This window comes from Nocardioides hankookensis (assembly GCF_042658885.1).
GTDB classification, from domain to species: Bacteria; Actinomycetota; Actinomycetes; order Propionibacteriales; family Nocardioidaceae; genus Nocardioides; species Nocardioides hankookensis.
In genome coordinates this window covers 452724-565366 of record NZ_JBHSRJ010000001.1, presented here as the reverse complement: position 1 = coordinate 565366, position 112643 = coordinate 452724, and the positions used below count along the sequence as shown (strand labels likewise).

105 protein-coding genes (2 of these 105 cut by a window edge) are annotated in these 112643 nt (G+C 72.3%); 34 read left to right on the top strand and 71 right to left on the bottom strand.

The features are described 5' to 3' along the window. Positions 1–777, top strand: partial view of a glucuronate isomerase gene (uxaC, locus tag ACFPYL_RS02600; protein WP_379150027.1) — the 3' portion only. Its footprint begins 618 nt before the window's first position; only the last 777 of its 1395 coding nucleotides appear in the window; its start codon lies off the left edge, out of view; the stop codon is at positions 775–777. After that, positions 774–1967, top strand: coding sequence for a mannitol dehydrogenase family protein (locus ACFPYL_RS02595; protein ID WP_379150025.1), 1194 nt, complete (start codon positions 774–776; stop codon positions 1965–1967). Before uxaC ends, ACFPYL_RS02595 begins: the two co-directional genes overlap by 4 nt. Before the next feature lie 137 nt (positions 1968–2104). Here the strand turns inward: ACFPYL_RS02595 and ACFPYL_RS02590 are convergent, their stop codons facing one another. Further along, positions 2105–4402 carry an alpha-L-rhamnosidase gene (locus ACFPYL_RS02590; RefSeq protein ID WP_379150023.1) on the bottom strand — a complete coding sequence of 766 codons (2298 nt, stop codon included), beginning with the start codon at positions 4400–4402 and terminating at the stop codon, positions 2105–2107. Between the two features lie 121 nt (positions 4403–4523). On the opposite strand from ACFPYL_RS02590, the gene ACFPYL_RS02585 reads away from it, so the two are divergent. Beyond that, positions 4524–5057: a cupin domain-containing protein gene (locus tag ACFPYL_RS02585; RefSeq protein WP_379150021.1), complete on the top strand. Its 534-nt coding sequence runs from the start codon at positions 4524–4526 to the stop codon at positions 5055–5057. A 97-nt stretch (positions 5058–5154) separates the two neighbouring features. Here ACFPYL_RS02585 and ACFPYL_RS02580 read toward each other — a convergent pair whose 3' ends face one another. Together ACFPYL_RS02580 and ACFPYL_RS02575 are read right to left on the bottom strand one after the other, a co-directional pair. Then, a complete protein-coding gene (locus ACFPYL_RS02580) occupies positions 5155–5586 on the bottom strand; it encodes a nucleoside deaminase (RefSeq protein WP_379150019.1) in 432 nt (143 codons plus the stop codon). Between the two features lie 23 nt (positions 5587–5609). Then, positions 5610–6095 carry a tRNA adenosine deaminase-associated protein gene (locus ACFPYL_RS02575; RefSeq protein WP_379150017.1) on the bottom strand — a complete coding sequence of 162 codons (486 nt, stop codon included), beginning with the start codon at positions 6093–6095 and terminating at the stop codon, positions 5610–5612. Between the two features lie 112 nt (positions 6096–6207). On the opposite strand from ACFPYL_RS02575, the gene upp reads away from it, so the two are divergent. Both upp and ACFPYL_RS02565 read left to right on the top strand, forming a co-directional pair. Next, positions 6208–6849 carry a uracil phosphoribosyltransferase gene (gene upp / locus ACFPYL_RS02570; RefSeq protein ID WP_379150015.1) on the top strand — a complete coding sequence of 214 codons (642 nt, stop codon included), beginning with the start codon at positions 6208–6210 and terminating at the stop codon, positions 6847–6849. Continuing rightward, positions 6846–8477, top strand: a complete 1632-nt coding sequence (locus tag ACFPYL_RS02565) for a bifunctional 3'-5' exonuclease/DNA polymerase (protein WP_379150158.1) — start codon at positions 6846–6848, stop codon at positions 8475–8477. Before upp ends, ACFPYL_RS02565 begins: the two co-directional genes overlap by 4 nt. Positions 8478–8550: 73 nt before the next feature. Here ACFPYL_RS02565 and ACFPYL_RS02560 read toward each other — a convergent pair whose 3' ends face one another. From ACFPYL_RS02560 to ACFPYL_RS02545, 4 genes are read right to left on the bottom strand one after another with little or no spacing between them, the layout of a single operon-like run. Then, positions 8551–8724 carry a hypothetical protein gene (locus ACFPYL_RS02560; protein WP_379150013.1) on the bottom strand — a complete coding sequence of 58 codons (174 nt, stop codon included), beginning with the start codon at positions 8722–8724 and terminating at the stop codon, positions 8551–8553. 29 nt (positions 8725–8753) lie between these two features. Continuing rightward, positions 8754–10142 (bottom strand): NAD(P)(+) transhydrogenase (Re/Si-specific) subunit beta, encoded by a 1389-nt coding sequence (locus ACFPYL_RS02555; RefSeq protein WP_379150011.1) that lies wholly within the window; start codon positions 10140–10142, stop codon positions 8754–8756. Then, complete coding sequence (locus ACFPYL_RS02550) at positions 10142–10456, bottom strand: NAD(P) transhydrogenase subunit alpha (protein ID WP_379150009.1); 315 nt, start codon at positions 10454–10456, stop codon at positions 10142–10144. Before ACFPYL_RS02550 ends, ACFPYL_RS02555 begins: the two co-directional genes overlap by 1 nt. Beyond that, positions 10456–11598 carry an NAD(P) transhydrogenase subunit alpha gene (locus ACFPYL_RS02545; protein WP_379150007.1) on the bottom strand — a complete coding sequence of 381 codons (1143 nt, stop codon included), beginning with the start codon at positions 11596–11598 and terminating at the stop codon, positions 10456–10458. The genes ACFPYL_RS02550 and ACFPYL_RS02545 overlap by 1 nt, the downstream gene beginning before the upstream one ends. 93 nt (positions 11599–11691) lie before the next feature. On the opposite strand from ACFPYL_RS02545, the gene ACFPYL_RS02540 reads away from it, so the two are divergent. After that, positions 11692–12432, top strand: coding sequence for a GTP pyrophosphokinase (locus tag ACFPYL_RS02540; RefSeq protein ID WP_379150005.1), 741 nt, complete (start codon positions 11692–11694; stop codon positions 12430–12432). A gap of 12 nt (positions 12433–12444) precedes the next feature. On the opposite strand, the gene ACFPYL_RS02535 is transcribed toward ACFPYL_RS02540, so the two are convergent. Together ACFPYL_RS02535 and ACFPYL_RS02530 are read right to left on the bottom strand one after the other, a co-directional pair. Beyond that, positions 12445–13185: a VIT1/CCC1 transporter family protein gene (locus ACFPYL_RS02535; protein ID WP_379150003.1), complete on the bottom strand. Its 741-nt coding sequence runs from the start codon at positions 13183–13185 to the stop codon at positions 12445–12447. Positions 13186–13201: 16 nt separating this feature from the next. Continuing rightward, positions 13202–14443 (bottom strand): MFS transporter, encoded by a 1242-nt coding sequence (locus ACFPYL_RS02530; RefSeq protein ID WP_379150001.1) that lies wholly within the window; start codon positions 14441–14443, stop codon positions 13202–13204. Between the two features lie 92 nt (positions 14444–14535). Here ACFPYL_RS02530 and ACFPYL_RS02525 point away from each other — a divergent pair, with 92 nt between their 5' ends. Beyond that, entirely contained in the window at positions 14536–14856 is a 321-nt protein-coding gene (locus ACFPYL_RS02525) for an ArsR/SmtB family transcription factor (protein WP_379149999.1), read from the top strand. Here ACFPYL_RS02525 and ACFPYL_RS02520 read toward each other — a convergent pair. Further along, entirely contained in the window at positions 14822–16279 is a 1458-nt protein-coding gene (locus ACFPYL_RS02520) for an MDR family MFS transporter (protein ID WP_379149997.1), read from the bottom strand. The genes ACFPYL_RS02525 and ACFPYL_RS02520 overlap by 35 nt on opposite strands. A gap of 222 nt (positions 16280–16501) precedes the next feature. Here ACFPYL_RS02520 and glgX point away from each other — a divergent pair, with 222 nt between their 5' ends. Genes glgX through treZ form a run of 3 tightly spaced genes read left to right on the top strand, consistent with a single transcriptional unit; the run spans position 16502 to position 22729 of the window. Further along, on the top strand, positions 16502–18679 hold the full coding sequence (gene glgX / locus ACFPYL_RS02515; RefSeq protein ID WP_379149995.1) for a glycogen debranching protein GlgX: 2178 nt from the start codon (positions 16502–16504) through the stop codon (positions 18677–18679). A 4-nt stretch (positions 18680–18683) separates the two neighbouring features. After that, the gene (gene treY / locus ACFPYL_RS02510; RefSeq protein ID WP_379149993.1) at positions 18684–20987 is read left to right on the top strand and encodes a malto-oligosyltrehalose synthase; all 2304 of its coding nucleotides are present in this window, start codon (positions 18684–18686) and stop codon (positions 20985–20987) included. After that, on the top strand, positions 20984–22729 hold the full coding sequence (gene treZ / locus ACFPYL_RS02505; RefSeq protein WP_379149991.1) for a malto-oligosyltrehalose trehalohydrolase: 1746 nt from the start codon (positions 20984–20986) through the stop codon (positions 22727–22729). The genes treY and treZ overlap by 4 nt, the downstream gene beginning before the upstream one ends. Here the strand turns inward: treZ and ACFPYL_RS02500 are convergent. From ACFPYL_RS02500 to ACFPYL_RS02455, 10 genes are all read right to left on the bottom strand, one after another. Further along, on the bottom strand, positions 22726–23022 hold the full coding sequence (locus ACFPYL_RS02500) for an antibiotic biosynthesis monooxygenase family protein (RefSeq protein WP_379149990.1): 297 nt from the start codon (positions 23020–23022) through the stop codon (positions 22726–22728). The genes treZ and ACFPYL_RS02500 overlap by 4 nt on opposite strands. Before the next feature lie 77 nt (positions 23023–23099). Beyond that, a complete protein-coding gene (locus ACFPYL_RS02495; protein WP_379149989.1) occupies positions 23100–23786 on the bottom strand; it encodes an NAD-dependent deacylase in 687 nt (228 codons plus the stop codon). After that, positions 23783–24403 (bottom strand): class I SAM-dependent methyltransferase, encoded by a 621-nt coding sequence (locus ACFPYL_RS02490; RefSeq protein ID WP_379149988.1) that lies wholly within the window; start codon positions 24401–24403, stop codon positions 23783–23785. The genes ACFPYL_RS02495 and ACFPYL_RS02490 overlap by 4 nt, the downstream gene beginning before the upstream one ends. Next, positions 24400–25536, bottom strand: coding sequence for a GTPase family protein (locus ACFPYL_RS02485; RefSeq protein ID WP_379149986.1), 1137 nt, complete (start codon positions 25534–25536; stop codon positions 24400–24402). The genes ACFPYL_RS02490 and ACFPYL_RS02485 overlap by 4 nt, the downstream gene beginning before the upstream one ends. A 22-nt stretch (positions 25537–25558) precedes the next feature. Next, the gene (locus tag ACFPYL_RS02480) at positions 25559–26359 is read right to left on the bottom strand and encodes an FkbM family methyltransferase (protein WP_379149984.1); all 801 of its coding nucleotides are present in this window, start codon (positions 26357–26359) and stop codon (positions 25559–25561) included. Next, complete coding sequence (locus ACFPYL_RS02475) at positions 26356–29286, bottom strand: AMP-binding protein (protein ID WP_379149982.1); 2931 nt, start codon at positions 29284–29286, stop codon at positions 26356–26358. Before ACFPYL_RS02475 ends, ACFPYL_RS02480 begins: the two co-directional genes overlap by 4 nt. Beyond that, positions 29283–30728: an amino acid adenylation domain-containing protein gene (locus tag ACFPYL_RS02470; RefSeq protein ID WP_379149980.1), complete on the bottom strand. Its 1446-nt coding sequence runs from the start codon at positions 30726–30728 to the stop codon at positions 29283–29285. The genes ACFPYL_RS02475 and ACFPYL_RS02470 overlap by 4 nt, the downstream gene beginning before the upstream one ends. 1 nt (position 30729) lies before the next feature. Further along, complete coding sequence (locus tag ACFPYL_RS02465; protein ID WP_379149978.1) at positions 30730–30975, bottom strand: phosphopantetheine-binding protein; 246 nt, start codon at positions 30973–30975, stop codon at positions 30730–30732. Then, positions 30965–34771 carry a non-ribosomal peptide synthetase gene (locus ACFPYL_RS02460; RefSeq protein ID WP_379149976.1) on the bottom strand — a complete coding sequence of 1269 codons (3807 nt, stop codon included), beginning with the start codon at positions 34769–34771 and terminating at the stop codon, positions 30965–30967. The genes ACFPYL_RS02465 and ACFPYL_RS02460 overlap by 11 nt, the downstream gene beginning before the upstream one ends. A 52-nt stretch (positions 34772–34823) precedes the next feature. Beyond that, positions 34824–35456 (bottom strand): hypothetical protein, encoded by a 633-nt coding sequence (locus ACFPYL_RS02455; protein WP_379149974.1) that lies wholly within the window; start codon positions 35454–35456, stop codon positions 34824–34826. Between the two features lie 47 nt (positions 35457–35503). Here ACFPYL_RS02455 and ACFPYL_RS02450 point away from each other — a divergent pair, with 47 nt between their 5' ends. The 3 genes from ACFPYL_RS02450 to ACFPYL_RS02440 all read left to right on the top strand — a co-directional run bounded on the left by ACFPYL_RS02450 (position 35504) and on the right by ACFPYL_RS02440 (position 38514). Then, positions 35504–36142, top strand: a complete 639-nt coding sequence (locus ACFPYL_RS02450) for a dihydrofolate reductase family protein (protein WP_379150156.1) — start codon at positions 35504–35506, stop codon at positions 36140–36142. Between the two features lie 14 nt (positions 36143–36156). Continuing rightward, positions 36157–36501, top strand: coding sequence for a DUF192 domain-containing protein (locus tag ACFPYL_RS02445; protein WP_379149972.1), 345 nt, complete (start codon positions 36157–36159; stop codon positions 36499–36501). A gap of 90 nt (positions 36502–36591) precedes the next feature. Continuing rightward, positions 36592–38514, top strand: coding sequence for a vWA domain-containing protein (locus tag ACFPYL_RS02440; RefSeq protein WP_379149970.1), 1923 nt, complete (start codon positions 36592–36594; stop codon positions 38512–38514). Between the two features lie 3 nt (positions 38515–38517). Here the strand turns inward: ACFPYL_RS02440 and ACFPYL_RS02435 are convergent, their stop codons facing one another. The 12 genes from ACFPYL_RS02435 to ACFPYL_RS02380 form a co-directional block, all read right to left on the bottom strand. After that, positions 38518–39963 carry a vWA domain-containing protein gene (locus tag ACFPYL_RS02435; RefSeq protein WP_379149968.1) on the bottom strand — a complete coding sequence of 482 codons (1446 nt, stop codon included), beginning with the start codon at positions 39961–39963 and terminating at the stop codon, positions 38518–38520. After that, positions 39960–40487, bottom strand: coding sequence for a hypothetical protein (locus tag ACFPYL_RS02430; protein ID WP_379149967.1), 528 nt, complete (start codon positions 40485–40487; stop codon positions 39960–39962). Before ACFPYL_RS02430 ends, ACFPYL_RS02435 begins: the two co-directional genes overlap by 4 nt. A 1-nt stretch (position 40488) precedes the next feature. Beyond that, positions 40489–41088: a hypothetical protein gene (locus tag ACFPYL_RS02425; RefSeq protein WP_379149965.1), complete on the bottom strand. Its 600-nt coding sequence runs from the start codon at positions 41086–41088 to the stop codon at positions 40489–40491. 5 nt (positions 41089–41093) lie between these two features. Beyond that, a complete protein-coding gene (locus ACFPYL_RS02420; RefSeq protein ID WP_379149963.1) occupies positions 41094–42476 on the bottom strand; it encodes a hypothetical protein in 1383 nt (460 codons plus the stop codon). A 4-nt stretch (positions 42477–42480) separates the two neighbouring features. Then, the gene (locus tag ACFPYL_RS02415; protein WP_379149961.1) at positions 42481–42681 is read right to left on the bottom strand and encodes a hypothetical protein; all 201 of its coding nucleotides are present in this window, start codon (positions 42679–42681) and stop codon (positions 42481–42483) included. Positions 42682–42701: 20 nt separating this feature from the next. After that, positions 42702–43340: a hypothetical protein gene (locus tag ACFPYL_RS02410; RefSeq protein ID WP_379149959.1), complete on the bottom strand. Its 639-nt coding sequence runs from the start codon at positions 43338–43340 to the stop codon at positions 42702–42704. A 31-nt stretch (positions 43341–43371) separates the two neighbouring features. Then, complete coding sequence (locus ACFPYL_RS02405) at positions 43372–43587, bottom strand: hypothetical protein (protein WP_379149957.1); 216 nt, start codon at positions 43585–43587, stop codon at positions 43372–43374. 188 nt (positions 43588–43775) lie between these two features. Further along, on the bottom strand, positions 43776–44492 hold the full coding sequence (locus tag ACFPYL_RS02400) for a response regulator (RefSeq protein WP_379149955.1): 717 nt from the start codon (positions 44490–44492) through the stop codon (positions 43776–43778). Next, positions 44489–45754 carry a sensor histidine kinase gene (locus ACFPYL_RS02395; RefSeq protein ID WP_379149953.1) on the bottom strand — a complete coding sequence of 422 codons (1266 nt, stop codon included), beginning with the start codon at positions 45752–45754 and terminating at the stop codon, positions 44489–44491. The genes ACFPYL_RS02400 and ACFPYL_RS02395 overlap by 4 nt, the downstream gene beginning before the upstream one ends. 3 nt (positions 45755–45757) lie before the next feature. Further along, positions 45758–46618, bottom strand: a complete 861-nt coding sequence (locus ACFPYL_RS02390; protein ID WP_379149951.1) for a type II secretion system F family protein — start codon at positions 46616–46618, stop codon at positions 45758–45760. A 28-nt stretch (positions 46619–46646) separates the two neighbouring features. Next, entirely contained in the window at positions 46647–47570 is a 924-nt protein-coding gene (locus ACFPYL_RS02385) for a type II secretion system F family protein (RefSeq protein ID WP_379149949.1), read from the bottom strand. Then, positions 47567–48526, bottom strand: coding sequence for a CpaF family protein (locus tag ACFPYL_RS02380; RefSeq protein ID WP_449289701.1), 960 nt, complete (start codon positions 48524–48526; stop codon positions 47567–47569). The genes ACFPYL_RS02385 and ACFPYL_RS02380 overlap by 4 nt, the downstream gene beginning before the upstream one ends. Positions 48527–48564: 38 nt before the next feature. Between ACFPYL_RS02380 and ACFPYL_RS02375 the strand changes: the two genes are divergently transcribed. Continuing rightward, positions 48565–48900: a hypothetical protein gene (locus tag ACFPYL_RS02375; RefSeq protein WP_379149948.1), complete on the top strand. Its 336-nt coding sequence runs from the start codon at positions 48565–48567 to the stop codon at positions 48898–48900. A 27-nt stretch (positions 48901–48927) separates the two neighbouring features. Here the strand turns inward: ACFPYL_RS02375 and ACFPYL_RS02370 are convergent, their stop codons facing one another. The 6 genes from ACFPYL_RS02370 to ACFPYL_RS02345 form a co-directional block, all read right to left on the bottom strand. After that, the gene (locus ACFPYL_RS02370) at positions 48928–49341 is read right to left on the bottom strand and encodes a TadE/TadG family type IV pilus assembly protein (protein WP_379149946.1); all 414 of its coding nucleotides are present in this window, start codon (positions 49339–49341) and stop codon (positions 48928–48930) included. A 25-nt stretch (positions 49342–49366) separates the two neighbouring features. Beyond that, positions 49367–50950, bottom strand: a complete 1584-nt coding sequence (locus ACFPYL_RS02365; RefSeq protein ID WP_379149944.1) for an AAA family ATPase — start codon at positions 50948–50950, stop codon at positions 49367–49369. Further along, a complete protein-coding gene (gene cpaB, locus ACFPYL_RS02360) occupies positions 50947–51669 on the bottom strand; it encodes a Flp pilus assembly protein CpaB (protein ID WP_379149942.1) in 723 nt (240 codons plus the stop codon). Before cpaB ends, ACFPYL_RS02365 begins: the two co-directional genes overlap by 4 nt. Then, on the bottom strand, positions 51666–52484 hold the full coding sequence (locus tag ACFPYL_RS02355; protein ID WP_379149940.1) for a hypothetical protein: 819 nt from the start codon (positions 52482–52484) through the stop codon (positions 51666–51668). The genes cpaB and ACFPYL_RS02355 overlap by 4 nt, the downstream gene beginning before the upstream one ends. 910 nt (positions 52485–53394) lie before the next feature. After that, positions 53395–54090 carry a hypothetical protein gene (locus ACFPYL_RS02350; RefSeq protein ID WP_379149938.1) on the bottom strand — a complete coding sequence of 232 codons (696 nt, stop codon included), beginning with the start codon at positions 54088–54090 and terminating at the stop codon, positions 53395–53397. A gap of 333 nt (positions 54091–54423) precedes the next feature. Further along, the gene (locus tag ACFPYL_RS02345; protein WP_379149936.1) at positions 54424–55248 is read right to left on the bottom strand and encodes an alpha/beta fold hydrolase; all 825 of its coding nucleotides are present in this window, start codon (positions 55246–55248) and stop codon (positions 54424–54426) included. 195 nt (positions 55249–55443) lie between these two features. Between ACFPYL_RS02345 and ACFPYL_RS02340 the strand changes: the two genes are divergently transcribed. Together ACFPYL_RS02340 and ACFPYL_RS02335 are read left to right on the top strand one after the other, a co-directional pair. Further along, positions 55444–58188 carry a SpoIIE family protein phosphatase gene (locus tag ACFPYL_RS02340; protein WP_379149934.1) on the top strand — a complete coding sequence of 915 codons (2745 nt, stop codon included), beginning with the start codon at positions 55444–55446 and terminating at the stop codon, positions 58186–58188. A gap of 126 nt (positions 58189–58314) precedes the next feature. Further along, complete coding sequence (locus ACFPYL_RS02335; RefSeq protein WP_379149932.1) at positions 58315–58689, top strand: STAS domain-containing protein; 375 nt, start codon at positions 58315–58317, stop codon at positions 58687–58689. A 33-nt stretch (positions 58690–58722) separates the two neighbouring features. On the opposite strand, the gene ACFPYL_RS02330 is transcribed toward ACFPYL_RS02335, so the two are convergent. Further along, complete coding sequence (locus ACFPYL_RS02330; RefSeq protein WP_379149930.1) at positions 58723–59115, bottom strand: ATP-binding protein; 393 nt, start codon at positions 59113–59115, stop codon at positions 58723–58725. Between the two features lie 289 nt (positions 59116–59404). Next, the gene (locus ACFPYL_RS02325) at positions 59405–60322 is read right to left on the bottom strand and encodes a 1,4-dihydroxy-2-naphthoyl-CoA synthase (RefSeq protein ID WP_379149928.1); all 918 of its coding nucleotides are present in this window, start codon (positions 60320–60322) and stop codon (positions 59405–59407) included. Positions 60323–60377: 55 nt separating this feature from the next. Between ACFPYL_RS02325 and ACFPYL_RS02320 the strand changes: the two genes are divergently transcribed. The 4 genes from ACFPYL_RS02320 to ACFPYL_RS02305 all read left to right on the top strand — a co-directional run bounded on the left by ACFPYL_RS02320 (position 60378) and on the right by ACFPYL_RS02305 (position 65214). Beyond that, on the top strand, positions 60378–60821 hold the full coding sequence (locus tag ACFPYL_RS02320) for a nitroreductase family deazaflavin-dependent oxidoreductase (RefSeq protein ID WP_379149926.1): 444 nt from the start codon (positions 60378–60380) through the stop codon (positions 60819–60821). A 35-nt stretch (positions 60822–60856) separates the two neighbouring features. Beyond that, entirely contained in the window at positions 60857–62335 is a 1479-nt protein-coding gene (locus ACFPYL_RS02315; protein ID WP_379149924.1) for an alpha/beta hydrolase, read from the top strand. 134 nt (positions 62336–62469) lie between these two features. Then, on the top strand, positions 62470–63789 hold the full coding sequence (locus ACFPYL_RS02310; protein WP_379149922.1) for an MFS transporter: 1320 nt from the start codon (positions 62470–62472) through the stop codon (positions 63787–63789). A gap of 99 nt (positions 63790–63888) precedes the next feature. Continuing rightward, positions 63889–65214 carry an endonuclease/exonuclease/phosphatase family protein gene (locus tag ACFPYL_RS02305; RefSeq protein WP_379149920.1) on the top strand — a complete coding sequence of 442 codons (1326 nt, stop codon included), beginning with the start codon at positions 63889–63891 and terminating at the stop codon, positions 65212–65214. Between the two features lie 73 nt (positions 65215–65287). Here ACFPYL_RS02305 and ACFPYL_RS02300 read toward each other — a convergent pair whose 3' ends face one another. Beyond that, complete coding sequence (locus tag ACFPYL_RS02300) at positions 65288–65911, bottom strand: ACT domain-containing protein (protein ID WP_379149918.1); 624 nt, start codon at positions 65909–65911, stop codon at positions 65288–65290. A gap of 162 nt (positions 65912–66073) precedes the next feature. On the opposite strand from ACFPYL_RS02300, the gene ACFPYL_RS02295 reads away from it, so the two are divergent. Next, complete coding sequence (locus ACFPYL_RS02295) at positions 66074–66682, top strand: hypothetical protein (protein WP_379149916.1); 609 nt, start codon at positions 66074–66076, stop codon at positions 66680–66682. Here ACFPYL_RS02295 and recD read toward each other — a convergent pair. From recD to ACFPYL_RS02270, 5 genes are all read right to left on the bottom strand, one after another. Further along, complete coding sequence (gene recD, locus ACFPYL_RS02290; protein WP_379149914.1) at positions 66679–68463, bottom strand: exodeoxyribonuclease V subunit alpha; 1785 nt, start codon at positions 68461–68463, stop codon at positions 66679–66681. The genes ACFPYL_RS02295 and recD overlap by 4 nt on opposite strands. Then, the gene (locus ACFPYL_RS02285) at positions 68463–71750 is read right to left on the bottom strand and encodes a UvrD-helicase domain-containing protein (protein ID WP_379149912.1); all 3288 of its coding nucleotides are present in this window, start codon (positions 71748–71750) and stop codon (positions 68463–68465) included. Before ACFPYL_RS02285 ends, recD begins: the two co-directional genes overlap by 1 nt. Next, positions 71747–75001 carry an exodeoxyribonuclease V subunit gamma gene (gene recC, locus ACFPYL_RS02280; protein WP_379149910.1) on the bottom strand — a complete coding sequence of 1085 codons (3255 nt, stop codon included), beginning with the start codon at positions 74999–75001 and terminating at the stop codon, positions 71747–71749. Before recC ends, ACFPYL_RS02285 begins: the two co-directional genes overlap by 4 nt. A 139-nt stretch (positions 75002–75140) precedes the next feature. Beyond that, positions 75141–75959, bottom strand: a complete 819-nt coding sequence (locus tag ACFPYL_RS02275; RefSeq protein WP_379149908.1) for an ABC transporter permease subunit — start codon at positions 75957–75959, stop codon at positions 75141–75143. Then, positions 75956–76879 (bottom strand): ABC transporter ATP-binding protein, encoded by a 924-nt coding sequence (locus tag ACFPYL_RS02270; RefSeq protein WP_379149906.1) that lies wholly within the window; start codon positions 76877–76879, stop codon positions 75956–75958. The genes ACFPYL_RS02275 and ACFPYL_RS02270 overlap by 4 nt, the downstream gene beginning before the upstream one ends. Positions 76880–76972: 93 nt before the next feature. On the opposite strand from ACFPYL_RS02270, the gene ACFPYL_RS02265 reads away from it, so the two are divergent. Beyond that, on the top strand, positions 76973–77461 hold the full coding sequence (locus ACFPYL_RS02265) for a cupin domain-containing protein (RefSeq protein ID WP_379149904.1): 489 nt from the start codon (positions 76973–76975) through the stop codon (positions 77459–77461). Then, a complete protein-coding gene (locus ACFPYL_RS02260) occupies positions 77461–78378 on the top strand; it encodes a Dyp-type peroxidase (protein ID WP_379149902.1) in 918 nt (305 codons plus the stop codon). Before ACFPYL_RS02265 ends, ACFPYL_RS02260 begins: the two co-directional genes overlap by 1 nt. A gap of 5 nt (positions 78379–78383) precedes the next feature. On the opposite strand, the gene ACFPYL_RS02255 is transcribed toward ACFPYL_RS02260, so the two are convergent. Together ACFPYL_RS02255 and ACFPYL_RS02250 are read right to left on the bottom strand one after the other, a co-directional pair. After that, positions 78384–78944, bottom strand: a complete 561-nt coding sequence (locus ACFPYL_RS02255; RefSeq protein ID WP_379149900.1) for a cysteine dioxygenase — start codon at positions 78942–78944, stop codon at positions 78384–78386. Continuing rightward, complete coding sequence (locus ACFPYL_RS02250; protein WP_379149899.1) at positions 78941–79876, bottom strand: amidohydrolase family protein; 936 nt, start codon at positions 79874–79876, stop codon at positions 78941–78943. Before ACFPYL_RS02250 ends, ACFPYL_RS02255 begins: the two co-directional genes overlap by 4 nt. A 104-nt stretch (positions 79877–79980) precedes the next feature. Here ACFPYL_RS02250 and ACFPYL_RS02245 point away from each other — a divergent pair, with 104 nt between their 5' ends. Together ACFPYL_RS02245 and ACFPYL_RS02240 are read left to right on the top strand one after the other, a co-directional pair. Further along, positions 79981–81351: an NAD(P)-binding protein gene (locus tag ACFPYL_RS02245; RefSeq protein WP_379149897.1), complete on the top strand. Its 1371-nt coding sequence runs from the start codon at positions 79981–79983 to the stop codon at positions 81349–81351. A gap of 46 nt (positions 81352–81397) precedes the next feature. Then, complete coding sequence (locus ACFPYL_RS02240; protein ID WP_379149895.1) at positions 81398–82075, top strand: hypothetical protein; 678 nt, start codon at positions 81398–81400, stop codon at positions 82073–82075. On the opposite strand, the gene lhgO is transcribed toward ACFPYL_RS02240, so the two are convergent. Together lhgO and ACFPYL_RS02230 are read right to left on the bottom strand one after the other, a co-directional pair. Continuing rightward, a complete protein-coding gene (gene lhgO, locus ACFPYL_RS02235) occupies positions 82007–83206 on the bottom strand; it encodes an L-2-hydroxyglutarate oxidase (protein ID WP_379149894.1) in 1200 nt (399 codons plus the stop codon). The two genes, ACFPYL_RS02240 and lhgO, sit on opposite strands and share 69 nt — an antisense overlap. A 20-nt stretch (positions 83207–83226) precedes the next feature. Next, on the bottom strand, positions 83227–84345 hold the full coding sequence (locus ACFPYL_RS02230) for a WD40/YVTN/BNR-like repeat-containing protein (RefSeq protein WP_379149892.1): 1119 nt from the start codon (positions 84343–84345) through the stop codon (positions 83227–83229). Positions 84346–84416: 71 nt separating this feature from the next. Between ACFPYL_RS02230 and ACFPYL_RS02225 the strand changes: the two genes are divergently transcribed. Further along, positions 84417–85898, top strand: a complete 1482-nt coding sequence (locus tag ACFPYL_RS02225) for an amino acid permease (RefSeq protein ID WP_379149890.1) — start codon at positions 84417–84419, stop codon at positions 85896–85898. 1 nt (position 85899) lies between these two features. Here the strand turns inward: ACFPYL_RS02225 and ACFPYL_RS02220 are convergent, their stop codons facing one another. From ACFPYL_RS02220 to pcaH, 9 genes are all read right to left on the bottom strand, one after another. After that, a complete protein-coding gene (locus ACFPYL_RS02220; protein WP_379149888.1) occupies positions 85900–88623 on the bottom strand; it encodes a LuxR C-terminal-related transcriptional regulator in 2724 nt (907 codons plus the stop codon). A gap of 41 nt (positions 88624–88664) precedes the next feature. Then, positions 88665–88949: a DUF4242 domain-containing protein gene (locus ACFPYL_RS02215; protein WP_379149886.1), complete on the bottom strand. Its 285-nt coding sequence runs from the start codon at positions 88947–88949 to the stop codon at positions 88665–88667. Positions 88950–89052: 103 nt separating this feature from the next. Next, entirely contained in the window at positions 89053–89685 is a 633-nt protein-coding gene (locus ACFPYL_RS02210) for a 3-oxoacid CoA-transferase subunit B (RefSeq protein WP_379149884.1), read from the bottom strand. Further along, a complete protein-coding gene (locus ACFPYL_RS02205; protein WP_379149882.1) occupies positions 89682–90335 on the bottom strand; it encodes a 3-oxoacid CoA-transferase subunit A in 654 nt (217 codons plus the stop codon). Before ACFPYL_RS02205 ends, ACFPYL_RS02210 begins: the two co-directional genes overlap by 4 nt. Beyond that, positions 90332–91501 carry a thiolase family protein gene (locus ACFPYL_RS02200; protein ID WP_379149880.1) on the bottom strand — a complete coding sequence of 390 codons (1170 nt, stop codon included), beginning with the start codon at positions 91499–91501 and terminating at the stop codon, positions 90332–90334. Before ACFPYL_RS02200 ends, ACFPYL_RS02205 begins: the two co-directional genes overlap by 4 nt. Continuing rightward, positions 91498–92694 carry a bifunctional 3-oxoadipate enol-lactonase/4-carboxymuconolactone decarboxylase PcaDC gene (pcaDC, locus tag ACFPYL_RS24305; protein WP_449289700.1) on the bottom strand — a complete coding sequence of 399 codons (1197 nt, stop codon included), beginning with the start codon at positions 92692–92694 and terminating at the stop codon, positions 91498–91500. Before pcaDC ends, ACFPYL_RS02200 begins: the two co-directional genes overlap by 4 nt. Continuing rightward, complete coding sequence (locus ACFPYL_RS02185) at positions 92691–93773, bottom strand: lyase family protein (protein ID WP_379149878.1); 1083 nt, start codon at positions 93771–93773, stop codon at positions 92691–92693. Before ACFPYL_RS02185 ends, pcaDC begins: the two co-directional genes overlap by 4 nt. A gap of 4 nt (positions 93774–93777) precedes the next feature. Continuing rightward, positions 93778–94275, bottom strand: coding sequence for a dioxygenase family protein (locus ACFPYL_RS02180; RefSeq protein ID WP_379149876.1), 498 nt, complete (start codon positions 94273–94275; stop codon positions 93778–93780). After that, the gene (gene pcaH / locus ACFPYL_RS02175; RefSeq protein ID WP_379149874.1) at positions 94272–95030 is read right to left on the bottom strand and encodes a protocatechuate 3,4-dioxygenase subunit beta; all 759 of its coding nucleotides are present in this window, start codon (positions 95028–95030) and stop codon (positions 94272–94274) included. Before pcaH ends, ACFPYL_RS02180 begins: the two co-directional genes overlap by 4 nt. A 70-nt stretch (positions 95031–95100) precedes the next feature. Here pcaH and ACFPYL_RS02170 point away from each other — a divergent pair, with 70 nt between their 5' ends. The 5 genes from ACFPYL_RS02170 to ACFPYL_RS02150 all read left to right on the top strand — a co-directional run bounded on the left by ACFPYL_RS02170 (position 95101) and on the right by ACFPYL_RS02150 (position 100146). Continuing rightward, positions 95101–95847, top strand: coding sequence for an IclR family transcriptional regulator (locus ACFPYL_RS02170; protein WP_379149872.1), 747 nt, complete (start codon positions 95101–95103; stop codon positions 95845–95847). A gap of 122 nt (positions 95848–95969) precedes the next feature. Further along, entirely contained in the window at positions 95970–97142 is a 1173-nt protein-coding gene (locus tag ACFPYL_RS02165) for a 4-hydroxybenzoate 3-monooxygenase (RefSeq protein WP_379149870.1), read from the top strand. A gap of 68 nt (positions 97143–97210) precedes the next feature. Beyond that, a complete protein-coding gene (locus tag ACFPYL_RS02160; RefSeq protein WP_379149868.1) occupies positions 97211–98557 on the top strand; it encodes a S1C family serine protease in 1347 nt (448 codons plus the stop codon). Between the two features lie 114 nt (positions 98558–98671). Then, entirely contained in the window at positions 98672–99412 is a 741-nt protein-coding gene (locus ACFPYL_RS02155; RefSeq protein ID WP_379149866.1) for a hypothetical protein, read from the top strand. A gap of 20 nt (positions 99413–99432) precedes the next feature. Then, positions 99433–100146 (top strand): CPBP family intramembrane glutamic endopeptidase, encoded by a 714-nt coding sequence (locus tag ACFPYL_RS02150; protein WP_379149864.1) that lies wholly within the window; start codon positions 99433–99435, stop codon positions 100144–100146. On the opposite strand, the gene ACFPYL_RS02145 is transcribed toward ACFPYL_RS02150, so the two are convergent. From ACFPYL_RS02145 to npdG, 4 genes are all read right to left on the bottom strand, one after another. Then, on the bottom strand, positions 100118–100573 hold the full coding sequence (locus ACFPYL_RS02145) for a PGPGW domain-containing protein (RefSeq protein WP_379149862.1): 456 nt from the start codon (positions 100571–100573) through the stop codon (positions 100118–100120). The two genes, ACFPYL_RS02150 and ACFPYL_RS02145, sit on opposite strands and share 29 nt — an antisense overlap. Before the next feature lie 43 nt (positions 100574–100616). Further along, a complete protein-coding gene (locus ACFPYL_RS02140; protein ID WP_379149860.1) occupies positions 100617–101279 on the bottom strand; it encodes a PQ-loop domain-containing transporter in 663 nt (220 codons plus the stop codon). Positions 101280–101517: 238 nt separating this feature from the next. Next, entirely contained in the window at positions 101518–102282 is a 765-nt protein-coding gene (locus ACFPYL_RS02135; RefSeq protein WP_379149858.1) for a crotonase/enoyl-CoA hydratase family protein, read from the bottom strand. A gap of 122 nt (positions 102283–102404) precedes the next feature. Further along, positions 102405–103082 carry an NADPH-dependent F420 reductase gene (gene npdG, locus ACFPYL_RS02130; RefSeq protein WP_379149856.1) on the bottom strand — a complete coding sequence of 226 codons (678 nt, stop codon included), beginning with the start codon at positions 103080–103082 and terminating at the stop codon, positions 102405–102407. A gap of 76 nt (positions 103083–103158) precedes the next feature. On the opposite strand from npdG, the gene ACFPYL_RS02125 reads away from it, so the two are divergent. Beyond that, entirely contained in the window at positions 103159–105213 is a 2055-nt protein-coding gene (locus ACFPYL_RS02125) for an MDR family MFS transporter (protein ID WP_379149854.1), read from the top strand. Here ACFPYL_RS02125 and mftF read toward each other — a convergent pair. The 7 genes from mftF to mftA are packed head-to-tail and all read right to left on the bottom strand — an operon-like array spanning position 105191 to position 110716. Next, the gene (gene mftF, locus ACFPYL_RS02120) at positions 105191–106576 is read right to left on the bottom strand and encodes a mycofactocin biosynthesis glycosyltransferase MftF (protein WP_379149852.1); all 1386 of its coding nucleotides are present in this window, start codon (positions 106574–106576) and stop codon (positions 105191–105193) included. The two genes, ACFPYL_RS02125 and mftF, sit on opposite strands and share 23 nt — an antisense overlap. Continuing rightward, the gene (locus ACFPYL_RS02115; protein ID WP_379149851.1) at positions 106573–107295 is read right to left on the bottom strand and encodes a mycofactocin-coupled SDR family oxidoreductase; all 723 of its coding nucleotides are present in this window, start codon (positions 107293–107295) and stop codon (positions 106573–106575) included. Before ACFPYL_RS02115 ends, mftF begins: the two co-directional genes overlap by 4 nt. Further along, a complete protein-coding gene (gene mftE, locus ACFPYL_RS02110; RefSeq protein ID WP_379149849.1) occupies positions 107292–107927 on the bottom strand; it encodes a mycofactocin biosynthesis peptidyl-dipeptidase MftE in 636 nt (211 codons plus the stop codon). The genes ACFPYL_RS02115 and mftE overlap by 4 nt, the downstream gene beginning before the upstream one ends. After that, positions 107924–109144 (bottom strand): pre-mycofactocin synthase MftD, encoded by a 1221-nt coding sequence (gene mftD / locus ACFPYL_RS02105; RefSeq protein ID WP_379149847.1) that lies wholly within the window; start codon positions 109142–109144, stop codon positions 107924–107926. The genes mftE and mftD overlap by 4 nt, the downstream gene beginning before the upstream one ends. After that, positions 109141–110334, bottom strand: coding sequence for a mycofactocin radical SAM maturase (gene mftC, locus ACFPYL_RS02100; protein WP_379149845.1), 1194 nt, complete (start codon positions 110332–110334; stop codon positions 109141–109143). The genes mftD and mftC overlap by 4 nt, the downstream gene beginning before the upstream one ends. Continuing rightward, positions 110331–110615 (bottom strand): mycofactocin biosynthesis chaperone MftB, encoded by a 285-nt coding sequence (mftB, locus tag ACFPYL_RS02095; RefSeq protein ID WP_379149843.1) that lies wholly within the window; start codon positions 110613–110615, stop codon positions 110331–110333. The genes mftC and mftB overlap by 4 nt, the downstream gene beginning before the upstream one ends. 2 nt (positions 110616–110617) lie before the next feature. Next, entirely contained in the window at positions 110618–110716 is a 99-nt protein-coding gene (gene mftA, locus ACFPYL_RS02090) for a mycofactocin precursor MftA (protein WP_379149841.1), read from the bottom strand. Positions 110717–110774: 58 nt separating this feature from the next. Here mftA and mftR point away from each other — a divergent pair, with 58 nt between their 5' ends. Further along, positions 110775–111377, top strand: a complete 603-nt coding sequence (gene mftR / locus ACFPYL_RS02085) for a mycofactocin system transcriptional regulator (RefSeq protein WP_379149839.1) — start codon at positions 110775–110777, stop codon at positions 111375–111377. A 2-nt stretch (positions 111378–111379) separates the two neighbouring features. Further along, positions 111380–112552 (top strand): acyl-CoA dehydrogenase family protein, encoded by a 1173-nt coding sequence (locus tag ACFPYL_RS02080; RefSeq protein WP_379149837.1) that lies wholly within the window; start codon positions 111380–111382, stop codon positions 112550–112552. Between the two features lie 11 nt (positions 112553–112563). Here the strand turns inward: ACFPYL_RS02080 and ACFPYL_RS02075 are convergent, their stop codons facing one another. Next, positions 112564–112643: the final stretch of a hypothetical protein gene (locus ACFPYL_RS02075; protein WP_379149835.1), read on the bottom strand. The gene runs 502 nt beyond the window's last position; 80 of the gene's 582 nt are visible here — the last part of the coding sequence; the start codon falls outside the window, past its right edge; its stop codon occupies positions 112564–112566.

Here is a 112643-nt window from a genome sequence, read left to right as displayed (position 1 = left end):
TGGCGGGCGGCCGTGGACGGCATCGCCGACGAGCCCGCCACCTACGCCGGCTTCGTCTCCGCCCTCGAGCAGCGCCGCGCGCACTTCGTCGCCCACGGCGGCACCTCCGCCGACCACAGCCACGTCGACCTGCGCTGCGAGCCGCTGGACGACGCCGAGGCCGAGCGGATCCACCGCGCGGCGTACGACGGCACGGCGACGGCCGCCGAGGCCACGGCGTACCGCCGGCACCTGCTGCTCGAGATGGCGCGGATGTCCACCGAGGACGGCCTGGTGATGACGCTGCACCCCGGGATCCGCCGCAACCACCACACTCCGACGCTCGACAGGTTCGGGCCGGACCAGGGCCACGACCTGCCGCTCGCGATGGAGTACACCGACGCGCTCCGGCCGCTGCTGGAGCGCTACGGGCTGCACCCCGACCTGCACCTCGTGCTCTTCACGGTCGACGAGACCGTCTTCTCGCGGGAGATCGCGCCGCTGGCCGGCTTCTACCCGAGCGTGTACGTCGGCGCCCCGTGGTGGTTCCTCGACGCCCCCGACGCGATCCGGCGCTGGCGGTCGGCGGTGACGGAGACGGTCGGCTTCAGCAAGCTGTCGGGCTTCGTCGACGACACCCGGGCCTTCTGCTCGATCCCGGCCCGGCACGACATGGCGCGTCGTCTCGACGCCGGCTACCTCGCGCAGCTGGTCGTCGAGCACCGGCTCGCGGAGGACGAGGCGCACGAGACGATCCGGGACCTCGTGGACAGCCCACGCCGGGCCTTCAAGCTGTGAGGCCGGTCCGCGCGGTGCACCTCGGTCTCGGTGCCTTCTTCCGCGCCCACCAGGCGTGGTACACCGACCGCGCCCCCGACGCCGACGACTGGGGGATCGCCGCGTTCACCGGCCGGAGCGCGACCCTCGCCGAGAGGCTGCGGGCGCAGGACTGCGCCTACACGCTGGTCACGCGCGCCCCGGACGGTCCGACGTACGAGCGGATCGGCAGCCTGGCCGCGGTCCACGCGGCGTCGGAGCAGGAGGCCTGGCTCCACCACCTCTCGCGGCCGGAGGTCGCGGTCGTCACCATCACGGTGACCGAGGCGGGCTACGGCACGGACCCGGCCGGCGCGCCGGCCCGGCTGGTCGCGGGACTGGCGGCGCGACGTGCGGCCGGCACGGGCGCGCTGTCGCTGGTCCCGTGCGACAACCTCCCGCACAACGGCGAGGTGCTGCGCGCGGCGGTCCGCGAGCTCGCGACCGAGCCGGGGCTCGCGTCCTGGATCGACGACCACGTGGACTTCGTGACGACGATGGTCGACCGGATCACGCCGGCGACGACCGACGCCGACCGTGCCGAGGTGCGGGAGGCGACGGGCTTCGACGACCTCGCACCGGTCGTCACCGAGCCCTACTCCGAGTGGGTCCTGAGCGGCGCCTTCCCGGCCGGCCGCCCGGCCTGGGACGCGACGTTCGTGGACGACGTCGCGCCGTACGAGCAGCGCAAGCTCTGGCTGCTCAACGGCGCCCACTCGCTGCTGGCGTACGCCGGGCTCCTGCGTGGCCACGAGACGGTCGAGCAGGCGATCGGCGACCCCGTCCTGCACGGCTGGGTCGAGGAGTGGTGGGACGAGGCGTCGCGACGGCTCCCCCAGGACCCTGCGGAAACACGTGCCTACCGGGCCGCGCTGCTGGAGCGCTTCGCCAACCCCGCGATCCGGCACCTGCTGACGCAGATCGCGATGGACGGGCCGCAGAAGATCCCCGCCCGGATCCTGCCCAGCCTGCGTGCGGAGCGGGCCGCGGGACGGCTGCCGACCGGCTCGACCCGGGTGCTCGCCGCTTGGGCCCCGCACCACACGCCAGGCCCGGCGGAGGTTGCGATCGACCGGGCGCTCGACCTGGTCGCGCCCGACCTGCGCGACGACGCCGAGCTGCGGGACGCCGCGGTCGCCCTGGCGGCTGGTGGTTTCGAGGCTCGGCGCTAGCGCGCCTCGCACCTCAACCACCGTGACGGGGGTTGAGGTGCGAGCGGAGCGAGCCATGTCGGTGGTTGAGGTGCGAGCGGAGCGAGCCATGTCGGTGGTTGAGGTGCGAGCGGAGCGAGCCTCGAAACCACCGCCCCTCAGAACGTGTGGGTGCCGGGGCCCTTCTCGTACGTCGTGCCGTCGGGGAGGACGACGTCGGCGGTGCAGCCGGGCGGGACGGTGACGGTCATCGCGAAGGTGCGGCCCTGCTGCCAGGCGACGGCGGCGGTGCCGTGCGGGGTGAGGTGCTCGGTGGAGGCGCGGGTGATGCCGCCGCCCGGACGCGGCGCGACCCGGAAGCGGCGCCAGGTGGGCTCGGTGCGCTGCAGGCCGGCGACGTACCGGTGCAGGAACGAGATGACCGCGCCCTTCGAGTAGTGGTTGAGCGACTCGTGCGGCACGCCGTCGTCGTCGATGCCCTCCCAGCGCTCCCAGACGGTGGTGGCGCCACGGTCGATCATCGCGAGCCAGGAGGGCTCGGTGTCCTGGAGCAGCAGCTCGTAGGCGACGTCGAGGTGGCCGTGGTCGGCGAGCACCGGCAGCAGGTCGGGGGTCGCGAGGAAGCCGGTGCCGAGGTGGGTGTCCGCCTTGCGCACCAGCGCGACCAGGTCGTCGGCGGCCAGCTGACGCAGGTCGTCGGGCACCAGCCCGAAGCGCAGCGCGCGCACCAGGTTGGCCTGCGTGTGCGGTTGCACGTGCCCGCCGGCGTCGATGAACTCGGTGCGCCACGCGTCGACGACGTGGTCGCTCAGGGCGGCGTACCGCTCCGCCTCGGCGTCCTTGCCGAGCACTCGCGCGATCGCGGCGGCGTGCCGGGTCGACCAGGCGTAGAAGGCGGTCGCGACGTCGGACTTGTCGGCGGCGATGAAGGCCGGGAAGTCCTGCGGCTCGCCGCCGGGCTCGAGCCACTCGCCCCAGTGGAAGCCGGTGTCCCAGAGGTACTGCTCGTGAGGCAGAGGCACGGCGTGCGCCGCGACCCGGTCCGGGTGCCGGTCCTGCGAGGCCATCCTCTCGGCACGGCCCAGCCAGGCGACCATCGTCGGCCAGAGCTCCTCGAGGACCGCGACGTCGCCGTACTCCTGGAAGAGCTCCCAGGGCACCAGTACGGACGCGTCGCCCCAGCCGGCCGAGCCGTTGGTGGTGCGCAGGAAGCCGGTCATCTCGGCGACCGGCATCGGCGCCATCCCGGTGATCGTGCCGTCCTCCCACTGCCCGGCCGCGACGTCGCGCAGCCACTTGGTGGAGAAGCCCTGGACGTCGTAGAGGTACGACGCGGTCGGCACGTAGAGCTGCCAGTCGCCGGTCCAGCCGGCGCGCTCGCGGGTCGGGCAGTCGGTGGGGATGTCGCAGGCGTTGCCGCGGAAGCTCCACACCGCCGCCTCGTGCAGACGGTCGAGCCGCTCGACGTCACAGGAGAAGGAGCCGCGGACCTCCAGGTCGGTGTGCACCACGACGCCGGTGACGTCCCCCGGGCGCAGCGGGCCGGGGTGGCCCTCGATCCGCACGTAGCGGAAGCCGTGGGTGGTGAAGCGCGGCTCGAAGACATCGCCGGGCAGGCCGGCCGAGACGACGCTGTCGACCTGGCCGGCGCTCAGCGGCTCGGGCAGGAACGGCATCGCCGGGCGCAGGTGCTCGATCGTCACGTCACCGTCGGGGCCGAGCGCCTCGCCGTGGGTCAGCGTGATCTCGGTGCCCTCGGGCCCGAGGTCGCCGAGCCGCACGCGGCCGTTGATGTTCTGGCCGAGATCGACCACGTGGACGCCGGGCCGCAGCACCGTCACCGAGATCGGGCGGATCTCCTCGACGGCGCGCACCGGCGGCGCGGGTGAGGTGACCAGTGCGTCGTACCCGCGCTCGCCGACCTGCACCGGCTGCCAGTCCGGCTCGACGCCGACGAGCCGCCGGTCCTCACGCTGGCCCTCGATCAGGTCTGCCTCGAGGATGTGCGAGCGCGACCAGCGCCAGGTCGCGTCGGTGCCGACGGCGGTGGTGCTGCCGTCCTCGTGCTCGAGGTGGAGCTCGGCGAGGAAGGCGGTCTCCGTGCCCCACTGGTCGGTTGCGCGCAGGATGCCGACCTGGCCGCGGTACCAGCCGTCGGCCAGCAGCGCGTCGATCACGTGCGGCCCCTCGGCGAGCAGGTGGCCGACGTCGTAGGTCTGCACCTGGGTGCGGTGCGCGTACTCCGTGAAGCCGGGGGTCAGCTCGTCCGAGCCGACCCGGACGCCGTCGAGCTCGAGCTCGTAGATGCCGTGCGCGGTGGCGCGCAACTGCGCGGCAACGACGGGACGGTCGAGGACCAGCTCGCCGCGGAGCCGGTACGCCGGGCGGCGTCCTGCGGGGCCGGGGTCGTCCGTCGGGGAGATCCAGGCGGCTGTCCAGTCAGTGGTGGCAGTCACATCGCTGAGTCAACGGGAAGCAGGTGGGGTCCGGAAGGTGGCTGGTGTCGATGCCAGCCATCCGGCCGCGCGATCACCGCAGCCATTGCCGCGGGGTGGCCGCTGTCGTTGACTCGTCGGCATGACAGCACCGCGCCGCGTCGTCACCGGCCACACCCCCGACGGCGTCTCGGTCGTTCTCAGCGACGGCCCGGTGCCGGTCAGCCGGCAGCTCCCCGACGACGGAGTCGCCTTCCACGAGGTCTGGAGCACCGAGGGCGCACCGACCCGGATCGCCGCCGTCGAGCCGTCGGAGCCGACCGAGCGCACCCTCGCCGTACCCCCGCCGCCGCGCGGCACCAAGATCCGGATCAACGAGTTCGCCCCGGGCTTCCTCGACGAGCGCGGGCTGCAGTCGCCGGTGCACCGTACGGCGTCCGTCGACTACGGCATCGTGCTCTCGGGCGAGATCACCCTGGTGCTCGACGACTCCGAGGTGACCCTGCGCGCCGGCGACGTCGTCGTCCAGCGCGGCACCGACCACGCGTGGGCCAACCGGGGCACCGAGACGGCGCGCGTGGTCTTCGTGCTGGTCGACGGCGAGTTCTCCGACGAGCTCGTCGCCACCCTGCCCGGTGGTCTGGAAGGCCTGATGCACGGGGGTCCGCGGGACTAGGGGGACGGTGGTTTCGAGGCTCGCTCCGCTCGCACCTCAACCACCGTGTCGGTGGTTGAGGTGCGAAGGCCGCCAGGCCTGAGCCTCGAAACCACCCTCAGCGGTGCTGGCTGAAGAAGCCCTCGAGCAGCGCGGCCGACTCGTCGGCGCGGACCCCGGACACCACCTCGGGCCGGTGGTTGAGGCGCCGGTCGCGGACGACGTCCCACAGGCTGCCGACGGCGCCGGCCTTGGGGTCCCAGGCCCCGAAGACCACGCGCTCCACGCGCGCGAGCACGGCAGCGCCGGCGCACATCGTGCAGGGCTCGAGGGTGACGACGAGGGTGTGCCCGTCGAGGCGCCACTCCCCCCGGGCGGCGGCGGCCTCGCGGAGGGCGACCACCTCGGCGTGCCCGGTCGGGTCGTGGTCGGCCTCGCGGACGTTGCGGCCGCGGCCGACCGTCGTACCGTCTGGCGCGAGGACAACCGCGCCGATCGGGACGTCGCCGGTCGCGAGGGCGGCGCGCGCTTCGTCGAGGGCGGCCGTCATCGGGCCGTCCCACCGGTCAGCGTTCACGCGGAGGTGAGACCGATCGCGTCGTCGAAGAGCTCGCCGAAGCCGAGCTTGCGGGCCACGTCGCTGAGCATCTCGTCGGGGTAGAGGTCGACGTCGTCGAGCAGCACGCCCATGTCCATGGCGTGCATGCCGAGGTCGCCGAGCAGGTCGAGGTCGCCGGCCGGGCTCTGCTCGTCCTCGTCCTCGGGCGGCGGGAGGCCGAGGAACGACACGGCCGAGCTGGCGAGCTCCCACTCGTCGGCGGCGGTGATGTCGGAGAGCAGCACGCGGGTGGTGGAGCCGGCCACGCGCACGATCACGAAGAAGTCCTCGTCCATCGCGACCAGGCCGACGGCGCCGCCGTCACCGGGGAAGCGGCGCAGCGCGTGGGAGAGCCGGTCGACGTCCTCGATGACGTCGTGCGCGAGCTCGGCGACGGTCCACACGCCCTCCTCGCGGAAGGCGGCCAGGGCGAAGTCGACACCCTCGATCTCGTCGGTCATCGCACTCCTCCGCTCCGTGTGCCGGCCGTGCTCCCCGTTCGGGTCTTCCAGAGTGTCAGACCGCACGGGTGGGGCCAACCCCCTTTCCCTGCAAGCCCATTAGTGTTCAGCCATGCGCACCCACGTCGTCGACCACCCGCTCGTTGCCCACAAGCTCACGGTGCTGCGCAACGAGAAGACCGACTCCCCGACCTTCCGGAGCCTGGCCGACGAGCTGGTGACGCTGCTCGCCTACGAGGCCACCCGCGACGTCCGCGTCGAGCCGGTCGACATCGTCACGCCGGTCGCGCCGACGACCGGCACCAAGCTCGCCCACCCGCGCCCGCTCGTGGTGCCGATCCTGCGTGCGGGTCTCGGCATGCTCGACGGGATGATGCGGCTGCTGCCGACGGCCGAGGTCGGCTTCCTCGGGATGGTCCGCAACGAGGACACGCTCGAGGCCTCGACGTACGCCGAGCGACTGCCGGAGGACCTGTCCGGGCGCCAGTGCTACGTCGTCGACCCGATGCTCGCCACCGGCGGCACCCTGGCCGCGGCGATCAAGTTCCTCACCGACCGCGGCGCCGACCACATCACCGCCGTCTGCCTGCTGGCCGCGCCCGAGGGCTGCGCCCGCCTGGAGCAGGAGCTCGAGGGCCTCGACGTCCCCGTCACGGTCGTCACGGCCGCGATGGACGAGCGGCTCAACGAGAAGGGCTACATCGTCCCGGGCCTCGGCGACGCGGGCGACCGGCTGTACGGCGTGGTCGGCTGAGCCGGATCTCGCTGTCGCGCCTGCCGGGTGACCGCGCGCTGGTCACCGACGGCGGGAGCGAGCTGACGCTCGGGATCGCCGACCTGCCGGCGTACGTCCGCGAGCGCGACGCGGACGGACCGCGCTGGGTCTGGGACGACACCGCGCGGTGGTACCCGACCCTGCTCGCCGCCGGGGTGCGGGTCGAGCGCTGCCACGACCTGCGGCTCGGCCACCACCTGCTGCGACGTGCCCCGGCCGTGGACCGGGAGCTGCTGGTAGGCGAGCAGTCGGCGTACTGGGACCGGCTCGGCCCGGTGGTGCCCTCGGACCCCGTCCTCTTCTCGGCGGACGACACCGCCGAGCACCTGCGCGCCGATCTCGAGGACGCCCGCCAGCTGGCGGCGGTGGCGGCGTCGCCGGAGGCCGGACGGCTCGGGCTGCTGCTCGCGGCGGAGTCGTCCGGAGCGCTGGTCGCCGCGGAGATGACGTACGCCGGCGTGCCGTGGCGCGTCGACATCCACGAGCGGCTGCTGACCGACCTGCTCGGGCCCCGACCGCCGCGGGGCGCTCGCCCGTCGGGGCTCGAGGCGCTGGCCGGCGAGGTGCGCACGGCGTTCGACGCACCCGGTCTCAACCCCGACTCGCGTCCCGAGCTGCTCGCGGCGCTGCGCCGGGCCGGGCTGGAGGTCTCGGACACCCGGGCGTCGTCGCTCCGGGTGCTCGACCACCCCGGCATCGTGCCGCTGCTGCGCTACAAGCAGCTCGCCCACCTCTTCTCGACCAACGGCTGGGTGTGGATCGACCAGTGGGTCAGCGGCGGCCGGTTCCGGCCGTCGTACCAACCGGCGGGCTCGACCACGGGCCGCTGGTCGTCCAACGGCGGCGGCGCACTGTCCTTCCCCGCCCAGGTCCGACCGGCGGCCGTGGCCGACGAGGGATGGATGCTGGTGGTCGCCGACGTCGCGCAGCTCGAGCCGCGCGTGCTCGCCGGGATGAGCGGCGACACCGCACTGGCGCAGGCAGCGCGCGGCGCCGACCTCTACCAGGGCATGGTCGACGCCGGCGCCGTGGCGAGCCGCAAGGACGCCAAGCTCGGCCTGCTCGGCGCGATGTACGGCGCCACCAGCGGCGAGAGCGGCCGGATGGTGGCCGGGCTGACCCGGCGCTACCCCGCGGCGTTCGGGCTCGTCGAGGAGGCGGCCCGCGCCGGCGAGCGCGGCCAGGTGGTGCGCACCCTGCTCGGCCGCGGCGCACCGGGTCTCGGCGAGGCGTGGGACACCGATCCCGACGACGGCCCGGCCGACCCGGACAGCCAGGCGCGCTACCGCCGCGCGTACGGCCGCTTCACCCGCAACTTCGTCGTGCAGGGCACCGGCGCCGAGTGGGCGCTGTGCTGGATCGCCGAGCTGCGCAACCGGCTCTGGCGGCTGGGCTCCGACGGCCCGCTCGACGCCCGCCCGCACCTGGTCTTCTTCCTCCACGACGAGGTCGTCGTGCACACGCCGGCCGGGCTGGCCGACGCGGTGGTCGAGCAGGCGACCGCCGCCGCGGCCACGGCCTCGGGGCTGCTCTTCCGCGACCTCACCATCGACTTCCCGCTCAACACCTCGGTCGTCACGTCGTACGCCGACGCGGGCAAGCACTGACGCCCACGGGGACGTCATACGCGATGGCTGCCCCGGCGACCAGGTCGTATGACGTCGTGGGCCGGGCCGCGCGTCAGCCGGGGAAGATCTGCACCGTGCCGGTGGCGATCAGCACCATGAGGACCAGGACCAGGATGCCGAGGACGGCGTAGACCCACTCCTTGCTGACCCGGCTGTCGTCGGACTCGGGCGCGTCGTAGCGGTGCCCGTCGGGGCGGCCGAAGCGCTCGTCGTCGTCATCTGTCATGTCGGGTCAACGATCCAGGCGGTCAGTCGTTACAGCGCCTTGACGGCGTTGAGGAGCTTGCCGAGCGAGTCCTTGGCGTCGCCGAAGAGCAGCGTCGTCTTCGGGTCGAAGAGCAGCTCGTTCTCGATGCCGGCGAAGCCGGGGCGCATGGAGCGCTTCATGAAGACGATCTGCTTGGCCTCGTCGGCGTTGAGGATTGGCATGCCGTAGATCGGGGCACCCGGCGTGGTCTTGGCGGCGGGGTTGACGACGTCGTTGGCGCCGACGACGAGGACGACGTCGGTGTTCTTGAACTCGCCGTTGATCTCGTCCATCTCGATGAGCTGCTCGTAGGGCACCTGGGCCTCGGCGAGCAGCACGTTCATGTGGCCGGGCATCCGGCCGGCGACCGGGTGGATCGCGTAGTCGATCTGCGCCCCGCGCGAGCTGAGCACGTCGACGAGCTCGCGCAGCGTGTGCTGGGCCTGCGCGACCGCGAGGCCGTAGCCGGGCACGATGATCACGCGGTCGGCGTACCCCAGCAGGATCGCGACGTCCTCGGGCCCGGCGGACCGCACCGGGCGGTCGGAGGCCTCGCCGGCACCGAGCGTCGAGCCGCCCTTGAGCGCCCCGAAGAGGATGTTGGAGACGGAGCGGCCCATGGCCTTGGCCATCAGCATCGTCAGGTAGGTGCCGGACGCGCCCACGAGCGTGCCCGCGACGAGCAGCACGACGTTGGACAGCACGTAGCCGCTCGCCGCCACGGTCAGGCCGGTGAACGCGTTGAGCAGCGAGATCACGATCGGTACGTCGGCGCCGCCGACCGGCAGCACGAGCAGCAGGCCGACGACCAGACCGACGACCGCGAGGTCGATGCCGATGAAGACCGACGGACCGGTCACCGTCAGGACACCGAGCACGACCGCGGCGATGCCGGCGAGCCCGAAGACGACCGGCAGCCCCGGGAACACGACCGGGCGGGAGGTCATCAGCTCCTGGAGCTTGGCGAAGGTGACGATCGAGCCGGCGAAGGAGACCGAGCCGACGAAGATCGTGAACGCCGTCGCGGCCAGCGTGAACCAGCTGATGTCGCCCCCACTACCGGCGTGCGGGACCATCTCGTCGAGCTCGAGCAGCGCGACCAGCGCGGCCGCGCCACCGCCGACGCCGTTGAAGAGCGCCACCATCTGGGGCATCTGCGTCATCTGCACCCGCTGGGCACCGACCACGCCGATCACGGTGCCGACGGCGATCGCGGCGACGATCAGGCCGACGTGGTCCAGGTCGAGGTAGATGAACGGCACCACGACCGCGACCACCGCGGCACCCGCACCGAGAAGGTTGCCCGCGCGGGCGGTCTTCGGACCGGAGAGACCCTTCAGCGCGAGGATGAAGCAGACCGCGCAGGCCAGGTAGACGAGCTGCACCCAGGTCGGCATCAGTTGGCCTTCCCGTCAGCAGCAGGGGCCTTCGGCTTCTTGCGCACGAACATCTGGAGCATCCGGTCGGTCACCACGAAGCCGCCGACCATGTTGACCGCGGCCAGCACGATCGCGACCAGCCCGACCACGAGGGCGACGGTGCTGTCGGTCGAGCCCGTCACCAGGATCGCGCCGAGCAGGATGATGCCGTGGATCGCGTTGGCGCCCGACATCAGCGGCGTGTGCAGCGTCGAGGAGACCTTCGCGATCACCTCGATGCCGACGAAGACGCTCAGGATGAAGATCGTCAGCCAGACGACTGCCTCGTCCATCAGCTCGCCCCTTCCAGTGCCGCTCGGGTGGGTTCGTGGTGGATCGCGCCGTCGTGGGTGACGCACGAGCCGGTGACGATCTCGTCCTCGAAGTCGGGGGCGAAGGCCCCTGCCTCCTCGTCCGTCGCGGCCCGCGTCATCAGGGTGACGATGTTGACGATGTTCTGCGCGTAGAGCCGCGACGCCGGCCCGGGCATCTGCGACGGCACGTTCTGTCCGCCCCAGACCTGGGCGTTGCCGATCCGCACCGTCTCGCCCGCGACGGCGCCCTCGACGTTGCCGCCGGTCTCGGCGGCCAGGTCGACGACGACCGAGCCCGGGCTCATCTGCTCGACCATCGCGCTGGTGACCAGCAGCGGCGCCTTCCGCCCGGGTACGGCGGCGGTGGTGATCAGCGCGTCCGCGTCCGCGATGTACGGCGTCAGCCGCTCCATCTGGAGGGCGGCCCGCTCCTCGGTCATCTCGCGGGCGTAGCCACCCGCGCCCTCGAGGGTGTCGAGCTCGAGGTCGATCGCCTGCGCGCCCATCGAGCGGATCTCCTCCGCGGCGGCCGCGCGCACGTCGTACGCCTTGACGACGGCACCGAGCCGCTTGGCGGTCGCGATGGCCTGGAGGCCGGCGACGCCGGCACCGAGGACGACGACCTGCGCGGGCGGGACGGTGCCGGCGGCGGTCATGTTCAGGGGGAAGAAGCGGCGCAGCATGCCGGCCGCCACGATCGCGCAGCGGTAGCCGGACACCAGCGCCTGCGACGACAGGGCGTCCATCGACTGCGCCCGCGAGATCCGCGGCACCAGCTCCATGGCGAACGACGTGACGCGCGCGTCCCTCAGGGCCGCCACCACCTCTGGCTCCTGACCTGTCGGCAGGAACGAGATCGTCGCGGCGCCGGCCTTCAGCGCGCCGATCCGGTCGGTCGCCAGCGGCTGCACCGACACCACCGCGTCGGCGCCGTCGAGGGCACCGTCGTCGAGGACCGCCCCGGCCTCGGCGTACTCCTCGTCGGCGATCAGGGCGTGCCGTCCGGCGCCGGGCTCGACGGCCACCTCGTAGCCGAGCCCGGTCAGCTTCGCCACGAGCTCGGGCACCATCGCCACGCGCATCTCGCCCGCACGGGTCTCTCTCGCCACCGCGATCTTCACCCGTCGCAACCTAGGCCAGATCGCCGACGACGAACAGGGATGTGACCGGTGACACGCTCACGACCCGCTCCGACCACTCCGTACGGTGGAGGGGTGACCGCGACGCCTCAGCCGCCTCCCGACGAGGACTTCCGACGGTTCATGCTCGAGCACCGGTTCGGGATGGACGAGGTCGTCACCAAGCTCAACATCCTGCGCGACGAGTTCACCCACCTGCACGACTACAACCCGATCGAGAGCGTCTCGTCGCGGCTGAAGTCGCCCGAGAGCCTGCTGGAGAAGATCCAGCGCAAGGGGCTCGTCCTCGAGGACCACCCGTCCTTCGACGAGGTGCGCGAGCGGGTCGTCGACATCGCCGGCGTCCGGGTCGTGTGCAGCTTCACCTCGGACGTCTACCGGGTCTTCGACGTCCTCGCCCACCAGACCGACGTCCGGATCGTCGAGGTGCGCGACTACATCATCAAGCCGAAGCCCAACGGCTACCGCAGCCTGCACGCGCTGGTCGAGGTGCCGGTCTTCCTCTCGGAGGGCACCCGGCCGGTGCGGGTGGAGGTGCAGTTCCGCACCATCGCCATGGACTTCTGGGCCAGCCTCGAGCACAAGATCTACTACAAGTACCGCCGCGACGTGCCCGCCGAGCTGCTCGCCGGCCTGCGCGACGCGGCCGAGACGGCGTACGCACTCGACCAGAACATGCAGTCCCTCCACGAGGAGGTCCGCGGCCTCGACCCGCTGCCGGTCGAGGTCATCGACGGGATCCCGTCCGCCTCGCCCGACGCCTCGCTGCTCGCCGCCCTGCGACGGATCGGTGCTCAGCCCGACAACGCGAGCTGATGCCCGGCAGCACTACCCGATCTGGGTGCCGAGCGCCGACCCGATGGCGAACGTGACGGCCATGGCGAAGAGGCCGCCGACCACGTTGCGGAGCACCGCGCGGCGCGGGCTGCTGTAGCCGAACTTCGCACTGGTCCAGCCGGTGAGCGCGAGCGCGATCACGACGGCCACGACCGTGAGCCAGAGCCGGATGTCGGGCGAGGCCAGCGTCATCGTGAGCAGCGGCAGCAGGGCACCGATCGTGAAGGAGACGGTCGAGGCGAGGGCGGCGTTCCACGGGTTGGAGATGTCGTCGGGGTCGATCCCCAGCTCCGCCTCGGCGTGTGCTGCCAGGGCGTCCTTCTTCGTGAGTGCGACCGCGACCTCCATCGCCAGGTGCTCGTCCAGCCCCTTCTCGACGTACAGCCCTGCGAGCTCGGCGAGCTCCTCCTCGGGCTCGTCGCGCAGCTCGCGGCGCTCCTTGGCGAGCAGGGCGAGCTCGGAGTCACGCTGGGTGCTGACGGAGACGTACTCCCCCGCGCCCATGCTCATCGCGCCGGCCGCGAGCCCGGCGACGCCGGCGATCACGATCGCCGACCGGTCGCTGGTCGCGCCGACCGCCCCGATCACGATGCCGGCGGTCGAGACGATGCCGTCGTTGGCGCCGAGGACGGCGGCGCGCAGCCAGTTCAGCCGGTTGTTGAGGCCGAGCTGGTGCGGCTCGTCCTCGTGCGGCCCGATCGGGACGTCGGCACTGAGCTCACTCGCGGTCACGTCCAGATCCAAGACCTCAGGAGGCGCTGCCCGCAACCAAGGCAAGGCTGCGCTGGCGACCGGCGAGGCCGAGGGTCCCGGCCGTGACGCAGGCGAGCGCGACGGCCAGCGAGAACCACGGGAAGATCGCGGCCAGGCCCCAGGTCGTGGCCGCCCAGCCGGCGAGGATAGTCGGGACGATCATCGCGCTGTAGCCGAGCACGTAGTACGCCGACATCACCTGGCCGCGGACGTCCGCCGGCACGACGCTGCCGAGGTGACGCAGCGATCCGCCGAACGCCAGCCCGAAGGACAAGCCCATGAAGACGGCGGCCGCGCCCACCAGACCGGCGTGGCCGCTGTCGAGGGCGAGGACGCTGATGCCCAGCGCGGCGGCCGTGCCGAAGTCGCCGATGACCGCGGCGCGCTTCGCGGCGAGACGACCCCCGAAGGCCTGGCTGAGCCCGGCCGAGCCCGCCATCGCGGCGACCACGGCGCCGCCGAAGACCAGGCTGTGCACGCCGGTCGACTGGCCGGCGAAGGTCGGGAAGAGCGAGAGGTAGACGCCGAGCACCGACCAGGCCGCCATCACGCCCAGCACGGCGAACCGGAAGTCCGCGGCGATGGCCGACGGCACGTGCGGGCGGGTGAGCCGCAGCGGCCCGGACGAGCGACCGGTGCGGCCGGCGTGCGGCTCGACCATCGCCAGCAGGCCGAGCAGCATCGCCAGGATGACGACCGCGACGGCGGCGTACGGCGCGACGTAGGGGTGCGGTGCGAACTGCGCGAGCAGCGATGCACCGAGGATCGTCACGGCGATCCCGGCGTTGATCATGATCCCCGTCAGGTGGCCGGTCCGGGCGCCACGACTGGGACGCAGGTCGAGCAGCGCGGCGCTTCCCACGACGACCGCGGTGCCGACCGAGGCGCCGTGCAGGACCCGGGCCACGAAGAGCGCGGCGACGCCGTCGGCGGTCATGAAGACGACCAGTCCGGCGATCATGCCGACCGCGGCACCGAGCAGGAGCGGCTTGCGACCGTACTTGTCGGACGCCTGCCCGGCCATCAGGACGGCGGCCAGCGCCGCGGCGGCGTACGCCGCGAAGACCAGCGTCGTGGTGATCGGCGCGAGGTGCCAGCGCTGCTCGTAGAGGCCGTAGAGAGGAGCCGGCGCTCCCGAGACGCCCATGGAGGCGGCGAGGAGCGCGATGAGCAGCGGGTAGGCCCAGCGCTGGCCCGTGGTGTGGTCCGTGGTGTGGTCGGTCACGGTCGTGCTCATCTCGTCCTCCTGGTGGTAAGTTCGATGTAGATCGAACGGATTCACCGTAGTACTCGGTTCGATGATGATCAAACCGATGTGAGGAGGAGCACGTGGCGCCCAGAGATGACGGAGCCGAGGAGCAGGCTGCGGTCGGCAGCCTCCAGGAGGTGCTGGCCGCCGTCTCCGACCCCGTGCGCCTCGAGATGGTGCGCCGGATGCACGCCGAGGGCGGCCCCGCGCCGTGCGCCCAGCTCTACGACGGCGTCGGGAAGTCGACGGCCAGCCACCACTTCAAGATCCTGCGCGAGGCGGGCGTGACGAACCGCAGCGTGATCGGCGGGCAGACCCACCAGGAGCTGCGCCTCGACGACGTCGAGGCGGCCTACCCGGGCGTGCTCAGCTCGATCCTGGCGTCGTCTCCGGCTCGCTGATCCGCCGCGGCATCAGCATGCCGACCGCGAGCAGCGCTACGGCGATGACGGCCGAGGCGATGAAGACGTCGTGGATCGCCGGGTGCAGGACGTCGGCGGTCAGGCTCGAGACGTCGGGGACGCCGCGGCCCAGGCGCTGCGCGACCTCGTGGTTGACGATCGCGCCGAAGACGGCGACGCCGACCGCGCTGCCGACGGAGCGGGCGAACATCGTCGACCCGGTCGCCACCCCGCGGTGCTGCCACGTCACGGCGCTCTGGGCGGCGACGATCGACGGGCTCGCGATGAGCCCGAAGCCCACACCCATCACGAAGCTCGGCAGCGCCAGCAGGACGAACGGGCTGTCCGGCCCGATGAGCAGCAGCAGCGCGGTGCCGATCGCACCGATCGCGCCGCCGATCAGCATCGTGGCCCGGAACCCGATGGTGAGGTAGAGCCGCCCGGAGTTGGACGCCGCCAGCGGCCAGCCCAGCGTCATGGCGGCCAGGGCGAAGCCGGACACGACCGCGCCGTACCCGAGCACGCTCTGCGCGTAGAGCGGGATGTACGTCGTCAGGCCCATCATCAGCACACCGACGACCAGCGAGGTCGCCATCGCCGCGACCACCACCCGGTGGCGGAAGAGCCACAGCGGCAGCACCGGCTCGACCGCGCGGCGCTCGACCAGCACGAAGCCAGCCAGCAGCACCGCGGCGACGACGAAGAGCACGATGCTGGTGACCGAGTCCCACTCCCAGCGGACGCCGCCCTCGAGCAGGCCGAGCAGCAGCAGGATCGCGCCACCGGTCAGCAGCACGGACCCGGCGTAGTCGATGCGGTGCGGGCGGCGCTCGACGCGCTCGTCGAAGTTGCGCCAGATCATGGACGCCGCGAGCAGGCCCAGCGGCAGGTTGACCAGGAAGATCCACCGCCAGGACGCGTAGTCGGCGAAGACTCCGCCGAGCGTCGGACCGATGACGGCCGACAGCGCCCACACGGAGGCGACGTACCCCTGGACCTTGGCGCGCTCCTCGAGCGTGTAGATGTCACCGACGATCGTCATGCTCATCGGCTGCACCGCGCCGGCGCCGAGGCCCTGGACGGCGCGGAAGGCGATCAGCGCGCCCATGCTCCAGGCGAGGCCGCAGAGCAGCGAGCCGAGCACGAAGAGCCCGATCCCCGCGAGCATCACCGGCTTGCGGCCGTACTGGTCAGCGAGCTTCGCGTAGACCGGGACCGTCACCGCCTGCGCGAGCAGGTAGATCGAGAACAGCCACGGGAACTGGGTGAACCCGCCGAGGTCGTCGACGACGGCCGGCACGGCGGTGGCGAGGATCGTCGAGTCGATCGCGACCAGGCCGAGGCTCAGCATCACCGCGAGCAGGATCGGGCCGCGCTCGCTGCGCAGCCCCACGCTGGCGCGGGAGATCTCGGTCTGGGTCATATGAGGCGGCAACCGGCGTACGACGGCGAATGTTCCCGGCTGGTGGTTTCGAGCCTCGCCGCTGGCGCGGCTCGCACCTCAAGCACCGCTGCCGGTGATTGCGGTGCGAGCGGAGCGAGCCTCGACACCACCACCTCGAGTTCACCCGGTTGCCGGACGCCCGGGCGGGGTACCTGTGCTTTGATCGATCCAAGGGAGGGACACAGAGTGGTGGAGGACGTCGTGGAGAGCTGGCCGGGACAGGCCTACCCGTTGGGGGCGACCTTCGACGGGAGCGGCACCAACTTCGCGCTGTTCAGCGAGGTGGCCGACAAGGTCGAGCTGTGCCTCTTCGACGCCGACGGCACGGAGACCAGGGTCGAGCTGACCGAGGTCGACGCGTTCGTCTGGCACTGCTACCTGCCGACGGTCCAGCCGGGGCAGCGCTACGGCTACCGCGTCGACGGCCCGTGGGAGCCGGACAAGGGGCTGCGCTGCAACCCGAGCAAGCTGCTGCTCGACCCCTACGCCAAGGCGACGGCCCGCGAGATCGACTGGGACCAGGCGCTCTTCTCCTACGACTTCGGCGAGGAGGACTCCCGCAACGACGACGACTCCGCGCCGCACATGACGTACGGCGTCGTCATCAACCCGTTCTTCGACTGGGAGGGCGACCGCCGCCTCGACTACCCCTACAACGAGTCCGTCATCTACGAGGCGCACGTCAAGGGGCTCACCCAGCTCCACCCCGACGTCCCCGAGGAGCTTCGCGGCACGTACGCCGGGGTCGCGCACCCGGCCGTCACCGCCCACCTGACCAAGCTCGGCGTCACCGCGATCGAGCTGATGCCGGTGCACCAGTTCATCCAGGACAGCACCCTGCTCGACCAGGGGCTGCGCAACTACTGGGGCTACAACACCCTCGGCTTCTTCGCCCCGCACGCGGCGTACTCCTCCGCCGCCCGCGACGAGGACCGTCTGGGCCAGCAGGTCCAGGAGTTCAAGTCGATGGTCAAGGACCTGCACGAGGCGGGCATCGAGGTCATCCTCGACGTGGTCTACAACCACACCGCGGAGGGCAACCACCTCGGTCCGACGCTGAGCTTCAAGGGCATCGACAACGCGGCGTACTACCGCCTCGTCGAGGACGACCAGCGCTACTACATGGACTACACGGGCACCGGCAACAGCCTCAACGTCCGGCACCCGCACTCGCTCCAGCTGCTGATGGACTCGCTGCGCTACTGGGTCACCGAGATGCACGTCGACGGCTTCCGCTTCGACCTCGCCTCGACGCTGGCGCGCGAGTTCTACGACGTCGACCGGCTGTCGACGTTCTTCGAGCTCGTGCAGCAGGACCCGGTCGTCAGCCAGGTGAAGCTGATCGCCGAGCCGTGGGACATCGGCCCGGGCGGCTACCAGGTCGGCGGCTTCCCGCCGCAGTGGACGGAGTGGAACGGCAAGTACCGCGACACCGTCCGCGACTTCTGGCGCGGCGAGCCGTCGCTCGGCGAGTTCGCCTCCCGGATCGCCGGCTCGTCCGACCTCTACGAGCACTCGGGCCGCCGGCCGGTCGCGAGCATCAACTTCGTCACCGCCCACGACGGCTTCACGATGCGCGACCTCGTGTCCTACGACGAGAAGCACAACGAGGCCAACGGCGAGGACAACAACGACGGCGAGAGCCACAACAGGTCCTGGAACCACGGGGTCGAGGGCCCCACCGACGACCCCGAGATCCTCGGCGCCCGAGCCCGGGCGCAGCGCAACTTCATCGCGACCCTGCTGCTCAGCCAGGGCGTGCCGATGCTGCTCCACGGCGACGAGCTCGGCCGCACCCAGCAGGGGAACAACAACACCTACGCCCAGGACAACGAGCTCTCGTGGGTGCACTGGGACGACGCGGACACCCCGCTCGTCGAGTTCACCGCGGCCGTGATGCGGCTGCGTCGCGACCACCCGACCTTCCGGCGCAAGCGGTTCTTCCGCGGCGCGACGGTGCGCGTCGCCGACCACGGCGACGGGGACCGGCTCAACGACATCGTCTGGCTCCACCTCGGCGGACGCCCGATGGAGGAGGGCGACTGGGCCGGCGACGGCAAGGCGCTGGGCATGTACCTCAACGGCCACGGCATCGCCGGCCTCGACCAGCGCGGGCAGCGGATCGTCGACGACCACTTCCTGCTCTACTTCAACGCCGACGGCCCGGCCGAGGTGACCCTGCCGCCGGACGAGTACGCCGACGCGTGGGACGTCGTGATCGACACCGGCGGCTCTGCCGACGCCGACGGCACGTTCGAGGCAGGTGGGACCTTCACGATCCCGCACCGCAGCATGGTCGTGCTCCGCGAGCACCGCGAGCCCGAGGTCGAGCCCGACCTCTCGGTCGCGGCGTCGGTCGCCCAGGCCCGGAAGGCCTGAGCCCATGACCGAGAGGCAGCGGGTCCCGGCCTCGACGTACCGGTTCCAGATCACCGCGGACTTCGACCTGTTCGCGGCCGCGTCGCGGCTGCGCTACCTGCACGACCTCGGTGTCGACTGGGTCTACCTGTCGCCGCTGCTCGCGGCCGAGCCCGGGAGCTCGCACGGGTACGACGTCGTCGCGTTCGACCACGTCGACCCGTCGCGCGGCGGCGCGGAGGGGCTCGGGACGCTGGCCGCCGAGGCGCGCCGGCTGGGCATGGGCGTGCTCGTCGACATCGTGCCCAACCACGTCGGCGTCGCGACGCCGGCCGAGGACGCGTGGTGGTGGGACGTCCTCCAGCACGGCCGGGAGTCGGAGCATGCGAACGCCTTCGACATCGACTGGCCCGCGGGCGACGGGCGGCTCCTGATCCCCGTCGTCGGCGACGGCGACGAGGACGCGATCGTCGTACGCGACGGAGAGCTCTGGTACCACGACCTACGCTTCCCGCTCGCGCCCGGCACGACGACCCACGACGAGCAGCACTACGAGCTGGTCAACTGGCACGAGGCGGACGACAACCTCAACTACCGCAGGTTCTTCGCGGTCAACAGCCTGGCCGCTGTCCGCGTCGAGGACCCCGAGGTCTTCGCCGAGTCGCACGTGGAGATCCGGCGCTGGTTCGACGACGGCCTGGTCGACGGGCTCCGCGTCGACCACCCCGACGGCCTGCGCGACCCCAAGCGCTACCTCGACGACCTGGCGGCACTGACCGGCGGGGCCTACGTGCTGGTCGAGAAGATCCTCGAGCCCGGGGAGACGCTCCCGGCGGACTGGGCGACCCAGGGCACCACCGGGTACGACGCCCTGGGCTACGTCGACCGCGTCCTCACCGACCCGGCCGGTCAGGCGCCGCTCGACGCGCTGGAGACCCGGCTGCGCGGCGGCCCTGTCGACTGGGCGCAGATGATCCACGGCACCAAGCGCGAGGTGGCCGACGGCATCCTGCACTCCGAGGTCCGTCGGATCACCCGCGAGGTGCTTCGAGCTCTCGGTGGTCGAGTAGCCGCCGAGGAACGAGGCGGCGTATCGAGACCCGCGCAGGTCGAGGACGCCGTCGCCGAGCTGCTCGCCTGCTTCCCGGTCTACCGCTCCTACCTGCCCGAGGGCCTGCACCACCTGGAGCAGGCCTTCGACCTGGCGCGCGAGCACCGGCCCGACCTCGCCGCGACGTACGACGCGCTCCTGCCGATCCTCAGCGACGCCTGGACCGCGCCGGCGCGACGCTTCCAGCAGACGAGCGGCATGGTGATGGCCAAGGGCGTCGAGGACTGCGCGTTCTACCGCTACTCCCGGCTCACCTCGCTCAACGAGGTCGGCGGTGACCCGAGCGTCTTCTCGGTGCCGGTCGACGAGTTCCACGCGGCGATGGCGACCCGGCAGGCGGAGTGGCCGCACGCGATGACCACGCTCTCCACCCACGACACCAAGCGCGGCGAGGACGTGCGCGCCCGGATCACCGCGCTGGCCGAGCTGCCGGGCGTCTGGGCGGCCGCGCTCGACGAGCTGCTGGAGCTGGCGCCGGTGCCCGACCCGGGCTTCGGATCCTTGCTGTGGCAGGCGATCCTCGGCGCCTGGCCCTCGACGCCCGACCCCGACCTGCGAGAGCGCCTGCACGGGTACGCCGAGAAGGCGATGCGTGAGGCCGGCGACCGCACGACGTGGACCGAGCCGGACGAGACCTACGAGGCGGCGGTGCACGCCGCCGTCGACGCGGCCTTCGACTCCCCCGACGTACGCCGGGTGCTCGACGGGCTGCTCGCGCAGGTCGCCGCGCCGGGCCGGTCCAACGCGCTCGCGGCCAAGCTGGTGGCGCTGACGATGCCCGGGGTGCCCGACGTCTACCAGGGCAGCGAGCTCTGGGAGCAGAGCCTCGTCGACCCCGACAACCGGCGGTCCGTGGACTTCGACCACCGCGCCGAGGTGCTGGCCGGGGCGGCCGAGGACGATGCGGCCGCCAAGCTGCACCTCACCCGGGCGGCCCTGACGCTGCGCCGGGACCGGCCCGAGCTGTTCACGACGTACGCACCAGCGATCGCGACGGGACCGGAGGCCGAGCACGTGCTCGCCTTCGACCGCGGGGGTGCACTGACGGTGGTCACGCGGCTGCCGGTCGGGCTCGCCGCGACCGGGTGGGGCACGACCCGGCTGACGCTGCCCCCAGGCTCGTGGACCGACGTCCTCACCGGCCGTCCGGCATCCTCGTCACTGGCGGACCTGCTCGCCGAGCACCCGGTGGCCCTGCTGGTGAAGGAGAACGCGTGACCTACGGACCGTTCGACGTCTGGGCGCCGCGCCCGACCCGGCTGCGGCTGGTGGCAGCCGGCGAGACCATCGAGATGGTCAAGGACGAGGACGACTGGTGGTCGCCCGACGGCGAGGTCCCCGACCCGGAGGGCGAGGAGGTCGACTACGGCTACCTCATCGACGACGACGAGACGCCACGGCCCGACCCGCTGTCGCGGCGCCAGCCCGACGGCGTCCACGGCCTCTCCCGCACCCACGACGCGTCGGTCCACGAGTGGCGGGACTCCGGCTGGACGGGTCGCCAGCTGGCCGGCGCCGTCATCTACGAGCTGCACGTCGGCACGTTCACGCCGGAGGGGACGTTCGACGCAGCGCTCACCAGGCTCGACCACCTGCGCGAGCTCGGCGTCGACTTCGTCGAGGTGATGCCGGTCAACGCCTTCAACGGCACCCACAACTGGGGCTACGACGGCGTCCTGTGGCACGCCGTGCACGAGGGGTACGGCGGGCCTGCGGGCTACCAACGCTTCGTCGACGGCTGCCACGCGGCCGGTCTCGGCGTCATCCAGGACGTCGTCTACAACCACCTCGGCCCGTCCGGGAACTACCTGCCGCTCTTCGGGCCGTACCTGAAGTCGGGCTCCAACACCTGGGGCGACCTGGTCAACCTCGACGAGGACGGCTCGGACGTCGTACGCCGCTACATCCTCGACAACGTGGAGATGTGGCTGTCGGACTACCACGTCGACGGGCTGCGGCTGGACGCCGTGCATGCCCTGCAGGACTCGTCCGACGTGCACCTCCTGGAGGAGATGGCCGTCGAGGTCGCGGCCCTGTCGGCGCACCTCGGCCGGCCGCTGACGCTGATCGCGGAGTCCGACCTCAACGACCCGAAGCTCGTGACGCCCCGTGAGGCCGGCGGCTTCGGGCTCGACGCGCAGTGGAGCGACGACTTCCACCACGCCGTGCACGTCGCGCTGACCCGGGAGACCGACGGCTACTACGCCGACTTCGAGCCGTTGGACGCGCTGGCGAAGGTCGTCGAGCGCGGCTTCTTCCACGACGGCACGTACTCGTCCTTCCGCGGGCGCGCGCACGGCCACAAGATCGACACCGACAAGATGCCGAGCTGGCGGCTCGTCGTGGCCAGCCAGAACCACGACCAGATCGGCAACCGGGCCGTCGGCGACCGGATCACCGAGGCGCTCGACGAGGACCAGCTCGCCTGCGCGGCGCTGCTGACGATGGCAGGTCCGTTCACGCCGATGCTCTTCCAGGGCGAGGAGTGGGCGGCGTCGACGCCGTTCCAGTTCTTCACCTCGCACCCCGAGCCCGAGCTGGGCAAGGCCACCGCCGAGGGCCGGATCGCGGAGTTCGAGCGGATGGGCTGGGACCCGGACGTGGTGCCGGACCCGCAGGACCCGTCGACCTTCGAGCGGTCCAAGCTCGACTGGTCGGAGCTCGGCGAGGGCAGGCACGCCCGGCTGCTCGACGTCTACCGGCGGCTCGCCGTGCTGCGTCGCGAGCGGCCGGAGCTGACCGACCCGTCGTTCGGGCGCAACGCGTGCCTGGTCGACGACGACAGCCGGCTCTTCGAGATGTGGCGCGGCGACCTGCACGTCATCGTGAACTTCGGCGACGCCGAGGTGGTCATCGACCTCGACGACGAGGGCGAGCTGCTCTTCGAGACCGAGGCCGGCGTCGACCTGGATGGGACGACGCTGCGCGTGCCCGCCCACGCCGGCGCGGTCATCGGCTAGGCCGTGAGCACCCGGTCGAAGTGCTCGACGACCGGGAACGGCTCGTAGAAGTGGTGCAACAGGCGGCGCCACTCGTCGTACTCCGCCGACCCGCGGAAGCCGACCGTATGGGCCTCGAGGCTGTCCCACTCCACCAGGAGCAGGAACGTGCTCGGCCGCTCCCGGCAGCGCGACAGGGTCAGTCCGCCGAAGCCGGGCATGGACGCGATGATCTGCTTCGCCTCGCCGAAGGCACCGACGAAGTCGTCCTCCAGGCCGGGCTTCACGGGCAGGAGGGCGTGCTCGAGGATCACCCGCGCAGGCTATCGCTGGGGTAGTCCCTGACGTTTCGGCGCTCTCGGGCGCCGATCCGGCACCAGAACGTCAAGGACTACCCCAGCAGCTCGCGCACGAAGGCCGGGACGAGCACGGAGGCGGGGCCGTGGCGGGCGTCGTCGAAGAGGTGGCTGCCGGCGCTGGGCTCGAGGTTGAGCTCGACGGTGCGGGCGCCGCCGGCCGCGGCGTACTGGACGAAGCCCGCGGCGGGGTAGACGGCGCCGGAGGTGCCGATCGACACGAAGACGTCGGCCTCCTCGAGGGCCGCCATGATGCGGTCCATCTCGTACGGGATCTCGCCGAACCAGACGACGTCCGGGCGCAGCTCGCTGACGCCACACCGCGGGCACGGCGGGTAGTCGCCGAGGTCCTCGGTCCACGCGACCCGGCTCCGGCAACCACGGCAGAGCGCCGACCGCAGCTCGCCGTGCATGTGCAGGACCCGGGTCGAGCCGCCCCGCTCGTGCAGGTCGTCGATGTTCTGGGTGACGACGAGGAGGTCGTCGCCGAGCGCCTCCTCCAGCACGGCGAGTGCCCGGTGCGCGTCGTTGGGCTCGACACCGGCGAGCGCCGCGCGGCGCGCGTCGTAGAAGCGGTGCACCACCGAGGGCTGGAGGTCGTAGGCCTCCGGGGTCGCGACGTCCTCGACCCGGTGCCCCTCCCAGAGCCCGTCGGCGTCGCGGAAGGTCGGCACCCCGCTCTCGGCCGACACCCCCGCCCCGGTGAGGACGACGACCTTCACCGGCGCGGCTCCGCGTACAACGTGATCGCGTACCCCTCGGCCGGGTCGAACGCGTCGCCCTCCCAGGTGCCGTAGCGCATGACCGCGTCGAGGCCGAGCACGCCGAACGCCGCGTCGACGTCGGCCAGCGCGGTCGGCGGGCAGTCGCCGGGCAGGTGGTCGGCGTCGAGGCCGTAGCCGCACACGACGACCCCGCCGGGAGTGAGGTGGTTGACCAGCCGCTCGCAGGCGTCGAGGAGCGTGCCGGGCTCGAGCAGCGGGATCGTGTTGCCGGCGACCAGCACCACGTCGAACGTCTCGTCGAGCTCGAACGACGACAGGTCGCCCAGACGCCAGTCCAGCTCCGGCGCAGCGGCGCGGGCCTGGTCGAGCATCGACGCGTCGACGTCGACCCCGACGACGTCGTACCCCAGCTCCGCGAGACGTACGGCGACCCGCCCGGTGCCGCAGCCGGCGTCCAGGACCCGGGCCGGCGGCGCGACCATCTCGGCGACGAAGCTCGCCTCGCCGTGGATGTCGTGACCTCGCTCGGACAGCGACCGGAACCGGTCGGCGTACGCGCGGGCGTAGTCGTCGCCCGCGGTCTCGCGGGCGATCCGCTCCCACCGTGAGGTCACGACGGCAGCTTGCGACGGGAGGCGCTGGTCTTGAACTCCTCCATGAAGATCCGGTGCACGGTGTCGCCGTCGAGGGCACCGCCGACCAGCCCGAGCTCGCCGCGGGCGAGCCGCTCGCACACCCGGATCCACGCCTGGCCCATGGCATAGGTGAAGGTGCCGGCAACGGTGGCGCTGATCGGTGCCGCGACCGCCGTACCTGCGCCGGGGACGAACTTGATCATGTTGGTGACCACCGAGCGCCCGGCCGTCGTGGCGGCGGCCGTGGCGGCGATCGACGCCGCGGTGGAGCGCTCGACGGAGATCCCGTAGGTCACCGCGATCGAGGCCATCATTCCGATCTGGACCGGGACGAGGATCGCCGCGTCGGAGAAGGGGATCGGGGAGGCTCCGGCGGTGGTGGCTGCTGCCGTCGCCGCCTTGACGGCCACCTCCGCCCGCTCCCGCTTGCGGTCGAAGTCGATCCGCTGGGCGGCGGTGATGGCGTGGGCGACGCCGTCCGGCGCGCCGCGAAAGGTGGCATCGAGGACTTCCTGCAGGCCGTACGCCGTCTGCCCGGTGAAGTCGTCCGCGAGCGCCATCGTGTAGTGGATCAGGCCGTCCTGGATGGGCAGGTCGAGCGCGGCGATGCTGGCCGCGAGCGCCTCGGCGTCGGGGTGCACCCGACCGCCGGCGCCGCGCTGCACCTGGGTGAGCACCAGGATCACCGGCAGGCCGAGGTCGGCGAGCGCGCGGATGAAGTCGGCCTCGGTCGACTCGAAGCGGCGGTCGCCGGCGCGCACGCAGTACCAGGCGACGTGGATCTGCTCCGCGAGCGGCTTGCGACGCATGCCGTGCAGGTAATCGCGCAGCTCGCCCAGCAGGGCCGCGTTGTCCTTGCCGACCTCGAGCCCACGGGTGTCCAGGACGCCGAGCGTCCCGCTCTGGTGGAGGTAGAGGTGCTCGGCCCGGGTGACCGGCTCGCCGATGCCGGTCTGCGCGATCTCGGCGCCGAAGATCGCGTTGACGAGGGTGGACTTGCCGACCCCCGTCTTGCCGAAGATGGCCAGGTTGAAGCGGCCGATCTCCTCGGCCTTGTCCTTCCACGCCTTCCCGAAGGCCTGGCCGAACCACTCGTCCGTGGGCTTCGCCATGGGCCAAGCGTCTCAGACCGGCCTAGCCGTCGGCGCGCTCCCGGGTCGCGAGCACCGTCCACAACGGCGAGTCGGCCAGCAGGTCCTCCTGCTCGACGTACGTCGCGAACCCCTGGTCGCGCAGCAGCGCGACGATCCTCCCCAGCGCGCCGTCGTGGTCCTCGACCTCGCAGACCACACCGTCGACGGCCGACCAGCGCGAGCCGACGCCACCCAGCACCTCCTCCTCGGCGCGCTCGACGTCGACCTTGAGGTGGATCCCGCTGTCGATCCCCGGGTGGAACGCGTCGAGGAGACCGTCGAGCCGGAACAGCGGGACGGTGACGCCGACGCCGTCGTGCAGCCCGACGAGCGCGTCGTCGACGGCGATCTCGTCGAAGCCCACGTTGCGGAGGTACGCCGCGGTCAGCGCGTCGTCACGCTCGCGGGCGGCGTGGGCGCCCGACTGGCTGGGAGCACGCGGGTAGTAGGTCAGGCCGAGCGCCCCCGCGCGGGCGCCGACCGCGCCCTGGACGGGAACGGCATGCGGGACGTGCCGCAGCAGGTTCTGCGCCAGGCAGCTGTAGGTGACCGGGACCGGTTCGACAGCGAGGATCGCGAGTGCCGGCGCGTGGCGTGCCACGTAGAGCGCCGAGAGGCCGGTGTTGGCGCCGATGTCGACGACCAGCCGGCCGGTGACCGCGGCCCGGCGCAGGAACTCGGCGTACACGCCGTCGACGAAGATCTCGTCGTACAGCATCCTGGTGTCGCCAGGACTCGCCGTGCACCACGGCGTGCCGTCCGGCAGCACCGTCTCCGTGACCGTCCACGCGCTCCTCGTCATGACCATTGCTCCTCCGCCTCCCCATCGGGTGTGGTGCTCGACAACGACGCCAGCGCCTCGGCCAGCGCCTCGGCCGCGGCACGCTGCTCCGGAAGGTCGTCGAACCTGACGACGCCGCCGCAGCCGTCCTCCTCCGCGGAGAGGAAGAGCGTGAACCCGAAGTCCTCGCGTCCGGCCGGGACGTCGATGCGCTCCTGCTCGACACCGCCGAGGACGAGGCGCGGTCGCTCCTCCAGGGCGACGAAGCACCCGGGAGGCGTGATCTGCCCACCCGGGTCCTCGCCCCGCAGGCCCTGGACCGCCAGCGCGAGCGGGACCCGTGTGGCCGGGGCGAGCGCCCGGCGCAACGCCGCCGCGCACGACGCGACCGGGTCGGACCCGTCGGTGCGTGGCCGGGCCACGAGCAGGACGGTGTCGACGAAGCAGCCGGCGACCGTGGCGTCGTCCATCGTGGCCCGGTCGCCGACCGCCAGCCCGTAGGGGACAGCCGGCGACGACCAGGCCTCGCACAGGCTGCGCTCGACGATCGCGAGGAGGGCCTCGGCCTCGGTGTACCTACCTCGGGAAGCGACCCGCCGAGCGCGCCGGTACGCCGCGGCCTCGACCTCGACGCGGACCTCCGCCCGTGCACTCCGTCCGGACGGAACGCTCGGCCACGCAGCCGCGTCGACGAGGAGCTCGCGAACGCGGTCGGCGACGACGCCGTCGTCCACCAGCTGGCGCTCGCGACGCCGACGGCCGGCGAGCTCGATCGCCAGGCCGGCACCGTCGGACGCACGGGCGAGGGCGGGCGTGTCGTGGTCGAGGCCGACCTCCTGCAGCAGCTGGCGGACGGTCCAGTAGTCGATGACGAGGTGGTGCCACACGACGGCGAGCACCGGTCCGACGTCCGGCGTGACGAGGACGCTCGCCCGCCAGAGGTCGCCGTCGGCGCTGACCACGGCGGCGAGGCGACCGACGGCGTCGGCGAGCGGGACGTCGACCGCCTCGACCGGACAGGTGGGCTGTCGGCCCAGGGCGTACGACGGGACGCCGTCGACGTCGACGACCTCCGCCGTGAACACCGCGTGCCGGGCGAGCACCCGGACGACGGTCTCGGCCAGGGCTGCCGGGTCGATGTCGTCCCCGAGCCGGAAGGCCAGCGCCTGCCGGTAGGCGTCCGAGCGTCCCAGGAGCTGCTCGTGGAACCACATGCCGGTCAGCTGGGCGTCGAAGGACAGCGGGAGGTCGAGGTCCTCCGGTCGGTCCGCCTCGTCGACCGGCGGCGCATTCTCGACGGTGTGCCGCAGGTCGTCCCCGCTCCGCGCACGTAGGACCTGCTCGGCCGACACGTCGCGTCCCAGCACCGTCCGGATCCGGCGCGCCAGCCGAGCGGCGCCCAGCGAGGTGATGCCGGCGGCGATCGCGCTCCCTGCCCCGAGCCCACCGGCGACCTCGTCGGCGACGAGCCGCGAGAGCTCGTCGTCGCTGTCGGCCGGCAGCTCGTCGACCGGCTCGGGATCGAGCGGGAGCGCGTCGAGCCGGGTGTGGTCGATCTTGTTGTTGATGGTCTCGGGGACTCGGTCGAGGCGCACGATCCCCGACGGCAGCGCGTAGTAAGGCAGCCGGTCGCCGAGCCGCGCGCGGACCTGGCGCAACGTCAGCGGCCCGGTGAGGACGACGTACGCGACGACCGCCTGGCCGACCCGGTCGATCTCGCGCGTCCCGACGACCGCGACCTGCACCTCGTCGAGCGCGAGCAGGGCCGCCTCGATCTCGCCGGCCTCGATCCGGAACCCACGGATCTTGAGCTGCCGGTCCCGGCGCCCGCTGAAGACGAGGTCACCGGCGGCGTCGAGGCGGCCGAGGTCGCCGGTGGCGTAGTGGCGGCCGTCGTCGGAGATGCCGAAGCCACCGGGGTCGTCGCCGAGGTAGCCGCGCGCGACGCCGCCCCCGTGGATCACGATCTCTCCGACGCCGTCCTCGTCGACGTCCTCCAGGGTCACTCGCACGCCTGGCAGGGCGGTCCCGACCGGCGCGCGACCGGCCGGGTCGCCGTCCGAGCGTGGTACGTCGTAGAGCGTGCAGAAGACGGATGCCTCGGCGGGCCCGTAGCCGTTGACGATCTGCAGGTCGTCAGCCGCGCGGACGGCCCGTTGCAGCAGGCCGAGCTGGATCGGCTCCGCGCCGACCAGGATCCTGCGCAGGGAGGCGAACCGCTCCGGGGCCGTCTCGACGGCATCGACGAAGTCGGGCACGAACAGCGGGGGCAGGAAGCAGCTGGCGACCCGCTCGCGGGTCAACGTCGCGAAGAAGCGCCCGGGCTCGAGGCGGTCCTCCGCGCCGACGACGACGAGGGTGCCGCCGCGCGCGAGGACCGACCAGATCTCCCACGCGGCCGCATCGAAGCCCGGGCTCGCCCACCACGTGCCGACGTAGCCGTCGGGCACCGGAGCGCGCTCGTCCATGCCGTGGATGGTGGTCAGCAGGTTGCGGTGCTCCATCTGGACGGCCTTGGGCACCCCCGTCGATCCCGAGGTGTGGATGACGTAGGCGACGTCGTCGCTGCGCCGGGAGACGGGCACGGCTCCGCCTCGGAGGGTCGTGATTGCCTCGCCGGCAGGGTCGAGGTGGGTCGCCACGCGCGCCACCTCCGCGAGCAGCTGCCGACGCTCCTGCGGGAGCGACGCGTCGATCGGCACGTAGGCACCGCCGGCGAGCAGCACCGCGACGTACGCCCGCACCGCTGCTCGGGAGTGCGTCGACGCGACCGCCACCCTGTCTCCCGGCCGGAGGCCGTCGGCGACGAGCCGTTCGGCCAGCGCGCTCGCGCGCCCGACCAGGTCGCCGTAGCTCTCCGCCCCGGTCGTGTCGCGCACGGCCACGCGATCGGGGTGCGTCCGTGCCGTCGCGACCAGCCCGTCGAGGAGCGTCGGCCCCCCGGTCACCCGGTGCTCCGGGCCAGGGTCGCTCGGTCCACCTTGCCCTCGGGCGTCATCGGGAAGGTCGTGTGCTCGATGATCCGGTTCGGGACCAGGTACGCCGGCAGCCGGTGCGCCAGCCAGGTGCGCAGGTCGACCGGTTCGCGGTCGGCGCGCGGACGGAAGTGGCAGGCGAGGTCCAGGTCGCCGGCCGCGTTCGTGAACGGGAGCGTGACGGCGTCGGCGACGTCGGGGTGGGCGGCGGCGGTCGCCGTGATCTCGGACGGCTCGATCCGGTAGCCCCGGACCTGGACCTGGTCGTCGGCCCGGCCGACGTGGTGGAGGTCGCCGGCACTGTCTCGGTAGCCCAGGTCGCCGGTGCGATAGGAGAGGGCACCGTGCCGGTCGACGAAGCGTGCGGCCGACAGGTCGGGCCGTCGCCAGTAGCCGCGGGCGACGGTCGAGCCGGAGATCACCAGCTCGCCGACCACCCCGGTCGGGCAGGGACGCAGCTCGGTGTCCAGCACCTCGATGTCGAGATGGGCGAGCGGCCGTCCGATCGGGGTGCTGCCCGGACGGCCGGGGGCCGATGCGGTCAGTGCGAGGTGGGTCGCGTGGACGGTGCCCTCGGTGAGGCCGTACATGTTGACCACCACGAGCCGGTCCGAGCCCTTGGCCCACTCCAGCGTCGGCGCGACGTCGGCGGCCTCGCCCCCGAGCACCAGCCACCTCAGGTCCGGGAGCTCGGCCGCCGAGCCGTCACCGACCAGGTAGCGGAAGGCGGTCGGCACCATGCTCAGCACGGTCACCCGCGACCGGCGCAGGCGGTCGACGAGCGCGAGCCCGTCGCGCCGCTCGTGGTCGCCGAGCACGACGGCGCAGCCGCCGGAGGCGAGCGCACCCCAGAGCTCCCACACGCTGAAGTCGAAGTTGAACGAGTGGAAGACGCTCCACGCGTCGGCGCTCCCGACCTCGAAGAGGGGCCGGGTGGTGTCGAGCAGCGTCGCGACCTGCTCCTGGGTGATCAGGATGCCCTTCGGCGTGCCCGTCGTACCCGAGGTGTAGATGAGGTACGCCGGGTCCGCGTCCTCGACCCTCGCGGGATCGGCAGCCTCGACGGACCGGTAGGCGACCTCGCGTCCACCGACGCTGCCGAGCACGCCGACCAGGCCGGAGTCGGACACGATGTGGTCGAGCCGGGCGGCGGGGTAGGTCGGGTCCAGGGGGACGTAGGCGCAGCCGTGGAGCAACACCCCGAGCGCGGCCGCCGGGAAGGCCGCGCGCTCGGCCACGTCGACGCCGACCAACGACCCCGTCGGCACGGCGCGCTCGGCGAGCAGGTCGCGGACGGCCTCGGCTCGCGACCACAGCTCGGCGTAGGTCACCCGCCCCAGGGCGTCGTCGAGCGCCGGCGAGTCGGGTGCGGCCGAGACATGACGCCGGACGGCCTCGCACAGGGGACCGGCCATGTCAGCTCGCCGGGACCTGCTCCGCCGCGGACCGGGCCAGGTCGCGGATGACCGGGTGCTCGAAGAACGCGGCGAACTCCAGGTCGAGCCCGTGGCGGGCCCGGCACCGGGAGGCCACCCGGCCGATCATCAGCGAGTGCGCCCCGAGCTCGAAGATGTTCGACTCCGCAGTCACGGTCACCTCGGGCAGCAGCTGGCTCCACTGCTCGACCAGGATCTCCTCGATCCGACTCTGGTCAGCTTCCATCATCGTCTCCCCCGTCTCCCTCGTTCTCGTTGGCGTGCTGGTACGTCGTGATGTCCGAGCCGAGCGCGCGGACGAGCGCGTCGACCTGGGGCCGCTCGATGATCGACTCGTGGTTGCCCTCGACCCGGGTCAGCAGGAGCCGGTCGCCCAGGAGCTCCTCCCACGGACGCTCCGGGTGCGGCGGGTGCGGCGGCACCGTCTCGGTCGCCTTGTAGTAGTGGACGTCGACGGCGGCCGGTGCGGGGCGGTAGCCCAGCAGCGCGCGGCTGTGCGCCCGCCAGACCTCGGCGAAGATCTCGAGGTCACGCGCCGAGAGGCTGGCTGCGTGCTCGGGAGCCATCGCGCCGAGGACCCGTCGGAACATCTCGAGCGGCGGCAGCGCGCGCAGCTCGTCGGCGAAGCCGGCATCGCCACCGCCGAAGATCGTCGCGAGCATCTCGGCGTCGTCGTCGAAGAGCGTCGGGAGCTGTCCTGGCCCGGGGGTGTCCAGCAGGGCCACGAAGGGCGCAGCGTCGCCGCGGGCGACGCTGAGGCGGCCGATCTCGTAGGCGATGCTGCCGCCCATCGAGATCCCGCCCAGCAGGAACGGCGGCTCGATGCCGAGCCGGTCCAGCTCTCCCAGGTGGTGGGCGGCCAGCTCCTCGACGGTGTCGATCGGGGCACGCTCGCCGGCGACCCCGGGAGCCTGGAGGCCGAGCACCCGGTGGCCCCCGGGCACGGCGTCGGCGAAGCCCTGGGCGAGGGTCCGGTAGAGACCGCTGGTGCCGCCGATGGGGTGGATGAGGACCAGGGTGCGGCCACCGGAGCCCTCCACGAGGGTGAGCACCGAGGGGTCCGACGCGGCGGGCTCCTCGCCGGAGCCGACGAGGACGGCCTGCGCCCGTACGGTCCGGTGGACCATCAGTGCCGCGATCCCTGGCCGGAAACCGAAGCCCTCCTCCAGCCGCCCGGCCAGGGTGGCCACCAACAGGGAGTGGCCGCCGACGTCGAAGAAGTCGTCGTCGTAGCCGAGGTCGCGGTAGCCGAGCAGGTCCGACCAGATCTCGAGGATCCGGCGCTCCGTGTCGGTCGCGGACGCGTCCCGCTCGCGCGCCGCCACCGGGAGCCGACGCAGTGCCTGGCGGTCGACCTTGCCGTTCGGCGACACGGGCAGGACCGGCACCTGGACGATGTCGCCCGGCACCATCGGCCCCGGGAGCCTGCTGCGCAGCTCGTCGGCGACCGCGCGCGGGCTCACGACCCCGACGTACACCGCACGGAGCGCAGGCGGGTCCGCCAGCACGACGACCGTCGCGGCGTCGACACCGGGCACGAGGCGGAGCACGGCCTCGACCTCGGCGGGCTCGATGCGCATGCCGCGGATCTTGACCTGGTCGTCGATGCGCCCCAGGTAGCGCAGCACCCCGTCGTCCCACCGGGCGAGGTCGCCGGTCCGGTACGCCGGCCGGCCGTCCACCGGGTGCGGCGCGAACCCGCTCACGGCCGGCGGGTGCCGGTAGCCGGCGGCCACGGCCGGACCGCTCACCCAGAGCTCTCCGGCCCGGCCTGCGGGCACCGGCCGGCCGGCGTCGTCGAGCAGGCTCAGGTCGGCGCCCGCGGTCGGCCGACCGATCGGGATGTCGCCGCAGGCGATGTCGGCGGCGGTGACCTGGTGATGGCTGACGGCCGTCGCCGCCTCGCTCGGGCCGTAGATGTTGAGCTGGACCGGCGGTGGCGCCTCGCCCGCCGCGATCGTCGCGAGCACCTCGGGGACGGCCCGCTCGCCGCCGAAGATGAGCAGACGGACACCATCGAGGATGCCGGGGACCTGCCCGACCCAGTGGTTGAGGACCGCCGTCGCAGCCACCACGCACGAGATCTGCTCGGCACGCAGGAACGCGGCGGTCGCCTGGGCGTCGAGGCGGGTGTCCGGCGGCGGGATCACCAGGGTCGCTCCCCGCGTCAGCGCGCCCCAGAACTCGTAGGCACTGACGTCGAAGGAGATCGAGACGAACTGCGCGACGCGGTCGGCCGGCTCGATCGGTACGTCGGCGCGCGACGCGATGAGCCGCGCGATCGCCCGGTGCGGGACCAGCACGCCCTTGGGGGTCCCGGTCGAGCCGGACGTGTAGACGAGGTAGGCGACCTCCTCGGCGGCGCGCGGCCTCCGCAGGATCGCGGCCGGGTCGGTGCCGGGATCCTCCGCAGGCGACGGCACCGTGCCCAGGTCGACCCAGGGCGTCTCCCCCGCCGGAGGCACCTGACCCGACGACACGACGAGCCGTGGATCCGCGTCGGTGAGGATCTCCAGCGAGCGGCGGGAGAACTGGGCGGGGTCGCACGCGACGAACGCCGCGCCCAGTGACCAGGCGGCGAGCCAGACCGCCACCAGCGCGGCGGAGCTGGGCGCCACCGTGCCGACGACGTCTCCGGCGACGACGCCCTGCGACTCCAGCTCGGCCCGCCAGGCGCCGGCCCACTGCAGCAGCCGCCCGTACGTCGTACCGCCCAGGTCGTCGACGACCGCCACTGCGTCGCGCCGGTCGGTGGCGTGGTCGAGCACCAGGTCGAGGATCGTCAGCCCGCCGACGGCATCGACGGCTCCCTGGCCCCATGCCAGTCCGCGCTGGACCCGTTCGGCACTGGGCGGGCGCCACGACGCGCACGACGCGGTCGACGCAGGGTCCAGCAGGCCAACCAGCCGGTCCACGAGCCGGTCGGCCTCGCCCGGGACCCCGTCGTCGCGCGACTCGACGCGGAGGAGGTAGCCGTCCGCCGTCGGCGCGCACTCCAGCGCGAGGTGGAAGATCGCCTCGGTCCGCTCGAGCCGGACGGAGGCGTAGTCGGTCCCACCGAGGCGGACCGGTGGCTCTGCCTCCTGCCAGCTGAAGAGGTAGCGCGAGAGGTGCCCCGACAGACCGGGACGCGACAGGAGCCGGGCGAAGGGCACGTGTCGGTGCCCGATCATCCGGACGAACCGGCGCCAGACCCGGAGCACGAGGTCGTCGAAGTCCTCGGCCGCGACGGCGTCCGACACCACGGGGAGCGTCTCGATCAGCGCTCCGACGACGTCGTCGGCATCCTCGCCGCGCACGGAGACCGGCATCATCACGACGTGGTCCTCCTCGTCCAGCTCGGACAGGCAGACCTCCCAGGCAGCGAGGACGACCACCATCGGGGTCACGCCCAGCCGGCGGGCCGTCTCCAGGACCCACGTCCGGACCCGACCCTCGACGACGCGCTCCACGGTCCGGCAGGCGGCCACCCCGGACGGGCCGGCGGTCGCGGCCGGGAGTCCGTCGAGCTGGCGGGCCCAGAACGCGGCGGAGTCGTCGTCACTCCCGTCGACCCCGAACTGGTCGGCCTCGAGGCCGACCACCTCACGCGGGACGATGCCGGCGACGTGGTCGGCCAGCGCGGACAGCACGATCTCGACCGAGCGGGCGTCGGCGACGACGTGGTGCAGCACGATGACGACGTAGCTCTCCGCGCCCCCGACGACGACCGCCGCACGGGCCAGGGGGCCGGTGGCCAGGTCGAAGGGCCGGAAGGCGAGCTCGCGCAGGACGACGTCCGGGGCGTCGGGCGCCTCGACCAGCTCGACGTCGAGCTCGACCCCGTCGGACCCCAGGGTCGTCCCGGTGTCGTCGACGGTGCCGGTCAGCTGGGGGAAGCGTCGGGGCAGCGCCCGCAACGCCGCGGCCAGCGCCGCCACGTCCGGCCGCGACCGGGTCGAGAGCACGATCGGCACGTTGTTGACAGCCGTGCCGTGGTGCGCCCGGTCGACGTGGACCAGGCGCTGCTGTACCTCCAGCAATGACGCATGCCTCACCGAGGCTCCCCCGAGACGTTGTGGTTGCGCTATGAAGTCAGTGCACCGCAGATAGTGCGGCCCTCAGCCGCTCTGTGTCAATTGTTTCCAGCGAACTGTCAACTCGTTGAGAAGATGGTCGCAGCACCACGGCCACGCAGGTGCCGGTCGGGAGGTCGACCCAGCAGGCCGAGGTGGTGTCGTCACGCCCGTCGACCTCGTCCTCGGTCAGCGCGATCGCCCGGTCCAGCGAGAGGAGGCCCAGCTTGACCAGTGCCTCTCGCCGCACCCACGAGGAGACCGGGTCGCCGCCCGGCCCGAGCAGCTCCTCCGGGAGCACGTCGGCCACCGCGCTCACGTCGGCGAGCGGCTGCACGTCGACGGCCGCCGCCACGCCCTCACCGACGACGGCGGCGACCACGCCGGCGGCGTGTGACCAGCTCACCGACAGGTCCCCGAGAGACGGACGCCCGTGGTCGGTCCCGCCGCAGGTCGGGCACGACTGACGCAGGTCGGCAGCGACCCAGGTGCGTCCGGTGGCGTACGACGCGAGCGCGACGCCCAGCTGCCGGGCTGCCAGGAAGTCCTGCCGGTCGCGGGGCGGCAGCCGGTCGGCCCGCGGCCACGATCCCGGCGGCGTACCGAGCACGTCGAGCACCTCCTGCGAGGATGCGACAGACACGACCGCCATGGCGGTCAGTGAACCACCTACCGACGAAGGAGCAGGCCGTGGCGCAGATGGTCCGGGTGCACAACCTCTTCCTGTCCAGCGACGGGTACGGCGCGGGCGAGGGCCAGAGCCTGGAACGGCCCTTCGGCCACGCCAACCCCGTGGAGCTGGGCGCGTGGGCGTTCGGCGCCGCGAGCTGGCCGAACCGCACCGACGGCGCCGGCACCCGCGGGCTCGAGGACTACCTGGTCCGCGACTTCCACCGCAACGTCGGCGCCGAGATCATGGGCCGCAACAAGTTCAGCCCCTGTCGCGGGCCGTGGGAGGACCACCCCGAGTGGGAGGGCTGGTGGGGTGAGGACACCCCGTTCCACACCCCGGTCTTCGTGATGACCCACTACGAGCGGCCGGCGCTCACGCTGACCGACACGACGTTCCACTTCGTGAGCGGTACGCCGGAGCAGGTGCTCGAGCGCGCCCTGGAGGCCGCGGACGGCAAGGACGTCCGCCTCGGCGGCGGTCCCGAGACGATCCGGCAGTTCCTCGACGCCGGCCTCGTCGACACGCTGCACGCCGCCGTCTCCCCGATCGAGCTCGGCGGCGGGTCCCGCCTCTGGACGTCCCCCGAGGAGCTGGACGACCGCTACCACCACGACGTCGTGCCCCGCCCCGACGGCGTCGTGCACCACCTCTTCTGGCGACGCTGAGCCGAGGAACGGCCATGACATCTCCCAGCGACACCCGACTCCTCGTCGACGGCCGTGACGTCGCGCCGCTCGAGGTCGCCGCGACCCACCGCGCCCGCAGCCGCGGGCTGTTGGGCAGGGACGGCATCGACGGTGCCCTGCTGCTGCCCAAGGCCCGGCAGGTCCACACGTTCCGGATGCGGTTCCCGATCGACGTGGCCCACGTCGCCGGCGACGGCACCGTGCTGGCGGTGACGACCATGCCGCCCGGGCGCCTCGGCGCTTGGCGCCCGCGCAGCCGCGCCGTGGTCGAGGCCGAGGCCGGCGCGTTCGCCGGGTGGGGGTTGACGCCGGGTGTCCGCGTGGAGTGGCCCGGATGAACGGTTCGTGCCGGCCCCCACGCGCGAGTAAGCCGGCCGGATCCGGGTAGGTGTCGCGGGACTCGTCGCACGAACCTCTCGGGAGCTGGAATGTCGTTGCTGCGCACCAGACGTCGGAGCCTGCCGCTGCTCGCCGCCGCGGTGGTCGGGACGACGGCCGTGCTCCTGCCCCTCGCCGCGGGTCACGCCGACCCGACGTCCACCGCGAACCCGGGCGACGCCGGCCGGTTGATGCTGGTGCTCGACTCCTCGGGTTCGATGTCCGACCCCGCCTCGGGCGGCACCACCAAGATCGAGGCCGCCAAGAGCGCCCTGCACGAGGTCGTCGACGGCCTGCCCGCCGACGCGGAGGTCGGGATGCGGGTCTACGGCGCCAAGGTGTTCTCGCGGTCCGACGCCGGAGCCTGCACCGACTCGCAGCGGGTGGTCGACCTGGGCAGTGACAACCGCGCAGACCTCGACAGCGCGATCGACGCCTACACGCCGTACGGCGAGACCCCGATCGGCTACGCACTCCAGCAGGCCGACGCCGACCTCGGCGGCGAGGGCCCGCGCTCGATCGTGCTGGTGTCCGACGGAGAGCCGACCTGTCCTCCCGACCCGTGCCAGGTGGCTCGCCAGATCAACAAGGACGGGGGCAACGTGCGCATCGACGTCGTCGGCCTCGACGTCGACGGCAAGGCGGAGGCGGCCCTGCGGTGCATCGCCGACAAGGGCAACGGCACCTACTACGACGCCGACAGCGCCGACGACCTCAGCGCCGCGCTCGAGACGCTGGCCACGCGCGCGGTGCGGCCCTACCAGCCCTCCGGCGAGCCGGTGACCGGCAGCGCCGACCCGACCAGCGCGCCGACGCTCGCGCCCGGGTCGTACGTCGACCAGATCGGTGGGATCGAGACCACCACCGGGACCTTGCACTACAAGGTCGAGCGCAGCATCCCGGGCTCCTCGATCACGGTCGCCGCCACGATCCTCACGCCCTACTACGTCGGCCGCAAGCACCGTCAGGACGAGTGGGACCGGATCGACCTGGCCCTCAGCACCACCGACGGCGAGGCCTGCGACACCGCCGATCCGGCCGACGTCCGCAGCATGGACGCCACGGCCCTGACCGTGACGGTGGACGCCGGCGACTGCCCCGACGCCGACGAGCTGGTCGCGCGGGTGACCCGCACCGGCGGTGCCGACTTCACGACGCCGCTCGAGCTCGTCGTCGCCGAGGAACCACCGGTGCTCGACGCGACCACGCTGCCCGAGGGCGTCAGTGGCGCGGTCGCCTGGAAGGCCCCTCCGAAGGGGCCGGACGCCGGGAGCGTCACCGGCGGCAGCTCGTTCGCCGAGTCGACCCCGATCTCGCCCGGCACCTACCGCGGCACCATCGTGCCCGGGGAGGTGCAGTCCTTCGACGTCGAGGTCGGGTGGGGCCAGCAGCTCGCCGCGACGATGACCATCCCCGACCCCAGCGGGCCGCTCGCCGCCGAGCTGTCACAGCAGGGATCGCCCTTCGGGCTGGCCGTCTACAGCCCCTACCGCGCCGACGCGGTCGCCGTGTCCGACGGTGCGCCGCCGCACTCCTCGACGATCTACCCGACCGGCGGCGGTCAGGTCGGGGCGGTCACCGCCCCCGTCACCTACCGCAACCGCGAGGTCGTCGGCGACCCGCTCCGGGCCGCGGCGACGGCGGGCGGCTACACCATCGTGCTGTCCCTGGCCGACAGCCGCGCGCGTACGTCGTACGAGGTGCCCTTCGTGCTGCGGGTCGGCGTGACCGGGGACGTCGTGGCCGCGCCGGAGTACGACCTCGCCGCCGCCGAGCCGAGCGAGAGCCCGTCGTCGGAGTCCGCCTCCTCGAGCCCCACGGAGGAGCCGGCGACCGACGGACCGGCCGCAACCGCGGAGAGCGACGCCGAGGACAGCGACGTCCCGGTCGGCCTGCTGGTCATCGGCGGCGCGCTGCTGGTCGTGGTCGGTGTCGGTGGCTGGCTGGTCAACCGACGGATCCGCGGGAGCTGACCCTCACATCCCGGTGCGGCGCTTGCGGATCAGACGCACCACCAGGACCCCGAGCACCCCGAGCAGCACCACCAGGGCCGGGATCGTCCAGTCGATGCTGCCGCCGTCACTCTCCGACGCCGCGTCGGCGTCCGTCGACGGCAGCGCCGGCGGGACGAACTCGTCGTCGCCGCCCGTGGACGCGGACGGCGATCCGGTGTCGCTGGGCTCTGCCGTCGGCGTCTCGACCGCCGGGTCGGTGCCCTGCTCGTCGTCGGACGGCTCGGACCGCGCCTCGGGGTCCAGGGAGACGCTGAGCCTGATCGGGAAGTCCTTGCGCGGGAAGTAGTCCGCACAGTCCTCGATCGCCGTCTGCGCCAGCGAGACCGAGAAGCTCCACATCCCCGGGAAGTCGATCCCGGCGCCGGTGTCGGCGAGGACGCCGGTGGTCTCGGCACCGATCGCCGCGATCCCGGACCCGTCGAAGATCCCGATGCCGCCGTACGGCTGGTAGCTGCCGCCCTCGCCGTACGGGTTGTAGAGCCGCAGCTCCCAGGTCGCGCAGTCCCGACCGTAGTACGGCACGCGCAGGCCGTCAGGCCCCTGCACGGAGGCGAGCACCTGCGGCAGATCACCGCGCTTCGCCCGGAAGCGGTACCACTTCGTGCCACCCGGACGGAGGGTGTCGCGGTAGGCGCCGACCTCGACCTTGCGGGCGGCCTCCGCGCGGGGTCCGCCGGTGATCGGCCGTCCGCCGCCCAGCCGCGCGATGGTCTCCTCCGCGATCCGGCGCAGCGCCGCAGCCAGCGCCTGGGTGTTGTCGGCGGAGTAGTAGGTGCCGCCGGTCGCGCCGGAGATGCACCGCAGCGCGTTCACGGCTGCCGGCTTTCCACCCAGCGCGAGTCCGACGGTCTCCACCTGGATCGCGGCGTCCTGCTGCTCGATCTGCTTCGCGGCCTGGCACGGGACCGGGCCCGGCGGGGCGCAGGTGTCCTCGCCATCACTGATCAGCACCACCACGCGACGTCCGTCTCCGGCCGCGAAGTCGCTCACGCTCGCCAGGAGCGACCGCCCGATCGGAGTGTCACCGCGAGGGGTCAGCGACGAGAGTGCCGCCACCACCTGGTCCGCGGACGACGGACGCGGCGCCACGGCCAGCTGGGTGTCGGCGCACGCGGTCGCGGTGTCGGTGCCGTCGTACTGGGCGCCGTACACCCGCAGCCCGAGCGCGACCTCGGTCGGCAACGACCTGCTGACCTGGGTGATCGCCCCCTTGGCGCCCTGCAGCAGGGTGCTGGTGCCGCCCGGCGCGACGCGGGCCATCGAGCCGGACACGTCGAGGACGAACAGCACCTGCAGGTCGTCCTCGGGGTCGCCCGCTCCCGGGGCGGCGGCCGCCATCGGACCCGGTACGACGACGGCGACGGCGGCTGCTGCGGCGGCGACGAGCGCCGCGACGGCGCGCCTCACCGTCCGCGACTGCCCCACGCCCGCGGCGCTGTCTGAGGTGGCACCGGGGACGGTCGCTCCCACAGCCGGTCCGGGTCGGCACGCCACCACATGGTGCCGAGACCGACGGCGGTACCGATGACGAGCGCGCCCTCGAGGCTGATGGTCAGCACGCGATCGACCATACCGACGAGATGGGCTCCCCAAACCAACCCGGCCGCGACCAGGAGCAGCCCGAGGGCGGCGATCCCGGTCCGGCGTCGCGCTGCCTGGGGGTCGGTGAACCCCGAGTCGGACAGCGTCATGAGGATGGACGCGGCGAAGGCCGAGGCCGCGACCAGGCACTGGGCCCCGATCCACACCGCCTGGCCGCGGTGGCCGCCGTCACCGAGCTCGATCCGGGCCGGGATGCCGAAGGCGACGAACACCAGGTGGGTCAGCACGGCACCGACCGCCCACAGCGGCAACGCCACCAGCACCAGCCGCACCAGCAGCACGGGCACGGAGCGCGAGACGGGCGAGCGGTTCCGCCAGGCGCCGGGCACGTCAGTCCTCCACGTTCACGGTCAGGCTGTCCAGGATGGCGCTCACCCCGGACTCGTCGAACTCGTCGGCCGGGGCCTGGAACCGGACCGCGGACAACACGTCGCCCGGCATGTCGAGGAAGACCTGGACCGACTGCACCTGCACCGGCTCGCCCCCGTAGCTGCCGGAGTGCAGGTAGCGGACCTGGTACGCGTTGTCGACACCCTCGACGTCCACCTCGCCCTCGTCGAGGACCTCGAACTCGGGGCTGACGCCCTCCACCGTCTTCAGCGCGTCCGGGGCCGCGTCGTAGCCCGTGCTGGTGGCCCCGGGGACACCCATGCTCATGCTGACGAACGCCGGGAACGCGGTCGCGCCGTCGGTCGGCGCCTGCACCGCCCACTCGTAGGTGCGCCCCTGCGGGTCCAGCTGCTCGTCCGCGGACGGCGTCCAGTCGCTCGGGACCCGCACCGACACCCCGTGGCCGATGGCGACCTGCTCGTCCGTGCCGTCGGCGCCGATGCTGAACGGGGTGGACAGTCCACTGGGCTCGCCAGCGGACTCCTCACCGCAGCCGGCGAGACCCATGACCATCACCGTCGCGACCGCGAGGGCGGTCATCCGTCTCATCGGTCGCATACCGTGTTCTCCTGCCAGGTTCCTTGCTCCGGGTCGTAGTAGTAGGACCCGAGCAGGTTGCTGTTGATCGCCACATGGTGGACCTCACCTCCGATGTTGATCGCGAGGAAGGAGACCTTGCCACCGAACTTCGTCTCCTCCTTGTCCACGTTGTAGTGGTCGAGAGTGATCTGGGAGTGGTGGTCGAGCTGGTCCTCCAGCGCCGCCACCTGGTCCGGGGACAGGCCCTCGCCGGTGGTGACGAAGTTCTGGAGGCCCTCGCTGAGGGCCTGGATCGCCGAGGTGTCGACGGTCCCGTCGTCACGACGGAAGTCGGTGGAGAAGTTCACCTGGAACTGGGTGCCTCCCTCGGCACCCTCGAGGAAGGGCGGGAGGTCCAGCGACTTGACGGTGGTCCTCGAGTCGAGCGGCAGGTCCTTGACCAGCTTGGTGTTGGCCCCGATGTCGACCTTGCCGGTGACCGTCCCGACCACGCTACCGGCGACCTTGACCACCTGGCCGGTGGAGTCGAAGGTGACGTCTGCGGTCACCACCAGGGACGCGTCTCCACTCGACTGCAGCGCCAGCACCTGCTCGGGCAACGGGATCCCCAGGTCACCGGCAGCCTTGGCCGTGAGGGCGACCTTGACCTTGGTGTCACCGTTCTTGAACTGCTCGGCGCCGAGCGTGACCGCGCCGGAGCCGTTGGCGTCGAGCGGCCCGAGCTCGCCGGACGCCTTCACCTGGCCGCTGAGGTCGAAGTACGTCGACTCCGGGGTGGGCGCACCGTCGGGCAGCCCGCCGAACTCGCCCAGGTTGTCGCCGTACTTGTCGATGAAGGCCTGGGCCTGCTCGCGCGTGTCGAAGGTGAGCGAGTGGCCCCACGCCGCGTCGCCGCCGACGTTGATCTTGACGCCCCCACCGGCCTTCTTGGTGCTCCCGCCGGTGTCGACCTCGGCGGTGGCGCCGCCCTTGAGCGTGTAGTTGGCGCCGAGCTTGCCCTTGGTGCGGACCTCGTAGCTCTCCTTGACCGTGCCGTCCGGGTTGCGGGTGAGCACCCGGCGCAGCTCGTAGCCCCCGTCGGCCGCCACCGTCGCGAGCACGGTGACGCTGCCGCCGTACGTGTGGTCGTCGCGGTTGGTGACGCACTTGGTCGGGACGAACTTCGGCTGCGCCTTGGCCGATCCGCAGCCGCCGTCACCGCCGACCAGGGAGGCCAGCTGGCAGAAGGCGCGGTCGACGACCCCGCCCGAGCCGCCGAGGACCGGGGTGGCGAGCGCGAGCAGCACCCCGATGATCGCGACGACCACGACCGAGATGCCGATGAACTCCGCCGAGGTCGCGCCGGCCTGGTCGCGCCGGCGCGAGGTCGACGGTGCGACGATCCTCATGCGGTCAGCCCGGCCCGTCGCGCATCGCGGCGAGGGCGAACCGGCACAGCTCGCGGATCTCGTCGCGGACGGGGTCGACCAGGGTGAGCAGGGCCAGGATGATCGCGCAGAGCACCACGAAGCCGCCGATGAACTCCACGGTGCTCTGACCGGACTCGCCCCGGTCGTCGGCAGGCGTGGTCGGGACGGCGTTCTCGTCGGTCATCGGGATCTCCTGGTGGCTGATCAGTCGACGAACGTGCGTTCGGTCTTGTACTTGGCCGCGATCTCCGCGGCGCTCGGGCACTCGACGTACTCCGGGTTCGGGGTGGCGGGCGTCGGCGGCGTGCAGACGATGGCGGCACGCGCCGGGTCGGCACAGCTGCCGTCGCGCAGCTCGAGGCCGACGCTGACGCCGGCGTTGCAGAGGCCGCCGGTCGCCTCGAGCCGAGCCCGCGACGTCGAGCGCGCCTCGTCGGCGCCGTTGGGCAGGTCGTCACGCTGCTCGACGGTCACCTCGACGGTCCAGGTGACCGGTGACAGGTCGGGGATCCAGCGGTAGCCGCCCGGCGCCATGGTGGCGCCGTTGGCCCGCGCGAACTCCTCCGCCGTGACGTAGCCCGACGCCGGCTGGTAGACGTTGAGCGCCGCCAGCGTGCCCGCGATCGCCGGGGTCATCGCAGTCGACTGGAGGGCACGGAGTGCCTCGACGTGCCACTGCTTGACCGCGGCCAGCGCGGCGGCATCCGCCGCAGTGTCGGACCGGGCCGACTGCTCCTCACCGCGGGCGAGCGAGAAGAAGCCGATGGCGATCGCGAACGCAGCGAACGTGACGAAGAGGAGGCCAGGCATGGCCTGGCCGTCCTCGCCCCGCACCCTGCGCATCGCTTCGTCCTCTACCGATCTCTGCGGACCGTCACTCGATCTTGTCGGTGAGGGTGGTGAAGACCTTGTCGACGACGCTCTGGGCGCCGGTGAGCACGTTGGTCTTCAGGGCGAGGATGGTGCCGATGATCGCGACGATCACGACCATGATGCCGATGTACTCGGCAGTGGTCTGGCCGCGCTCGTCGCGCCGGGAGGCGGCGCTGGCGAGGAACGCGGTGAGCTGTGCGGCGAGGTAGTGCGGCATGATTCTGCGTCCTTTGCTGGTCGGTCGGCGCCCGAGACGCGCGCCGTGTTGTCGAGTACGACGCTAGGAGCCAGGGCGGGCCCGGTTGCAGGGCCCCAGGACCCGAACAGGGCCTGATTCCGGGGCCCGGCAGTTGGGCCTTCTTTGGGCCCAGGGACCCATGACCTCGAGGACCCGTCAGTGGCCAGTCAGCTGGACGTCTGCACCGACGCCTCCTCGGCGGTGCCGAGGAGGACGGCCAGAGCCTCGGCGCGGCTGGTCACCCCGAGCTTCGCGAAGACGCTGTTGATGTGGTTCTTCACGGTCTTCGGCTCGATGAACAGCTGGCGGGCGATGTCGCGGTTGGACCGACCCGTGACCAGCTCCCGGCAGACCTCGAGCTCGCGCGGGCTGAGCCGGTGCTCGAGGCACAGCTCGGTCCACCGCCGGTCGGGATCGGCGGTGGCCGACTCGTCCGGGTCCGCCGGCATCGGGATGGGCTCGTGCTCACGGAGACCGCCGGCCAGGACCGCAGCAGCGGCCGGGCTGAGTCGCATCTGTCCGTCGGCCGCGTCGCTCACCGCGCGCACCAGCTCGTCGGGGTCGAACGACCCGTGCAGCAGGTAGCCGGTGGCCCCGGCGGCCAGCGCTCGCGAGATGACGTCGGGCTCGTCGGAGTGGGTCAGCATCAGGATCCGGGTGATCGGCACCAGGTCGCCGATCACGCTCAGCCCGTCGGCGCCCGGCATCCGTACGTCGAGCAAGGTGACGTCCGGACGTCTCTCGAGGGCGAGGGCGAGGGCCTCCCGCCCGTCGGCGGCCTCGCCGCAGAGCTCCAGCCCCGGTGCGTTGTCGAGCAGCGCGACCAGACCCATCCGGACGATGGGGTTGTCGTCTGCGATGAGGACCCGCAGCGGCGCCGTCACGGCCTGCCTCCGAGCGGGATCCGGACCCGCACCGTCGTACCCCGTCCCGGCGCGGAGTCGACCGCGCAGGAGCCCCCGGTGCGCACGGCCCGCTCGTCCATCCCGACCAGGCCGAAGTGGCCGCGGCTGGCCGCCTCGCGGCGCCGGCCGGGTTGGATGCCGGGCCCGTCGTCGGCCACCGCGACGTCGAGCCAACCGTCGGCGACCTCGGCACTCACGGTGACCTTGGTGTCGGGCGGCGTGTGCTGCGCGACGTTCTCCAACGCCTCGTTGACCACGGCCCCCAGCTCGTACTGCGCGGCCGGGTCGGTGCGGCCGAGGTCGGCGTCGATCCGGTCCACCACCACCCGGTCGTACACGGCCTCCCACCGTTGCAGGGTGGCCCGCAGCATCTCGGCCAGGCAGCTGGTGCCGTCCGCACGTCGCATCGCCACCAGCAGCTCCCGGGACTCCCGGTTCGCGCGGCGCGCGGCGTCGGCGATCTGGCCCACCCGCTGCTCGGCGACGTCGGGGGCACTGCGGACGACCGGGGCGACCGCGTCGGCGAGCAGCGCGATGCCGTGCACCGACTTGGTCACCGAGTCGTGCAGCTCCCGGGCCAGCCGAGCCCGCTCCTCGGCGATCGCCGCACCCTCCCGCTGCTCGTGGAGTGCGTCCTCGAGGCGGGCGGCGGCGATCACGGCGTGCTGGAACGCGGCGCCGGCGAAGATCATCGCGACCAGCAGCACCGGCATCACGACCAGCAGCAGGAACTCCGTGGCCGGCGTGAGCCGCTCCGGGAGGTTCGCGTTCGCCGCGATGAACCAGCTCAGGACGTAGCCAGGGCTGAAGATCCAGGCTCCGCGGTAGCCCAGGCACAGCCCCGTGAACAGTCCGCCCGACACCAGCAGGAACGCGACCGGGCTCAGCAGACCGGTGCCGACCAGCAGGCCGGTGACGACGGTCAGGTCCAGCAGGTGCAGCGCGGGGTGCGCGACCTGCACCTCGGCGAACCGCTCCCACCGCAGCAGCAGCAGGAGGACCGCGAGCATCCAGACGATCAGCGCCACCAGCACCGCCGTCTGCTGGTGGGCGATCCACGACCACATCACCGCCAGCAGGCCGCCGACCAAGCGGACGTCGAGCAGCACCCGGACCAGCCTGGAGCTGGTCCGGCGCTGCGTCCAGTCGGTCGATCGCGAGGTCGGGGGCGCCGTCGCGGCCGCCTGAGGAGGCGGTGGGTCGTTGCGACGGAAGCGCAGCGGGATCGCGAGGTCGGCCATTCCTCAGCCCCCCAGGGTCGAGATCGCGATGGCGCCGATCATCATCGCGGCGATGGCCGGCATGATCACCAGGGTCAGCGCCAGGCTGATCTTGGGGTTGGCCTGCGCGGCCGCCTTCCGCGCCTTCTGCCCCGCGGCACGCCGGAGCTCGGTGGCGTAGGTGGTGAGGAACTGACCGACCGGAGCACCGAGCTCCTCCGCCTGCAGGTAGGCGGTCACGAACTCGATCATGGCGGGCGAGGCCGACCGCTCACGGAGCTGGGCGAACGCCTCCCGCCGGGGGGTCCCGAGCTCGATCTGACGCAACGCGATCAGCATCTCCTCGCCGACCGCCCCACCGACCATGACGGCGACCCTGGCGAGCGCGGTCCGGAAACCGAGGCCGGCGCTGATCGTGACCGCGAGCACGTCGAGAAAGTCGGGCAGCTCCTTGTCGATCAACGCGCCCCGGCGCTTCCCGCTCAGCCACAGCGTCAGGCGCGGGAAGAACCACCCGAGGAACGGCAGCGGCAGCGCGAACACCATGCCGTTGACCAGGCCGAGCACGGCGACGATCCCGCCGAGGAAGGCCCAGGTCGCCTGCCGGGAGATCACGTCCTCGTAGCTGACCTTGTCCTGTCCGGCCCGGTCCAGGGCCCGCTGGACCGAGCGACGCGACCGCGACGACGTGCCACGAACCGCGCGACCGCCGATCGTGCGGTCCAGGAACGCCAGCAGCTTGCCGACCAGGCTGGACCGCTTGCGACGGTCGTCGATCGTGTCGGCCATCAGGTCGCCGGCGACCCCGGGGTCGCCGGCCAGCCGCCAGCCGCGCACCGCGAGCAGCAGCAGGCTGGTGAAGATCAGCGCGAAGAGCAGGCTCATCGGCGGTTCCCCCGAACGCGCTTCGCTCTCATACCTCCACCGTCCCGAACTTCTTGACCAGCAGCAGCCCGAGGCCGAAGACCGTGCCGCACACGGCGAAGAGCACGATGCCGATGGGGTCCTCCAGCACGGTGCGCAGCCCGCCCTCGGAGAACGTGTTGACCAGCAGCAGCATCAGGGCGCCCAGACCGGCGACCGCGACCACGGTCGCCTTGGTCCCGGCGAGCAGGGTGTTGACCTCGCGGCGTACCTCGCGCCGGGTCTCGAGTGCCTCGGTGATCCCGCGCAGGGCGGTGACCACCCGGCCACCGGCCCGGACCTGGATCGCGAGCACGTTGACCAGCACCTGCACCTCGCGCGACGGCATCCGGTCCGCCAGCCGGTCGAGCACCTCGTCCAGGTCGGCGCCGACGACGAGCTCCCGGTTGACCTGCTCCAGCTCGGACTTGACCGGCTCGACCGACTCCTGCGCGGCGACGCCGAGCGCAGCCCGGAGCGCGAGCCCGGCCTGGGTGGCGTTGGCCAGGAGCCGAGCGAGCTCGGGCAGCTGGTCGACGAACTTCTGGCGCCGCTTGTCGATCCGGTAGCGCAGGAACGAGCGGAAGCCCAGCACGACGCCGACCAGGGCGAGGACCCCGAGCACCGGACCGCCGAGGCTCTCGGCGATCAGCCAGGCCAGGACCATCACGACCACCAGGGCCAGCACCACCGTCCCGACCGTCCAGCTCACGTCGGCGCGGTCGAGGGTGCGACGGAGCCGGCGACCCGTCGCCGTGCGCAGCGTCTGTCGCTCGGTCCAGGAGGCCAGGCGTCCCAGCGCGGTCGCCTGCTCGTCGAGGTCGTTGGCGTAGATCACCCGCCGCCGGTCGCTCTCGGCGGCGAACAGGGCGACCCCGAGCACGAAGGTCGCACCCGTCGCCAGGCACAGCAGCACGATCGTCGTGATCGTCATATCGACGTCCCCAGCACGCGGGGGTCGTACGCCGGCGGGACAGCGGCGCCGGAGGCACGACAGCGCTGCAACAGGTTGTCGGGGAGGGGCTGCCGGACCACCCGTCCGGTGACTGCGCTGTGGCCGTCCCAGTCGTCGGCCTCGAACCGCATCATCGAGTGCCGCTGGTAGTCCTCGCGGTGCTGCGAGGTGAGCGCGGCGATCTCCACGATCCGGCGCCGCCCGTCCGGGAGCCGGGTCAGCTGCACGACCACGTCGATCGCGGTGTTGACCTGGTCGCGCAGGGTGGCGTGCGGCAGCTCGATCTCACCCATGGTGCAGAGCGTCTCCATGCGCAGCAGGGAGTCCAGGACGCCGTTCGCGTGGATCGTGGCCAGCGAGCCCTCGTGGCCGGTGTTCATCGCCTGCAGCATGTCGAGCGCCTCACCGCCACGGGTCTCACCGACGATGATCCGGTCCGGCCGCATGCGCAACGAGTTGCGGACCAGGTCGCGGATGGTCACCTGACCCTCGCCCTCGACGTTGGCCGGGCGGGCCTCGAGCCGGATGACGTGCAGCTGCTGCAGGGCGAGCTCGGCGGCGTCCTCGATCGTGACGATCCGCTCCCGCTCCGGGATGTACGACGACAACGCGTTCAGCATGGTCGTCTTGCCGGAGCCGGTGCCGCCGGAGATCAGGATGTTGGCCCGCGCCAGGACCAGGGCACCCAGCAGGTCGGCCGTCTCCTGGTCGAACGTGTCGAGCTCGATGAGCTGGTCGATGGAGTACGGCGTGGGGAACCGGCGGATCGTGATCGTCGGACCGTCGACGGCCAGCGGCGGCACGATGACGTTGACCCGCTCACCGGTCGAGAGGCGGGCGTCGACCATCGGGCTGGACTCGTCCACGCGGCGGTTGACGCTGGCCACGATCCGGTCGATCGCCTGGTAGACCTGCGCCTCGGAGCTGAACCGGATCGGCAGCAGCTGATGCGACCGGCGCGCTCGACGAAGATGTGCTCGGCTCCGTTGACCATGATCTCGGTGACCGTGTTGTCCTCGAGCAGCGGTTCGAGGATGCCGAGCCCCAACGCCTCGTCGACCGTACGGCGCACCATGCGGCTGCGTTCGCGGTTGGAGAGCAGCGGTCCCTCACGAGTCAGCAGCGCGCCGACCACGCGTTCGAGGCGGGCCCGCTTCGCCTCGTCGGTCAGCGCAGAGAGCTCGCTGAGGTTGACCTCGGCCAGCAGCAGCCGCCGCAGGTGGGCGGCCATGTCGTCGTCGATGGCGCGGCTGAAGCCGGCGCCGGTGTCGATGTCGTGGTGGCCGGCCCTGACCCGATCGCGCAGTGACATGTGGCTCCTCGTCCTCGGTGGTGGTCAGAAGCCGAAGCCGCCGGAGCCCGGGTCCTGCGGCATCACGGCGCTGCGCTCGATGGTCAGGTCGAGACCGGGAACCCCGATCCCGAGGAACGGCACGGTCGCCTCGGCCGTGGCCGAGACCGAGTCACCCGCGCCCGACGTACCCGGCTCGTCGGCACTGTCGTCGTCGGCCCTCACCTGGACCTGGAACCGCGGGTTCGCCTGCGCCCGTCCCTGGCTCTCGGCCAACGAGGCGGGCGTGCCCTTGCTCATCTCGCGGGTCGCGAGGCGGGCCGCGGACTCGGCCTCGACGCCTGCCTGGGCGAGCAGGTAGAGCTGGAACATCACCCCGACGACGATGGCGATGATCGGGATCATGCCGAGGGTCTCGATCGCGGTGATCGACCCGCGTTCGTCGCGCCTGCGCTTCATGTCCGCTCCTTGCTCCGAGGTCGTCCTAGTCGGTGTAGCTGCCGCTCTGCGTGATCGACAGGTTGCCGAGCGGCACGATCTGCGGCACGTGCACCTCGGCCGTGAACGTGCCGTCGCCGTGGTCCCTCACCTGTACGTCGATGAAGCCCGGGACCCGCGACTCCGCTGCTTCCTGGGCACGCATCTGCCGGGACATGAGCCCGTCGCGGCTCCCGGTGATCGCGGCCGCGTCGGCGGCGCGACGGCTCGAGACCGTCGCGATGGCGTAGAGCATCATCTGCAGCAGCAGGAGGAAGAGCGCGGCCGACACCGCGATCCCGAAGATCATCTCGACCGTGGTCTGGCCGGACTCCCCCCTCCTGCGCTTCTTGCGCCCGCGCCGTGACTTCATCTCCGCGATCGCCTGGTCCGCCTCGCTCGCCAGGACCGGATCGGTCGAGGCCTGCGGGCGCAGCCGGGTGCCGAGCTGGAGCTCGCGGCCAAGGGCGATGATCGCCCGACGGAACGGCGAGTCACCCAGGTCGAGCGCCGACGCGCCGTTGGCGACCTCCTCCAGGTGCTTCCAGTCCTCGGGCACGGCGACCTTGAACGCCTCGGTCCCGGTGATCCGGCGGCCGAGGTCCGGCTGCACCTCGGACCGGGGGCTCGCCCGGTTGAACAGCACCTTCACGTCGCCGGCCTTGGCGACCTCGAGGCGGGACATCATGCCGAGCGTCTCCCGCGCTCCGCGCAGCGCCGGGACGTCGGGGGTCGCGACCAGGATCAGGTCGTCGGCGAAGTCCATCGCCACCGCTCCGGGCTCGGTCAGGACGCTGCCGGCGTCGACGATGACCACGTCGAACTGGTCTCTGATCGCGCCGAGGATGAAGCGGGTCGCGTCGCCGGTCACCTCGTCGGCGCGCTCGGGCTCGTGGGGCGCGAGCAGCATCTTCAGCCCGGAGTAGTGCCCGAAGAGCGCCTCGTCGACGTGCCGCCCGGTGACGTTCTCGGCGACCGGCACGAGGTCGAGGATCGTACGCCGCCCGTGGACGTCGAGCAGGTGCCGCAGTCCCCGCTGCTGCAGGTCGAGGTCGACCAGGCACACCCGCCGGCCCTTGCCACTGCGCACCGCGGTCAGCGCCAGGTGCAGGGCGATCGTCGACGTGCCGACGCCTCCCTTGGCGCCGGTGACGACCACCACCCGACCGGCGGCGTCGGCACCGCTGCTGGCGAAGGCCATGCTGCGCACGCGCCGTTGCCAGTCGGCGATCTGCGCCAGCCGTCCGTGGAGGTCCTCCACCGAAGGGTTGGTGGGAAGGAGCCCGCGGGCGCCGGCCTCCATCGCGGCGGAGGAGAACTCGACCGACGGGTGGTCGGCGAGGATGACGACGCCGAGGTCGGGGCGGATCTTGGTGAGCTCGCGGGTCATCGACAGCACCACCTCCTCGCCGAAGTCCACGTCGACGAGCAACAGGTCGATCTCCTGGTCGGCGTCGTCGACCACGAGAGCGACGTCGCTGCGCGCCTCGACGGCGCCGAGGATCACCAGCTCGCCGATCTCGCCGAGGGCGACGACCACCCGGTTGCGCCGTTCCTCGTTCTCGACGGCGACCAGCACGCGTCCGTTCATCTCTCTTCCCCCGGGATCTGGAAGGTCTCCTCGTAGGAGCGCTTGTCGGGCGCGACCAGCGAGTCGTCGGTCGGGGTGCGCAGGGCGAGCCGGACCTCGATCGCGAACGACTCCGCGAAGGTGAGCGCCTTGATCTCGTCGGTGGTGGCGACGAACGTCACGGGCACGGCCTGGGACGGCTCGACGACACCGGCCGAGGTCTGGCGGGTGCGCTCGGTCTCGAGGCCGACGTCGAGCACCCGCATCCCCTGAGCGACGACCTTGGTCCGCGGGCCGACCGCGGTGGTGTCGGCGTCGAACGTCGCCCACACGTCGACCTGGGCGCCGGGGGTGAGCTTCCCGGCGACGCCGGACTCGGCGTCGACGAGGATCGTCACCGCGCGGGTGCCGGGCTCGACCTCGGGCGCCGCGATGACGGTGCTGGACTGGAGCAGGGTGCCGCTCGGCGTGTCAGCCGCGGCGACCATCCCCACCAGGTCGTCGAGCGAGCGGACCGCCGTGTCCGGCAGCCAGCGCGCCGGCACGTCGACCTCCTCGACCGAGTCCAGCGGGATCGCCTGGTACTGGGGCACGTCGGACGTGAGCCGCCAGGCCTGGACCTTGTCCCCGACCTCGGACTCGATGTTGTTGACGTAGCTCAGCACCGCGAAGAACACCGCGATCGCACCGACGACCGCGATCACGATCATCATCACGCCGCGGCGCTGACGGGGATTCATGCGAAGGCCTCCTGGGCGGAGCAGAAGCGGCAGTGGGAGGACACGGACTCGCCGCACTCCGGGCATCGCCGCCACGGGCCGGTCTGGATCCGGGAAGCGAGGTCGTGCAGATCGGTGGGCAGCACGCACCGTTCGTAGTAGTTGCGGGTGCCCCACCAACCGTTGGTGACGGGGGCCGATCCGTCCACGTCGATGGTCGGGAGCTGGTCGCCCGACGCCGGCTGTCCGCGACCCACGAGCTTGCCCGCCAGCGCGAGGTTGCCGGCGCGGACGACCACGGCGTCCGGTCCGGCCTCCGCGTCGTCGATCTCCTGCTCCGAGCGGGGCACCCCGATCTCGATCCGGTCCGCGAACCGGATCCGGACCACGGCCCCGGGGATCATCGGCACCAGGTGGTGCCGCAGACGGATGCCGGGCAGGTCCAGCCCGGAGACCCGGCGGCTGACCGCCTCGATCCGGGCGTGGGCGAGGACCATCGGCATCCCGCTGAGCACGGCACCCGGCGCGACCCCGAGGTCGGCGAGCCCGGCCAGCACGGTGGCCGTGCTCGCCAGGCCGGTCAGCGGACGGCGTACGCCCACCGGCAGCAGGCGGAAGTCGCCGTAGACGCTGCGCAGCAGGCGGAGCCGGTGCTCACTGGCACCGGTGCCGTCGTGCAGCAGCAGGCGCGCCCCGTCCGACTCGTCGGCGAGGAGGTGGTCGAGCGCCGCGTCCAGGAACCCGGGCTCACTGGGGTGCGGCAGCTGCACGACCGCGGCCGACGGCAGCGACGGCACGGCGGCCCCAGGAAATCCGCAGGCGATGACCCGAAACACGCGCACAGACTCCTTTCATGAGTCCCGAGAAAACGCATGAAGCAAGAAGCAAGAGGAGAAACGACCGAGCGCCGCGAAGGTCACCGGACATCCAGCACATGCCCGTGGCCGATCGGACACAAACCAGACCTTTAGTCAAACATCCGGGAAACACCGGCGCGTCGGTCCGCGGTCGGATCGACCGAGGGCACCGACCTCATGGAGCGGGTGCGGGCCTGTGCAGGCAGGCGATCAGGCTCGGCTCTCCTGACACGCAATTGACAGGCATCGCCGTTCGATCCCGGTCAGGTCGTGACCGGGTCGGGCGGTTCGGACGCCTCGACCTGCACCGGCTACGCCGTCGACCCGGATGGGGCCGATTGGATGTGGGCGGAAGTCGCTCTCTGCGGCTGCGCCACGGTGACGCCGACTTCCGTTCTCGCGCGATCCAGGAGAGCGGCGTCGACGAGGACCTCGTCACCGGCAAACGTGTAGAACCACATTCGGCGCGTTCCTTCTAGAACGACGTCACGCGCCAAGCCGGAGACGACGATCTCAGTCGTCACGGCGAGAAGAGCGGCTGCGAATTGCTGGTCGACCATGTCCAGCAGCTCGGCTCGACGCGACCTGCACTCGAGCGTCTCGCAGAAGAATCGACCTGAAGGATGCGACCCAGCACTTCGGCGACGAGCAACGACGCGACCGCATCCACCGCCGCAGAGCCGCAACTTGCGAGAGCGACTCGACCGATTTGCAATCACGTGTTTCCTTCGCGTCGAGCAATGTCACAGACCATTACCCCGCGCCAGTGCTCTCAATGCCCGTGACTAGACCTCGAGTCTCCCATCGGCCGGGCACCATCGCAGGGTGAAGCGGACGCGCCTGCGCCCGGAGACCTTGCGGTCTCCGGGCGCTGGCCCCCAACGGAGGGCTACTTGGACTGCGTGTCGACGGTGATCTTGGCGATCCCGACGAGCAGCCCGGGCTTGACGGCGTCCGTCTTGAACGTGTCGTTCAGCAGCGGCGCCGCGTCCTCCGAGATCTCGACCTTGGTGCCCTCGAGGATCGCGGTGTTGCCCTCGGTCTTGAGGGGCTCGAGGGTGCGGCCGTCGAGCTGGAACAGGAACACGCTCGACGCGGCGACCTTGCCGTTGACCGACACGTCGCCGTAGACGCGGGAGGCGCCCGGGTCGACGTTGAAGTTGGTCAGCTCGACCTTGGTGCCGCCGGCCGTCAGGGAGAGGCCGGAGCCCTCGTGCTGGATCTGGCCGATGACGTACGGCGAGACCTCGCCGGGCTTGAAGACCGTCACGTTGCCGCCCGTGATCGGGAAGATGAGGGAACCGTCCTCGAGCTTCGCGGTGCCGACCGTGCCGGGCGTGAGCTTCAGGGCAGTCAGAGCGTCGACGAAGCCCTGGTCCAGCTTGATCGCGGTGGTCTCGCCCTGGAGGGCGTCGATCGCGGCGACCGGCTTCGGGGCCGGCGCGCTGCTCGAGCTCGAGTCCGAGCCGGCGCTGTCGGAGCTGCTGCACGCGGCGAGCGGCGTCGCGACGAGAGCAGCCATGGCGAGGGCGGCGAGGGAGCGCTTGGTCGTGAACTTCTTCGTACCGTTCGAGGTGGTGCGCATCTGCGACACATCCTTCAGAGGAACCTGGTGAGACTCCGTTGGGAACATTGACACGAGGAGTTCGCTCCTGCGCTGAAGTCGGATGGGTCGATCGGATGTGCGAGATCTCACGATCAGTCGGCCGCCGATCGGGGTACCGATTTGCCCCGCGCCAGGACGTGACCGGCTTCAAGGCTTCTGAACAGGTAGTCCTCGGAGGCAGGGACGTCGGTCGGCCGTCGCCCTCGTACGGCGTCCAGGCGACGTTGCGGGTGGCTGCCGGTTGAGGCGACCCGATGCACCGATCGCGGTGGCTGGTCCCACCCGCAAGCGAATGGCGCGTTGAGCGCGCCGTTACTGCTGGAGGAACTCCACGAGCGCACGGTTGAACTCGTCGGCGTGGCTCACATTGAAACCATGCGGTGCGCCCTCCACGAGGACGAGTTCACTGTGCGCGACGGTTTCGTGGGTGCGCTTGCCGGCGCCTTCGAAGGGCACGATGCCGTCGCTGTCGCCGTGGATGACGAGCGTCGGGACGGTGATCTTGGTGAGGTCATCTCGGAAGTCGGTCGTTCCGAACGCGTCCATGCAGCCAAGTGCAGCATCCTGGTCGGACCGCTTGCACAGCGCGATCGCCTCCTGTCGTTGCTCCTCGGTGACCTTGAGGTCGTCGCCGGCGCTGAAGAACTTGGTGGTGAAGTCGTCGAAGAAGGCGTCGCGGTCGGTCTCGAGGTCGTCGCGCATCTCCTTGGCCGCGTCCTTGGTCAGGGGGCCGTCGGGGTTGTCGTCGGACTTCAGCAGGTACGGCGGCACTGCGCCCGCGAACACGACGCTGTGCAGGCGGTCTTCGCCGTGGCGGGCGACGTATCGTGCGACTTCGCCGCCGCCCATCGAGAATCCGACGAGCGTGACGTCATTGAGGTCGAGGTCGGAGAGCACGTTGTCCAGGTCGCCCGCGAGGGCGTCGTAGTCGTAGGAGTCACCGGGGTCGGAGTCGCCGAACCCGCGGCGGTCGTAGCTCACCACGCGGTAGCCGGCGTCGCGGATGGCGTTCGTCTGCTCGGACCAGGAGCGGTGCGAGAGCGGCCAGCCGTGGATGAGGACGACTGGTCGGGACTCGCCGCCGGAGTCGAAGACGTGCAGGCCGTGGTCTGTCGGGTTCTCGGTCTCGTCTGCCATGGAGTCGCAGTACCCACGGTGGGAGATGGCATCCGCGCGGTCGTGCGGGGTGGACTCGGCTCTGGTAGCGAGTGGCCGGTCGCCGAGCACGCCCGGTTCGGGTGTTTGTTTGATAGGGAGCGCCTGGGGGCTGTTGGATGTGCGGTAGGCGCGAGGGTTGGAGTGTTGTTGGGCGAGGAGCAGGTGTCCGGGGCCGTGCCCGAGGTCGTCGGTCCCTCGGCGACAGCTTCAGAGGTCGCCGCGGCGCTGCTGGCGTCGTCGAGCCCGTTCACGGGCTTGGGTGACGAGGTGGCTGACCGGTTGAGTGTCGCGCGTCAGCTGGCGACGGCACCGGGGAACGTTGACGCCCTGAATCGTCTGGCGGCCCTGTCGGCGCAGCTGCTGCGCGCGTCGTCGGCGCAGGTCTCGCTCATCGCGGACGAGCAGACGGTGATGGGCGGCGTTGGTGCTGCCAAGGCGTCGGTGGGGGTGAAGTCGCCGGCCGAGGAGTCGTTGTGCACGGTGACCGTGAAGGCGGCTGCGCCGGTCGTGGTGGCGGACGCCCGGTCCGACGGCCGGGTGAATGCATTGCCACCGGTGACCTCAGGGGCGGTCGGCTCCTACCTGGGTGTGCCGCTGGTGGTGCGGGACCAGCCGGTGGGTGCGTTGTGCGTGTTCGACGCTGCACCGCGTGAGTGGTCGGACGAGGACGTGACGCTGTTGGAGCAGCTGGCGGGTCCGGTCGTTGCGGAACTGCAGCTGGCTGCGTTGGCGGCGGAGTACGAGGACGAGCGGCTGTTGTGGCAGCTCGCGGTGGATGCTGCCGAGGTCGGGGCGTTCGACTGGAACTTGGAGACTGGTGCGCTGCGGTGGGATGACCGGCTGCTAGGCCTGTTCGGGCTGAGCCGGGAGACTTTCGGCGGGAGCATCGAGGCGTTCAACGAGGCGGTCCACCCCGATGACCTCGACCGGGTGACCGAAGCGCTCACGCATGCCATCGAGACATGTGGTGTGTACGCGGCGGAGTACCGGGTCGTGTGGCCCGACGGCGGAATCCGGTGGGTTGCCGCCCGGGGTCGTGCTCTGGCTGGCCCGGACGGTGTGACGACCCGGCTGTTGGGTGCTGCGTTCGACACGACGGCGGTGCAGGACGGCGAGGCCCGGGTCGCTCGGGTACTGGAGTCGATGCCGACGGCATTCTTCCAGCTGGACCGGCAGTGGCGGTTCGCGTACGTCAACACCGAGGCGCATCGACTGCTCGGAGGCATCGAGCGCGAAATCCTCGGAGGCGTCATCTGGGACCTCTTCCCGGACGCGGTCGGGAGCGACTTCGAGATCCACTACCGCAGGGCCGTGGACAGCGGCCGGCCGGTGGAGTTCGAGGCGTACTACCCGCCACCGCTCGACGCCTGGTACGAGATTCGAGGGTGGCCGACACCGGACGGGTTGTCGGTGTACTTCTTCGACATCACCGAGCGACGCCGTGCCCAGTCGGCCGTCACGTCCGCCACCGAGCGCACGAGCCTGTTGTCGGGCATCACGGACGCGCTGACCGGAATGCTGGACATCGAGGACGCTGTCGAGCACCTGGCGCACGCTGTCGTGGGCCGTTGGGGCGACTGGAGCATCGTCACGCTCGTCGGGACCCCGTTGCCGAGCAACAACCCTCAGGGCTACGCCGGTGGGGTGGGGGACCCGGGGCGTGCGTGGCGCCGAGGGCTCGCGGATGTAGCGGGCTGGCACATCGACCCGTCCGCCCGGGCGATGGTCGAGCGGTACCTGCAGGTTCGCATCCCCTCCCTGACCGATCGGTCGTTCCTGGCTCGGGCGTTGAGGGAGAACCGTCCAGTTGTGATCGGCGAACAGGCAGCCGACGCCATCGCAGGCGTGCTCGAACCTGGTGAAGCCCGCGACCTCTGCCTGGCGCTGGCACCTTCGTCAGCCGTCGTCGTGCCGCTGCGCGGCCGCGGCCGCACGGTCGGGTTGCTGACCGTGTTCCGTGGCGCTGGTCGGCCGAGGTTCAGCACGGAGGACGTTGCCGATCTTGTCGATGCTGCGGCCCGGGCAGGGCTCGCGTTGGACAACTCCCGCTTGTACGCCGAGCAGCGTGACTTGGCTGAAGGTCTGCAGCGCAGCCTGATGACTGCTCCACCGGAACCGGACCACGTCCATGTCGCCGTGAGGTACGAGCCGGCCGCGGAGGCCGCGCAGGTCGGTGGTGACTGGTACGACTCGTTCCTGCAGCCCGATGGTGCGACGAGCGTCGTCATCGGTGACGTGGTCGGGCATGACACGGTGGCAGCGGCCGCGATGGGGCAGGTCCGTGGGCTGCTGCGCGGCATCGCGGTCACGACCGGCGCGGGTCCCGGTGAAGTGTTGCGGCGCGTGGATGAGGCGATGCAGACGCTGCAGGTCGAGACGACGGCAACGGTCGTGGTCGCCCGCCTCGAGCAGACCGACGAGGAGCAGGACGCGGGCACGACCAGGTTGCGGTGGTCGAACGCGGGCCATCCCCCGCCGTTGGTCGCGGTTCACCCAGAGGCCCCCGGGACGCCGGAGACTGCAACCAGCAGCTCGCCGAGGGTGGAGCCTGCGCAGGTGCAGGTGCAGGCATTGTGGCCGACACAGTCCGAGCTGCTTCTCGGTTTGGAGCCGTCCTTCCCTCGCACCGAGTCGGTGGTGACGCTGACGCGAGGATCGACGCTGCTGCTCTACACCGACGGTCTCGTCGAGCGCCGCGGCCAGGCCGTCGACGCCGGAGTCGACCAGCTCCGTGCGGTTCTCGCCGAGCTTCTCGCGGAGGGTGTCGGGCTCGAGGAGATGTGCGACCAGGTCCTTCACCGGATGCTTCCGGAGCGTCCGGAAGACGATGTCGCCATCGTCGCGGTGCGCCTGCACCCGGAGGACCGGCCACGCCCCGCGGAAGCTGGCCCGGAGAGTGTTCCCGACAGCGTCCCTTGAACCGTCACCGGCACCAACCACGCGACTGAGCCCACGAACGTGGACACGCACGGCCTGCGTGCTTGACTATCCCGGTGTGCGGCACCGGTGAGGCAATCTGACCTGCGGGCCGGAGCTCTGGGAGGGATGAGCGTGAACGCGGAACAGGGCTCGGCATCGGAGCCGCAGTTCTCGGTGACGGTCGATGACCGTGGTGACGTCTCGGTTGTTCAGATGTCGGGTGAGCTCGATGTGTACACCGCGCCGGTCCTTCGTGAGGCGTTGAGCGAGCAGATCTCGGGGCCAGCGACCAGGGTGGTCGTCGACCTGACGGGGCTGTCCTTCATGGACTCCACCGGTCTCGGAGTGTTGGTCGGGACCCGCAAGGCGGCCGTCGCGGCACGCAAGTCGTTGGCCGTGGTCGCAGTCGACGGGCCCATCATGCGACTGATCGCCATCACCGGCCTCGAACACGTCCTCGAGGTCTTCGCCACCGTCGACGAAGCAGCGAAGCCCGACTAGCCGAAGGTGGCGAGTGCCGTTCCTGGGCCCTCGCTAGACCGGCCGTAGGCCGGGTGGGGTGCGGGGCACTCGGTCGAGCTCGAACCAGACCGTCTTGTTGTTGCCGTCGGACGGTTGGACGCCCCACCTGGAGGCGAGTGTCTCGACAAGGAACAGGCCGCGACCATGCTCGGACGTGACCGGCTCGTGCGCGACGTGCGGCGTTCCGGGGGCGTTGTCGGAGACCGAGACGTGCATCAGGTCAGGTCGCACGTCGATGTCGAGAGCGGGCCGTCCGCCGCCGTGGACGACGGCATTGGTGACGAGCTCACTGACGAGCAGCAGAGCGGTCTCGATGGTCTCGGAGACGATGCGAGCTTCGGTGCAGACCGTTCGCAGGACATCGCGGGCAGTGTGAGCAGACAACTCGGCCGGGTCGAGTGTCATCTGGTGACTGACCGTCGGCCAGGTGTCGCTCATCGTTCGTCACGCCCCGAGACTGTCGTCGTGCAGGAACTTGCTCTGTCGGCTGCACCTGACCAGTACCCGGCCGCACAGGGCGCCACACACGAGATGTGGCCCAGCGGCCGCCGCGTCACGACGCCACAGTCAGACCCTCGACCTCGCCCATCGCCGCATCACGCATCCGGCCGATGATGCGGAAGTGCCGGCGGATCTCGCCACGGATGGTCGGCACGAGGGCCGTTAAGCCTCTGACCTGGGTAAACGCCCCAGATCAGTAGTACCAGGGGTACGGCGACCAGTCGGGCTCGCGCTTCTCGAGGAACTGGTCGCGGCCCTCCTGGGCCTCGTCGGTCATGTAGGCCAGGCGGGTGGTCTCGCCGGCGAACAGCTGCTGTCCCACCAGGCCGTCGTCGAGGAGGTTGAAGGAGTACTTCAGCATCCGCTGGGCGGTCGGCGACTTGCCGTTGATCAGGCGGCCCCACTCCAGCGCGGTCTTCTCGAGCTCGGCGTGCGGGACGGCCTTGTTGACGGTGCCCATCCGCATGCCGTCCTCGGCGGAGTACTCCTGGCCGAGGAAGAAGATCTCGCGGGCGTACTTCTGACCGACCTGGCGGGCGAGGTACGCCGAGCCGAAGCCGCCGTCGAAGGAGCCGACGTCCGCGTCGGTCTGCTTGAAGCGCGCCTCCTCGAGCGAGGCGATCGTCAGGTCGCAGACGACGTGCAGGCTGTGGCCGCCGCCGGCGGTCCAGCCGGGCACGACACAGATGACGACCTTGGGCATGAAGCGGATCAGCCGCTGCACCTCGAGGATGTGCAGCCGCGCCAGCTTGGCCTTGTCGACGGTCTCGACGGTCTCGCCGTCCGCGTACTGGTAGCCCGCGCGGCCGCGGATCCGCTGGTCGCCGCCGGTGCAAAACGCCCACTTGCCGTTCTTGTCGCTGGGGCCGTTGCCGGTGAGCAGCACGCAGCCGACGTCGCTCGACGTGCGCGCGTGCTCCATGACCCGCAGCAGCTCGTCGACGGTGTGCGGGCGAAACGCGTTGAGGATGTCGGGACGGTCGAACGCGACGCGGACGGTGCCGTGCGCCCTCGCCCGGTGGTAGGTCAGGTCGGTCAGGTCCTCGAAGCCGGGCACGACGTCCCAGTCGTCGGCGTCGAAGATCTCGGACACCCCGTCGATCGCGCTCATGGTCGGACCCTACCGACGCTGGAATATCAGGCATCCGGGTGGTCTTCTGGGAGACATGACTCTTGAAGGCGAGTACGAGCCCAGCCCCGAGCAGTGGGTCCGCGACCAGGTCGCTGCGTACGAGGGATCCGACGGCCGCGAGGCCAACACCCTGCCCGACCACCCCGAGTGGCCGATCGTGGTCATCACGTCACGGGGCGCCAAGTCGGGGAAGCTCCGCAAGAACCCGGTGATGCGGGTCGAGAAGGACGGCGTGTACGCCGCGGTCGCGTCGAAGGGCGGCACCCCGGAGAACCCCACCTGGTACCACAACTTCATCGAGCACCCGGAGGTCGACCTCCAGGACGGCCCGGAGCCGCACACCTACAAGGTCCGCGTCGCCGAGGGCGAGGAGCGCGCCGAGTGGTGGGAGCGCGCGGTGAGCGTCTACTCGCCGTACGCCGAGTACCAGGAGAAGACGGACCGGCAGATCCCGGTCTTCCTGCTCGAGCGCGCCTGACGTCACCTGGCGCCATGGTCGGTCGTTGACCGGCCATGCGCCCGCTCGTCGCCGCCCTGTCCGCCGCCGCCCTGTGCGTCGGCGTCGTACCACCCGCCACCGCCGCGCCGGACCCGGTCGGCGACGCCCAGCACATGGCCGACGCCTACGGCCGGATCACCGGTCCGGGCGGACAGCTGCGCAACCCGGCGTACCTGCCGGCGCTCGTCGCGGCATCGACCCAGCGCACCGTCGACCAGCTGCTCACCCAGGTCGCGTCGCCGAGCCGGCTGGCGCTGACGGCCGGCAACCTGGTGCCCGGATGGAACGTCGGCAACCCGCTGCGCGCGGACTGGAACGGCACCCGCGGTCGGTCGCGGAAGGTCGCGTTCACCAACCGGTACGGCGCGCTGCTGCGGGGCACCGTCTACCGCCCCCTCAAGGGCGCCCGCGACCCGTACACGGGCCGCCGCCTGACCGGCCCGTTCCCCGGCGTGGTCCTCACCGAGGGCTCCGTGCAGGGCTCGGAGGGCATGTACGCCTGGCTCGCCCAGGACCTCGCCGAGCGCGGGTACGTCGTGCTCACGTACGACGTGCAGGGCCAGGGCACCAGCGAGACGCTCCCGCACCAGGAGTCGCCCCTCCACCAGGACACCCTGCCCTTCTGCGACCCGACCTCGCCGGCGGCCGACGGCGAGATGACCGGCTGCCCGGGCGTCCCCTTCCAGCAGCTCTCCAACTTCGTGGTCGGCACCGAGGACGCCCTCGACTTCTTCACCTCGACGCCGAGGCACCACTACCCCAACGCGCCCATCGAGGGTGCGAGCGGCTACACGCCGTACAACCCGTACTGGCGTGGGTTCGACCGCTCGAAGGACCCGACCCCGACCGCACCCGGTCGCACGACCCGGATCGCGATCATCGGCCACTCGATGGGCGCCGCCGCGGTCTCGAAGGTGCAGGGCACCGACCGGCGGGTCGCCACCGTCGTCGCGCTCGACAAGCTCGCGGGACCGAGCTCCGACGGGCCGCTCGACGGCGCCGGCAACAAGCCCGTCGTACCCGCGCTCGCGGTGCAGTCGGAGTACGGCTTCACGGTCTCGCCCTGGTTCCTCTCCGGCGGCAGCTCCCTGATGCCGGAGCCCTCGCCCGACGGCCCGGACCCGCACCGCGAACGGGCGACCGGCTTCGACGCGTGGCGCGCCGCCGGGGTCGACTCGATGCTCGTCGTGCCGCACGCCTCGACGCACCTCGACTACACCGACATCCCGTTGGTGCTGCCGGCCAGCCGCTACGGCCAGGACCTCACCAGCGCCTACGTCCAGCGCTGGCTGGACCGCTACCTCAAGGACCGTGTGGCGAAGCCGCTGCTCGCCCGGTCCTTCCGCTACCTGGAGCCGACCAGCGTCGACACCTGGGCGCCCGTCCGGCTGCACCGGGACGCCCTGCTGAGCTCGACCTACTGCTCGGCGTACTCGATCACGACCGGCGCGGGACGTCGGCAGGACGGCGACATCACCCACATCGGCTGCTGATCCGCGGACGGGTGGTTTCGAGGCTCGTCGCTGGCGCTCCTCGCACCTCAACCACCGTGATCGGTGGTTGAGGTGCGAGCGGAGCGAGCCTCGAAACCACCCCGCCGGCGGCCGATTGCCCCCACAATGCGGCTGTGACCACGGACACGCCCCCGCCGGCTCCGGCGCTGCGCCGCTCGGCCCTGGCCGAGCCCACCGAGAACCCGCCCGGCCGCTGGGTCGCGTTCCTGACGCTGGCGAGCATCGGGCTCTGGGCCGGCTTCTTCGGCCCGATCCAGGTGCTGCTCGCCCAGCAGGCCGAGGCCATCGACGCCGACGCCAAGAAGCAGATCCTGGCGATCGTCCTCGGCCTCGGCGCGGCGACGTCGGTGGTCTGCAACCCCGTCTTCGGCGCGTTCTCCGACCGGACCACGCTGCGCGTCGGCCGCCGGCTGCCGTGGGTGGTCGGGGGCGCCCTCGGCGGCGCGGCCGCGCTGCTGGTGCTGTCGGTCGCCGACAGCGTCGTGGTGATGGCCCTCGGCTGGTGCGGTGTGCAGGCGGCGCTGAACGCGATGCTCGCCGCCGTCACCGCGACCGTGCCCGACCAGGTGCCGGTGCACTCGCGCGGCAAGATCGGCGGCATCCTCGCGATCGCCCAGACCGTCGGCGTCATCGGCGGCACCGGCATCGCGTCGGTGACGGGCAGCATCGCGGCCGGGTACGTCGTCACGGCGGTCGTGCTGCTCGTGCTGACGATCCCCTACTGCCTCGACTCCCACGACATCGCACTGGCGCCCGACGAGCGGCCCGCGCCCTTCGACTGGGGCGCCTTCCTGCGCTCCTTCTGGGTCTCGCCGCGTGCCTACCCCGACTTCGCGTGGGCCTGGATCACGCGCTTCCTGGTCAACCTGTGCAATGCGCTCGGGCTGCTCTACCTCCTCTACTACATGCAGGACGTGCTCGGCTTCTCCCAGCACCAGGCCGAGGACCGGGTCTTCCTCCTGACCGCGATCTACGGCGTCGTCGTGATGGCCACGGCGGTCGCCTTCGGTGTCTGGAGCGACCGGAGCGGCAAGCGGAAGGTGTTCGTGATCTGGTCCGGCGTCGTCATGGGGATTGCGACGCTGCTCCTGGCGATCGCCCAGTCATGGCCGGCCGCGGTCGCCGCCGCCGCGCTCATGGGGATCGGCTACGGCATCTACGTCTCGGTCGACTTCGCGCTGATCACCCAGGTGCTCCCGGGCGCGGAGGACCGCGGCAAGGACCTCGGCGTCATCAACATCGCCAACGCCCTCCCGCAGGTGTTCGCGCCCGGCATCGCGGCGGTCATCCTGATCGTCGTCGAGGGCCTCGGCGGCATCACCGAGACCGACGGCGACCGCTTCTCGACGGGCTACTGCGTGCTCTACCTGAGCGCCTTCACGGTCGCGATCCTCGGCTCCGTCTTCGTCACCCGGATCAAGTCCGTGCCCTGAGCGGTTCCGGGCGAGGTGCTCCGTTCCTGCGACGTCCGGCCGATCTCCCGCCTACACTCGATCCTCGTACCACATGCTCCCTCAACCTCTGGAAGTGACATGCGCACACGGCTCATCGCCGCGGGCCTCGGCTCCGCCATGGTCAGCAGCCTGCTCGTCCTCGGTGCGACGGCGCCCGCCCAGGCCGGCGACCTCCACGTCAAGCTCACCAACAACCCGGACGGGTCCATCCACGTGGACTGGGATCCTGCCGTCGGCGTGGGGTCGACGTACCAGGTCCAGATCGCCACCGATCGACTGATCACCGCCCACGTACAGACGTTCGACGTCCCCGGCAACGGCTCGCAGACCGAGCTCGACGTGCCGCACGCCGACCTGGTGACCCCGGCCTCGGGCGACTACACCTTCGTGAAGGTGCAGATCGACCGCCACGGCAACGGCGAGAACAGCGGTACGCCGACGGCGTGGATCAAGCCGACCCCGGTGGCCCCGCCGACCACGGGCAGCACCGTGAAGATGGCGACGTTCAACGTGCGCATCTGGCGGGCGTCCGACCAGAAGAAGAAGAAGAAGAAGTCGCTCGTGTCGTGGACCGTGCGCCGCAAGAAGATCGCCTCGACCATCAAGGCGACCGACCCCGGCGTGATCCTGCTCCAGGAGTCCTCCGGCGCCGCCAAGCTGCGGGTCGCCGGCAAGCTCTGGCAGTTCCAGGACCTCACCAACCGCCTGCCGAAGAAGTACAAGCTCTCGGTCCAGGGCCTCTACACCAACGCCCGCGGTCTCGCGATCGGCAGCCAGGGCTCGCGCATCGTCGTCGACACCAGCCGCTACAAGGTGCTCAAGACCGGCTACGTCCAGCCGCCGGCGTTCTCGCCCAAGCAGACCCGCTTCCTGCCGTGGGCCCTGCTGCGCATCAAGTCGACCGGCGAGGAGTTCTACGTCGCCTCGGCGCACCTCCAGTCGGGTGCCGACAAGCCGGGCCAGACCCGCCTCTACGACATGCGCCAGCGCCAGACCGACTACATCAACGCGCAGCTCGCACGGCTCGCGGCCTCCGGCCGCGGCGTCTACCTGGGCGGCGACTTCAACTCGACCAGCAACACCAAGCCCGACAACAACGTGCACCGCACGCTGGTGGCGGACGGCTGGTACGACGGGTTCGCCACGACGACGGTCTCCGGCGACGAGTTCCCGACCACGAACGACTTCGTGTTCCCGGTCAAGCCCGGCCCGTTCCGTCGCGACTACCTGATGAGCCTCGGCGCTCCGCAGGGGTCGTACGGGTACACGAACCACTTCTACAACTCGGCCTCGAAGTTCGCGTCCGACCACTTCATGCAGTCGGCCGTCTTCCCGGTCGGTGCCGGCCCGTACCTCACCGCCGCCCAGATCGGGCGGTCGAAGTACAAGCCGTACCACCGCTGACCCGACCCACGGCAACGCCCCGCTCGAGCTCCTCGGGCGGGGCGTTTCCCGTTGGCGGCGCCCGCGGCCGGTGTCAGTGCGCGTGCGCCTTGGCGCCGCGGGTGATCGACATCGCGAGGCCGACCAGGTGGCCGAGCCGGGCGATCTCGGAGTCCAGGAAGTCCGGGCCGCCGCGGCGACCGATCACGACGACCTCGGTCTTGTTCAGGCGCGCGGCGCACGCGACGGTGTTCTCGTCGTCGGTGTCGATCGGCTCGGCCCGCTCGATCGGCAGCCAGGTGAGGTCGGACGGCGCAGCCTCGGTCGTGTAGACGATCCCGTCGGCCTTGCTGACCCGGACCGCCCAGTCCGCCCGGAAGGTCACCGGCAGCAGGTCGATCAACCGGTCGAGGGCGCCCTCGGGGTCGGCGGTCAGCTCCTCGACGGCCTCGAGGTCGAGGAAGAGGTTGCCGCCTGCGGCGTACCGGCTGATCCAGACGACGACGACCCCGTCGAGGCCGTTGACCGCGGAGACGACGGAGTCGGGCATGGTGCCGGGCGCGATCTCGAGGAGCACGTCGTCGACGGCCGTGCCGTCGTGGCGCTTCTCGACGATCTCGATCGCCTCGATGTCGCCGCCGGCCTCACCGATGGCACCCGCGAGCCGTCCCAGGGATCCGGGGACGTCGGGCAGCTCCACGCGCAGCAGGAAGGGCATCTCAGACTCCAATCTGCCTCGACCCTAGCCCGACGAGATTGCGGCCGGATTTCGCGGACGGCTGGCGGGACACCTGCCATCAGCCTGACGCCTTCGGGTCAGAGACCGCGTCGGCACGGGCGGCTTGGGTGGAGAGACATCGGATTCCTCAGGAGAAGTCACATGCGCCGCACCGTCATCTGGGCCAGCCTCCTGGCCCTCGCCATCGTCATCACCGGCACCACGTCGTACGCCGCGTCGAAGTACGTCGTCACCTCGTCCAAGCAGGTCAAGGACGGGTCCCTGTCGACGGCCGACCTGTCCAAGAAGGCCCGGGTGCAGCTGCACGGTGCGCGCGGGAGCGCCGGCCCGCAGGGCATGCAGGGCCCGACCGGCCAGGCCGGGCCGGTCGGCCCGAGCCACGCCTACAGCGCGACCATGCCGGCGAGCGTCGCGCTGCCGGCGAGCACCGGGCAGACGCTGATGACCGTCAACGTCCCGGCGGGCGACTACGTCGTGATGGCGCGGATCCAGGGCGAGACCGGGAGCGACCCGAACCCGGGCAACAACTACCGCTTCGACTGCTCGCTGTCCGGGCCGGACGTCACCTTCGACGACCCCGTCTACCGCGTCGGCGTCGACCCGTACGTCGAGCGCTACCTGACCTTCCAGGGAGCCGGGGCCGTCGAGCAGGCGGGCACGATCACGCTCAGCTGCTACGCCGGCAACGGGCACGACCTGAGCGTCATCAGCGGTCAGCTGCAGGCGATCCAGGTCGGCGACCTGGACTAAAGGCCTGCGAGCCGCAACCGGAGCCCGGTCGCGCGCTGTGCCTGCCCGGCGACGGCGGCGCGTACGGCGGCCTCGGTGCCGACCACGCGCACGTGGCTCCGGGCCCGGGTGACCGCGGTGTAGAAGAGCTCGCGGGTGAGCAGCCGCGACCCCTCGTCGGGCAGCAGCACCGTCACCCGGTCGGCCTGGCTGCCCTGGCTCTTGTGGATCGTCATCGCGTGCATCGTCTCGACCGCGTCGAGACGACCGGGCGCGAACTGCTTCAGCCGCTCCGACCCGGCCACGAACGCGCGGCTGCGCCCGTCCTGGCGCACCACGACCCCGGTCTCGCCGTTGTAGACGTCGAGCGCGTAGTCGTTGCTGGTCACCAGGAGCGGGCGGCCGACGTACCACTCCCCCCAGATCTCGATGTCCGGGTCCTCGGCCAGCCACCGCTCGACCAGGTGGTTCCACCGGCGTACGCCGTAGGGACCCTCGCGGTGGGCGCACAGCAGCCGGTAGCGGTCCAGCTCGGCCAGCGCACGGGCCGGGTCCTCCTGGGTCGCGGCCGCCCAGATCGCGCGGCCGGCGGCCACCGAGTCCGGGCGCAGCGCCGCCTCGATCGCAGCCTCGTCGTCCGCCTCGACGAACGAGACCTGCTCGGACGGAGCGCGCAGCACCCGGAGCACCTCGTCGGCGTCGCCCAGGCGGAGCGCGGCGGCGAGCGCCTTGATGTCCTCCTCGGAGCGAAAGTTCTCGGTCAGCGCCGAGACCGGCGAGTCGGGGCGTCCCTCGAAGCCGGCGACCAGGTCGCTGAGCACCGCACCGGCGCCGACCGACGTGAGCTGGCGCGGGTCGCCGACCAGCACCAGCCGGCAGTCGGGGCGCAGCGCCTCGAGCAGCCGCCCCATCATCGTGAGCTCGACCATCGAGGACTCGTCGACGACGACCACGTCGTACTTGAGCCGGTTGGCCCGGTCGTGCCGGAAGCGGGTCGCGTTGTCGGGCCGCCAGCCGAGGAGCCGGTGCAGGGTCAGCCCCTCCAGGCGCCCGACCAGGTCGGGTGCCTCGGGCCAGGTGGTCGCGACGTCGGCGAGCTCGGTGGCGACGGCCTCCTGGAGCCGGGTCGCCGCCTTGCCGGTCGGTGCAGCGAGGGCGATCGCGAGCCCGCCGCCCGCCTCGTCGGCGAGGAGGGCGAGCAGCCGGGCGACCGTGGTGGTCTTGCCGGTGCCGGGGCCGCCGGTCAGGATCGTCGTACGCCGGCGCACGGCGGCCGCCACCGCCGCCTCCTGCTCGCGGCTGAAGTGGCCGGCGCGGACCTTCGCCAGCGCCGCATCGAGGCGGGCCTCGTCGATCGTCGGCGGCGCCTGCGCCAGCCGGAGCGCGAGGTCGTCGTGCACCTGGGTCTCGAGGCGGTGGTAGCGATCCAGGTAGAGCAGGCCCAGCTCCCACCGGACCACGCCCGCCTCGACGAGCGGCGAGCCCTCGAGCGGCCACACGTCCGGCCAGGGCAGGTCGGGAGCGGTCTCTCGCACGGCCGCGAGGTCGAGGCAGACAGAGCCCCGGCGTACGGCGCGCACAGCCAGCGCGACCGCGAGCAGGACCCGCTCGTCCTCCTCGCCCCCGAGCGCACCGATGCGGGTCGCGACGTGGAGGTCGGACGAGGTCAGCAGCCCGGCCTCGTTGAACGTGGCCAGCAGCCCGGTCGCGCCGGTCGCGATCCGCCAGTCCTGCTCCCCGGTCGGCTCCCAGAGTGGTTCCTGAGGAGCCGAGGGACGAGGCGTCTCGAAGGGCTCGGTCATCACGCACCGTCCAGGAGGTCGGAGAGCTCCTCGACCAGGGCCACGGGCGGCTGCCAGGCGAAGACGCCGCAGGGGGCGCCGTCGACGAGGGGGGTGTCGGGTCCGCACATGCCGCGCAGGTAGAGGTAGAGCACGCCGCCCAGGTGGACGGCCGGATCGTAGCCGGGCTGGCGCCAGCGCAGGAACCGGTGCAGGACCGCGGCGTACAGCAGCGCCTGCAGCGGGTAGTCGGAGTGACCCATCGCAGCGTCGAGCGCCTCGGGGCGATAGCTGTGGGCGGTCAGCGGCTCGTCCATCGGGCCGAGCCAGTTGGTCTTGTAGTCGACGACGAGGTAGCGCGGCCCGGCCTCGGTGCGCAGCCGCAGCACCACGTCGACCGACCCCGTGAGGTAGCCGCGCAGGGTCTGCTCGCCGAGGGGTCCGGCGAGGGAGGCAGCGTAGGCACGGACCGGGTCGCCCGGCGGCAGGTGGCGCTCGAGCAACGGCCCGATCGCACCCAGGACGCCGTCACCCAGCGGCAGCTCGAAGTCCATCTCGCGCAGTCGGTCGGTCAGCGGCAGCTGGCGCAGCGTGGTGCCGGCCAACGGCCCGAGCGGGGAGTCGCACACGGCGACCAGGGCGTCCGCGAGCTCCTCGCGGTCGAGGGCGACGGGCCACCAGCCGAGCTGCTCGTCGATGTGGCCGAGCAGCTCCGTGCGCAGGTCGGGCGCATCGGGGTCGGTGTGCTCGAGGACGGCGTGCACCAGCGACCCGAACGTCGCGCCGACGGGCAGGTCCGCCATCGGCGAGGGCACGTCGTCGGGCAGCGGCGCCGCGACGACGGTCTCGGGCTCGAGCGCCTCGTCGTCCTTGGCGCCGTACTCCGGCTCGCTGGTGACGGCGCCGGTCGCCCCGGCGGCGGGCTCGAGCTTGCTCAGCGAGGAGTACGACGCGCGCCGCCACTCGGTGTCGACGTCGCGGGTGAACGTGCGGGCGGCGAGCGCGGGCGGGTCCGGCACCGGCGGGTCGGCGCCGGGGTCGGCGAGCACGGCGGGCTCCGGCGACGGGCCGCCGCGGTCGCGCCACTCGGCGAACATGGTCACCACGCCGTCGTCGTCGGGGACGGCGGGCGTCTCGGGCACGTCGGCCGCGTCCGGGTGGCGCATCAGCATCCGGTGCAGCGGCGAGGCGACGGCGTTCTTGGTCGGCGCCCACCAGCACACGACCTGTGACTTGGCCCGGGTGATCGCGACGTACAGCAGCCGCAGCCACTCGCCCGCCTCCTCGTCGGCCCAGCGCCGGCAGTCGTCGGCCCAGTGCGCTCCCCCGCCACCGACGTTGAGGCAACGGGTGCCCTCGTCGTCGTGGAAGAGCGGCCGGGTCGGCTTGGGGACGAAGCGGTCGGCGACGGCGGGCAGGTAGACGACGGGGTACTCGAGCCCCTTGCTCGCGTGGATGGTCACCAGCTGCACGGCGGCAGCGTCGGAGTCGAGCCGGCGGGTGCGCTCGACGCCGCGGCCGGCCCGGCCCTCCGCGACCTGCGCGCGCAGCCAGGTCAGCAGCGACACCGGGCCGTGACGCTCGCTCAGCATCACCTCGTGCAGCGCCTCCCCGATGTGGCGCAGGTCGGTGAGGCGGCGGTCGCCGCCGACCTCGGCCAGCACCCGCTCGGGCAGCCCGGCGACGTTGGCCGCCTCGAGCACCGCGGCGATCCCGCGCGTCGTGAACAGCTCGACCCACGCGCGCAACGTCTCGGCGACCTCGTCGGTGAGGTCGTCGCCGCCCGCGTCGAGCTCCGCGGCGGTGTGGCCGACGAAGCAGGTCAGCGCGGCGGCACGCACACGGGCGCTGCGGTGCGGCTGCTCCAGCGCCTCGAGCAGGGTCAGCCACTCGACGGCGGCGGGGGTCGCGAACACGCTGCCCCCGCCGGCGATCACCGCGGGTACGCCGACGGCCAGCAGCGCCTCGCGCACGGCGGCCAGGTCGGCGTGCCGGTAGGAGATGACCGCGATGTCGCGCGGCCGGACCGGCCGACCCTCGAACATCGCGCCGGACGCGAGCAGTCGGCGTACGTCGAGGGCGAGGTCGCGGGCGATGTGCGGGCGCACCTGGCCGACCGCGAGGGAGGCGTTGCCGCGCCGGCCGAGCTCCTCACGGCGTACGACCCGGACCCGGAAGGGCGCCGGCGAGGGCGCGCCGACCAGCCGGCTCTCGTCGTGGTGGGCAGCGACGTCGCGGACGACGATCCGGTCGTCGCCGAGCGCCGCCCCGGCGAGCAGCCGCTGGAACGAGTCGAGCAGCGGCCGGTCGCTCCGCCAGTTGACCGACAGCGTCTGCTTGACCTGGGCGGTCTCCGCCGCGCGGAGGTACGTCGTGACGTCACCGCCGCGGAAGGCGTAGATCGCCTGCTTGGGGTCGCCGATCAGCACCATCGTCGCGTGCCCGGTGAAGGCCCGGTCGAGCACCTGCCACTGCACCGGGTCGGTGTCCTGGAACTCGTCGACCAGCACGATGCTCCACCGCTGCCGCATCCGCTGCGCGGCCGGGCCGTCGGCATCGACCAGCGCGTCGGCGAGCTGGGTGAGCAGGTCGTCGTACGACAGGATCCCGAGGCGGCGCTTGCGACGGTCGAGCTCCTCGCGGACGGTGCGCGCGAAGCTGACCCGGCGGCCGACCGGCGTCGAGCGGTCCTCGTCGGCCGGCTGGAGGGTCGCCTGCGGGTCGCCGACCACGGCCCGCGCGATCGCGAGCGCCTCGGCGTGGGTGAAGACGGGTGGCTCGGTGTCGAACGCGAACGCCCGCAGGTAGAGGTCGTCGACGGTCTCCTTCACCAGGTCGTCGAGGTCCTCGACGAGCCGGGCCCGGGAGTCGGAGTCGCCCGCGACGCCCAGGGAGTCGAGGACCATCGAGCAGAACTGGTGGGTCGTGGCGATGGTGGCCGCGTCGAAGCCGGCCAGCGCCTCGCTCACCCGGCGGTGGCCGAGCCGGCGCTGCTCGGGGTCCCACGCACGCAGCAGCGTGACGAGCTCGGAGTCGGGGGCCGCGTCGACGACGGCGACCGGGTCGTCGCTCAGCACGCGCTCGGCCTCGACGAGCTGCGCCCGGACCCGCTCGCGGAGCTCCTGGCTGGCGGCGCGGCCGAAGGTGACCACCAGCATCTGCTCGAGCCGCGCAGTGCCCTCGGCGACGTAGCGCGTCACGAGGGCGCCGATCGTCCAGGTCTTGCCGGTGCCGGCGCTGGCCTCGAGCAGGACCGTGCCGGTCGGCAGCGGCGCCCGGATGTCGAACGGCTTCATCGGATCGCTCACAGCGGCCCCACCCTCTCGGCGCCGGTCAGCAGCGGCTCCCAGATCCGCCACGCGTGCTCACCCAGCCCGGCGTCCAGCAGCACCTCGACCGGGGCGGCGGGACCGTAGACCCGGCGGTGATAGGGGTTGGCGTCCTCGCCCTCGATGCCGAACTGGTTGTGAGGATCGGTCTCCCACTCGCGGCGTGCGGCCTGGACCGGCGGGAAGTCCTGCCCCATCAGCTCGCGGGCGTGCGCCTCGGCCCAGGCGGCGCCGGTCTTCACCGGCACCGGCAGCGGCGCGCACAGCCCGCGGTCGCGCAGGTCGAGCAGGTCGCGCAGCCAGCCGACGGCGCGGTGGTCGAGAGGGCCCGACAGCGCCCGCTTCGGGCCGGCCCGCTCGCGCCCGATGGCGTGGGCGGTCCAGTGCTGGTCGGGGTACGTCGCACTCAGCGCCAGCAGGTCGACCCACGCCTCCAGCCGCTGCTTGGCGCCGAGCCGGGAGTAGCCGAGCGAGACGACCCGGGTGCCGTAGACCCCGGGCACCGTGCCGGTCAGCCGGCGCCCGTCGCCGAGGTCGACGTCCACGTCGACCGAGCGGCGCTCGCCCTCGCGCACGGCGGCGGCGCTGGCCCACAGCTTCTGGCACTCGCGCACCACCTCGTCGAGCGCGGCCGTGCCGAGACCGCCCGGCGGCAGCGTCCCGCGCAGCTGCTCGGCGGTCATCACCGCGACCGGGTCCTGTCCGGCGAGGAGCTCGCGCAGCAGGTGGTCGCCGATCTGCCACTTCTCGAGGCTGTCCAGGCTCACCGGGATCGCGTCGGCGAGGTCGTCGGGGGCGAACGGCGTGGCCACGTCGAGCCGCTCGCGCAGGAACGCGCGCACCGGCTGCACCAGGAACGCCTTGAGGTCCTGGAGCGAGACGTCCGCGTGCACCTGCGCCGGCAGCGCACCGTCGAGCAGCGGAGGCGGCTCGTGCCGCACGCTCCAGGCCGACCGGGCGCCCGCCAGCGACGCGGTGTCGAAGCTGAACGGCCGCTGCGGCTCGAAGTTGCGCGCGTCGTAGGGCTGGAGCGGGTGCCGCACCTCCACCCGGTCGCGCACCGGGGCGGCGGTGGTGCGGTCGGCGGCGTCGAGGATCTCGCCGAGGGGTACGGCGGGGGGCCGCTTCGCCCCGGACTGCTCGTTGGCGCCGGTGTAGGTGACGACCAGGTGCTCGCCCGCGGCGAGGATCGCGTCGAGCAGGAGCTGACGGTCCTCGCTACGCAGGTCGCGCTCGCCGGTGCGCGGCCGGCGACCGAGCACGTCGTCGCCGTCGACCGACCCGGCGCGCGGGAAGACGCCGTCGTCGAGGCCGACCAGGCAGACCACCCGGTGCGGCACGGACCGCATCGGCACCATCGTGCAGACGGTGAGGGTTCCGGTGCGGAAGTTGGCGCGGGTGGGGCGACCGGCCAGCCGGGACTGCAGCAGCGCGCGCATGTCGGAGAGGCGCAGCTCGAGCTCGCCCTCGTGGGAGGAGGCCGCCGCGCGGGCCAGCTCGCGCTCGAACTGCGGCAGCTGCCAGGCGTCGTCGGTCGCCACGTCGGTGAGGGCGCGGACGCCGTCGCGCAGGCGCTGCGTCCATTCGGCGACCGTGCTCGCCGCGCCCAGCCCGGTCAGGCAGTCGTCGAGCCGGGCGACCAGCTCGGCGAGCCTGCCGGCGAGGTCGATCTCGTTGCTGCCGACGTCGTCGAGCGGCAGCCCGCGGCCCAGGTGGCGGTGGTCGTCGCCGCTCATCGCCACCCCGAGGAGGATCCGGTCGAGGCCCATCCGCCAGGTGTTGTGGGGGAATCGCTCCATCGCGAACGCCTCGCGGGACCCCGCGTCGAGCCCCCAGCGGACGCCGGCGCGCGCCACCCACCGCGCGGCCCGGTCGAGGTCGTCGTCGGTGAAGCCGAAGCGTCGCCGGCAGGGCTCGCTCGCCGCCAGGTCGAGCACGTCGGCCGCGGTCACCCGGCCGCCGGACATCTCGAGCAGCGTACCGGCCACCGCGAGCAGCGGGTTGGTGCTGACCAGCGCCCGGTCGGCCAGCTTGACCCGGAGCTCGTGGGCGGGGTGCCCGCCGGTCGCGAGCCCGAACCCGGCGGAGATCAACGGCGCGTAGGTCTCCACGTCCGGGCACATCACGAGGATGTCGCGCGGCTCGAGGGTCGGGTCGTCCTGGAGCATCCCGACCAGCACCTCGCGCAGCACGTCGACCTGGCGCGCCGGCCCGTGGCACGCGTGCACCTGGAGGCTGCGGTCGGCATCGTCGAGGTGGCGGCCGGCGCGCTCGTCGTACGACGGGGCGTGGTTGGCGCGCAGGTCGCGCTGGAGCCAGCCCAGCAGGGTCTCGGGGGTGTCGACGCTGGCCGCGACGACGTCGGCCTCGATGCCGCCGAGGGTGCGCCGCAGCTCGCGGGCGTCGCGGCCGAGCGAGGCGAGCAGCGGGTGACCGACGTGCTCGACGGAGGTGTCCTCGTCGCGCGGCACGATGCCGCCGAGCCCGGCCAGGTCGTCCCAGAGCGCCGGCGACGGCTGGGGCAGGAAGAGGTGGACGTCGCGGTGCTCGCCGAGCGCCTCCAGCAGCGCCAGCTCGGTCACGGGGATGCGGGTGTGGCCGAAGAGCGACAACCGCGCGGGTAGCGGGAGCCCGTCGCCGCCGGACCGCAGCGCGGCGACGGTCTCCGCGTGGCGTACGTCGGGCGGCGGTGCCGCCACTCGCGGCAGCAGCCGCCGCCACAGCTCGGCCTGCCAGCGCAGGTCGTCGGCGAGGTCCCCGTCATCGCCCTCGCGCCAGCCCGTCACCAGGCTCGGCCGCTGGACGGCGTACGACGCGAAGAGGTGCGCCAACCGGATCGCGACGGAGTAGCGGCGGTTGCGGCGCACCTCGCCCTCGAGGTGGGCGGTGAGCGCCTCGAACCCCGGCTGGTCGAGGCAGTCGTCGATGGTCGCGAGCAGCGGCCAGACCAGGCGCTCGGGGTCCCACGGGTCGTCGCGCTCGCGGCCGAGCAGCAGGCTGACGAGGCTCCTCGGGTTGAGGAACCGCACCCCCGCGCAGACCCCGTCGCCACCGCGCGGGCCGGTGCCGAGCCGGTGGCTGAGCCGCTGGGTCAGCCACCGCTCCACGCCCTTGGCGGGCACCACCACGACCTCCTCGGCGAACGGGTCGTCGAGGGGCGACGCGAGCAGCTCGCCGAGGGCGTCGGCGAGCTGGTCGGTGCGCGGTGCGCGGTGCAGGTGGAGCGCCACGGCCGCACCCTACGGGGCGGCGGCGACAGGCGGCCGGGCGAGCAGACGAGTTTCATCGGCCGGCCGATGAAACTCCTGCTTGGACGATGAAGCTTCATCGTCCAGGCGTGAGAAACGTCGGCCGGCCGATGAAGCTCCCTCAGGCGTCGCGGCGCCGGACCATCACCCAGGCCAGCAGGAGCAGCACGGCGGTCTCCAGGCCGAAGACGGCGAAGCCGGTCCAGGGCTCGAGCAGGTTCGGGTTGAACGAGACCGGCGTGGAGATCGCCGAGCCGGCGTTGCCGGGCATCAGCTTGGTCAGCCACTCGCCGAACTCGCCTGGCACCAGGTTGACCATGTTGCCGAGGATCAGCATCAGCGCCAGCACGATCGAGATGGTGCCGGCGGTGTGCCGCAGCAGGAAGCCGACGGCGACGGTGAAGAGGCCGATGCCGGCGAGGTAGAGGCCGGAGCCGTACATCGCGCGCAGCACGTCACCCTCCAACGCGAGACCGATGCCCTCGCGGTCGAGGAAGTAGTTGCCGCCGACGTAGCCGACCAGCGCGGTCACGGTGCCGACCACGAAGAGCAGCGCGACGACGACGAGGGACTTCGCGGCGAGCACCCGCCCTCGGGCCGGTACGGCGGCGAAGGTCGTGCGGATCATCCCGGTGCCGTACTCCGTCGTGACCACGAGCGCGCCCAGCACCACGGCGGTGATCTGGGCGATCATCATCCCCCAGGTGACGAAGGAGCCCGGCGACTCGTCGGCGTCCGGGGAGGCCAGCCAGTCGGCGTTGGCCCAGCACAGCAGGACGGTGAGCCCGGCGCCGAGCACGAACGTCGCGGCGAGCGTCCACCACGTCGAGCGCACCGTCGTCAGCTTGAGCCACTCCGAGCGCAGCACGGCGGCCATGCCGGGACGTCGTACGTCGGTCCGCTCGACGACGGCGCCCGACTCCATCAGCGTCGCGGTCATCGGGCTGCTCCTTCCGAGGCGGCGGTGGCGTGGTACTCCACGCTGTCGGCGGTCAGGGCCATGAAGGCGTCCTCGAGCGAGGAGCGCACCAGCGTCAGCTCGTGCACCGCGAGCCCGCGCGAGAAGACGAGGTCGCCGATCGACGCGGCGTCGAGGCCGCCGACCCGGATCTCGTCGTCGACGCGGGTGACGTCGAGGCCGCGGCCGGTCAGCAGGTGGGCGACGTCGCCGAGGGCGGGCGCCTTGACCCGGACGTACGACGCGGCGTGGTCGGTCATGAACTCGGTCATCGAGCAGTCGGCCAGGATCGTCCCGCGCCCGATCACCAGCAGGTGGTCGGCCATCAGCGCCATCTCGGACATCAGGTGGCTGGAGATGAAGACGGTCCGGCCCTCGTCGGCGAGCTGACGCGCGAAGGTGCGCACCCAACGGATGCCCTCGGGGTCGAGTCCGTTGACGGGCTCGTCGAGCACGACCACCGGCGGGTCGCCGAGCATCGCCGCGGCGATGCCGAGCCGTTGGCCCATGCCGAGCGAGAACCGGCCCGCCCGCTGCCCGGCCACCGAGTCCAGGCCGACCAGGTCCAGCACCTCGCCCACACGCGTGGTCGGGATGCCGTTGGACGCCGCCATCCACCGCAGGTGGTCCCGTGCGGACCGGCCCGGGTGGATGGCGTGCGCGTCGAGGAGCGCGCCGATCTCGCGCAGCGGCGCGGGCGACGCGGCGTACCGGTGCCCGTTGACGCTGACCGTGCCGGACGTCGGTGCGTCCAGGCCGAGGATCATCCGCATCGTCGTCGACTTGCCGGCGCCGTTGGGGCCGAGGAAGCCGGTGACGCGGCCGGGCTCGACGACGAAGTCGATGCCGTCGACCGCGGTGCGGTCGGCGAACCGCTTGGTCAGCTGGTGGGCTCGGATCATGGCTCCACCCTTCGTCGTACGGCGGGGCGCGCACATCGGGGAGCACCCCGGAACCGACCCCGAGAGACCCCCGGGGCCCCTACGCTCGCAGCCATGAAGCGTCTCCTGGTCCCCCTCGCCGGCCTGGCCCTGATCGGCTCCGGCTTCGGCGCCGGCATCGCCGTCTCCGCCGCGTCCGCCGACGACCCGGCCCCGGTCGTGGTCACCCGCCAGTCGCTCGCCGAGGTGGCCGCGCCTCCCGGCGCCCCGAAGCGCACCCTCGGGCTCAGCAAGGTCGTCGTGATGCCGGGCGCGCAGCTCACCTCGCACCACCACCCCGGCGCCCAGCTCGGCTACATCGCCGAGGGCGCGCTGACCTACACGGTCGAGTCCGGCACGGCAACCGTCCTGAAGGGCAGCGGCGACGACCCGACGGTCGTCAAGAAGCTGAGGGCCGGCGACACCTACCGGGTCCGCGCCGGCCAGTGGCTGCGCGAGGAGCAGGGCGAGGTCCACCACGCCCGCAACGCCGGCACGGTGCCGATCGTGATCTACCTGGCGACCCTCTTCCGGACCGGTCAGCCCGCCGCGATCTCGGACTGATGACCGAGCCCCAGCCCGTCACCTCGCCGCTGACCAGGGCGGCCGTCTTCCTCGTGCTCACGATCGACGCGGGCCGGGACGCCGCCGTCCGCGACGTGCTCGCGGACGTGCCCGGGATGGCCCGCGCGATCGGCTTCCGCAACGTCGAGGCCGGCCTGTCCTGCGTCGTCGGGATCGGCAGCGACGCCTGGGACCGCGTGTACGGCGGCGCGCGACCGGCGGCGCTGCACCCTTTCGCCGAGATCCGCGGCGGGCGGCACACAGCGCCGGCGACGCCGGGCGACGTGTTCCTCCACATCAAGGCCGAGCAGCTCGACCTCTGCTTCGAGCTGGCGTCCCGGCTCACCCAGCGGCTGCGCGGCGCGGCCACCGTGGTCGACGAGGTGCACGGCTTCCGCTACTTCGACCGCCGCGACCTGCTCGGCTTCGTCGACGGCACGGAGAACCCGGTCGGCCGGGCCGTCGACGACGCGCTGCTCGTCGGGGACGACGATCCCGGCTTCGCGGGCGGCAGCTATGTGGTCATCCAGAAGTACCTGCACGACCTGGACGCCTGGAACGCGATGTCCGTGGAGGAGCAGGAGGCCGCGGTCGGCCGCGAGAAGCTCTCCGACATCGAGCTGCCCGACGACCAGAAGGCCCCCGGCGCCCACTCCGCGCTGACCAGCATCGAGGACGAGGACGGCACCGAGCTGCAGATCCTCCGCGACAACATGCCCTTCGGCAGCGTGTCCGGCGGCGGCGAGTACGGCACCTACTTCGTCGGCTACACCCGCGACCCGGCCGTGATCGAGCGGATGCTGCGCAACATGTTCCTCGGCGACCCGCCGGGCACCACCGACCGGCTGCTCGAGGTGTCGACGGCCGTGACCGGCTCGCTCTTCTACGTGCCCACGGTCGACCAGCTCGAGGGATAGTCGGGTCAGTCGATGGGGCGGAGCTCCTCGGCGTACGAGACCGACTGGCGCCGGACGCGGCCGTCTGCGCCGACGGCGTACTGGCCCATCCGCCACAGCGGCGGGCTGTAGACGTGCACCGACACGGCACCCTGGACCGCGCCGGTGAGCCGGTGGATGTGGTCGGGGCCGAAGCTGAAGACCTGGCCGCCCTCGACGTAGGTCTCGATCGTGTCGTTGCCGACCGCGAGGTTGTGCTCGACGAGCGTCCCCTCGACCACGGCGACGGCGCCGGAGGAGACGTCGTGGTCGTGGAAGCCGGTGTCGTTCTCGGGGGTCCAGCAGAGCAGCCACACGTCGACGTGGGCGTCGCGGTGCAGCGAGACGTAGACCCGGTTGTCGGAGTCGAACGCCAGGTGGTGGCGCCACAGCTCGGGGTGGAGGGCGAGGTACGACGCGAGCGAGCGCAGCTCGTCCTGCGCGAGGTCGCGACCGGGAAGGGTGTCGAGGGTGAGGTCGCCCTCGAGCGGTGTCGCCGCGCGGGCCGGGACCTCCGCCCGGTTGTCGAGGATGGCTGCCAGGGTCATGCTGCGTTCTCCTTCACGGTGGTGCCGAGGTGCTGGGCGCCGAGCACCCGCCGGGGGTTGTCGACCCGGATGGCGCGGGTAGCCGCCTCCCCGAAGAGGGCCGGCAGGGGGTCGGCGTACGGCCGGTCGCTGCCGAGCACGACCGTGTCGATGCCGAGCACGCGGATCAGGGCGTCGACGCCCTGCGCGCCGTACGACGAGGTGTCGACGAAGACGTCGGGGTCGACGGTCCCGGGCTCACCGCCGCGGGCGGAGAGCCGCTCGTGGTGGAGGGGCGCGAGGCCGGCGCCGGCGGCGAAGACCACGCGCAGCGCCGGGAACTGCCCGCGACCGCCGACCGCGTGCCAGGCCCACCACGCGGCGTGCAGCTGCCCGACGTACCCGACGACCGGCGCCCACCACCCGGGTCCCGCGGCCACGACGTCGGTCGCACCGGGGTGCACGAAGACCGGCTTGCCGAGCTGCTCGGCGACCCGGAGCACCTGCCCGAGCCCCGCCCATCCGTCCGGCGTGGCGACCTGGGTGGCCGCGAGCTGGACGCCCACGAACCGTCCGGACAGCAGCCGGTGGAGCTCGTCGAGGTCCGGCTCGACGACCGGCACCGAGGCCCACGGCGCGAAGTGGGCGGGCAGAGCCGCCGCGCCCGCGTGCCAGGCGTCGAGGGCGAGACCTGCCTCGTCGCGAGGCAGGGACTCCAGGCCGAGCGGAGCCGACAGGCTGACGCAGGCCAGCTCGGTCCCCGCGTCGAGGTCCTGGGCGATCCGGCGCTCGACGTCGTGGTCGGCGGGGGCGACGGCGTACTCCGGCTCGCCGGCGGTGTGCAGCGTCCAGCCCCGCACGTACGGCGTCCGGGTGCGCCGGCGCAGCACCTCGAGCAGCGGCTCCGGCCACAGGTGCTGGTGCAGGTCGATGGCGCCCACGGTCTTCCTCACGTCATAACAGTACTAAGTCAGGCGACTTTATCCGATTAACTCGAGGGTCGGCGATTCGCCCCTTCCACGTGGACGCGACGGTCGTCGCGTGCTTGTCTGCACGCGTGACGACGACGGTCGACGTGGACTACGTGGTGGTGGGCGCCGGCGCCATGGGCATGGCGTTCGCGGACGCGCTCGTCGACCACGGCGACGCCCGCGTCGCGCTGGTGGACCGGCGCCACGGGGTCGGCGGACACTGGCTCGAGGCGTACCCCTTCGTGCGGCTGCACCAGTCCTCGACGTTCTACGGCGTCGCGTCGACCGTGCTCGGCGGCGGGCGCCTCCAGACCCACGGCCCCGAGGCCGGGCTCCAGGAGCGCGCCGACAAGGCCACGATCGGCTCCTACTTCGCCGACGCCGCCGACCGGATGGTCGGGACCGGCCGGGTCGAGCTGTTCACCGGGTGCGAGTACGACGGCGACCGCAGGTTCACCTCCCGTGTCTCGGGCCGCCGCTACGAGGTGCCCGACCACTGCCGCGTCGTCGACGCGCGCTACCTCTCCCCCGACATCCCCGCTGAGTCCCCGCCGCCCTTCGACGTCGCCGACGGTGCCCGCGTCGTCCCCGTCAACGAGCTGCCGAAGGTGCAGGACACCCCGAGCCGGTACGTCGTGGTCGGCTCCGGCAAGACCGCGACCGACGCGTGCATGTGGCTGCTCGGGCAGGGCGTGGACCCCGGCGCCATCACCTGGGTGCGGCCGCGCGACCCGTGGATGCTCAACCGCGCGAAGATCCAGCCGGACCCCGAGATCTACCTCGGCATGGTCGCCGACATGCTCGCCGCCTGCGCGGAGGCACCGTCGCTGCCCGACCTCTTCCTGCGCCTGGAGGACCTCGGGATCATGCACCGCATCGACCGGACGGTCGAGCCCACGATGGCGCGCGCACCCACGCTGGGCACCTGGGAGCTGGAGCTGCTGCGCAGCATCGAGGACGTGGTCCGGCTCGGCCACGTGACGGCCGTGCGCCCCGGCCGCCTCGAGCTCGAGCACGGGTCGGTGGAGGTGCCCCACGACTCCCTGGTCGTGCACTGTGCGGCGTACGGCCTCAAGCTGCCGACCCGCCTGCCCATCTGGCAGCCGGACGTGATCACCCTGCAGCCGGTGCGGGCGGGCTTCCCCTGCTTCGGCGCCGCGCTGACCGGGTACGTCGAGGCGACCCGCGCCGACGACGACACCAAGAACGCGCTCTGCCGGCCATCGTCGCTGGGCAACACCCGGCAGGACTGGGCGATCATGAACCTGCTCGGCTTCGAGAACGCCGCCGCCTTCAACGCCGAGCCGGACATCCGCGACTGGGCGCACGAAGTCGCGCTCAACCCGGCCCGGATACCACCCGGCCACCCCGGCTCGGCGGGCCTCGACGACGCCACCGCGAGCATCCAGCAGCACGTCGGCCCGGGGCTCGAGCGCCTCGCGCAGCTGAGCCGGTAGCGCTGACCCCCTTGCGGCGGCCGCCACATCGGCGGATCGTGAGGGGATGAGGACAGACGGGATCCCGGACGGGCTGCCGGTGCTCTCGCGGGGCAAGCACCGCACCCCCCGCAAGGGCGCCTGCTTCATGGAGATGGCCTCGGTGCTCGCCGGTGAGCCGTGGAGCGACCGGCCCCGGTGCACCCATCCGCTCCTCGCCCAGCTCGCGCGCCTGGTCAACGACCACACGAGCGACGAGGGCCGGGCCCGGCTGGTCCCGTTGATCCCGGAGGTCATCGGCGTGCACGGCGAGGGCTTCGAGTGGGAGGTCGGCGTGGTGGCAGCGGTCGGCTGCCAGGCCGTGTACGACGCACCCCAGGAGGCCCAGCACGCCCTGGCCGCCGGGCTGCTCCGCTGCCAGGAGCTCTCGGACGACGCCGCCGACCACGAGGCGATCGCCGAGGCCCTCGAGCTGGTGCCCGAGGCGGCGGCGTGGGCGCGCAGCTTCATCGACGGCGCCCCACCGCTGAAGCCCCGCAGCTTCCAGCGGCACTCGGCCCCCGCCGTACTGCTCAGCGCCGTGCGCGGGACGTCGCAGGCGGCGATCGTCGACCCGGACGCGCACCTCCACGTGCTGCTGCGCACCGGCCTCGACGCCGCGCACCGGCCCCGCACCTCAACCCGCGCGGTCGATCCCGTCCACGACGTGCTCCGCGATCGCCATGCTGGAGGTCGCCGCCGGTGACGGAGCGTTGCGCACGCTGGTGATCCGGTCGTCCTGCTCGACCACGAAGTCGTCCACCAGCGACCCGTCCCGCTCGATCGCCTGAGCGCGCAGGCCGAGGCCGCGCCGGGTCACGTCCGCGGCGCCGATGTCGGGCACGTAGCGCTGGGCTGCGCGCATGTAGGCGCGCGTCGAGAGCACGCCGCCGAGCTCGGTGACGCCGGTGCGCCAGTGCTCACCCGCGAACCGCCAGAACCCAGGCCATACCAGGGTTCTGGCCGCATCGCGCGGTGACACCGACAGGCGTCCGTAGGCACGACGGCTGAGGGCGAGGAACGCGTTCGGGCCGACCTCGAGCGTGCCGTCGACCCGGCGCGTGAAGTGCACACCGAGGAACGGGTAGCGCGGGTCGGGCACCGGGTAGACCATCCCCCGCACGAGCTCCTGCTTGGCCGCCGCGACGCGCATGTACTCGCCCCGGAACGGCACGATCCGCGGCGCCGCTGACGCACCCACGAGCTCCGCCAGCCGGTCCGACTCCAGGCCGCCGCACGCGACCAGCCGGTCGACCCGGTGGACCTCGTCGCCGCACCGCACGTCGATGCCGCCGGGGGTACGCCGTACGCCGGTGACCTCGGCCGCGAGCAGCACCCGCCCGCCGGCCTCCTCGACGTCGGCAGCCATCCGCTCGGCGATCGCGACGTAGTCGGTGATCGCGGTGTGCGGCGAGTGCAGGGCCGCGACTCCCGCCGCGTGCGGCTCGACCTCGGCGATCGCCGCGCCGTCGACCCGACGCAGGTCCGGTACGCCGTTCCTCCGCGCCGTCGCCTCCAGCGCGTCGAAGCGACCCAGCTCGTCGCGGTCGACCGCGACGACGAGCTTGCCGCACTCGTCGTACGGGAGGCGGTGCTCGGCGCAGTAGTCGCGGAGCAGCGCCCGGCCGCGCGTGCACAGCTCGGCCTTGAGGCTCCCGGGCTTGTAGTAGAGGCCGGCGTGCACGACACCGGAGTTGTGGCCGGTCTGGTGGGCCGCCAGCCGGTCCTCCTTCTCGAGGACGACCACCCGCGTGCCCGGGCGTCGGCGGGTCAGCTCACGGGCGACGGCCAGGCCCAGGATGCCGCCGCCGACGACGCCGACCGTCTCCTCGGGCATGCGCCCATTCTGTCCTGCCGTCAGTTGCGGCCGAGCTCCAGGCGCGCCACCCGGCCGTTCGCTCCGGCGGCCCAGCACGAGCCGTCGGCGGTGCAGTCGAGCGCGTGGTAGCCGTCGGTGCTCAGGTGCCGCCAGCTGTGACCACCGTCGAGGCTGAGGCTGGTGCCGCGGACCTCGCCGGACTCCCCGGTGACGAGCAGCGGGTGGCCGCGTGTCGGGAGGTAGGCCGCGTCCTCGGCGAGGTGCTGGAGGTCGCCTCCGCTGCGCCACGTCCTGCCGTCGCGGGTCACGGCGACGGCGTCGACACCGTCGGTCGGGTCGGCGAAGTCACCGCCGACGGCGACCCCGTCCCGCGGCGTACGGAAGGCCAGGGCGAAGACACCCGCCGCGTCACCGGCCGGGATCGTCGAGTCGGTCGCGGTCCAGGTGTGGCCGAGGTCGTCGGAGCGGAAGACGCGCGAAGCACCGCCTCCGGAGCCGAAGTACGCCGTGCGGCCCACCGTCACCAGGCAGTCACCGCTGGCGGCGAAGCCCGCCTCCGTCGGCGCGGCCGGCATCCCGTCGTCCGGCAGCACCTGCCACGAGCGGCCGGCGTCGTCGGTCGACAGGATCCGGAACTTCCCGTCCACCGGGTCGCTCAGGGCCAGCCCGTGCCGGCCACCGGGGTAGAAGGCCAGACAGTCGTAGAACGCGGCCGGGTCGTCGTTGACGAATGCCGTCGCCCAGCTCGCGCCGCCGTCGGTGGTGCGGTAGATCCGCGACGCGTCGCCGGGACCGATCGCGAGGATCACTGCCTCGCGGGCGCTGCGCGCCTCGACGTCGCGGAAGAGCAGGCCCTCGGTGTGCGGCGGGCTGACGTCCTGCCACGTCCGGCCGCCGTCGGCGGTGCGGAAGACCCGACCGGGCGCGCCCTCGGTCGCGCTGCCGCCGGTCACCCACGCCGTACGCCGGTCGACGGCGTCGAGGCCGCGGAAGCCCTGGTCGGCGTCGATGACGGTCTGCTTCCACGTCCACCCGTGGCGGTGGCCGTGTCCACCGGGATGGCCGGCGGCCTGGGCACTGCCTCCCACGATCCCTCCCCCCACGAGCAAGGCTCCTCCGAGCAGGCTGGACAGGACGAGGTTCCCGAGACGTCGCATGCCAGCACCCTGCCCCCGGCGCACTGGTCTTGTCCACGCGTGGGTCGGCCGCGCAGTGGGTATCGACGGGCGTGGACCTGACACGCACGAAGTCCGTCGAGGACGTCCTCGAGCAGAACTCCGACGATCCGGAGGGTGCCGACGCCGCCGAGCCCGGGTCGGCCGGGCGGCTCAAGAAGAGCCTCGGCGCGCTCGACCTGATGGGCTTCGGGATCGGCATCGTGATCGGCACCGGCATCTTCACGCTGACCGGCGTCGCGGCGAAGGACTTCGCCGGCCCGGCCGTGATGCTGTCCTTCGCGCTGGCCGGCATCGTCAGCCTCCTGGCCGCGCTCTGCTATGCGGAGCTCTCCTCGGCGGTGCCGACCGCGGGGTCGGCGTACACCTACACCTACGCGACGATCGGCGAGGTCTTCGCCTGGATCATCGGGTGGGACCTGGTGCTCGAGTTCTCGCTCGGCGCCGCGGTGGTCGCGCGCGGCTGGTCCGGCTACGTCGCGAGCCTCTCGGACACGGTGCCGACGAGCCTCTTCGGGGAGACCTCCACGGTCAACGTCGGCGCGGTCCTCATCGTGCTGGTGCTCGGCGTCGTGGCGTGGGTGGGCATCCGCGAGTCGAAGTGGGTCACCAACACGCTCGTGGTCATCAAGGTCCTCGTCTGCCTGTTCGTGATCGTCGTCGGCGCGTTCTACGTGAAGACCGCCAACTGGCACCCGTTCATCCCGCCGAGCGAGCCGGGCTCGGACTCCGGCGGCCTCACCCAGCCGCTCTGGCAGATGCTCACGGGCACCTCGCCGTCGATCTACGGGCTGGCCGGCGTGCTGTCCGCGGCCGCCGTCGTGTTCTTCTCCTACACCGGCTTCGAGGCCGTCGCGAATCTCGGCGAGGAGACCAAGAAGCCCTCGCGGGACCTGCCGATCGGGCTGCTCGGCACCCTCGGCGTCTGCACACTGCTGTACGTCGGCGTCGCCGGTGTCCTCACCGGGATGGTCGACTTCCACGACCTCGACGAGGGCGCTCCGATCTCGGAGGCGTTCAAGACCGTCGGCCTCGGCTGGGCCGCCAACCTGATCAGCGTCGCCGCCATCGCCGGCCTCACCTCGGTGATCCTGGTCGACATCGTCACGATGCCGCGGATCGGCTTCGCGATGGCGCGCGACAAGCTGCTCCCGCCGCGGCTCGCCCAGCTGCACCCGCGCTTCGGCACGCCGACCCTGATGACCGCGATCACGGTCGCCTTCGTCGCCACGCTCGCCGCGCTCGTGCCGCTGGACAAGCTCGCCGAGATGGTCAGCATCGGCACGCTCTTCGCCTTCACGATCGTCTCGCTCGCCGTGCCGATCCTGCGGCGCACCAACCCCGACCTGAAGCGCCCCTTCCGGACCCCGCTCTCCCCGGTGCTGCCGATCGTCTCGGCGGTTCTGTGCGTCGCGCTGATGTCGAACCTCGCGGTCGACACCTGGATCCGCTTCCTCGTCTGGCTCGTCCTGGGCCTGGTCATCTACTTCGCGTACGGCGTCCGCAAGTCGCGCGTGCAGCAGGACGCGACCTGAGCTAGCTGCCGATCCCGAGACGCTCTGCCAACGCGGCGGCCTCGGCGCGGTTGGCGACGCCGAGCTTGGTCAGGATGTGCGAGACGTGGTGCTCGGCGGTCTTGCGGCTGATGAAGAGCGTCCTCGCGATCTCGGGGTTGCTGGCGCCGGTAGCGACCAGCGCGAGCACCTCGCGCTCGCGGTCGCTGAGCATCGCGATCGCCTCCGCCGCCGGGACGGCGGGTGCGACGCCGGCGAGCTCGCGGCTGCGGGCGGCCTGGTAGGGGCAGCTCAGGTCGTCGAACGACGTGGCGAGCGCCGCGACGCCGGCGCGGTCGCCCCCCGCCAGCAGTCGGGCCCGTTCGACCATGAGCGAGGCGACGGCGTTGTCGCGCGCGATCGGGGCTGCGCACACCAGCCGGTCCTCGACGTCGTCGACGCCGGCGAGCGCTCCGGCCTCTGCCCAGAGCGCGGCGTACCACGGCAGCCAGATCCGTTGGTGCCAGCGGCAGCCACCGGGCACGTCGTCGGGTGCGTAGGGCATGACGACGAGAGCACGGTCGACCTCCGCGCGGTGCAGGAAGTGCATGCCGTCGAACGTCGCTGGCCACACCAGGCGCGCGTCGTCGCAGGCTCGCGGATCGCGCGCGATGCTGCGGGTGAGTGCGATCCAGTCCGCGCGACCGTGGTCGTCGCCGAGGACGCCGAGGACCATCGCGACGGCGTACGTCGCGGGCGCGAAGTTGTTCACCACCGGACGCCCCGCCCGCTCCCACGACACCTGGAACGCCTTGGCGCCGGTCAGCACCTCGTCGAAGGTCCCGGCGAACGCGCCGAGCTCGAGCTGCCGGGCCAGGCCGATCTGGGGCTCCTCGCGGAGGAAGGGCAGCGCCGCCAGCGCGTCCGCGTGCCTCCGCCCCTCGGCCAGCAGGCCGGCCGCGACGCAGAGGTGTGCGGCCATCAGGTTGACGTCGGCGTGGTCCATCCCGCTCGCGACGTCGACCGGCACCGCGGCCATCGCGGCCAGCCGGACGCGCACCGTGGCCAGCCCGGCGGCGATGTCACCGGCCTCGAGCTGCGCGGCGCACACCTCGTCGAGGGCGGTGTCGACCAGCAGCAGGTCGCCGACGGCTCGGGCCCGCTCGACGGCGACGAGGCCGTCATCGACCACGCGCGGACGGTCGACGCGAGCGAGGCTGCCGACGGCGATCGCCGCCTCGACGCGCTCGTCGCCGCCGCCGAGCTCGCGCGCCCGGGCCAGCGCGGCGTCGGTGACGTCGTCCGAGGTCGGCCGGCCCATCGTCCCCTCGTGCCGGTGCCACCAGGTGGCGAGGTGGCACAGGTAGAGCCCGGCGGTGACCCGGTCGCCGGCCCCGATGGCGGCGTCGATCGCCTGCTCGCAGATCTCGCCGGCGCGATCTCCCGCGTAGCGGGCGAGCGCCGCCCGGGAAGCGAGGAAGAGCGCCTCGTGGCGGCGCACGGGATCGTCGGTGAGCTCGGCGACCTGCAGGTGGCGGCGCTCGGCCTCCGCCGGGCGCCCGCGCTCGAAGACCGCCACCGCGAGCAGCTCCGCCAGCTCGGCCGACGCACCCCAGCCCAGGGCCGCCCGGGCGTCGTCGAGCACCCGGTCGAGCTCGGCGCACCAGGCGGCGTCGCCGGGCATCCGGGAGATCAGTCCGCGCAGTGCGGACTCGCACCACGCCCGGTGGCGGGCCCGGACCACCTCCAGCTCGTCGAGCTCCACGGACCGCTCCCCGGCGTACTGCCGGATCGTCTCGAGGAGCCGGTAGCGGGTCGGGCGGGCGGGTCGGAGCGTCACGAGGTTCCAGTCGACCAGCCGGCCGAGGGTGTCGAGCAGCTCGGCGACCGGGCGCTGGACGACGTACGCCGCGGCCTCGAGGTCGAACGGCGCCGCGAAGACAGCCACCCTGCGCAGCACCGCCTGCTCGTCCTCGCCGAGCAGGTGATAGCTCCAGTCGACGGCGGCGCGCAGCGAGCCGTGCCGGTCGTCGACGGGGTGGCCGTAGCTGAGGACGTCGTGGCCCTGCCCGAGGGCGAGCCACAGCCCGTCGATGCCGAAGCTCGGCGCGCGCGCCGCGGCCAGCTCGATCGCGAGGGCCATCCCGTCGAGCAGGCGGCAGATCTCCTGGGCCGTGACGAGGTCCTCGCCGGCGAGGGGAGCGACCGCGCCGCTCGCGGCCATCCGGGCCTCGAAGAGGGCGAGGGCGTCGCCGTCGGCGGAGAGCCCGGGGACGGCGAAGACCGTCTCGCCGGCGAGGTGCAGCCGGATCCGGCTGGTGGCGAGGATCCGCACGCCGGGGCAGGCGGCGAGCAGGTCGGTGACCGCTGACCGGGAGCCGGTGACCAGGTGCTCGCAGTTGTCGAGGACGACGAGGACCCGGCGCTCGCGCAGCGTCGCCGTCAGCGCCTCGAGCCGGGTGGACCCGGCCCGCTCCGGTACGCCGGCGGCGTCGGCGATGGCCGCGACCACCATGGTGTCGTCGGTGACCGTGACCAGGTCGACGAACACCACTCCGTCCGCGAACTCGGCGGCGAGCTCGTCGGCCACCGCCAGGCAGAGCCGGGTCTTGCCGACCCCGCCCGGCCCGGTGGCGGTCACCAGCCGGCGGTCTCCCGAGGACGGTCGGAGCGCCTCGGCCAGCGCCGCACGCTCCGCGGCCCGCCCGATGAAGGGGGTGAGGGCCGCCGGGAGCGGGGCGAGCGCGAGCCGGTCGTCGACGGCCATGGCCTCGATTCTGGCATGAGGACGACGCTCCCGGAGGGCGCTCAGGCGCCCGCGCCCGCAGCGGAGTGCGGGCCGAACTCGTTGGCGACGACCGACACGGTGTTCGCCGGGAACCCACCCCGACGCGCGTGCTCGAGGATGGTCTCGACCTCGTCGGTCTCGTGGACGCAGTAGATCTTGTCGCCGGCCACGTAGCTGTTGACCCACGTGTACGGGACCTCCAGCCCCGCGACGACGTCGTTGGACGCCTGCGCGATGTCGGCCAGCTCGGCCTGCGACAGGTTGCTCGCGCCCGGGATCTCCCGCTCGATGATGAACCGCTTCATGATGCTCCTCCTGGTGTACGTCGCCGGCACCGTGCCGGCGACGTGATCACCTTCCGCGGAGCGGGCGGTCCACCGCAGCGGGGAGCTCCCCCATTCGCCTCCCCTATCTCTGGGAGAGGGGGACCTCGAGGCGCTCCGCGAGCTCGTCGTACGACGTACCGAAGGTGTCGAGGACGACGACGCCGTCGGGCGTGATCTCGAAGGTCGCGACGTCGGTGTAGACGCGGTCGACGCAGCCGACGCCGGTGAGCGGGTAGGTGCACGACGGCACCAGCTTGGGGCTGCCGTCCTTGGCGAAGAGCGTCATCATCACGAAGACGCTCTTGGCGCCGATCGCGAGGTCCATCGCCCCACCGACGGCCGGGATCGCGTCGGGCTCACCCGTGTGCCAGTTGGCGATGTCGCCGCCCGCGGAGACCTGGAAGGCACCCAGCACGCAGACGTCGAGGTGGCCGCCGCGCATCATCGCGAACGACGTCGCGGAGTCGAAGTACGACGACCCGGGCAGCTCGGTCACCGGCTGCTTGCCGGCGTTGGTGAGGTCGGGGTCGACCTCGTCGTCAGCGGGTCGCGGGCCCATGTTGAGCAGCCCGTTCTCGGTGTGCAGGACGACGCCGGAGCCGTCCGGGAGGTGGTCGGCGACGAGTGTGGGCTGGCCGATGCCGAGGTTGACGTAGGCGCCGTGCGGGATGTCCTGCGCGACGATCGCGGCCATCTCACCCTTGCTGAGCGTCATACCGCCACCACCCTGTCCACGTAGATGCTCGGCGTCACGATCGCCTCCGGGTCGAGCTCGCCGGTGTCGACGACCTCGCGCACCTGCACGATCGTCGTGCTCGCGGCGGTGGCCATCACCGGCCCGAAGTTGCGGGCCGTCTTGCGGTAGACGAGGTTGCCCATCCGGTCGGCCGTGTGCGCGCCGACCAGCGCGACGTCGCCGCGGATCGGGAGCTCGAGGACGTAGGTGCGGCCGTCGATCTCGCGGGTCTCCTTGCCCTCCGCGAGCGGCGTGCCGACGCCGGTGGGCGAGAAGAACGCGCCGATGCCGGCACCGGCCGCCCGCATCCGCTCGGCGAGGTTGCCCTGCGGCACCAGCTCGAGCTCGACCTTGCCGTCGCGGTAGAGACCGTCGAAGACCCACGAGTCGGCCTGGCGCGGGAACGAGCAGACCACCTTGCGCACCCGGCCCTGGGCCAGCAGCGCGGCCAGACCGGTGTCACCGTTGCCGGCGTTGTTGGAGACGACGGTGAGGTCGGTGGCGCCCTGGTCGATGAGAGCGTCGATCAGCTGGACCGGCATGCCGGCCATCCCGAACCCGCCGATCAGGACGGTCGAGCCGTCCTCGATGCCGTCGACCGCCTCGGCGGCCGTGTCGCAGATCTTCACGAGACGTTCTCCAGCACCACGGCGAGGGCCTGGCCGACGCCGATGCAGATCGCGGCGACGCCGTACCGGTCGCCGGACTCCTGGAGCCGGGCCGCGAGGGTGCCGAGGATCCGGCCGCCGGAGGCGCCGAGCGGGTGGCCGATCGCGATCGCGCCGCCCTTGGCGTTGACGATCTCGGGGTCCACCTTCCACGCGTCGACGCACGCGATCGACTGCACCGCGAAGGCCTCGTTGAGCTCGACGGCGGACACGTCGGACCAGGTGATGCCGGCCCGGGCCAGCGCGCGCTCGGCGGCCTCCACCGGTGCGAACCCGAAGAGCTGCGGCTCCAGCGCCGACACCCCACGACCCGCGATCCTGGCGATCGGGTCGCGCCCGACCGCAGCGGACTCAGACCCCAGCAATACGGCGGAAGCACCGTCGTTGAGCGGAGATGCGTTGCCGGGCGTGATCGTGCCGTCCTTGCGGAACGACGGCTTGAGGCCGGCCAGCTTCTCGGCCGACGACCCGGGGCGGATGCCCTCGTCACGGGCCAGCTCACCCACGGGGACGACGAGGTCGTCGTAGAACCCGGCCTCCCAGGCCGCGTCGGCCAGGTTGTGCGACCGGGCCGCGAACTCGTCCTGCCGCTCGCGCGAGATGCCGTACCTCTCCTGGAGCTGCTCGTTGGCCTCGCCGAGCGAGACCGTCCACTCCGCCGGCATCCGGTCGTTGACCAGCCGCCAGCCCAGCGTCGTCGACACCGCGGTCACGTTCCCGGCCGGGAACCCCTTGCTGGGCTTGGGCAGCACCCACGGGGCGCGGGTCATCGACTCGACGCCACCGGTGAGCACGACGTCCGCGTCACCGGACTCGATGGTGCGCGACCCGATGATCGCGGCGTCCAGCGAGGAGCCGCAGAGACGGTTGACGGTGGTGGCCGGGACGGAGACCGGGAGGCCGGCGAGCAGCAGCGCCATCCGACCGACGTTGCGGTTGTCCTCGCCCGCCTGGTTGGCGCAGCCCCACACCGTGTCGCCGATCGCGGCCGGGTCCAGGCCCGGCGCCTTCGCGAGCACGCCCTCGATCGCGACGGCGGCGAGGTCGTCGGGGCGCACCTCCGCGAGGGCGCCGCCGAAGCGGCCGAACGGCGTACGGGCGGCGGCGTACAGGAAAGCCGAGGTCATGAGATCCCTTCCTCGTCGAGCACTCGCTGGGCGATCCGGAACGCCGTGTTGGCGTCGGGCACCCCGCAGTAGATGGCGGACTGGAGCAGCACTTCCTTGAGCTCGTCGACCGTGAGCCCGTTGCGCAGCGCGGCCCGCACGTGCATGGCGAGCTCCTCGTGGTGCCCGCGGGCGATCAGGGCGGTCAGCGTGATCATCGAGCGGCTGCGGCGGTCCAGGCCGGGGCGGGTCCAGATCTCGCCCCAGGCGTACGCCGTGATCAGCTCCTGGAAGTCCCGCGTGAAGTCGGTGGTGCCGGCGACGGCGCGGTCGACGTGCGCGTCGCCGAGCACCTCGCGTCGGACGGTCATGCCGGGCGACTCCTCGCGTCTCGCCCCCTCGCCCGAGCTCTGCTCACCCAAGAAGTGCTCGCGCAGCAGTCGCGCGACCGCGTCCGGCGCCTCGGCCGGGGCGAGGTGCGCGACCCCGTCGAGCTCGACGTACGTCCCGTCCTGGACGCCGTGAGCGATCTCGCGCAGCTTGTCGGGAGGCGTCGCCACGTCGGCGCTGCCCGCGACGGCGAGCACCGGGGCCGCGACCCGGGAGAGCTGGTCTCGCACGTCGTACGACGCGAGCGCGCCGCAGACCTGGATGTAACCCTCGTCGACCGCGTCGGACAGCGCGTGCAGCAGGGCCGAGGCACGCTCGGGCTCCCGCTCGGCGAAGCCCGGCCCGAACCAGCGCTCGGCGGAGGCGCTCACCATCACCGGGGTGCCCGACTGGGAGACCTTGCCGATCCGCTCGGTCCAGGAGTCGGGGGTCGCGATCTGGGCGCCTGTGCACAGCAGCCCGGCGGCCACGACGCGGTCGGGGACGTCGAGCATCAGCTGGAGACCGACCGCTCCGCCGACGGAGTCACCGGCGTAGAAGAACGGTCCGCGCGGCTGGTCGCGCTGGGTGAGCACGTCGTCGACGACGCGCAGCACGCCGGCCGCGAGCTCCGTCATCGTGAAGGGCTCGTCGGGCACCGACCGGTTGTGGCCGTGGCCCGGGAGATCCCACGCGACGACGTCGAAGGCGTCGGTCAGCCCCGCGGCGCACGCCGTCCAGAGCGTGCTCGCCGAGGTGCCCAGCGACGGGCCGAGCACCAGCAGCGGCAGCTCGGCCCGGTCCCGGGCGCCGGTCATCCGGACGATCGTGATGGCGGGGATCAACGCTTCTCCTCGAGATGGTGGTGGGCGCGGGCGACCACCGCGTCGACGTACGCCGTCGCGTCACCGAGGTACGTCGGGGAGGGGTCGTCGCTCATGCTGCGCTGCTCGGCGAGCACGCTGTCGCCGGCGGCGGCGAGCGTCGCCGCCATCCGGTCGACGTGGACCTGGAGCCCGGCCACGAGCTCGACGGTCTGCGACGCGGCGACGAGGGTGCGCCGGACGAGGTCCCGCAGCGGCGCCCACTCGGCGTGCCAGCCGCCGTCGGCCCGGTCGTCGACCTGGTGAGCGGCGGCGAGGTGCAGCGTGGCGGCGAGCTGCGGCGTGGTGAGTGCCGCCCGCCGGACCAGGACCGACAGGACCGGGTTGGCCTTGCCCGGCATGGTGGAGGAGCCACCGCCGGTGCCCTCGGAAAGCTCGCCGATCTCGGGCCGCGACATCGTGACGACGTCGTTCGCGATCCGCGCGCAGGCATCGGTGCAGCCGACGAGCGCGTCGCCGAGCCGGGTCACGGGAGCGCGGGTCGTGTGCCAGCGCGGGACGCCGGCGGGCACCTCTACGCCGAGCTCGACCGTGGCCGCACGGGTGCCCGCGGCGCCGCCGAGCTGGTCGGGGAAGGTGAGCCGGGCCAGGTCGTCGTCCGCGTCGAGCACCGCCGTCAGCCAGGCCGTGACCCGGAAGCCGAACGTCGTCGGCACGGCGTGCTGGGTCAGCGTCCTGGCCACCATGGGGGTGTCGCGGTGCTCGGCGGCGAGCGCCGCGAGCCGGGTGACGACCCGGCGCAGGTCGCGCCGCAGGGTCGCCACCGCCGAGGCGGACATCCGCATCAGCGCCGAGTCGACGACGTCCTGGCTGGTCAGGCCGCGGTGGGCGTCGGGCGCCTGCTCGCGCAGCAGCCGGACCAGCGGGATGACCGGGTTGCCGCCGGCCTCGGCGTCGAGCGCGAGCTGCTCGGCGTCGACGAGCGCGTCGATGCCCGCGCCGAGCCACGCCTCCTCGACCGCGAGCATCGCCCCGACGAAGTCCTCCGCCGAGAAGTGCGACCCGGCGCGCTCGTCGCCGGGCCAGAACAGGTCCGCCATGAGGTCAGTCTTGCGCGTACGTCAGGAAGACGGTCTCGTCCTCGCCCTGGAGCCGGATGTCGAACACGAATCCCCGGTCGTCGGCCTCCGCACTCGCCCCGGGCCAGCTCGCGGGCGCGGCGCCCGGCAGGTAGGCGCGGGTGAAGAGCCGGTCGAGGAGGCCGCGGGCGAAGACCGTCAGGGCGAAGTACGGCGCCGCGCCGCCCGGGCGCAGCGTCGTGAACTGGTAGTGCCCGGTGCGGTCGGTCGCGGCCCGGCCCCAGCCGGTGAACGTGTAGCCGTCGCGGTGCAGCGAGCCCGGCTCACGCGGGACCGAGCCGTCGGGCGCGGCCTGCCACACCTCGATCAGCGCGTCGGGGACCGGGTCGCCGGCGCCGTCGTACACGCGGCCGTGCAGGCGGATGGCGTCGGGCCGGGTGATCGGGACGAGCTCGCTGTCCCCGTCGTACGGGAGGGCGAAGCCGAAGAACGGGCCGACCGTCTGGCCGGGGGTGGGCGTCATTCGACGTCTCCTTCGGTCGGGGTGCGGTGCGACCCGGTGAGCACGATGTCCCAGCGGTAGCCCGTGGCCCACTCGTGCCGGGTGACGTCGTGGTCGTAGGTCGCGACCAGCCGCTGGCGGGCCGCGGGGTCGACGATCGACTGGTAGATCGGGTCGAGCGCGAAGAGCGGGTCGCCCGGGAAGTACATCTGGGTGACCAGCCGCTGGGTGAACTCGGTGCCGAAGAGCGAGAAGTGGATGTGCGCCGGACGCCAGGCGTTGTGGTGGTTGCGCCACGGGTACGGGCCGGGCTTGATCGTCTGGAACTCGTAGTTGCCGTCGGCGTCGGTGAGGCAGCGCCCCATGCCCGTGAAGTTGGGGTCGAGCGGCGCCGGATGCTGGTCGCGCTGGTGGATGTAGCGGCCGCCCGCGTTGGCCTGCCAGATCTCGACGAGCTGGTGCCGGACCGGTCGCCCGGCGCCGTCGGTCACCCGGCCGGTGACGACCATCCGCTCGCCGACGGGCTCGCCCCGGTGCTGGATCGTGAGGTCGGACTCGAGCGGGTCGACGTCGCGCTGCCCGAAGACGGGCGCCCACAGCTCGATGCCCTCGGGGTCGACCTGGTGCGGCGCCTTCGTGGGGTGCCGCAGGATGCTGGAGCGGTACGGCGGGTAGTCGACGCGGACGTCGGTCTCCTCGACTCCGGCGGAGTCGTACTCCTTCGAGATCGCCTCGATCTCGGCCGTGATCTCGGCCTGGCTCGCAAGAGTGGTCACGACGCCGAAGGTAGGGACTCGGTCGAGTCCCTGACGACGAGGCACTTCCGTTCAGTGGAAGACTGTCCCCATGGCCGGCAACACCTCGACCCCCGGCGCGAGCGTCACCTCCCGCGCGCTCGCCCTGCTCGGCGCCTTCGACGAGCACCACCGGCGGCTGACGCTCACCGAGCTCGCCGACCGCGCGGGACTGCCCATGCCCACCGCGCACCGCCTCGTCGGCGAGCTCGTCGCGTGGGGGGCGCTGGCCCGCAACGCCGCCGGGGAGTACGTCGTCGGCCGGCGGCTCTGGGACATCGGACTGCTCGCCCCCGTCCAGACGGGACTGCGCGAGGTCGCCTCGCCGTACCTGCACGACCTCTACGGCGCCACGCTCGCGACCGTCCACCTGGCCGTGCGCGACGGGACGGACGTCCTCTACGTCGACCGGCTCGCCGGCCACGCGTCGGTCCCGGTCGTCAGCAGCGTCGGCTCCCGGCTACCGATGCACGCGACCGGCGTCGGCAAGGTGCTGCTCGCGCACGCTCCGGTCGAGGTCCAGCACGCCGTGCTCGCCGACCTGGCGCGGATCACGCCGTACACGATCACCCAGCCGGGCCTGCTCCGCCGCCAGCTCGCGAAGGTGCTGCGCGACGGCTACGCCAGCACCACCGAGGAGATGAGCCTGGGCGCCTGCTCCCTCGCGGTCCCGATCCGCCGCGGTCCCGACGTCGTCGCCGCGCTCGGCATGGTGCTGCCCTCCCTCAAGGACCGCGCCCGCCTCGTGGGCGCCCTCCAGGTCGCCGCCCGCGGCATCGGCCGCTCCCTCGGTGGTTGAGGTGCGAGCGGAGCGAGCCGCCGCGATGGTTGAGGTGCGAGCGGAGCGAGCCTCGAAACCACTTTCCACCCAGCGGAACCCCGCACTCATCGGCCGGTCCCCGCACGGCCCAGACTCACGACATGCGCACCCAGGTCGCCATCATCGGCGCGGGCCCGTCCGGGCTGCTCCTCTCCCACCTGCTCGCGGCCGACGGGGTCGAGTCCGTCGTCGTCGAGACCCGCACCGAGGAGTACGTCGCCGGGCGGATCCGGGCGGGCATCCTCGAGCAGTCGACGGTCGACCTGCTGCGCGAGGTCGGGCTCGGCGAGCGGCTGGACCGGGAAGGTGACCCGCACCGCGGCATCTACCTCCAGTGGCCCGAGGAGCGGCACCACCTCGACTTCGTCGACCTGACCGGCCGCTCGGTCTTCGTCTACGGCCAGACCGAGGTGCAGAAGGACCTCGTCGCCGCCCGCACCGCCGCGGGGCAGGAGGTCCACTACGGCGTCAGCGAGACCGCGCTGCACGACCTCGAGTCCGACCGGCCGTCCGTCACGTTCACCGACGAGCACGGCGTCCAGCAACGCCTGGAGGCCGACGTCGTCGTCGGCTGCGACGGCTCGTTCGGGCCCTCACGGGAGGCGGTGCCGGCGACGCTGCGGCGTACCTGGGAGAAGACGTATCCCTACTCCTGGCTGGGGATCCTCGCCGACGTCGCCCCGTCGACCGACGAGCTGATCTACGCCTGGCACCCCGACGGCTTCGCCATGCACTCGATGCGCTCGGCCACGGTCTCGCGGCTCTACCTCCAGGTCCCGAACGAGACGAAGATCGACGACTGGTCCGACGACCGGATCTGGGACGCGCTCGCCACCCGGCTCGGTCACGGGCAGGACGGCTGGCAGCTCACCCCCGGCCCCGTCACCGACAAGAGCGTGCTGCCGATGCGCTCCTTCGTGCAGCAGCCGATGCGCCACGGCCGCCTCTTCCTCGCCGGCGACGCAGCCCACATCGTGCCCCCGACCGGCGCCAAGGGCCTCAACCTCGCCGTCGCCGACGTCGCGCTGCTGGCGCCCGCACTCACCTCGCTCCTCAAGGGCGACGCCGCCCTCGCCGACGGCTACTCCGACGCGGCGCTGCGCCGGGTCTGGCGCTGCACCCACTTCTCCTGGTGGATGACGACGATGCTGCACACCAGCGGCGACCCCTTCGACGAGCAGCTCCAGCTCTCCCAGCTGCGCTGGGTCACCTCGAGCGAGGCCGGCGCCACCGGGCTCGCCGAGAACTACGCCGGGCTGCCCATCGGGTTCTAGTGACCTCACAGGATTCCTATAGGAAGTCCGCAGGGTTCCTCCCAGGAACCTCCGTTGAACTTGTGACCATGAGCCACGAGTCCGACAACAACTTCGACGAGACGCGCCCGATCGAGCGCTCTCCGCAGCCCCCGGCGTACGACCCCTACGGCAACCCCTACCAGGACCCGTACGCCGCTCCCGCCCAGCAGGTCGCCCCGCACCCGGCGCCCGCTGCGGCCCACCGCGCCGGCTGGAGCTGGCGTTCCTCGCTCGCCGGCGCCGTCGCCGGCGGCGTCATCGCCGCCTCCGTCGCGGTCCCGGTCAGCTGGGCGCTCGCCAGCGGCGGCCAGACCACCGTCGCGGACGCCCCGGCCGCCGCGCCGCAGCAGCCGCAGACCGGCTCGGGCGAGTCCGGTGACTCCGGCCAGGCGCCCGGCTTCGGCCAGGGCGGCGGCACCGACCCGTTCGGGTACGGCGCTCCGGACGACCAGCTCGGTGGCAGCACCAGCAACCAGACCGGTGACCAGACCGACGCGAGCGCCGAGCAGTCGCAGGGCGTCGTGCTGATCAACACCGAGACGACCGCGGGCGAGGCGGCCGGCAGCGGCCTGGTCCTCGACTCGTCGGGCATCGTGCTCACCAACTACCACGTCGTCGAGGGCTCGACCTCGGTGAAGGTCACCATCGCCAGCACCGGCGACACCTACGACGCCACCGTGATCGGCCACGACCAGCAGGCCGACGTCGCGCTGCTCCAGCTCGACGGCGCCAGCGGCCTGCAGACCGTCAAGCTCGACGACGACGGCGACCCGGCCGTCGGCGACGAGGTGACCGCCGTCGGCAACGCGCAGGGCCAGGGCTACCTGTCGGCGTCCACCGGCTCCGTGGTCGACGTCGACCAGTCGATCGACACCCAGTCCGAGGGCACGGTCGACGGCGAGCACCTCACGGGCCTCATCGAGACCAACGCGTACGTCGTCGGGGGCTACTCCGGCGGCGCGCTCCTGGACGACGAGGGCGAGGTCGTCGGCATCACGACCGCCGCGTCCAGCGGCGGCGTCGCGCAGAGCTACGCGGTCCCGATCGAGGACGCCCTCCAGGTCGCCCAGCAGATCGAGGACGGGACCGACGGCGACGGCGTCCAGGTCGGCGCCTCGGCCTACCTCGGCATCGCGATCAGCCAGGACGCGACCGGCACCACCGGCGGCGTCCAGGTCGGGCAGGTCCAGAGCGGCGGCGCCGCGGCCCAGGCCGGCATCGAGGCCGGCGCGACGATCACCGGGATCGACGGCACCGCGATCACGTCGTACGACGTGCTGAAGTCGACGCTCGCCACCTACCAGCCCGGCGACTCCGTGACGCTGCGCTGGACCGACACCTCGGGCTCCGCGCACAGCGCCCAGGTCACGCTGGGCGAGTCGCCCGTCAACTGACACTGGTCTGGACCGGGTGATGCCGGTCACAACCTTTCGGTTCTCCCCTCGTTGCTCGTGGGTACGAGTCGCTCGTCCGCCTTCCGCGGGCAGCGGAAGACGAGGGGAGAACCCATGTTCAAGCACCTGATGAAGGCGCTGCTCGCGCTCTGCGTGGTGGCGGCGCTGTCGTTCGTCGGCACCACCACCGCGACCGCGAGCGCGGCCGGCAGCGGCGCGGACCGGGCGGGGAGCACGGAGCGAGCCGCCGGCACCTGCGCCAAGCAGCGGCACCGGGCCGTCAAGGCCAAGAAGGCCTCGCACAAGGCTGACAAGCGTGTGCAGAAGGCCAAGAAGCACCAGAAGCGCGCCGACTCCCGCAAGGAGCGGCACGCCGCGAACAAGAAGCTCAAGAAGGCCAAGAAGCACCAGCGCGCGGCCCACCGACACCTGAAGCAGGCCAAGAAGGCCTACGCCAAGTGCCGCCGGGCCCACAGCGGTGGCGGCGGTGGTGGCGGTGGGAACGGCGACGCGAGCGCATTGCAGCCCGCGTGCGACGCCGGCCTGCCGCAGCAGATCTGCGACGCGTTCGCGCAGCTGCCGAGCCCCGGCGGGGACGGCAGCGCCTCGCCGATCCAGCCCCTCTGCGACGCCGGCCTGCCGCAGGCCATCTGCGACGCCTCGACCGCTCCGCCCGGCCCGGGTGGCGCCTCGCCGATCCAGCCGCTCTGCGACGCCGGCCTGCCGCAGGACGTCTGCGACGCGGCGAGCGGCGGCGGGACCCCGGACCCGTCGACGATCTGCACGGTGCTGCCGATCCCCGGCCTGTGCCCCGGCGTACTCCTGCGACCGGGAGTTCGCGCACGCGCAGCCTGAGCAGCCCCTAGGGTCGCGCCGTGGACGCGATCCTCGCTGCAGTCGTGGTCGTCACGCTGGTCGTGACGGCCACGACTGCCGTCCGGGCCAGGCGGGCGGGCCATCCCCTCGGCGCGGGCATCCGCGGCGTCGGCGCTGCCCGGAGCGTCGGCACCGGCCTCGCGATCGCGGCGGCCGGGATGCTCACCACCACCGGCCTGATGGCGCTCGCCGGGGTCGCGCACGTCGACGGCGTGACCGTCGACCCCGCGCTGCTGCTCCTCGGCCTGCTCGTCTTCTCGCTCTCCGGGTACGTCGAGGAGCTGCTCTTCCGGGTCCTGATGCTCGGCGGGCTGGTCCGGCTGACCGGCCGGCCCTGGCTCGCCCTGGCCCTGATGGCCGTGGCCGTCGGCGCCTTCCACCTCGCGACGACCGCGCACACGACCGTCCTCTCGGTCGCCAGCAGCACCCTCGGCGGCGTGATGTACGGCGTGGCCTTCCTGCGCACCGGCACCCTGTGGCTCGGCCTCGGCGTCCACATCGGCTGGAACTGGTTCCAGGGCACGGTCCTGGGCTTCACCGTCAGCGGCACGGACGACTACAGCGGCGCACTGCTGCAGGTGCACACGTCGGGAGCCGACTGGCTCGGCGGCGGGAGCTACGGGCCGGAGGGCAGCGTGCTCTCGCTGGTCGGCCGCCTGGTGATCATCGGGCTGATCGTCCTCGTCACGCGTCCGGGACCGGATCGCCCTTGATGCGGTACTTCCAGTAGCTGTAGGCCAGCAGGCCCAGCGCGATGAAGCCGGAGAGCACCAGCGTGATCCCGGTCGCCGGTCCGCCGATCAGCCACCACGACTCCCGCACCGGCCACCAGCCGGGCGCCGCGGGGTCGACGATCCACAGCACCCCGAACCCGAGGATGCACAGGCCGCCGAGCGCCGACAGCGCGACCCGCCACCAGGTCTCGACCCCCTCGGAGGCAGCCCGCTTCGCCATCCGCTCGACCGGCGCGACGCGTCGTTCGGCCCACTCGTACTGCTGGGAGAGCACGACCAGGCCGGCGAAGAGCATCAGCAGACCGGGGCCGGGCAGCACCAGTGCGGCGATCCCGGCGAGCACGAGCACCCAGCCGACGACCTCCAGCACGATCCGCTTGACGTGGCGGCCGCCCGGGAAACCCATGCCGGAAGCCTGCCAGACATCGACAAGCAGGTCAGGCGTTGGCTCACGCTGCCAGGCTCAGGTCGTCGCGCGCCACGTCGGGGTCGATGCCGTCGGGCAGCCGCACCAGGCGCGCGTGCACGTGCGGGGGCACGGCGAGCCGGGTCAGGATCAGTGCGGCACCGCTGGTCGCGACCAGGGCGTAGATGAGGTTGGCGTCGATGTCGGCGAGCAGGCCGTACGCGCCGGCGAGGGCGGCGTCGACGATCAGCATCGACCAGGCCGAGGCCGCGATCGCCGAGACGTCGTGGGAGCGCCAGGCCGTCACCGCGGCCGGGCCGACCATCAGGGTGATCGAGCAGCCGAGCGCGACGATGATCGGGCGCGAGCCGAGCACCGGCACCAGCGCCGTCAGGGTGGCGATCGTCAGCGCCCAGACGACCGGCAGCCACAACCGCGTGCGGTCGCCGCCGCGGCGCCAGGCCAGGACGAGCGCGCCCGCCGTGCCGGGCAGGGCGAGGAAGGCCGGCAGGACGACCCACACCTCGTGCTCGACGACCCCGAAGATCGTCCAGGCGATGCCGCTGACCGTCGAGTTCGCGAGCGCGGCGACGCTCACGCCGGCGGCGCTGCCGGTGCGGGCGAGCTTGCGCAGCTGCGGGACGGTGTAGGCGAACGCGAGGAGCGTGCCGGCCAGGCCGACGACGGTCGTGAGCGAGATGTGCACGGGCTTCTACTTCTTCTGGACACAGACGACGGCCGCCGTGTGCTGGCCACTCTCGTGGGCACACGACGACCGTCGTCGAAGCTGACTTGGGGATCGGTGGTCCGGCGGCGTCACGCCTGCCGACCCGGCAACCCTACGCCGCTTACGGACCGAAAACGACCAAAAGTAGCGCGGGCCAGGGTGACCTCACCCACAGATCGTCCTGACTATTCACCTCAGAGCCGCAAATAGTTCGGTCTCAGCGACCCTTCCAGACAGGCGCGCGCTTCTCCGCGAACGCGGTCGCACCCTCGGTGGCGTCCTCGGACACGAAGACCGGCATCATCACCTCGCCCTGCTTGGCCCACATCTCGTCGGCGGACCAGTCGGCCGACGTCCGGGCGATCTGCTTCGTGACCGCGACGGCCAGCGGGCCGTTGGCGGCGACGGCGGTGGCGAGCTCGAGCGCGCCGTCGAGCGCGCCGCCCTCAGCGGTGACCCGGTTGACCAGTCCGAGCTCCGCGGCCCGGGTGGCCGTGATCGGGTCACCGGTCAGCAGCATCTCCATCGCGATCGTCTGCGGGATCCGTCGCGGCAGCAGCATCGCCGCACCGGCACCCGCGACGAGCGCGCGCTTGACCTCCGGCACGCCCAGCTTCGCGCTCTCGGCCGCGACGACCAGGTCGCAGGCCAGCAGCAGCTCGAACCCGCCGGCGACGGCCCAGCCCTCGACCGCGCCGATCAGCGGCTTGCGGGGCGGCCGCTCGGTGATGCCGCCGAGCCCCCGACCCTCGATGGACGGCACCTCGCCGCGCAGGAACGCCTTGAGGTCCATGCCCGCGCTGAACGTGCCACCGGCGCCGGTCAGCACCCCGACCCAGAGCTCGTCGCTCGCGTCGAGCTCGTCCACGGCCGCCGCGATCCCCGCCGCCACCGCGCCGTTGATCGCGTTCTTCGCCTCGGGCCGGTTGATCGTGATGACCTGGATGCCGTCACGCTGCTCGACCAGTACCTCGTCAGCCATAGGTGATGCTCCTTCGTGTACGACTGGGTTTCGAGACGCCGGTCGCGAGCTCGTTCCTCGCTCGCGCGGCTCCTCAACCTGGCTGCAGACTCCCGGCCTTCGCAAGCTCAGGCCGGGGCAGCTCAGATGTCGGTGACCCGGATGCCGGCGTGCGCCTTGTAGCGGCGGTTGACGGAGATCAGGTTGGCGGTCAGCGCCTCGACCTGGTGGGCGTTGCGGAGGCGACCGCCGTACACGCCACGGACGCCGGGGATCGTGGTGCAGAGGTCCTGGACCAGGTCGGTGGCCTCGCGGACGTCGCCGAGGACGAGGACGTCGGTGTCGACGGACTCGACCTCGGGATCCTCGAGCTTGACCGCGGACACGTTGTGGAAGGCGCCGACGACGGTCGACTCCGTGAGGATCCCCTGCGCCTGCTGGGCGGCCGAGCCCTCCTCGACGGGCAGGGCGTAGGCGCCCTGCTTGTCGAAGCCGAGCGGGTTCACGCAGTCCACGACGACCTTGCCGGCGAGCTGCGGGACCAACGAGGCGAGCAGCTCGCCGTGGCCGTCCCACGGCACGGCGACCACGACGACGTCACCCGCCTCCGCAGCACCCGCGTTGTCGGCGCCGGTGACGGTGCCGCCGACCACCTCGGCCAGGGTGGCAGCCGCCTCCTCGGCGCGCTCGGCGCTGCGGCTCCCGATCACCACGGGTACGCCGGCGGCGGCGAAGCGTCGGGCCAGGCCACGGCCCTGGGGCCCGGTGCCACCCAGCACCGCGACGGTCTTGCCGGTCAGGGATTCAGGCAGGTTGCTCATGTCGACACTCTGTCAGCCTGGCGACCGGGCGACGAGGTGAGGCAAGGTGGTGCACCTCACACCCCTCGGAGGTTCGATGAGCGCGACCGCCACGGCACCTGTGGACCCGTCCCCCGCCGGCCCGATCACGCTCGAGGGCCGAGCCCGGATCCTGGCCTTCTCGACCATCGGCCTCGGCATGCTGCTGGCGGCGCTCGACGGCACCATCGTGTCGACCGCGCTACCGACGATCGTCGGCGACCTCGGCGGCGGCAACCACGTCTCGTGGGTGGTGACGTCCTACCTGCTGGCCCAGACCGCGATCACCGTCGTCGTCGGCAAGGTAGGCGACCAGTTCGGCCGCAAGCAGGTCTTCCAGGTCAGCGTCACCGTCTTCATCGTCGGCTCGATGCTCTGCGGTCTCGCCCAGGGGATGACCTGGCTGATCGCGTCGCGCGCCCTGCAGGGGCTCGGAGCCGGCGGCCTCACGGTGACCGCCACCGCGCTGATCGCGGACATCATCCCGCTGCGCGAGCGTGGCAAGTTCCAAGGTGCGCTGGGCGCCGTCTTCGGCGTGGCCACGGTGATCGGCCCCCTGCTCGGTGGCCTGCTGACCGACAACGTCAGCTGGCGCTGGTGCTTCTACATCAACGTGCCGCTCGCCGCGATCGTCATCGTCGCGACGCAGGTCTGGATCCCGAAGGTCCCGCCCGGCGGCAAGCCGCGCATCGACTACCTCGGCATGGCCACGGTGGCGCTCGGCGCCTCGATGCTCGTCCTCGCGACCAGCTTCGGCGGCACGACGTACGACTGGGGCTCGTGGCAGATCATCGGCCTGCTCGTCGGCGGCGTCGCGGTCCTCGCCGTCTTCGTCCTGGTCGAGCTGCGCGCCGCCGAGCCGATCCTCCCGATGCGCCTCTTCCGGTCGAAGGTGTTCGCCGACTGCTGCGCACTCAGCTTCATCGTCGGCTTCACCATGCTCGGCGCGATGACCTTCCTGCCGACGTTCTTCCAGTACGTCGAGGGCGTCACCGCGACCCAGTCCGGCTTCCGGATGCTGCCGATGGTGCTCGGCCTGCTGATCACCGCGACCACCAGCGGCAACATCGTCAGCAAGACCGGCCGCTACAAGATCTTCCCGGTCGTCGGCGGCCTGGTGATGGCGTTCGGCCTCTTCCTGCTCTCGACCATGGACCCGTCCACCGCGAGCTGGACCTCGGCCCTCTACCTCTTCATCTTCGGCATGGGCATCGGGCTGTCGATGCAGGTGCTCACGATCATCGTGCAGAGCTCCGTGGCCTACTCCGACCTCGGCGTCGCCACTTCGGGCGTGACGTTCTTCCGGACGATGGGCAGCGCGTTCGGCGCCGCGATCTTCGGCTCCCTCTACGGCAACTTCCTCGGAGACCGGCTGCCGGCCGCGATCGCCGAGAGCCCCGGGGTGACCCCCGCCGACCTCTCCACGCCGAGCGCCCTACACCTGCTCGACGACGCCGTGATCGCGCCCATCGTCAACGCCTACTCGGAGTCACTGACCCAGGTCTTCCTGTACGCCGTGCCCGTCGCGCTGGTCGCCTTCGTCCTCGCGCTGCTGCTGCCGCAGGTCCAGCTCGGTCAGAGCACCGCCCCGTCGGCGAGCGACCTCGGTGGCGGCTTCGGCGCACCCGAGTCGCTGACGAACGACGAGGTGCTCGGCCGCAAGATCGCCAACCTGCTCTACGGCCAGCGTCGCGACGTCGTCCTCGACGTCCTCGGCGACGAGACCGACGGCATGGACGCTGCGCGCATCTGGGCGCTGGTCCAGGTGCACGGCCTGACGATCGCCGACCGCACGGCCGACGTCACCCAGATCGCCCACGCCCGGGCGCTCCCGTCCGCGATCCTCGAACCGGTCTTCGCCGACCTGATCGTGGACGGGTACGCCGAGGGCTCGCTGCACGACCTCGGCCTGACGCCGACCGGCCACGCCGCGATCGCCGAGCTCCGGGTGAAGCTGCGCGACTGGATCATCGAGCACCTCGACGGGGTCGAGCCCGACCCGGAGGAGGTGTCGGCGGCGATCACCCGCGTCGTACGCCGCCTCGTGATCGAGCAGGCAGACAGCAAGCCGCGCCTGCCGGCGCTGCTGCCTACCGGGTCCGACGGCCCGTGATCCGGGGCACGAGCACCCGAGCCGAGCGGGCTCGCACGGCGCCCCACCACAGCCCGGCGCCGTAGGCCAGGTCGTCGAGACGCCTTGCCAGGAAGGCCTCCGGGGCCTGCGCCACCGGCACCTCGCGGTGGTCGAGCAGGTCCCAGACCATCGCCGCCACGACGGCTCGCCGGGCCCTCCTGGAGAAGACCGACGCGGCCGCGGCCCCGGGCCACCAGTGCCGCAGCAGCAGGTGCGACCCCTGGCGCAGCGTCGAGACCGCCACCTCGGCGGTGAGCTCGGTGGCCAGACGACCGCGGTCGGGGGTGTCCGGGAGGGTGCGGCCCAGCCGGAGCCGGACCAGCGCAATCGCGCCGAGGCTGCACGGGACCGACCAGCTCCGCTGCCACAGCAGCGCAATCGCGCCGATGGCGGGCACCGGCGAGAGCACCGCGGGAGCCATCCAGTCGCCGTGACGCTCGGCCAGCCAGGCGCCACCGGTGCCGTAGAACGCCTTGCGGCCCAGCCAGGTCGACCAGGTGCCCCGGCTGTCGTGGCCCGCGACGTACGACGGGTCGTAGCGGACCTGCCGGCCCGCCTGGATCAGCCGCCAGACGAGGTCGACGTCCTCGGCGACCCGCCGGTCGCCGTCGAACGCCCCTTGCTCCAGGTCGGCCATCCGCACGACGAGGCAGGCGCTGGGCAGCCAGCCCACCTTCGACCAGGGCCGCACCAGCGCCGGGACCTCGCCGAGGTCGAGCGAGAGGCCGTCGACGTCCCAGCGCTCGAACCGCCGGGGCCGCGCGCCGCGCGCGACCCCCTGCACCCGCGGTCCCACGGCCGCCACGTGCGGGTCCGCGAAGTGGCCGGCCAGGCCGCGCACGGCGTCCGCCGTCACGACGACGTCGGAGTCGACGAACGCGACGTACGGCGTCCGCACCGCCGCGATGCCGGCGTTGCGGGCGCCGGCGGGCCCGACGTTGTCGGTCAGCGCGACCAGGCGGGCGCCGTGCCGGCCGGCGACCTCCGCGACCGCCGACGGGTCGCGGGACGCGTCGTCGACAACGACGACGGGAAGGCCGTCGAGCCCGCCCAGCAGTCGGTCGAGCCGGTCGGCCCGGTCGCGGATCGGGACCACCACGGTCAGCTCCGCGCCGGTCGGCTCGTCGAGCACCGGGGCCGCGAGGTTCGCGGCGAGGAGTCGCTCCGCGACGACCTCGGTCGTCCGGTCGGCGACCTCCAGCACGTCGCCGCGGCCCAGCGCCGGCGCCGGCTCCCGCAGCCGCAGCACCCGGAGGGGAGACCCGCCGACCAGGGTGCGACCGCCGTCGTGCACCCGGACGTCCGCGCCGACCTGCACCCGGAAGCCCGGGGGGAGGCTCATGGCCGGAAGCCGCCGTCGGCGTGCACGACGCCACCGTTGAGCGCCGCCCCGTCCACCGAGCAGCAGAAGGCGATCGTCGCCGCGACCTCGTCGGGGTCGAGGACCCGGCGCAGCAGCTGGTTGTCGGCGAAGGCCACCGGGTCCGCGATGCCGTAGAGGTCCGCGGTCGCGTCGAGCATCGCGGTGTTCGTCGAGCCGGGCGAGACCGCGACCGCGGTGACCCCGGTGGCGACCAGGTCGGCCGCGAGGCCCTTCACCAGGCCGACCACCGCGTGCTTGGCCGCGTTGTAGCCCGCGAGGTGGAAGAGGCCGTACGTCGCAGCCGCGGACGCGACCGCCACGAACCGGCAGCCGCGCGGCTCCGGCCCGGCCAGCATGGCGGGCACGGCGACGGCCGCGGTGTTCCAGACCCCGCGGACGTCCACGTCCCAGAGCTCGTCGAGCTCCGACTCCGGCGTCTCCCACAACGGCTGCCCGCCCCGGATGACCGCGGCCGCCGCGACGGCGACGTCGAGCCGGCCCCACCGCGCGAGCGCGAAGTCGACCGCGCCCTTGAGCACCGTGCGGTCGCGGACGTCGCCGACGACGTGCGCAACCGTGTCGGTCTCCGGTGCCTCCTCGAGGTCGACGCCGACCACGGCGTACCCCTGCTCGACGAGGCGGCGGACGGTAGCCGACCCGATGCCGCCGGCGGCGCCGGTGACGAGAGCGACCCTCACGACAGCCGCCTCACGACGTCCTCGACCATGGCCTTCAGCACCCGAGCACCCTCCTCGGCGGACGCTCCGGCCGGGTCCCCCAGCACGCCGTTGGCCGACACCGCGGCGATGCCGCCGGACACCATGGCGGGGAGGATCTCCCTCAACGGCCGGGTGTTCCCGGCCTCGGCGCGCTCGAGACGCACCGACCCGGGACGCAGGTGCAGCATCAGCGAGGTCTCGGTGAACCCGGCGTGCAGGTCCACCTCCTCGGTCGCGCACGGCACCCACTCGATCTCGTCGGACGCGTTCAGCGCCGCCAGGTTGCCGCCATGCGCGTTGACGACCACCACCCGGTTCGCCCAGGTCCGCAGCGACCGGACCACCTCGACGACGACGTGGGTGAGCGCCTCGGTGCCGACGGACGCCGTACCGGAGAAGGACTGGTGCTCGCCGCTGGAGCCGTACGAGATCGCGGGCGCGACCCACGCGCCGGGCACCTGTGCGGCGACACCCTCCGCCACGGCGACCGCGATCGCAGTGTCGGTGTCGAGGGGCAGGTGGGGGCCGTGCTGCTCGATCGAGCCCACCGGCACCAGCACCAGCCCGGCACCTGCGGTCTCCGGCGACGTGGCGTCGGCCAGGCGACTCATGATCTGTGGAAGCCCTCCGGGATGAGCAGCAGCCCGGGCTCGAGCTCGTCGATGGAGGAGACGCCCAGTCCCAGCAGGGCGGAGTCGATGCCGCCGTGCAGGATGTCGAGCACGTTCTCCACGCCGGCCTGGCCGTTGGCCGCGAGGCCCCAGAGGTAGGCGCGGCCGATCAGCACCGCCTTCGCCCCGAGGGCGAGCGCCTTCACGACGTCCGAGCCCCGGCGTACGCCGCCGTCCATCAGCACCTCGACCTGGCCGCCGACCGCGGTCGAGATCGGGTAGAGCAGCCGGATCGCGGCCGGGGTGCCGTCGAGGTTGTTGCCGCCGTGGTTGGAGACCGAGATCGCGTCGACGCCGGCGTCGACCGCGCGCTTCGCGTCGTCGACCCGCCCGACGCCCTTGAGCACGAACGGCGTGCCGCTCAGCTCGGCCCAGGTCGACCGCATCCACGCGACGTCCTCCCAGGACGGCGGAGGGGTGGTCATCCACTCGTAGTAGGCGCCGAAGAACGTCGGCGCCTCGCCACCCGGAGGCGCGAGGTTGGGTGCGGTCAGGTCGGGGAGCTGTCCGGTCCTCCCGAACTGGTAGAGCCAGCGCGGCTTGGTGGCGACCTTGGGCGCCATCCGCACCATCGTCTTGAGGTCGACCTTCTCGGGGATCTCGGGCGAGCCCCAGTCGCGGCCCATCGAGAACGACCAGTCCAGGGTGGCGATCAGGCCGATCGCGCCGGCGCGGTGGGCGCGCTCCATGCGCTGCACCATCACGTCGCGGTCGCCCGTCCAGTACATCTGGAAGAGCGTGCGCGGACAGGCCTCGACGACCTCCTCGACCGACTTGGACGCGAAGTTCGACAGCCCCATCAACGTGCCGCGGGCGTTGGCCGCCCGGGCCACGGCGACCTCACCGTCCGGGTGCACGGCCTGTACGCCGGTCGGGCTGATCAGCACCGGCAGCGAGACCTCCTGGCCCAGCACCGTGCGGCTCATCGATCGCTCCGCGTGGTGGCCCGCGACGTGTGGCAGCACGCCGAGCTCCATGAAGGCGCGCTGGTTGTCGCTGACCGTCTGGCCGCGCTCGGAGCCCGCGACCAGCGCGGCGTACACCGGCTCCGGGAGCCGCTTCTGTGCCCTCCGTTGGGCGACGGCGACCGACTCGAACCACGGGTTCTGCTTCCACGGGTTCTCGGCCCACTCCGGCAGCCACTCGGGACGGGTCACGGCACGAACCCCGCGAGCGGACTCTCGGCGCAGTCCGACACGGGCGGGCGGGTCAGCAGCTTGAGCATCACCGGCTGGTTGCGGGTCGGGTTGCTCTTGGAGTGGTCCTGGCTCGCGGCCGGGATCGACCGTGCCCCGGCCAGCGCCATCTCGCCGTACCCCTGCACGCACTCGGGGTCAGGCCCGTCGAGCGGCAGACCGGTGAAGAACTTCGCTGCCATGCAGCCGCCGCGGCACGAGTCGTAGAAGTCGCACTTCCCGCAGGCGCCGCCGGTCTGCGGCGAGCGCAGGTCCTGGAACAGCTCGGAGGTCTGCCAGACCTCCTGGAAGCCGCCGTCACGCAGCAGGTTGCCGGCGAGGAAGTTGTCGTGGATCGCGAACGGACAGGCGTAGACGTCGCCGATCGGGTCGATCAGGCAGACCACCCGGCCGGCGCCGCAGAGGTTGAGCCCCGGCAACGCCTCTCCGAAGGCGGCGAGGTGGAAGAACGAGTCACCGGTCAGGACGTCTCTCCCCCCACTCTTGGCGGACGCCATCAGCCAGTCGTAGAGCACGCGCTGCTGCTCGGGAAGCGGGTGCAGCTCGTCCCAGACGTCCGCGCCGCGGCCCGAGGGACGCAGCCGGGTCAGCCGCAGCGTCGCGCCGTACTCGTCGGCGAGCGCCTTGAACTCGTCGAGCTGCCCGATGTTCTGGCGGGTGCAGACCACGGAGATCTTGGCGTCGGTGAAGCCTGCGTCCTTGAGGTTCTGCAGCGCCGTGATCGCGGTGTCGAACGAGCCGGGACCCCGCACGTAGTCGTTGACCTCGGCGGTCGCGCCATCGAGGGAGATCTGCACGTCGACGTACCCACCGCAGGCCGGGGAGGCCAGGAACGCTGCGCGCTCGGGCGTCAGCCGCACGCCGTTGGTGGAGAACTTCACGCCGACCTGGTGGTTGACGGCGTACTCCAGCAGGTGCCAGAAGTCCGGGCGGATCGTCGGCTCGCCGCCGCCGATGTTCACGTAGAACACCTGCATCCGCTGCAGCTCGTCGATGACCGCCTCGGCCTGCTCGGTCGTGAGCTCGCGCGGATCGCGGCGACCCGACGACGACAGGCAGTGCGCGCACTCCAGGTTGCAGGCGTACGTGAGCTCCCACGTCAGGCAGATCGGCGCGTCCAGTCCGAGCTCGAAGTGCTCGATGAGCTTCATGCGGCGGCCTCCTGGCGGGCGCGGATCATGTCGGAGGCCGCGAGGCCCTCGAGGGCGGAGAGGTACGACGGCCAGCTCGCCTCGGGCACGCCGGCCGCGACCAGGGCGGCACGGACGTCGTCCGCGTCACCGAGGGCACGGACGACGGCGACCAGCTCCGGACGCTTGAGGAAGATCAGCTTCCGGTTGCCGAAGTGGTAGGCCAGCGCACCGAACGGCTCGGGGCGCAGCGACACCGACGGCGACAGCGCCCAGGACTGGTCGAGCTGGATGCTCGACATGCTCAGTAGACGCCGCACATGCCGTCGATCGAGACCTCCTCGATCAGGTCCTCGGCGGTCACGTCGGCGTCAGCGGTGGTGGTCTCGGGCTCGGCGTTCATGGCGGGCTCCTTCCGGAAACGAGTGATGCCCGCCACAATAAGTGCACTCATGGCAGAAATGGAACAGGTTCCCCGACCGGGTCGTCCCGAGGCGACCTCGCACGCCGCGATCGAGGCGGCGGCGTTCCGCCTCTTCTCCGAGCGCGGCTTCGACGCGACGACCCTGGACGCCATCGCCGACGCGGTCGGCGTCAGCCGGCGCACGCTCTTCCGCTACTTCGAGTCGAAGAACGACATCCCGTGGGGGCAGTTCGACCGCACCCTCGACGGCTTCCGTGCCATCCTCGCGGCCATCCCGGACACCGTCCCCCTGGCCGACGCGGTGCAGCAGGGCGTGCTCGTCTTCAACGAGTTCGACGACGACGCCGACCCGCCGCACCGCGAACGGATGCGCCTCATCCTCGAGACGCCGACCCTCCAGGCGCACTCCGTGCTGCGGTACGCCGAGTGGCGCGAGGTGATCGCCGAGTACGTCGCCACCCGCACCGGCCTCGCACCCACCGACACCCTGCCCCGCACCGTCGGCAGCGTCTCGCTGGCGCTCGCCATCTCGGCGTACGAGGGATGGCTGGCCGACCCGGGCGGCGACCTCGCCGCGCTGCTCGACGAGACGATGGCCAGCCTGCGCTCCTACCTGGCGTCACCACCTCGTACCGTCTGAGCATGCCCGCATCGCGCCTGCTGCCCTCGGACGAAGCCGTCGACCTGATCGCCCTGGTCAGGGACCTCGCCACCCGCGAGCTCGCGCCGCTCGTGGCGCGCGCCGAGCGCGAGGAGGAGTTCCCGCGCGAGGTCTTCCGGATGCTCGGCCGCACCGGCCTGCTGGGCCTGCCCTACGCCGAGGAGTACGGCGGGGGCGGGCTGCCCTACGAGGTCTACCTCCAGGTCCTCGAGGAGATCGGCGCCGTCTGGTCGAGCGTCGGGGTCGGTGTCTCGGTGCACGCGCTGAGCTGCTTCGGCCTGGTCACCGCCGGGACCGAGGAGCAGAAGCAGCGGTGGCTGCCGGACATGCTCAGCGGCGAGCTGCTCGGCGCCTACTGCCTCTCCGAGCCGCACGCGGGCTCCGACCCGGCGGCGATGACGACCCGCGCCCGGCTCGACGGCGACGAGTACGTCATCAACGGCGCCAAGGCCTGGACCACCCACGGCGGGCACGCCGACTACTACAAGGTGATGGCGCGCACCGGCGACGGCCGCAACGACATCTCCTGCTTCCTGGTGCCGGCGGACGTCGACGGCCTGGTCGCCGACCCGCCCGAGCAGAAGATGGGCCTGACCGGCTCGGCGACAGCGACGATGCGCTTCGACGGCGTACGCATCCCGGTCGAGCGGCGCCTCGGCGCGGAGGGCCAGGGCCTCAAGATCGCCCTCGCCGGCCTCGACGCCGGCCGCCTCGGGATCGCCGCCGTCGCGACCGGGCTCGCGCAGGGCGCCCTCGACCAGGCGGTGGCCTACGCGAAGAGCCGCGAGACCTTCGGGCAGCCGATCATCGACCACCAGGGGCTCGCCTTCGTGCTGGCCGACATGGAGGCGGCGATCCAGAGCGCCCGCGCGACGATGCTGCACGCGGCCCGTCTCAAGGACCAGGGCCTGCCCTACGGTCGCGAAGCATCGGTCGCCAAGCTGGTCGCCACGGACAACGCGATGAAGGTGACCACGGACGCGGTGCAGGTGCTCGGCGGCTACGGCTACACCCGCGACTTCCCCGTCGAGCGCTACATGCGCGAGGCCAAGGTGATGCAGATCTTCGAGGGCACCAACCAGATCCAGCGCCTCGTCATCGGGCGGTCGTTGGACCGCGGCGACGCGGGCCGGCTGGCCCGCGTCACCGACTGATCACACCGGGCTCAGTGGTCGCAGTCGCTGCCGGTGAACGCGTCGCCGGCCTCGAACGGCGACCCGGCGGCCGCACGGTTGAGCGAGGTGG

Excerpts from the sequence above, each read along its gene's own strand:
- ACFPYL_RS02550 (WP_379150009.1), bottom strand. The coding sequence starts at position 10,456 with ATGGACGAGGCAGTCGTCTGGCTGACGATCTTCATCCTGAGCGTCTTC.
- ACFPYL_RS02385 (WP_379149949.1), bottom strand. The coding sequence starts at position 47,570 with ATGACGATCACGACGATCGTGCTGCTGTGCCTGGCGACGGGTGCGACC.
- ACFPYL_RS02585 (WP_379150021.1), top strand. The coding sequence starts at position 4,524 with ATGACAGCACCGCGCCGCGTCGTCACCGGCCACACCCCCGACGGCGTC.
- ACFPYL_RS02160 (WP_379149868.1), top strand. The coding sequence starts at position 97,211 with ATGAGCCACGAGTCCGACAACAACTTCGACGAGACGCGCCCGATCGAG.
- ACFPYL_RS02345 (WP_379149936.1), bottom strand. The coding sequence starts at position 55,248 with ATGGCAGACGAGACCGAGAACCCGACAGACCACGGCCTGCACGTCTTC.
- ACFPYL_RS02485 (WP_379149986.1), bottom strand. The coding sequence starts at position 25,536 with ATGGCGAAGCCCACGGACGAGTGGTTCGGCCAGGCCTTCGGGAAGGCG.
- ACFPYL_RS02270 (WP_379149906.1), bottom strand. The coding sequence starts at position 76,879 with ATGATCCGAGCCCACCAGCTGACCAAGCGGTTCGCCGACCGCACCGCG.
- ACFPYL_RS02215 (WP_379149886.1), bottom strand. The coding sequence starts at position 88,949 with ATGAAGCGGTTCATCATCGAGCGGGAGATCCCGGGCGCGAGCAACCTG.
- ACFPYL_RS02240 (WP_379149895.1), top strand. The coding sequence starts at position 81,398 with ATGAGGACAGACGGGATCCCGGACGGGCTGCCGGTGCTCTCGCGGGGC.
- mftE (WP_379149849.1), bottom strand. The coding sequence starts at position 107,927 with ATGAGTCGCCTGGCCGACGCCACGTCGCCGGAGACCGCAGGTGCCGGG.
- ACFPYL_RS02450 (WP_379150156.1), top strand. The coding sequence starts at position 35,504 with ATGGTCCGGGTGCACAACCTCTTCCTGTCCAGCGACGGGTACGGCGCG.
- ACFPYL_RS02520 (WP_379149997.1), bottom strand. The coding sequence starts at position 16,279 with ATGACCCAGACCGAGATCTCCCGCGCCAGCGTGGGGCTGCGCAGCGAG.
- ACFPYL_RS02155 (WP_379149866.1), top strand. The coding sequence starts at position 98,672 with ATGTTCAAGCACCTGATGAAGGCGCTGCTCGCGCTCTGCGTGGTGGCG.
- ACFPYL_RS02575 (WP_379150017.1), bottom strand. The coding sequence starts at position 6,095 with ATGACCGACGAGATCGAGGGTGTCGACTTCGCCCTGGCCGCCTTCCGC.
- ACFPYL_RS02260 (WP_379149902.1), top strand. The coding sequence starts at position 77,461 with ATGACCGAGCCCCAGCCCGTCACCTCGCCGCTGACCAGGGCGGCCGTC.
- upp (WP_379150015.1), top strand. The coding sequence starts at position 6,208 with ATGCGCACCCACGTCGTCGACCACCCGCTCGTTGCCCACAAGCTCACG.
- ACFPYL_RS02560 (WP_379150013.1), bottom strand. The coding sequence starts at position 8,724 with ATGACAGATGACGACGACGAGCGCTTCGGCCGCCCCGACGGGCACCGC.
- mftB (WP_379149843.1), bottom strand. The coding sequence starts at position 110,615 with ATGTCGAGCATCCAGCTCGACCAGTCCTGGGCGCTGTCGCCGTCGGTG.
- treY (WP_379149993.1), top strand. The coding sequence starts at position 18,684 with ATGACCGAGAGGCAGCGGGTCCCGGCCTCGACGTACCGGTTCCAGATC.
- mftC (WP_379149845.1), bottom strand. The coding sequence starts at position 110,334 with ATGAAGCTCATCGAGCACTTCGAGCTCGGACTGGACGCGCCGATCTGC.
- ACFPYL_RS02530 (WP_379150001.1), bottom strand. The coding sequence starts at position 14,443 with ATGAGCACGACCGTGACCGACCACACCACGGACCACACCACGGGCCAG.
- mftA (WP_379149841.1), bottom strand. The coding sequence starts at position 110,716 with ATGAACGCCGAGCCCGAGACCACCACCGCTGACGCCGACGTGACCGCC.
- ACFPYL_RS02445 (WP_379149972.1), top strand. The coding sequence starts at position 36,157 with ATGACATCTCCCAGCGACACCCGACTCCTCGTCGACGGCCGTGACGTC.
- ACFPYL_RS02135 (WP_379149858.1), bottom strand. The coding sequence starts at position 102,282 with ATGGCTGACGAGGTACTGGTCGAGCAGCGTGACGGCATCCAGGTCATC.
- ACFPYL_RS02170 (WP_379149872.1), top strand. The coding sequence starts at position 95,101 with ATGGCCGGCAACACCTCGACCCCCGGCGCGAGCGTCACCTCCCGCGCG.
- ACFPYL_RS02300 (WP_379149918.1), bottom strand. The coding sequence starts at position 65,911 with ATGCCCTTCCTGCTGCGCGTGGAGCTGCCCGACGTCCCCGGATCCCTG.
- ACFPYL_RS02440 (WP_379149970.1), top strand. The coding sequence starts at position 36,592 with ATGTCGTTGCTGCGCACCAGACGTCGGAGCCTGCCGCTGCTCGCCGCC.
- ACFPYL_RS02425 (WP_379149965.1), bottom strand. The coding sequence starts at position 41,088 with ATGACCGCCCTCGCGGTCGCGACGGTGATGGTCATGGGTCTCGCCGGC.
- ACFPYL_RS02405 (WP_379149957.1), bottom strand. The coding sequence starts at position 43,587 with ATGCCGCACTACCTCGCCGCACAGCTCACCGCGTTCCTCGCCAGCGCC.
- ACFPYL_RS02410 (WP_379149959.1), bottom strand. The coding sequence starts at position 43,340 with ATGCGCAGGGTGCGGGGCGAGGACGGCCAGGCCATGCCTGGCCTCCTC.
- ACFPYL_RS02465 (WP_379149978.1), bottom strand. The coding sequence starts at position 30,975 with ATGGAAGCTGACCAGAGTCGGATCGAGGAGATCCTGGTCGAGCAGTGG.
- ACFPYL_RS02555 (WP_379150011.1), bottom strand. The coding sequence starts at position 10,142 with ATGCCGACCTGGGTGCAGCTCGTCTACCTGGCCTGCGCGGTCTGCTTC.
- ACFPYL_RS02415 (WP_379149961.1), bottom strand. The coding sequence starts at position 42,681 with ATGACCGACGAGAACGCCGTCCCGACCACGCCTGCCGACGACCGGGGC.
- ACFPYL_RS02200 (WP_379149880.1), bottom strand. The coding sequence starts at position 91,501 with ATGACCTCGGCTTTCCTGTACGCCGCCGCCCGTACGCCGTTCGGCCGC.
- ACFPYL_RS02335 (WP_379149932.1), top strand. The coding sequence starts at position 58,315 with ATGAGCGTGAACGCGGAACAGGGCTCGGCATCGGAGCCGCAGTTCTCG.
- ACFPYL_RS02145 (WP_379149862.1), bottom strand. The coding sequence starts at position 100,573 with ATGGGTTTCCCGGGCGGCCGCCACGTCAAGCGGATCGTGCTGGAGGTC.
- ACFPYL_RS02480 (WP_379149984.1), bottom strand. The coding sequence starts at position 26,359 with ATGACGAGGAGCGCGTGGACGGTCACGGAGACGGTGCTGCCGGACGGC.
- npdG (WP_379149856.1), bottom strand. The coding sequence starts at position 103,082 with ATGAGCAACCTGCCTGAATCCCTGACCGGCAAGACCGTCGCGGTGCTG.
- ACFPYL_RS02255 (WP_379149900.1), bottom strand. The coding sequence starts at position 78,944 with ATGACCCTGGCAGCCATCCTCGACAACCGGGCGGAGGTCCCGGCCCGC.
- ACFPYL_RS02390 (WP_379149951.1), bottom strand. The coding sequence starts at position 46,618 with ATGAGCCTGCTCTTCGCGCTGATCTTCACCAGCCTGCTGCTGCTCGCG.
- ACFPYL_RS02180 (WP_379149876.1), bottom strand. The coding sequence starts at position 94,275 with ATGACGCCCACCCCCGGCCAGACGGTCGGCCCGTTCTTCGGCTTCGCC.
- recD (WP_379149914.1), bottom strand. The coding sequence starts at position 68,463 with ATGACCGAGCCCTTCGAGACGCCTCGTCCCTCGGCTCCTCAGGAACCA.
- lhgO (WP_379149894.1), bottom strand. The coding sequence starts at position 83,206 with ATGCCCGAGGAGACGGTCGGCGTCGTCGGCGGCGGCATCCTGGGCCTG.
- ACFPYL_RS02320 (WP_379149926.1), top strand. The coding sequence starts at position 60,378 with ATGACTCTTGAAGGCGAGTACGAGCCCAGCCCCGAGCAGTGGGTCCGC.
- ACFPYL_RS02580 (WP_379150019.1), bottom strand. The coding sequence starts at position 5,586 with ATGACGGCCGCCCTCGACGAAGCGCGCGCCGCCCTCGCGACCGGCGAC.
- cpaB (WP_379149942.1), bottom strand. The coding sequence starts at position 51,669 with ATGAATCCCCGTCAGCGCCGCGGCGTGATGATGATCGTGATCGCGGTC.
- ACFPYL_RS02275 (WP_379149908.1), bottom strand. The coding sequence starts at position 75,959 with ATGACCGCGACGCTGATGGAGTCGGGCGCCGTCGTCGAGCGGACCGAC.
- ACFPYL_RS02330 (WP_379149930.1), bottom strand. The coding sequence starts at position 59,115 with ATGACACTCGACCCGGCCGAGTTGTCTGCTCACACTGCCCGCGATGTC.
- ACFPYL_RS02395 (WP_379149953.1), bottom strand. The coding sequence starts at position 45,754 with ATGGCCGACCTCGCGATCCCGCTGCGCTTCCGTCGCAACGACCCACCG.
- ACFPYL_RS02295 (WP_379149916.1), top strand. The coding sequence starts at position 66,074 with ATGCGCCGCACCGTCATCTGGGCCAGCCTCCTGGCCCTCGCCATCGTC.
- ACFPYL_RS02470 (WP_379149980.1), bottom strand. The coding sequence starts at position 30,728 with ATGGCCGGTCCCCTGTGCGAGGCCGTCCGGCGTCATGTCTCGGCCGCA.
- ACFPYL_RS02210 (WP_379149884.1), bottom strand. The coding sequence starts at position 89,685 with ATGACGCTCAGCAAGGGTGAGATGGCCGCGATCGTCGCGCAGGACATC.
- ACFPYL_RS02185 (WP_379149878.1), bottom strand. The coding sequence starts at position 93,773 with ATGGCGGACCTGTTCTGGCCCGGCGACGAGCGCGCCGGGTCGCACTTC.
- mftR (WP_379149839.1), top strand. The coding sequence starts at position 110,775 with ATGGAACAGGTTCCCCGACCGGGTCGTCCCGAGGCGACCTCGCACGCC.
- ACFPYL_RS02365 (WP_379149944.1), bottom strand. The coding sequence starts at position 50,950 with ATGAACGGACGCGTGCTGGTCGCCGTCGAGAACGAGGAACGGCGCAAC.
- ACFPYL_RS02220 (WP_379149888.1), bottom strand. The coding sequence starts at position 88,623 with ATGGCCGTCGACGACCGGCTCGCGCTCGCCCCGCTCCCGGCGGCCCTC.
- ACFPYL_RS02370 (WP_379149946.1), bottom strand. The coding sequence starts at position 49,341 with ATGAAGCGCAGGCGCGACGAACGCGGGTCGATCACCGCGATCGAGACC.
- ACFPYL_RS02125 (WP_379149854.1), top strand. The coding sequence starts at position 103,159 with ATGAGCGCGACCGCCACGGCACCTGTGGACCCGTCCCCCGCCGGCCCG.
- ACFPYL_RS02165 (WP_379149870.1), top strand. The coding sequence starts at position 95,970 with ATGCGCACCCAGGTCGCCATCATCGGCGCGGGCCCGTCCGGGCTGCTC.
- ACFPYL_RS02420 (WP_379149963.1), bottom strand. The coding sequence starts at position 42,476 with ATGAGGATCGTCGCACCGTCGACCTCGCGCCGGCGCGACCAGGCCGGC.
- ACFPYL_RS02230 (WP_379149892.1), bottom strand. The coding sequence starts at position 84,345 with ATGCGACGTCTCGGGAACCTCGTCCTGTCCAGCCTGCTCGGAGGAGCC.
- mftF (WP_379149852.1), bottom strand. The coding sequence starts at position 106,576 with ATGAGCCTCCCCCCGGGCTTCCGGGTGCAGGTCGGCGCGGACGTCCGG.
- ACFPYL_RS02455 (WP_379149974.1), bottom strand. The coding sequence starts at position 35,456 with ATGGCGGTCGTGTCTGTCGCATCCTCGCAGGAGGTGCTCGACGTGCTC.
- ACFPYL_RS02350 (WP_379149938.1), bottom strand. The coding sequence starts at position 54,090 with ATGCGCACCACCTCGAACGGTACGAAGAAGTTCACGACCAAGCGCTCC.
- ACFPYL_RS02080 (WP_379149837.1), top strand. The coding sequence starts at position 111,380 with ATGCCCGCATCGCGCCTGCTGCCCTCGGACGAAGCCGTCGACCTGATC.
- ACFPYL_RS02265 (WP_379149904.1), top strand. The coding sequence starts at position 76,973 with ATGAAGCGTCTCCTGGTCCCCCTCGCCGGCCTGGCCCTGATCGGCTCC.
- ACFPYL_RS02315 (WP_379149924.1), top strand. The coding sequence starts at position 60,857 with ATGCGCCCGCTCGTCGCCGCCCTGTCCGCCGCCGCCCTGTGCGTCGGC.
- ACFPYL_RS02305 (WP_379149920.1), top strand. The coding sequence starts at position 63,889 with ATGCGCACACGGCTCATCGCCGCGGGCCTCGGCTCCGCCATGGTCAGC.
- ACFPYL_RS02325 (WP_379149928.1), bottom strand. The coding sequence starts at position 60,322 with ATGAGCGCGATCGACGGGGTGTCCGAGATCTTCGACGCCGACGACTGG.